This is a genomic window from Amycolatopsis sp. NPDC004625 (assembly GCF_040609695.1).
Lineage (GTDB): Bacteria > Actinomycetota > Actinomycetes > Mycobacteriales > Pseudonocardiaceae > Amycolatopsis.
The window spans coordinates 1-115,343 of record NZ_JBEXKX010000028.1 but is presented as its reverse complement, the minus strand read 5'-3'; the positions used below and the strand labels follow the sequence as shown (position 1 = coordinate 115,343).

Annotated in this window: 92 protein-coding genes (1 of these 92 running past the window's edge); 39 read left to right on the top strand and 53 right to left on the bottom strand. The window is 72.3% G+C overall.

Going from position 1 to position 115,343, the window contains the following annotated elements:
* A protein-coding gene (locus ABZW17_RS28975; protein ID WP_354821000.1) for a glutaminase crosses the window boundary here: on the bottom strand, nucleotides 1–678 show its 5' portion. Its footprint begins 228 nt before the window's first position; the window shows 678 of its 906 coding nt (coding positions 1–678); it begins with the start codon at nucleotides 676–678; its stop codon lies off the left edge, out of view.
* Between the two features lie 125 nt (nucleotides 679–803).
* Between ABZW17_RS28975 and ABZW17_RS28970 the strand changes: the two genes are divergently transcribed.
* From ABZW17_RS28970 to ABZW17_RS28960, 3 genes are all read left to right on the top strand, one after another.
* The gene (locus ABZW17_RS28970; RefSeq protein ID WP_354820997.1) at nucleotides 804–2,195 is read left to right on the top strand and encodes an amino acid permease; all 1,392 of its coding nucleotides are present in this window, start codon (nucleotides 804–806) and stop codon (nucleotides 2,193–2,195) included.
* A 31-nt stretch (nucleotides 2,196–2,226) separates the two neighbouring features.
* Entirely contained in the window at nucleotides 2,227–3,228 is a 1,002-nt protein-coding gene (locus ABZW17_RS28965) for a LacI family DNA-binding transcriptional regulator (protein WP_354820994.1), read from the top strand.
* A gap of 91 nt (nucleotides 3,229–3,319) precedes the next feature.
* Entirely contained in the window at nucleotides 3,320–6,157 is a 2,838-nt protein-coding gene (locus ABZW17_RS28960) for a glycoside hydrolase family 2 TIM barrel-domain containing protein (protein WP_354820991.1), read from the top strand.
* A gap of 60 nt (nucleotides 6,158–6,217) precedes the next feature.
* On the opposite strand, the gene ABZW17_RS28955 is transcribed toward ABZW17_RS28960, so the two are convergent.
* Nucleotides 6,218–6,895: an NUDIX domain-containing protein gene (locus tag ABZW17_RS28955; protein ID WP_354820989.1), complete on the bottom strand. Its 678-nt coding sequence runs from the start codon at nucleotides 6,893–6,895 to the stop codon at nucleotides 6,218–6,220.
* A gap of 77 nt (nucleotides 6,896–6,972) precedes the next feature.
* Between ABZW17_RS28955 and ABZW17_RS28950 the strand changes: the two genes are divergently transcribed.
* Together ABZW17_RS28950 and ABZW17_RS28945 are read left to right on the top strand one after the other, a co-directional pair.
* A complete protein-coding gene (locus ABZW17_RS28950; RefSeq protein ID WP_354820986.1) occupies nucleotides 6,973–7,974 on the top strand; it encodes an SPFH domain-containing protein in 1,002 nt (333 codons plus the stop codon).
* Nucleotides 7,971–8,837 carry a hypothetical protein gene (locus tag ABZW17_RS28945; RefSeq protein WP_354820983.1) on the top strand — a complete coding sequence of 289 codons (867 nt, stop codon included), beginning with the start codon at nucleotides 7,971–7,973 and terminating at the stop codon, nucleotides 8,835–8,837. The genes ABZW17_RS28950 and ABZW17_RS28945 overlap by 4 nt, the downstream gene beginning before the upstream one ends.
* 43 nt (nucleotides 8,838–8,880) lie before the next feature.
* Here ABZW17_RS28945 and ABZW17_RS28940 read toward each other — a convergent pair whose 3' ends face one another.
* The 16 genes from ABZW17_RS28940 to ABZW17_RS28865 form a co-directional block, all read right to left on the bottom strand.
* Nucleotides 8,881–11,106: a glycoside hydrolase family 15 protein gene (locus tag ABZW17_RS28940; protein WP_354820980.1), complete on the bottom strand. Its 2,226-nt coding sequence runs from the start codon at nucleotides 11,104–11,106 to the stop codon at nucleotides 8,881–8,883.
* 155 nt (nucleotides 11,107–11,261) lie between these two features.
* Nucleotides 11,262–11,957 (bottom strand): TetR/AcrR family transcriptional regulator, encoded by a 696-nt coding sequence (locus ABZW17_RS28935; protein WP_354820977.1) that lies wholly within the window; start codon nucleotides 11,955–11,957, stop codon nucleotides 11,262–11,264.
* 27 nt (nucleotides 11,958–11,984) lie between these two features.
* A complete protein-coding gene (locus ABZW17_RS28930) occupies nucleotides 11,985–13,073 on the bottom strand; it encodes a glycerate kinase (protein WP_354820974.1) in 1,089 nt (362 codons plus the stop codon).
* Nucleotides 13,070–13,447: a gamma-glutamylcyclotransferase gene (locus ABZW17_RS28925; RefSeq protein ID WP_354820971.1), complete on the bottom strand. Its 378-nt coding sequence runs from the start codon at nucleotides 13,445–13,447 to the stop codon at nucleotides 13,070–13,072. Before ABZW17_RS28925 ends, ABZW17_RS28930 begins: the two co-directional genes overlap by 4 nt.
* Nucleotides 13,448–13,457: 10 nt before the next feature.
* Nucleotides 13,458–14,903, bottom strand: coding sequence for an NCS2 family permease (locus ABZW17_RS28920; RefSeq protein WP_354820968.1), 1,446 nt, complete (start codon nucleotides 14,901–14,903; stop codon nucleotides 13,458–13,460).
* Nucleotides 14,904–15,015: 112 nt separating this feature from the next.
* Complete coding sequence (locus ABZW17_RS28915) at nucleotides 15,016–15,498, bottom strand: nucleoside deaminase (RefSeq protein WP_354820965.1); 483 nt, start codon at nucleotides 15,496–15,498, stop codon at nucleotides 15,016–15,018.
* Nucleotide 15,499: 1 nt separating this feature from the next.
* A complete protein-coding gene (pucD, locus tag ABZW17_RS28910; protein ID WP_354820962.1) occupies nucleotides 15,500–17,791 on the bottom strand; it encodes a xanthine dehydrogenase subunit D in 2,292 nt (763 codons plus the stop codon).
* Nucleotides 17,788–18,258: a (2Fe-2S)-binding protein gene (locus ABZW17_RS28905; RefSeq protein ID WP_354820959.1), complete on the bottom strand. Its 471-nt coding sequence runs from the start codon at nucleotides 18,256–18,258 to the stop codon at nucleotides 17,788–17,790. The genes pucD and ABZW17_RS28905 overlap by 4 nt, the downstream gene beginning before the upstream one ends.
* On the bottom strand, nucleotides 18,249–19,118 hold the full coding sequence (locus ABZW17_RS28900) for an FAD binding domain-containing protein (protein ID WP_354820956.1): 870 nt from the start codon (nucleotides 19,116–19,118) through the stop codon (nucleotides 18,249–18,251). The genes ABZW17_RS28905 and ABZW17_RS28900 overlap by 10 nt, the downstream gene beginning before the upstream one ends.
* A 229-nt stretch (nucleotides 19,119–19,347) precedes the next feature.
* Nucleotides 19,348–21,036, bottom strand: a complete 1,689-nt coding sequence (gene gcl / locus ABZW17_RS28895) for a glyoxylate carboligase (RefSeq protein ID WP_354820952.1) — start codon at nucleotides 21,034–21,036, stop codon at nucleotides 19,348–19,350.
* 1 nt (nucleotide 21,037) lies between these two features.
* The gene (locus ABZW17_RS28890; RefSeq protein ID WP_354820949.1) at nucleotides 21,038–21,925 is read right to left on the bottom strand and encodes a 2-hydroxy-3-oxopropionate reductase; all 888 of its coding nucleotides are present in this window, start codon (nucleotides 21,923–21,925) and stop codon (nucleotides 21,038–21,040) included.
* Nucleotides 21,922–22,734, bottom strand: a complete 813-nt coding sequence (locus tag ABZW17_RS28885; RefSeq protein WP_354820946.1) for a TIM barrel protein — start codon at nucleotides 22,732–22,734, stop codon at nucleotides 21,922–21,924. Before ABZW17_RS28885 ends, ABZW17_RS28890 begins: the two co-directional genes overlap by 4 nt.
* A gap of 138 nt (nucleotides 22,735–22,872) precedes the next feature.
* Nucleotides 22,873–23,730, bottom strand: coding sequence for a 2Fe-2S iron-sulfur cluster-binding protein (locus ABZW17_RS28880; RefSeq protein WP_354820943.1), 858 nt, complete (start codon nucleotides 23,728–23,730; stop codon nucleotides 22,873–22,875).
* Nucleotides 23,727–25,469 carry an NAD(P)H-dependent oxidoreductase subunit E gene (locus ABZW17_RS28875; protein ID WP_354820940.1) on the bottom strand — a complete coding sequence of 581 codons (1,743 nt, stop codon included), beginning with the start codon at nucleotides 25,467–25,469 and terminating at the stop codon, nucleotides 23,727–23,729. Before ABZW17_RS28875 ends, ABZW17_RS28880 begins: the two co-directional genes overlap by 4 nt.
* Before the next feature lies 1 nt (nucleotide 25,470).
* Complete coding sequence (locus tag ABZW17_RS28870; RefSeq protein ID WP_354820937.1) at nucleotides 25,471–27,390, bottom strand: molybdopterin-dependent oxidoreductase; 1,920 nt, start codon at nucleotides 27,388–27,390, stop codon at nucleotides 25,471–25,473.
* 12 nt (nucleotides 27,391–27,402) lie between these two features.
* The gene (locus ABZW17_RS28865) at nucleotides 27,403–28,392 is read right to left on the bottom strand and encodes a 2-dehydropantoate 2-reductase (protein ID WP_354820934.1); all 990 of its coding nucleotides are present in this window, start codon (nucleotides 28,390–28,392) and stop codon (nucleotides 27,403–27,405) included.
* Between the two features lie 252 nt (nucleotides 28,393–28,644).
* Between ABZW17_RS28865 and ABZW17_RS28860 the strand changes: the two genes are divergently transcribed.
* Entirely contained in the window at nucleotides 28,645–29,382 is a 738-nt protein-coding gene (locus ABZW17_RS28860; RefSeq protein WP_354820931.1) for a GntR family transcriptional regulator, read from the top strand.
* A gap of 31 nt (nucleotides 29,383–29,413) precedes the next feature.
* Here the strand turns inward: ABZW17_RS28860 and ABZW17_RS28855 are convergent, their stop codons facing one another.
* The 4 genes from ABZW17_RS28855 to ABZW17_RS28840 are packed head-to-tail and all read right to left on the bottom strand — an operon-like array spanning nucleotide 29,414 to nucleotide 35,925.
* The gene (locus tag ABZW17_RS28855; protein WP_354820928.1) at nucleotides 29,414–30,790 is read right to left on the bottom strand and encodes an OFA family MFS transporter; all 1,377 of its coding nucleotides are present in this window, start codon (nucleotides 30,788–30,790) and stop codon (nucleotides 29,414–29,416) included.
* Nucleotides 30,791–30,822: 32 nt separating this feature from the next.
* A complete protein-coding gene (locus ABZW17_RS28850) occupies nucleotides 30,823–32,949 on the bottom strand; it encodes an acetate--CoA ligase family protein (RefSeq protein ID WP_354820925.1) in 2,127 nt (708 codons plus the stop codon).
* A gap of 1 nt (nucleotide 32,950) precedes the next feature.
* On the bottom strand, nucleotides 32,951–34,180 hold the full coding sequence (gene frc, locus ABZW17_RS28845; RefSeq protein ID WP_354821045.1) for a formyl-CoA transferase: 1,230 nt from the start codon (nucleotides 34,178–34,180) through the stop codon (nucleotides 32,951–32,953).
* 14 nt (nucleotides 34,181–34,194) lie between these two features.
* Nucleotides 34,195–35,925 carry a thiamine pyrophosphate-binding protein gene (locus tag ABZW17_RS28840; protein WP_354820922.1) on the bottom strand — a complete coding sequence of 577 codons (1,731 nt, stop codon included), beginning with the start codon at nucleotides 35,923–35,925 and terminating at the stop codon, nucleotides 34,195–34,197.
* 262 nt (nucleotides 35,926–36,187) lie between these two features.
* Here ABZW17_RS28840 and sucC point away from each other — a divergent pair, with 262 nt between their 5' ends.
* Genes sucC through ABZW17_RS28825 form a run of 3 tightly spaced genes read left to right on the top strand, consistent with a single transcriptional unit; the run spans nucleotide 36,188 to nucleotide 39,045 of the window.
* Nucleotides 36,188–37,333 (top strand): ADP-forming succinate--CoA ligase subunit beta, encoded by a 1,146-nt coding sequence (sucC, locus tag ABZW17_RS28835; protein WP_354820919.1) that lies wholly within the window; start codon nucleotides 36,188–36,190, stop codon nucleotides 37,331–37,333.
* Nucleotides 37,334–37,336: 3 nt separating this feature from the next.
* Nucleotides 37,337–38,218, top strand: a complete 882-nt coding sequence (sucD, locus tag ABZW17_RS28830) for a succinate--CoA ligase subunit alpha (protein WP_354820916.1) — start codon at nucleotides 37,337–37,339, stop codon at nucleotides 38,216–38,218.
* Nucleotides 38,218–39,045 carry a LysR family transcriptional regulator gene (locus ABZW17_RS28825; RefSeq protein ID WP_354820913.1) on the top strand — a complete coding sequence of 276 codons (828 nt, stop codon included), beginning with the start codon at nucleotides 38,218–38,220 and terminating at the stop codon, nucleotides 39,043–39,045. Before sucD ends, ABZW17_RS28825 begins: the two co-directional genes overlap by 1 nt.
* On the opposite strand, the gene fdhD is transcribed toward ABZW17_RS28825, so the two are convergent.
* From fdhD to ABZW17_RS28810, 3 genes are all read right to left on the bottom strand, one after another.
* Complete coding sequence (gene fdhD, locus ABZW17_RS28820) at nucleotides 39,006–39,839, bottom strand: formate dehydrogenase accessory sulfurtransferase FdhD (RefSeq protein ID WP_354820910.1); 834 nt, start codon at nucleotides 39,837–39,839, stop codon at nucleotides 39,006–39,008. The genes ABZW17_RS28825 and fdhD overlap by 40 nt on opposite strands.
* Before the next feature lies 1 nt (nucleotide 39,840).
* Entirely contained in the window at nucleotides 39,841–41,151 is a 1,311-nt protein-coding gene (locus tag ABZW17_RS28815) for an OFA family MFS transporter (RefSeq protein WP_354820907.1), read from the bottom strand.
* 433 nt (nucleotides 41,152–41,584) lie between these two features.
* Nucleotides 41,585–41,995 carry an Lsr2 family protein gene (locus ABZW17_RS28810; RefSeq protein ID WP_103354325.1) on the bottom strand — a complete coding sequence of 137 codons (411 nt, stop codon included), beginning with the start codon at nucleotides 41,993–41,995 and terminating at the stop codon, nucleotides 41,585–41,587.
* Between the two features lie 217 nt (nucleotides 41,996–42,212).
* Between ABZW17_RS28810 and ABZW17_RS28805 the strand changes: the two genes are divergently transcribed.
* Nucleotides 42,213–43,106 carry an SAM-dependent methyltransferase gene (locus tag ABZW17_RS28805; protein WP_354820903.1) on the top strand — a complete coding sequence of 298 codons (894 nt, stop codon included), beginning with the start codon at nucleotides 42,213–42,215 and terminating at the stop codon, nucleotides 43,104–43,106.
* 30 nt (nucleotides 43,107–43,136) lie between these two features.
* Here ABZW17_RS28805 and dinB read toward each other — a convergent pair whose 3' ends face one another.
* Nucleotides 43,137–44,327 carry a DNA polymerase IV gene (dinB, locus tag ABZW17_RS28800; protein ID WP_354820900.1) on the bottom strand — a complete coding sequence of 397 codons (1,191 nt, stop codon included), beginning with the start codon at nucleotides 44,325–44,327 and terminating at the stop codon, nucleotides 43,137–43,139.
* 154 nt (nucleotides 44,328–44,481) lie between these two features.
* Here dinB and ABZW17_RS28795 point away from each other — a divergent pair, with 154 nt between their 5' ends.
* Both ABZW17_RS28795 and ABZW17_RS28790 read left to right on the top strand, forming a co-directional pair.
* Entirely contained in the window at nucleotides 44,482–44,901 is a 420-nt protein-coding gene (locus ABZW17_RS28795; RefSeq protein ID WP_354820897.1) for a hypothetical protein, read from the top strand.
* Nucleotides 44,902–45,100: 199 nt separating this feature from the next.
* Nucleotides 45,101–45,613 carry a 2'-5' RNA ligase family protein gene (locus tag ABZW17_RS28790; RefSeq protein WP_354820894.1) on the top strand — a complete coding sequence of 171 codons (513 nt, stop codon included), beginning with the start codon at nucleotides 45,101–45,103 and terminating at the stop codon, nucleotides 45,611–45,613.
* 14 nt (nucleotides 45,614–45,627) lie between these two features.
* Here the strand turns inward: ABZW17_RS28790 and ABZW17_RS28785 are convergent, their stop codons facing one another.
* The 4 genes from ABZW17_RS28785 to ABZW17_RS28770 all read right to left on the bottom strand — a co-directional run bounded on the left by ABZW17_RS28785 (nucleotide 45,628) and on the right by ABZW17_RS28770 (nucleotide 48,925).
* Entirely contained in the window at nucleotides 45,628–46,692 is a 1,065-nt protein-coding gene (locus ABZW17_RS28785) for a hypothetical protein (protein ID WP_354820891.1), read from the bottom strand.
* A gap of 9 nt (nucleotides 46,693–46,701) precedes the next feature.
* Nucleotides 46,702–47,280 carry a hypothetical protein gene (locus ABZW17_RS28780; RefSeq protein WP_354820888.1) on the bottom strand — a complete coding sequence of 193 codons (579 nt, stop codon included), beginning with the start codon at nucleotides 47,278–47,280 and terminating at the stop codon, nucleotides 46,702–46,704.
* 32 nt (nucleotides 47,281–47,312) lie between these two features.
* Nucleotides 47,313–47,747 carry an XRE family transcriptional regulator gene (locus ABZW17_RS28775; protein WP_354820885.1) on the bottom strand — a complete coding sequence of 145 codons (435 nt, stop codon included), beginning with the start codon at nucleotides 47,745–47,747 and terminating at the stop codon, nucleotides 47,313–47,315.
* 413 nt (nucleotides 47,748–48,160) lie between these two features.
* Nucleotides 48,161–48,925 (bottom strand): helix-turn-helix domain-containing protein, encoded by a 765-nt coding sequence (locus tag ABZW17_RS28770; protein ID WP_354820882.1) that lies wholly within the window; start codon nucleotides 48,923–48,925, stop codon nucleotides 48,161–48,163.
* Between the two features lie 106 nt (nucleotides 48,926–49,031).
* Here ABZW17_RS28770 and ABZW17_RS28765 point away from each other — a divergent pair, with 106 nt between their 5' ends.
* Nucleotides 49,032–49,247, top strand: a complete 216-nt coding sequence (locus tag ABZW17_RS28765; RefSeq protein ID WP_354820879.1) for a hypothetical protein — start codon at nucleotides 49,032–49,034, stop codon at nucleotides 49,245–49,247.
* Here ABZW17_RS28765 and ABZW17_RS28760 read toward each other — a convergent pair.
* Entirely contained in the window at nucleotides 49,242–51,368 is a 2,127-nt protein-coding gene (locus ABZW17_RS28760; protein WP_354820876.1) for a discoidin domain-containing protein, read from the bottom strand. The genes ABZW17_RS28765 and ABZW17_RS28760 overlap by 6 nt on opposite strands.
* Nucleotides 51,369–51,586: 218 nt before the next feature.
* Here ABZW17_RS28760 and ABZW17_RS28755 point away from each other — a divergent pair, with 218 nt between their 5' ends.
* Both ABZW17_RS28755 and ABZW17_RS28750 read left to right on the top strand, forming a co-directional pair.
* Nucleotides 51,587–52,519 carry a DUF1996 domain-containing protein gene (locus ABZW17_RS28755; protein ID WP_354820873.1) on the top strand — a complete coding sequence of 311 codons (933 nt, stop codon included), beginning with the start codon at nucleotides 51,587–51,589 and terminating at the stop codon, nucleotides 52,517–52,519.
* On the top strand, nucleotides 52,516–53,049 hold the full coding sequence (locus ABZW17_RS28750; protein ID WP_354820870.1) for a DUF305 domain-containing protein: 534 nt from the start codon (nucleotides 52,516–52,518) through the stop codon (nucleotides 53,047–53,049). The genes ABZW17_RS28755 and ABZW17_RS28750 overlap by 4 nt, the downstream gene beginning before the upstream one ends.
* A 66-nt stretch (nucleotides 53,050–53,115) precedes the next feature.
* Here ABZW17_RS28750 and ABZW17_RS28745 read toward each other — a convergent pair whose 3' ends face one another.
* From ABZW17_RS28745 to ABZW17_RS28735, 3 genes are all read right to left on the bottom strand, one after another.
* Nucleotides 53,116–56,340, bottom strand: coding sequence for a TIM-barrel domain-containing protein (locus tag ABZW17_RS28745; protein WP_354820867.1), 3,225 nt, complete (start codon nucleotides 56,338–56,340; stop codon nucleotides 53,116–53,118).
* A 111-nt stretch (nucleotides 56,341–56,451) separates the two neighbouring features.
* A complete protein-coding gene (locus ABZW17_RS28740) occupies nucleotides 56,452–56,940 on the bottom strand; it encodes a DinB family protein (RefSeq protein WP_354820864.1) in 489 nt (162 codons plus the stop codon).
* A gap of 17 nt (nucleotides 56,941–56,957) precedes the next feature.
* The gene (locus ABZW17_RS28735; protein WP_354820861.1) at nucleotides 56,958–57,989 is read right to left on the bottom strand and encodes a LacI family DNA-binding transcriptional regulator; all 1,032 of its coding nucleotides are present in this window, start codon (nucleotides 57,987–57,989) and stop codon (nucleotides 56,958–56,960) included.
* 121 nt (nucleotides 57,990–58,110) lie between these two features.
* On the opposite strand from ABZW17_RS28735, the gene ABZW17_RS28730 reads away from it, so the two are divergent.
* From ABZW17_RS28730 to ABZW17_RS28710, 5 genes are read left to right on the top strand one after another with little or no spacing between them, the layout of a single operon-like run.
* Nucleotides 58,111–58,494: a hypothetical protein gene (locus ABZW17_RS28730; RefSeq protein WP_354820858.1), complete on the top strand. Its 384-nt coding sequence runs from the start codon at nucleotides 58,111–58,113 to the stop codon at nucleotides 58,492–58,494.
* A gap of 10 nt (nucleotides 58,495–58,504) precedes the next feature.
* Nucleotides 58,505–59,587 carry a sensor histidine kinase gene (locus tag ABZW17_RS28725; RefSeq protein ID WP_354820855.1) on the top strand — a complete coding sequence of 361 codons (1,083 nt, stop codon included), beginning with the start codon at nucleotides 58,505–58,507 and terminating at the stop codon, nucleotides 59,585–59,587.
* On the top strand, nucleotides 59,584–60,192 hold the full coding sequence (locus ABZW17_RS28720) for a response regulator transcription factor (protein WP_354820852.1): 609 nt from the start codon (nucleotides 59,584–59,586) through the stop codon (nucleotides 60,190–60,192). The genes ABZW17_RS28725 and ABZW17_RS28720 overlap by 4 nt, the downstream gene beginning before the upstream one ends.
* Before the next feature lie 33 nt (nucleotides 60,193–60,225).
* Nucleotides 60,226–60,570, top strand: coding sequence for a hypothetical protein (locus tag ABZW17_RS28715; RefSeq protein ID WP_354820849.1), 345 nt, complete (start codon nucleotides 60,226–60,228; stop codon nucleotides 60,568–60,570).
* A 3-nt stretch (nucleotides 60,571–60,573) separates the two neighbouring features.
* Nucleotides 60,574–65,841, top strand: a complete 5,268-nt coding sequence (locus ABZW17_RS28710) for an NACHT domain-containing protein (RefSeq protein WP_354820846.1) — start codon at nucleotides 60,574–60,576, stop codon at nucleotides 65,839–65,841.
* On the opposite strand, the gene ABZW17_RS28705 is transcribed toward ABZW17_RS28710, so the two are convergent.
* From ABZW17_RS28705 to ABZW17_RS28665, 9 genes are read right to left on the bottom strand one after another with little or no spacing between them, the layout of a single operon-like run.
* Nucleotides 65,787–67,181 carry a rhamnulokinase family protein gene (locus ABZW17_RS28705; protein WP_354821042.1) on the bottom strand — a complete coding sequence of 465 codons (1,395 nt, stop codon included), beginning with the start codon at nucleotides 67,179–67,181 and terminating at the stop codon, nucleotides 65,787–65,789. The genes ABZW17_RS28710 and ABZW17_RS28705 overlap by 55 nt on opposite strands.
* A gap of 5 nt (nucleotides 67,182–67,186) precedes the next feature.
* Nucleotides 67,187–68,608, bottom strand: a complete 1,422-nt coding sequence (locus ABZW17_RS28700; protein WP_354820843.1) for an L-fucose/L-arabinose isomerase family protein — start codon at nucleotides 68,606–68,608, stop codon at nucleotides 67,187–67,189.
* Nucleotides 68,609–68,616: 8 nt separating this feature from the next.
* On the bottom strand, nucleotides 68,617–70,635 hold the full coding sequence (locus ABZW17_RS28695) for a bifunctional aldolase/short-chain dehydrogenase (protein ID WP_354821039.1): 2,019 nt from the start codon (nucleotides 70,633–70,635) through the stop codon (nucleotides 68,617–68,619).
* Between the two features lie 2 nt (nucleotides 70,636–70,637).
* Nucleotides 70,638–71,804: an L-rhamnose isomerase gene (gene rhaI, locus ABZW17_RS28690; RefSeq protein ID WP_354820840.1), complete on the bottom strand. Its 1,167-nt coding sequence runs from the start codon at nucleotides 71,802–71,804 to the stop codon at nucleotides 70,638–70,640.
* A gap of 5 nt (nucleotides 71,805–71,809) precedes the next feature.
* Complete coding sequence (locus ABZW17_RS28685) at nucleotides 71,810–72,145, bottom strand: L-rhamnose mutarotase (protein WP_354820837.1); 336 nt, start codon at nucleotides 72,143–72,145, stop codon at nucleotides 71,810–71,812.
* Between the two features lie 3 nt (nucleotides 72,146–72,148).
* Nucleotides 72,149–73,225, bottom strand: coding sequence for a rhamnose ABC transporter substrate-binding protein (rhaS, locus tag ABZW17_RS28680; RefSeq protein WP_354820834.1), 1,077 nt, complete (start codon nucleotides 73,223–73,225; stop codon nucleotides 72,149–72,151).
* 5 nt (nucleotides 73,226–73,230) lie between these two features.
* The gene (locus tag ABZW17_RS28675; RefSeq protein ID WP_354820831.1) at nucleotides 73,231–74,229 is read right to left on the bottom strand and encodes an ABC transporter permease; all 999 of its coding nucleotides are present in this window, start codon (nucleotides 74,227–74,229) and stop codon (nucleotides 73,231–73,233) included.
* Nucleotides 74,222–75,262, bottom strand: a complete 1,041-nt coding sequence (locus ABZW17_RS28670; RefSeq protein ID WP_354820828.1) for an ABC transporter permease — start codon at nucleotides 75,260–75,262, stop codon at nucleotides 74,222–74,224. The genes ABZW17_RS28675 and ABZW17_RS28670 overlap by 8 nt, the downstream gene beginning before the upstream one ends.
* Nucleotides 75,259–76,776, bottom strand: a complete 1,518-nt coding sequence (locus ABZW17_RS28665) for a sugar ABC transporter ATP-binding protein (RefSeq protein ID WP_354820825.1) — start codon at nucleotides 76,774–76,776, stop codon at nucleotides 75,259–75,261. Before ABZW17_RS28665 ends, ABZW17_RS28670 begins: the two co-directional genes overlap by 4 nt.
* Nucleotides 76,777–76,947: 171 nt before the next feature.
* Here ABZW17_RS28665 and ABZW17_RS28660 point away from each other — a divergent pair, with 171 nt between their 5' ends.
* Together ABZW17_RS28660 and ABZW17_RS28655 are read left to right on the top strand one after the other, a co-directional pair.
* Nucleotides 76,948–77,985 (top strand): LacI family DNA-binding transcriptional regulator, encoded by a 1,038-nt coding sequence (locus tag ABZW17_RS28660; protein ID WP_354820822.1) that lies wholly within the window; start codon nucleotides 76,948–76,950, stop codon nucleotides 77,983–77,985.
* 77 nt (nucleotides 77,986–78,062) lie between these two features.
* Nucleotides 78,063–80,396 (top strand): glycoside hydrolase family 2 TIM barrel-domain containing protein, encoded by a 2,334-nt coding sequence (locus ABZW17_RS28655; RefSeq protein ID WP_354820819.1) that lies wholly within the window; start codon nucleotides 78,063–78,065, stop codon nucleotides 80,394–80,396.
* Between the two features lie 48 nt (nucleotides 80,397–80,444).
* On the opposite strand, the gene ABZW17_RS28650 is transcribed toward ABZW17_RS28655, so the two are convergent.
* Complete coding sequence (locus tag ABZW17_RS28650) at nucleotides 80,445–80,807, bottom strand: DUF488 family protein (RefSeq protein ID WP_354820816.1); 363 nt, start codon at nucleotides 80,805–80,807, stop codon at nucleotides 80,445–80,447.
* A 279-nt stretch (nucleotides 80,808–81,086) separates the two neighbouring features.
* On the opposite strand from ABZW17_RS28650, the gene ABZW17_RS28645 reads away from it, so the two are divergent.
* The 3 genes from ABZW17_RS28645 to ABZW17_RS28635 all read left to right on the top strand — a co-directional run bounded on the left by ABZW17_RS28645 (nucleotide 81,087) and on the right by ABZW17_RS28635 (nucleotide 87,195).
* Entirely contained in the window at nucleotides 81,087–84,056 is a 2,970-nt protein-coding gene (locus tag ABZW17_RS28645) for a BTAD domain-containing putative transcriptional regulator (protein WP_354820813.1), read from the top strand.
* Nucleotides 84,057–84,215: 159 nt separating this feature from the next.
* Complete coding sequence (locus ABZW17_RS28640) at nucleotides 84,216–86,288, top strand: putative Ig domain-containing protein (protein WP_354821036.1); 2,073 nt, start codon at nucleotides 84,216–84,218, stop codon at nucleotides 86,286–86,288.
* 76 nt (nucleotides 86,289–86,364) lie between these two features.
* Nucleotides 86,365–87,195, top strand: a complete 831-nt coding sequence (locus ABZW17_RS28635) for a GNAT family N-acetyltransferase (protein ID WP_354820810.1) — start codon at nucleotides 86,365–86,367, stop codon at nucleotides 87,193–87,195.
* Here the strand turns inward: ABZW17_RS28635 and ABZW17_RS28630 are convergent.
* Entirely contained in the window at nucleotides 87,120–87,476 is a 357-nt protein-coding gene (locus ABZW17_RS28630; RefSeq protein ID WP_354820807.1) for an MmcQ/YjbR family DNA-binding protein, read from the bottom strand. The genes ABZW17_RS28635 and ABZW17_RS28630 overlap by 76 nt on opposite strands.
* 57 nt (nucleotides 87,477–87,533) lie before the next feature.
* Between ABZW17_RS28630 and ABZW17_RS28625 the strand changes: the two genes are divergently transcribed.
* Nucleotides 87,534–88,286, top strand: a complete 753-nt coding sequence (locus tag ABZW17_RS28625) for a fructosamine kinase family protein (RefSeq protein ID WP_354820804.1) — start codon at nucleotides 87,534–87,536, stop codon at nucleotides 88,284–88,286.
* Here ABZW17_RS28625 and ABZW17_RS28620 read toward each other — a convergent pair.
* The 3 genes from ABZW17_RS28620 to ABZW17_RS28610 all read right to left on the bottom strand — a co-directional run bounded on the left by ABZW17_RS28620 (nucleotide 88,283) and on the right by ABZW17_RS28610 (nucleotide 91,852).
* Nucleotides 88,283–88,933, bottom strand: coding sequence for an HNH endonuclease family protein (locus tag ABZW17_RS28620; RefSeq protein WP_354820801.1), 651 nt, complete (start codon nucleotides 88,931–88,933; stop codon nucleotides 88,283–88,285). The two genes, ABZW17_RS28625 and ABZW17_RS28620, sit on opposite strands and share 4 nt — an antisense overlap.
* An 89-nt stretch (nucleotides 88,934–89,022) precedes the next feature.
* Complete coding sequence (locus tag ABZW17_RS28615; RefSeq protein WP_354820798.1) at nucleotides 89,023–89,985, bottom strand: hypothetical protein; 963 nt, start codon at nucleotides 89,983–89,985, stop codon at nucleotides 89,023–89,025.
* A gap of 133 nt (nucleotides 89,986–90,118) precedes the next feature.
* Nucleotides 90,119–91,852 (bottom strand): pyruvate dehydrogenase, encoded by a 1,734-nt coding sequence (locus ABZW17_RS28610; protein WP_354820795.1) that lies wholly within the window; start codon nucleotides 91,850–91,852, stop codon nucleotides 90,119–90,121.
* A 70-nt stretch (nucleotides 91,853–91,922) separates the two neighbouring features.
* Here ABZW17_RS28610 and ABZW17_RS28605 point away from each other — a divergent pair, with 70 nt between their 5' ends.
* Together ABZW17_RS28605 and ABZW17_RS28600 are read left to right on the top strand one after the other, a co-directional pair.
* Nucleotides 91,923–92,837 carry a LysR family transcriptional regulator gene (locus ABZW17_RS28605; RefSeq protein WP_354820792.1) on the top strand — a complete coding sequence of 305 codons (915 nt, stop codon included), beginning with the start codon at nucleotides 91,923–91,925 and terminating at the stop codon, nucleotides 92,835–92,837.
* Between the two features lie 51 nt (nucleotides 92,838–92,888).
* On the top strand, nucleotides 92,889–93,986 hold the full coding sequence (locus ABZW17_RS28600) for an ionic transporter y4hA (RefSeq protein WP_354820789.1): 1,098 nt from the start codon (nucleotides 92,889–92,891) through the stop codon (nucleotides 93,984–93,986).
* On the opposite strand, the gene ABZW17_RS28595 is transcribed toward ABZW17_RS28600, so the two are convergent.
* From ABZW17_RS28595 to ABZW17_RS28585, 3 genes are all read right to left on the bottom strand, one after another.
* Nucleotides 93,976–96,351, bottom strand: coding sequence for a SpoIIE family protein phosphatase (locus ABZW17_RS28595; RefSeq protein WP_354820786.1), 2,376 nt, complete (start codon nucleotides 96,349–96,351; stop codon nucleotides 93,976–93,978). The two genes, ABZW17_RS28600 and ABZW17_RS28595, sit on opposite strands and share 11 nt — an antisense overlap.
* A 4-nt stretch (nucleotides 96,352–96,355) precedes the next feature.
* On the bottom strand, nucleotides 96,356–100,906 hold the full coding sequence (locus tag ABZW17_RS28590) for a HAMP domain-containing protein (protein ID WP_354820783.1): 4,551 nt from the start codon (nucleotides 100,904–100,906) through the stop codon (nucleotides 96,356–96,358).
* Between the two features lie 319 nt (nucleotides 100,907–101,225).
* Nucleotides 101,226–102,197: a magnesium transporter CorA family protein gene (locus tag ABZW17_RS28585; protein ID WP_354820780.1), complete on the bottom strand. Its 972-nt coding sequence runs from the start codon at nucleotides 102,195–102,197 to the stop codon at nucleotides 101,226–101,228.
* 113 nt (nucleotides 102,198–102,310) lie between these two features.
* Between ABZW17_RS28585 and ABZW17_RS28580 the strand changes: the two genes are divergently transcribed.
* The 7 genes from ABZW17_RS28580 to ABZW17_RS28550 are packed head-to-tail and all read left to right on the top strand — an operon-like array spanning nucleotide 102,311 to nucleotide 108,939.
* Complete coding sequence (locus tag ABZW17_RS28580; protein ID WP_354820777.1) at nucleotides 102,311–103,255, top strand: helix-turn-helix domain-containing protein; 945 nt, start codon at nucleotides 102,311–102,313, stop codon at nucleotides 103,253–103,255.
* 57 nt (nucleotides 103,256–103,312) lie between these two features.
* The gene (locus ABZW17_RS28575; protein ID WP_354820774.1) at nucleotides 103,313–104,080 is read left to right on the top strand and encodes a MoaF C-terminal domain-containing protein; all 768 of its coding nucleotides are present in this window, start codon (nucleotides 103,313–103,315) and stop codon (nucleotides 104,078–104,080) included.
* Between the two features lie 11 nt (nucleotides 104,081–104,091).
* Complete coding sequence (locus tag ABZW17_RS28570) at nucleotides 104,092–104,505, top strand: nuclear transport factor 2 family protein (RefSeq protein ID WP_354820771.1); 414 nt, start codon at nucleotides 104,092–104,094, stop codon at nucleotides 104,503–104,505.
* On the top strand, nucleotides 104,502–105,674 hold the full coding sequence (locus ABZW17_RS28565) for an ABC transporter substrate-binding protein (RefSeq protein WP_354820768.1): 1,173 nt from the start codon (nucleotides 104,502–104,504) through the stop codon (nucleotides 105,672–105,674). Before ABZW17_RS28570 ends, ABZW17_RS28565 begins: the two co-directional genes overlap by 4 nt.
* A 10-nt stretch (nucleotides 105,675–105,684) precedes the next feature.
* Nucleotides 105,685–106,545 (top strand): branched-chain amino acid ABC transporter permease, encoded by an 861-nt coding sequence (locus tag ABZW17_RS28560; protein ID WP_354820765.1) that lies wholly within the window; start codon nucleotides 105,685–105,687, stop codon nucleotides 106,543–106,545.
* A complete protein-coding gene (locus ABZW17_RS28555; RefSeq protein WP_354820762.1) occupies nucleotides 106,532–108,250 on the top strand; it encodes an ATP-binding cassette domain-containing protein in 1,719 nt (572 codons plus the stop codon). The genes ABZW17_RS28560 and ABZW17_RS28555 overlap by 14 nt, the downstream gene beginning before the upstream one ends.
* Complete coding sequence (locus ABZW17_RS28550) at nucleotides 108,247–108,939, top strand: ABC transporter ATP-binding protein (RefSeq protein ID WP_354820759.1); 693 nt, start codon at nucleotides 108,247–108,249, stop codon at nucleotides 108,937–108,939. Before ABZW17_RS28555 ends, ABZW17_RS28550 begins: the two co-directional genes overlap by 4 nt.
* A gap of 47 nt (nucleotides 108,940–108,986) precedes the next feature.
* Here the strand turns inward: ABZW17_RS28550 and ABZW17_RS28545 are convergent, their stop codons facing one another.
* Together ABZW17_RS28545 and ABZW17_RS28540 are read right to left on the bottom strand one after the other, a co-directional pair.
* Entirely contained in the window at nucleotides 108,987–109,760 is a 774-nt protein-coding gene (locus ABZW17_RS28545; RefSeq protein ID WP_354821033.1) for an SDR family oxidoreductase, read from the bottom strand.
* A 49-nt stretch (nucleotides 109,761–109,809) separates the two neighbouring features.
* Nucleotides 109,810–110,508 (bottom strand): SDR family oxidoreductase, encoded by a 699-nt coding sequence (locus ABZW17_RS28540; protein WP_354820756.1) that lies wholly within the window; start codon nucleotides 110,506–110,508, stop codon nucleotides 109,810–109,812.
* A 113-nt stretch (nucleotides 110,509–110,621) separates the two neighbouring features.
* Here ABZW17_RS28540 and ABZW17_RS28535 point away from each other — a divergent pair, with 113 nt between their 5' ends.
* From ABZW17_RS28535 to ABZW17_RS28520, 4 genes are read left to right on the top strand one after another with little or no spacing between them, the layout of a single operon-like run.
* The gene (locus ABZW17_RS28535) at nucleotides 110,622–112,484 is read left to right on the top strand and encodes a primary-amine oxidase (RefSeq protein WP_354820753.1); all 1,863 of its coding nucleotides are present in this window, start codon (nucleotides 110,622–110,624) and stop codon (nucleotides 112,482–112,484) included.
* 7 nt (nucleotides 112,485–112,491) lie between these two features.
* Nucleotides 112,492–113,244 carry a MoaF C-terminal domain-containing protein gene (locus ABZW17_RS28530; RefSeq protein WP_354820750.1) on the top strand — a complete coding sequence of 251 codons (753 nt, stop codon included), beginning with the start codon at nucleotides 112,492–112,494 and terminating at the stop codon, nucleotides 113,242–113,244.
* A 2-nt stretch (nucleotides 113,245–113,246) separates the two neighbouring features.
* Complete coding sequence (locus tag ABZW17_RS28525) at nucleotides 113,247–114,857, top strand: amidohydrolase (protein ID WP_354820747.1); 1,611 nt, start codon at nucleotides 113,247–113,249, stop codon at nucleotides 114,855–114,857.
* 42 nt (nucleotides 114,858–114,899) lie between these two features.
* Nucleotides 114,900–115,289, top strand: a complete 390-nt coding sequence (locus ABZW17_RS28520) for a hypothetical protein (RefSeq protein WP_354820744.1) — start codon at nucleotides 114,900–114,902, stop codon at nucleotides 115,287–115,289.
* Nucleotides 115,290–115,343: the final 54 nt, after the last annotated feature.

Below are 115,343 nucleotides of genomic sequence, written 5' to 3'. Positions count from 1 at the left end.
CCGCTTCGCCGCGCTCGGCCCCAGCAGCCGCGAGCCGTCGTTGCGGAGGCCGTGGCGGGCCAGGAACAACGCCGACCGGGCCACGTCCGCGCAGCTCATCGCGATCGAACACTGGCGGACGTACTGGTCCAGCACCGACGGCACGGGGTGGCGCATGTTGCCGTACGAGGCCATGAAGTAGGCCAGGGCCCGGTTGCGGTCCGCGTGCGCCGCCTCGGACGCCGCCACTTCCGGGTCCACGGCGATCTCCGGCCGGCCGCTCTCCTCGCGGAGGAAGGCCAGCAACGCCTCGGTCGCGTCGCCGTGGCGGGCCAGCTCGTCGGTCACCACCAACGCGCCCGCGTTGATGAACGGGTTGCGCGGAATGCCGTCCTCGTGTTCCAGCTGCACCAGGGAGTTGAACGGGTCGCCCGACGGTTCCCGGCCGACGCGCGCCCACACGTCGTCGCCACGCGAGAGGGTCAGGGCCAACGTGAACACTTTGGACATGCTCTGCACCGAGAACGGGTGCTGCCAGTCGCCGACGCCGTGGAGCGCACCGTCCACTTCGGCCACCGCCATGCCGAACCGGCCCGGTTCCACCCTGGCCAGCGCGGGAATGTAGGCCGCGACGGCGCCGCGGCCGAGTTCCGGCGCGACGTCGTCGGCTATCCGGTCCAGCAGCGCCGCGAGATCCACGGCCGTAGCGTAGAAGGCCGGCCGGCCCACCCGACGCGCACCCCCGCACGTGACGTCCGGCACACCTTAAGTTTTCCTTAGCCCGCTTGGTGACCTGCCGCACATCGCTCTAGCGTCTGGCAACCATGGATTCCTCGCTGCTCACCGAAAAAGGTGAAAGCTATTCGAAAGCACTGGGCAACCGCCAGGTGCAGATGATCGCCATCGGCGGCGCGATCGGCGTCGGGCTGTTCCTCGGCGCCGGCGGCAAGCTCCACCAGGTCGGCCCGTCGCTCGTCTTTTCCTACGCGATCTGCGGAATCGCCGCCTACTTCGTGATGCGCGCGCTCGGCGAGCTCGTCCTGCACGAGCCCAGCTCCGGCAGCTTCGTCACCTACGCGCGGAAGTTCATCGGCCCGTGGGCCGGTTTCGCCTCCGGCTGGATGTACTGGGTGAACTGGGCGATGACCGGGATCGCCGAGATCACCGCGGTCGCCATCTACGTCCACAAGTGGCTGCCGGACGTTCCCCAGTGGATCACGGCGCTGATCGCGCTGGGCGTCCTGCTGGCGGTGAACCTGCTGTCGGTCAAGGTGTTCGGCGAGCTGGAGTTCTGGTTCTCGGTGGTCAAGGTGCTGGCCATCGTCGTCTTCCTGGTCGTCGGCGCCGGGCTGGTGCTGACGAGCGCGGACATCGGCGGCAACCCCGCCGGCGCGCACAACCTGACCGGACACAGTGGACTCTTCCCGGCCGGCATCGGCGTCGCGCTGATGACCCTGCAGGCGGTCATCTTCGCCTACTCGGCCATCGAGGTGGTCGGCATCGCGGCGGGCGAAACGAAGGACGCCCGCAAGGTCCTGCCGAAGGCGATCAACGGCGTGGTCTGGCGGATCGGCGTGTTCTACGTCGGCTCCGTGCTGCTGCTGGCGATGCTGCTGCCGTGGCCGTTCTACAGCGGCGACGAAAGCCCGTTCGTCACCGTGTTCAGCCGGCTCGGCATCCCGGGCATCGGCGACGTGATGAACGCGGTGGTGCTGACCGCCGCGCTGTCCAGCGTCAACTCCGGCCTCTACTCCACCGGCCGCATCCTGCGCTCGCTGGCCGAAAAGGGCGAAGCACCGTCGTTCGTCAGCCGGATGAGCCGCCGGCACGTGCCCTACGGCGGGATCCTGTTCACGTCGGTGGCCTACGTGCTCGGCGTGGTGCTGAACTACCTGGTGCCGAAGGAGGCGTTCGACATCGCCATCGCGATCGCGTCCCTCGGCGTGATCAGCACCTGGGCGACCCTGATCTTCTGCCAGCTGCGCCTGCGGCAGGCGGCCCTGCGCGGCGAGCTCGAGCGCCCGTCGTACCGGATGCCGTGGGCCCCCTACAGCGGCTGGGCGACGCTGGTGTTCCTGGCCCTGGTGGTGGTGTTGATGGGCTTCTCGGACGGCGCGGAGAAGATCGCGTTCTATTCGATCCCGGTGCTCGCGGTGGTCCTCGCCGTGGGCTGGCGCTTCGTGACGAAACGCCGCGAACGCACCCCGGCCGGCTAGCGCCCTGGCCCTGGGCGGGCATACTCGACGCGTGTCCTCGAGCAGCACGGAACCCCGGCGGGTGACGATCCACGACGTCGCGCGCTCGGCCGGGGTCTCGCGCCAGACGGTGTCACGCGCGCTGAACGACAAGGCCGAGATCGACGGCTCGACCAAGCAACGCGTTCTCGACGCCGCGCGTGAGCTCGGCTACCGTCCCAGCCGCTTCGCCCGCGGCCTGGTGCGGCCGGAGACCACCACCGTCGGGCTGGTCGTGCCGGACCTGCTCAACCCGTTCTTCACCGAGGTCGCCTCCGGGGCGCTGGCCGCGGCCCGGACCCGGGGCTGGCACGTCGTCGTCTACGACACCACCGACGACCCCGAGCAGGAGCTGGCCACCCTGCGGGTGATCGGCGCCCAGGTCGACGCGGTCGCCGGGTACTTCGGCCGGTCCGACGAGGACCTCGACCGCCTCACCGCCGGCATCCCGGTCGTGCTGATCGGCCGGGAGCCGCGCACCCCGCGGTTCAGCGGCATCGGGATCGACGGCGAGGACGGCGTCCGCGAGGCCGTCGCCCACCTGGTCTCGCGCGGGCACCGGCGGATCGGCATGCTCGACGGCCGGCCCACCCCGAGCGTGCGACGGCAGTGGTTCCTGCGGGCCGCCGCCGAGTGCGGGATCTCGGTGCACCCGGGCTGGATCGCCGGGGGCGCCCAGAGCGTCGACGGCGGCGGCGCGGCGCTGGCCACGCTGCTCGCCGCCCACCCCGACGTCACCGCCGTGTTCGCCTTCAACGACGTGATGGCGATCGGCGCCCTGCGCGAGGCCCGCCGGTTCGGCCTGCGCCTGCCCGCCGATCTCGCCGTGATCGGGTTCGACGGGCTCGCGCTCGGCACCCTGGTCGAGCCGGAGCTCTCCAGCGTCGCCGTCGACACCCGCGCGGTCGGCGCGCTGGCCGTCGAGCAGGCGGCCCGGCTCGTGACCGGTGCCGAGCCGCTCGAACCGGCCGAACTGGTCGTCCGCGCCCGCCTCCACCTGCGCGAATCCGCCTGACTCCTTGACACCCGGTCCTCCGGCCGCGCACACTGCCGAGCGGGCCGTGAACGTTCACGGGAACGTTCTCGGCAAGCGCGGAAGGGACCTCATGGCGTACCTCGAAGACCCCGGGCCCGGCCGGGGGTCCGTCCCCGCGCGCGCGGCCTTCACCTCCGACGCCCCTTCGCTGTCCCTCAACGGCACGTGGCGGTTCCGGCTCTCGCCCGGTCCCGCCGCGGCGCCCGCCGCCATCGAGGGCGACGACTTCGACGACTCGGCGTGGGACGAGCTGCCGGTGCCGTCGCTGTGGCAGTTGCACGGCCACGGCCGGCCCGCCTACACCAACGTGCGCTACCCCTTCCCGGTCGACCCGCCGCACGTGCCGTCGGACAACCCGACCGGGGACCACCGGCTGCGGTTCGACCTGCCCGGTGACTGGCCCGCCGGGTCCGCGCTGCTGCGCTTCGACGGGATCGACTCGTGCGGCCGGATCTGGCTCAACGGCACCGAGCTCGGCATCACCCAGGGCAGCCGGCTGCCCGCGGAGTTCGAGGTCGGGCCGCTGCTGCGGCCGACCGGCAACGTCCTCGCCGTGCGCGTGCACCAGTGGTCGGCCGGCAGCTACCTCGAGGACCAGGACATGTGGTGGCTGTCCGGGATCTTCCGCGGCGTCACCCTGCTCGCCCGCCCGGACGGCGGCATCGGCGACTATCGCATCCGCGCGGACTACGACCACACGACCGGCCTGGGCACGGTCCGCGTCGAGACCGGCCCGGACGTCGTGCTGGACCTCCCGGAACTCGGCGTCGCCGGGCACCCGGCCGGGGAACCGCTGGAGCTGCCGGTCGAACCGTGGACCGCGGAGACGCCTCGGCTGTACGAAGGAACGCTGTCGACCGCGGCCGAACGGGTGCCCGTGCGGATCGGGTTCCGGACGGTGTCCATCGAGGACGGACAGCTCAAGGTCAACGGCCGCCGCCTGCTGCTGCGCGGGGTGAACCGCCACGAGCACGACCCGCACACCGGGCGCGTGGTGCCGCCGGAGACCGCACAGGCCGACGTGCTGCTGATGAAGCGGCACCACGTCAACGCCGTCCGGACCAGCCACTACCCGCCGGATCCGGCGTTCCTCGAGCTGTGCGACACCTACGGCCTGTGGGTGATCGACGAGTGCGACCTCGAGACCCACGGGTTCGAGCCGCTGGGCTGGGCCGGCAACCCCAGCGACGAACCGGTCTGGGCCGAGGCGTACCTCGACCGGATCCGGCGCACGGTCGAGCGCGACAAGAACCGGCCGAGCGTCATCCTCTGGTCCCTGGGCAACGAAAGCCACACCGGGGAGAACCTGGCGCGGATGGCCGAGTGGGTGAAGCACCGCGACCCGTCCCGGCCGGTCCACTACGAAGGCGACCACGAATGCGCCTATGTGGACGTCCACAGCCGGATGTACGCCACGCACGAGGAAGTCGAGCGGATCGGCCGCCGCGAGGACGACAACGCGCGGCGCCGGGACCTGCCGTTCGTGCTGTGCGAGTACGGGCACGCGATGGGCAACGGCCCGGGCGGGCTGCTGGAGTACCGCGAGCTGTTCGAGCGGTACCCGAACTGCCAGGGCGGGTTCGTCTGGGAATGGATCGACCACGGCCTCGCCGCCGACGGGCACTTCGCCTACGGCGGGGACTTCGGCGAGCCGATCCACGACGGCAACTTCGTCATCGACGGCCTGCTGTTCCCCGACCGGACGCCGTCGCCGGCGTTGACCGAGTTCGCGAAGATCATCGAGCCGGTGCGGATTTCGGCCGGTGCTTCCGGGATCGTGGTGAGCAACCACTACGACTTCGTGAGCAGCACGCACCTGACGTTCACCTGGACGCTGGAGGACGAAGGAATCGCGGTGGCGCAGGGGGTTCTCGACGTGCCCCCGGTCCATTCCGGACAGAGCGTGTCGGTCCCGCTACCCGACCTGCCCGCGACGGGCGGCGAGTCGTGGCTGACCGTGTCGGCGGCGCTGGGCTCGGCGACCGCATGGGCGCCGGCCGGGCACGTCGTCGGCTGGGGTCAGCTGCCGGTGTCGCCGTCGCCCGCCGCGGCACCGCTGCCGCCGCGCGGACCGGTGTTCCGCACCGGCGGACGGCTGGTGCTGGGCGCCGGCGCGTTCGACCCGGCGACCGGCGTCCTGACGTCACTCGGCGAGCACGCGGTGCTCGGACCGCGGCTCGACGTCTGGCGGGCGACGACCGACAACGACCGGGGCACGTTCGCCGGCCGGCCCGACGCCGACCAGTGGCGCGAGGCCGGGCTGCACCGCATGCAGCACCGGGTGATCACAGTGGACGCCGACGGCGAGGAACTGGTGGTGCGGACGCGGGTGGCGCCCCCGGCCCAGCCGTTCGGGCTGTTCGCCGACTACACGTGGACGGCGTTCGAAGACCGGCTGCGCCTGCGGGTCTCGGTGACCCCGGACGGCGAGTTCCCCGGCACGCTCCCCCGGCTCGGGGTGACGATGGCGGTCCCGGCCACGCTCGGCGCGGCCGAGTGGTTCGGCGGCGGCCCGGGCGAGGCGTACCCGGACAGCCGCCAGGCGGCCCGGATCGGCCGGTTCTCCCGCAGCGTCGACGGGTTGCAGACGCCGTACGTGTACCCGCAGGAGAACGGCAACCGGACGGCGGTCCGCTGGGCCCGCCTGACGGCCCCGGACGGCACGGGAATCCAGGTCGACGGCGACCCGCAGTTCGACTTCACGGCCCGCCGCTGGACGGCGGCGCAGCTGGAGGCGGCGCGGCACACCGACGATCTGGTGCCGGGCGAACTGGTGCACGTGACCCTGGACGTCGCGCAGCACGGCCTCGGGTCGGCTTCGTGCGGGCCCGGCGTGCTGCCGCGGTACCGGCTGGTGCCGTCGAAGACGGAGTTCACGCTGTGGTTCCGGACGGTGCGGTCCCGGTAGGGCGGGGTCGTGAGTGGTAAGACGGGTTAGAACCCGTCTTACCACTCACGAGCGTCAGGCTCAGGTCCGCAGCATCGGCGGGTACAACAGGTCCGCCTTCCCCCGCCGGTACAGCTGGGCCGGGCGCCCGCCGTCTCGGGTCGTCGTCCGGCCCGTCGGCTCCAGCAGGCCGTCCGCTCCGGTCACCTTCCGGTGGAAGTTGCGCGGGTCGAGCCGCGTGTCCCAGACCAGCTCGTACACCCGCCGCAGCTCCGCGACCGTGAACTCCGGCGGGCAGAAGGCCGTCGCCAGCGGGGAGTACTCCAGTTTCGCGCGGGCGCGTTCCACACCGTCGAGCAGGATGCGGTCGTGGTCGAACGCCAGGTGCTCGGCCGGCAGCTCCCGCACCGGCGCCCAGCGGGCCTCCGCCGCGTCCGTGCCCGCGCGCGGCACCGGCAGGTCCGGCGCGAGCGCCAGGTACGCCACCGTCACCACCCGCATCCGCGGGTCGCGGTCCGGGGCGCCGTAGCCGGCGAGCTGTTCGATGTGGACCGAGCCCGGGGCCAGGCCCGTCTCCTCCGCCAGTTCCCGGCGCGCCGCGTCCGGCAGGTCTTCGTCCTTGCGCACGAATCCGCCGGGCAGCGCCCACTCCCCCAGGTACGGCTCGACGCCGCGACGCACCACCAGCGCGCACAGCTCGTCCCCGGTCAGGGTGAGCACGACGAGGTCGACGGTGACGGCGAACGGCGGGTGACCCATGCCACCACCGTAATCGTCAGCTTGACGATTAGCCAGTCCACCTCATATCGTCAGCACGACGATAAGAGGAGGACTCCATGGCCGACATCGACCGCCGCTTCGGGTTCCGGCACCTGCGCGGCGCCCCGACCGTCCACATCCGCCACTACCGCCGCGGCAAGCTCGCGCACGACGGCGTCGGGCTGTCCTTCTGGTACCGGCCGCTGACCGCGGTCGTGTCGGAAGTGCCGGTCGACGACCGCGAGCTGCCGCTGCTGTTCCACGCCCGCACGGCCGACTTCCAGGACGTCACCGTCCAGCTCGCGCTGACCTTCCGGATCGAGGACCCGGCGCTGGCCGCCCAGCGCATCGACTTCTCCATCGACCCGGACACCGGACGCTGGAGAAGCGACCCGCTGGCGCAGATCAGCGGGCTGCTCACGGAAAACGTCCAGCAGTACGCGGTCGAGGTGCTGACCCGCACCCCGCTGGCGACCGCGCTCGTCGACGGTGTCCGGGCCGTCCGCGACCGGATCCGCGCCGGGCTGGCCGAAGAGGACACCCGGCTCGCGCAGACGGGCTCGGCGGTGATCGACGTCCGGGTCGTCGCGATCCGGGCCGAGCCGGAGGTCGAGAAGGCACTGCAGACGACAGCGCGCGAGAAGGTGCAGCAAGAAGCCGACCGCGCGACCTTCGAGCGGCGCGCGCTCGCCGTCGAACGCGAGCGCGCGATCAGCGAAAACGAGCTGCAGAACCAGATCGAGCTGGCCCGCCGCGAGGAGCAGCTGCTCGCCCAGCGCGGCGCGAACGCCCGCCGCCAGGCCGAGGAAGCCGCGGCCGCGAACCGGATCGAGACCGAGGCGCAGGCCCTGCGGAAGGAACGCCTGACGCAGGTCGAGGCGGACGGCAAGCGAGCGCTCGGCGAGGCCGAGGCGGCGGGCGAGGCCGCGCGGCTGGCGGCCTACCGCGATCTGCCCGAGGGCGTGCTGACCGGGCTGGCGCTGAAGGAGCTGGCGGGGAACCTGCCGCAGATCGACAGCCTGGTCCTGACCCCGGACCTGCTCACGCCGTTGCTGACCAAGCTCGGTGTCCGCTCGTGAGCCTGGCCCCGCGGGTCGTCCTGGTCCACCGCCGCACCGAGCTCGACGAGCTCGTCGCCCGGCACGGCACCCGCGGCCAGGCCGAGTTCTTCCTGCGGACCCGGGGCCGTGACCTCGCCGAGGTGACCGCCGCCGACGCGGCCGCGCGCGCCGCGCTGGCCGCCGCCAGTGCCGCCATCCCGCTCGACTGGCGGCGCGGCGACGTCGAACGGGCCGACCTCGACCGGTTCCTCTTCACGCCGGAAGACGTCGTGGTCGTGGTCGGGCAGGACGGGCTGGTCGCCAACGTCGCCAAGTACCTCGACGGCCAGCCCGTCATCGGGGTCGCGCCCGGCGAACCCGGCGTGCTCGTCAAGCACCCGGCGCACGCCGTCGCGGATCTCGTGCGGTCCACCGGCGCGGTCGAGCACCGGACGATGGCCGAGCTCACCGCCGACGACGGCCAGCGGCTGCTCGCCCTCAACGAGATCTACCTGGGGCACGCCGGGCACCAGACCGCGCGCTACCGGCTGCGGGCCGGCGGGACGGCCGAACGCCAGGCGTCCTCGGGCCTCCTGGTCGGGACCGGCACCGGAGCCACCGGCTGGTGCGGCTCGGTCTGGCGGGAACGCCGCAGCGCGCTGCGGCTGCCCGCGCCCGGCGAGCCCCGGCTGGTCTGGTTCGTCCGGGAGGCGTGGCCGTCACCGGCCACCGGAACCTCCTGCACCGAAGGCGATCTGACGGAGACGCCGTTGACGGTCGAGGTCGAATCCGACCGCCTGGTCGCGTTCGGCGACGGCCTCGAAGCCGACACCGTCGCCCTCACCCGTGGTCAGACGGCGACCTTCGCGCCGGCGGCGAGGACCGTCCGCCTGGTGCGGTGAAGCACCGGCCCGGCACACCGAGGGGGCGTGCCGGGCCGGCGGGTCAGGTGCCGTACCGGGTCTTGACGATCGACGGCGTGTCGAGGTTGTGGCCCGCGTCCATGCTCTGCGCCAGCCGCAGGTACTGGCCCTCGGCCCACATCAGCGGGCCGGCGCTGCCGGTGGGCCGGCCCAGCCCGAAGCAGCCGACGTCGGCGCGGTCCCAGACCTGCTCCGGCACGAAGTACCCGTCGTTGACCGAGTCCGCCATCGACTTGAGGTACACCGCGGCGGAGCGGCCGTTCGCCAGTTCGTACTCACCGCGCTCGCCCGACAGCACCGGCCACAGCCGCCCGAACCGCTGCGAACCGTTCGCGGGCCAGCCGCTGCAGTTCGCCGTGCTCTCGCCGTAGTTGTCGTGCGGGTAGCGGTGGAAGTAGACGTCGCCGTTCGGCAGCGTCACCTGCACCGCCGAGTTGCCGTCCGACGCGGCGGCCGTCGGCGCCACCGAGTTCGCGATCGTCGCGTCGCCGGCCGGCCGGATGCCGAGCCGCACGAGGTCGAGGAAGCCGAAGTCGGTGACGTCGTGCTCGTAGAAGCAGCCTTCGTCGAAGCAGAGGGTGGCGCCGTCGTTGGGGTTGCCGGCGCGGTCGAGGCGCTCGTAGTAGGTGTGCCCGCCCCAGTAGCCGGACGTCGTCACGGTCCAGCCGGCCAGGGAGTTCCGCCACGAGTCCGCAGTGGACTCCCACGTCGACGCGCTCGCCGTGTCGCCGTTCGCCCGCGCGATGGCGCCCGCGGCGATCAGCCCGGCGACCTCGGCGGCCACCGACGACGGCGACTTGCCGTACTGTTCCTCCCACCGCTCGGTGGTGTCCGGGCCGGTGGCGGTGATGTGGTTCGCGGTTGTCTTGACCTTGGCGTAGGTCGAGGCGTCGGTGAGGCCGGTCAGCCAGGCCAGCAGGATGGCGTCGGCGTCCTGGTCGAGCTGTTCGCAGCAGCCGAGCTGCTGCGGACTCGCGCCCGCGACGCCGGAAACCGGGCTGTAGCGCGGGAACGAGCCCGCCGGGTAGGTCGTGCCGTCCCCGGCTGTGGGGCTGCCGATCCACTGCGAGGTCCACAGGAACTGCGCCATCCGCTTGGCCTGCGCACTGTCGCCGGCGGCCAGCAGGCCGGTCGCCTGCTGGTACAGGTCACGGCCCCAGACGCGGTGGTAGCCGTCGTTGAGGTGGTCACCGTTGGTGAAATCGCCCCACGGCGTGGCGAGGCCGGCAACGCTGGCGCCGGGGTGCTGTTTGTCTTCGGCGGTCTTCAGCGCCATCGCCGCGACGTAGTAGGCGCGACGCCGTTGCGTGTCACCGGAAACGCTCGCCGGTGCGGGCTTGAGGCCGCCGACGTAGGAGTTCCAGCCGCTGCGGTAGGACGCCGAGACTGTCGTGAACCCGCTGCTCAGCGAGCCGCTCGCAGCCGAGGAGGCGGCGGCCGCGGTGCCGCCGTAACCGAGGGCGACGGTGAACGTCGTGTCGGCGCCGACCGGGATCTGTCCACACTGGACGACGTTGCCGGTGCCGGAGATGGCGTCGAACTGGTTGTTCAGGTTCTTGTCGGCGCGCAGGTCGACCAGGCAGTCGCTGCCCGCGCCGGCGTAGCCGTTGTCGTGCGCGGTGAAACCGGTGGAGACGCGCAGCGCGGAGACGACCGTGGTGGCGGCTCCGCCGAACAGCGTCTCGGTCCCGCTCGCCATCAGCGCACCGGAGGAGTCCCACCAGGCGTTGTCGTTCGCGCCGCCACCGGCCATCGACGGGTTGGCGAGCAGGTAGAGCCGGTAGCTGCCGCCGTCGAGCGACTGGAACCGGGTGTTCGTCACCAGGGTCGCGCGGGCCGGGTCGGTGACGTAGTCGGTGGTGATCCGGTATTTTCCGCTCTTGGCCGTGTTGGTGACGGTGTACTGCAGCGCCTTCTCGTCGGGCATGGACACGACGTGGTTCGTGGCGTCGCGTTCCAGGTCGACGAAGCTCGAGCCGTCGGTGACCACGAACTGCATGTCCTGCATGTTCGGCACGTCGGCCCGCGGGTAGAACACCTCCGACGTGACCCCGTTGGCGACGGTGAACCACACCGGGCTGCCGGTGGTCGTGGCCGTCCCGAGCGCGGACTTGTTGCCGGTCGCCCAGGAGGCACCACCGCCGCAGCAGTCCGTCGCGGTGCCGCTCGCCAGGGCTGTGCCAGGCAGCACCCCGGCCAGCAGAATTCCGGCTCCGGCGCAGGCCAGGACTGCTTTCCACCTGATCATGGGAACCCTCCGACGGCGTTGTCGTCAATATGTTGTGGGCCGCAACATATTGAGCCACGCGCCGGTGACAAGCAATGTCCGATCGGACTGAACCGATCCAGCCCAGGCGGGCACCACTGAATCAGCGGCACCCCGTCCGAGATCAGCCGACGAGCTCAAGCGTCGGCGATGCGGTCCAGCCATTCGGCCATCAGCACCCGCTCGGCCGCGGTCAAAACGCTCGCACCCTCAAGGCCCGCCCGAAGCGCGATCGCCCGCTCCGGCAGGTCCGAACCCGCCGGTTCCCCGCCCCCGGTCAGGATCCGGGTCAGCACCGTCTCCCGGGCCGTCGTCGAGAACTCGGGGTCGCGGTCCGCCAACGGGGTGGCGATCAGGGACAGCACCACCCCCATGCCCGTTGCGTGCACCAGCCGGGCCGCGCGGTCGACGCTCACCCGCAGCCGGCCCGTTGCCGCGACGCGCTCGATGATGGCGTGCAGCATCGACTCGGCCTCCCGGCCCGCCGGGGACGTGCAGCCCGGGCGGGCGTCGCCGTACATGAGCACGTAGAACTCCGGGCGGGACAGCCCGAACTCGATGTGCAGGTCCCAGCCGCGGCGCAGGTCCTCGACCGCGTCGCCGGTCGAGCCCAGGGTGCGTTTGCTTTTCAGGTACTCGTCGAAGCCGTACGCGGCGACCGCGTCGAGCAGGCCGTCCTTGTCGCCGAAGAGGCGGTACAGCGCGGGCGGCTGGACCCCGGCCGCCGCACTGACCGCGCGGGTCGACAGCCCGTCGCGGCCCTCCGCCGCCAGCAGTGTGGCCGCTGCCTGGAGGATCCGCTCACGGGTGTCCGCCGCCGTCTTCGTCGCCATGGTTCCGATGGTAACAAAAGCTCGCTATCACTTGTTCGGTACGTGGTCCGCCGCCGCTCGCCGGGCGAGGCGGCGGAGCAACGGCGCCGCCTCGGCCATGCACCGCGCCGGATCCGGTTCCAGGTCGGTCAGCGCATACGCGGCCGAGATGCCCGCGGCGGCGAGCTCGCGCGCGGACAGCACGCAGCGTCCGGACACCGCGACGCACGGGATGCCCTTGGCCGCCGCGGCGCGGGCCACCCCCGCCGGCGCCTTGCCGGCGAGGGTCTGCTCGTCGAGGGAGCCCTCGCCGGTGATGACCAGCGAGGCTCCGGCGAGGGCCGCGTCGAAGCCGAGCAGGTCGAGCAGCAGCTCGATGCCCGGGCGCATCCGGGCGCCGAGCACGGCCATCGCCGCGAAGCCCACTCCCCCGGCCGCGCCCGCACCCGGCCGGCCGGCGAACTCCGGCCCGGCGATCGACGCCCAGTGCCGCAACGCGGCGTCCAGCACCTCGACGTCGCCGGGGGACGCCCCTTTCTGCGGACCGTAGACGAACGCGGCCCCGCGCGGCCCGTACAGCGGATTGTCCACATCGCACGCCAGCTCGATGTCTACTTCGGACAGTCCTGAAAGGTCCACCGAGGCGAGCCGGGACAAGGCCGCACCACCCGGTGGGAGCTCACGCCCGTCGTCGTCCAGGAGCCGCGCACCCAGCGCGGTCAGCAGGCCCGCGCCGCCGTCGGTGCAGGCGCTGCCGCCGACCCCGAGCACGATCCGGCGGCTGCCCGCGGCGGCGATGACGTCACCGGTACCCACGCTCGAAGCGGTGAGCGGGGCCAGGCCGCCGGGAAGCCGGTGCAGGCCGGACGCCTCGGCCAGTTCCACCACCGCCGTGTCGCCCCGGACCGCGTAGGACGCCGTCAGCGGCGCCCCGGTCGGCCCGCGAGCGGGGACGCGCACCCGGCGGAACCCGGCGGCGACGGCGGCGTCGATCGTGCCGTCGCCGCCGTCGGCCACCGGGAGTTGCCGGACCGCGAGGCCTGGGTGGACGTCGGCGAGGCCGGAAGCCACCGCCGACGCCACCTCGGCCGCGGTCAGCGACCCCTTGAACTTGTCCGGCGCGACCAGGACCTTCACGCGCTAGCCTTGAACGCCCGCCAGTCCCCGATCGCCGTGATGTCCCGCAGGGCGACGTGCGAGGTGTACGGCCGGCGCAGCAGCATCGCGAACGCCGAGCTGCCGTCGGCCAGCTCCACCACGCCGAGTTCCAGCTCGTGCGGCTCGGCCGGCAGCACCTTGTCCCGCAGGGCGTCCAAGGAGACGTCGTAGACCTCGCCGGTCACCGCCGCGCCGCCGTGGGACACCGGGTACAGCGCCGGGCACTGGTCGCCGACGGCGTAGAACCGGTACTTCGGCGCGGTGTCGGCGACCGCCACGAACGGCGAGCCGTCCAGCAGGTGGTGCAGCGGCTCGCCGCGCATGGCGCCGCCGTTGAAGAACATCAGGGCCACGGGGATCTCCTTACCGGAAGAGGGCTTCGACACCGTCGATGGCGAAGTACACGGCGAACACCAGCGCCAGCAGCGAAAGCAGCCAGCCGGCCTCGCGCCACCGGCCGCGGCCGATCTTGATCAGCACGAACGCGATCAGGCCGGCGCCGACGCCGTTGGTGATCGAGTAGGTGAACGGGATCAGCGCCGCGGTGAGGAACACCGGGATCGTGTAGTCCGGGTCGTGCCACGGGATGTGGCGGCACTGCGCGACCATCATCCCGCCGATGACCACCAGCGCCGGGGCGGCGGCCTGCGCCGGGACGACCCCGGCCAGCGGCGTGAACAGGAGCGTCCCGGCGAACAGCAGGCCGGTGACGACGCTGGCCAGCCCGGTCCGCGCCCCCTCGCCCACACCGGCCGCCGATTCGAGGAACACCGTGTTCGGCGACGAGCCGGCGACGCCGCCCGCGATCGCACCCGCGCCGTCGACGAGCAGGATCCGGCCCATCCGCGGCACCTTGCCGTTCTTCGACAGCCCGGCCTCGTCCGAAACGCTGGTGATCGTGCCCATGGCGTCGAAGAAGCCGGACAGCACCAGCGTGAACAGGAACACCGTGGCCGCGAGCGCGCCCGCCGAGGCGAAGCCGCCGAACAGGTCGATGTGGCCGAAGAGCCCGAAGTCGGGGGCGGCGACGACGTGGTCGGGCAGGGCCGGCGTCGTGAGCCCCCAGCCGCCGACGCCGAACCCTTCGTGCAGCACGACGGCGAGCACAGTCGCCACCCCGATGCTGATCAGCACCGCACCCGGGACCTTCCGGGCCAGCAGCACGATCATCAGCAGCAGGCCGAAGCAGAACACGACGATCGGCCAGCCGTGCAGGTGCCCGCTCGCCCCGAGGCGCACCGGGACCGTGGTCTGCGCCGAGTCCGGCATCCGGGTCACGAACCCGGCGCTGACCAGGCCGACGAGCGCGATGTAGAGCCCGATCCCGACGGTGATCGCCATCTTGAGCGGCCGCGGGATGGCGTTCATGATCCGCTCCCGGACGCCGCTGACGGCCATCAGCACGATGCACACGCCTTCGAGGACGACCAGCCCGAACGCCTGCGGCCAGGTCATCGACGGCGCCATCTGGAAGGCGACGATGCCGTTGATGCCGAGGCCGGCGGCCAGCGCGAGCGGCGCGTTGCCGACGAGTCCCATGAGGACGGTCATCACGGCGGCGGCCAAAGCGGTCGCCGTGGTCACCTGCGCGGCCGACAGCCGGGCGCCGGTGATGTCGGCGGAGGCGCCGAGGATGAGCGGGTTGAGGAGCACGATGTAGGCCATCGCGACGAACGTCGTGACGCCGCCGCGGAGTTCACGGCCGATGGTGGTCTGCCGGGCGCGCAGTTCGAAGAGCTTGTCGAGCAGCGAACGGCGTTGTCCGGGTACGTCTTCGATCACGGGGGTGGGGACTTCGGTCTGGGTCATGCGTCCTGCCCTTGCCGGTGGGTGTGCTCGGCCAGGGCCAGGCACCACGCCGTGCCTGGCCGAGCGGGACGTTCGATTCGGTTGTGCTCCGGTCAGCTGCTGACTTCGTGGGTCAGTAGTCGGTGCGGTCGGCCTTGTCGAGCCAGGCCGCGAACGGCGCGAAACCGTCCTTCGTGGACAGCCGCGTGACGGGAACCGCCCACGTCTCGCGGGGACGGTCGAAGAGCTCGTAGAAGGCGCGGTCGTCGAACCCGGCCTTGGCCGCGTCGTCGCGGTCGGCGGTATACAGAATCCGGTCGACGCGCGCCCACAGCGCCGAGGACAGGCACATCGGGCACGGCTCGCAGCTGGAGACGAGCACGCAGCCGTCCAGCTTGAACGTGCCGAGCGCCCGGCAGGCCGCGCGGATCGCGACCACCTCGGCGTGCGCGGTCGGGTCCAGGTTCGCGGTGACGCGGTTGACGCCGGTCGCGACGACGTCGCCGTCCTTCACGATCAGCGCGCCGAACGGGCCGCCGCCCTGCTCGACGTTGCGTGCGGCGATGCGGACGGCTTCGCCGAGCCAGTCCTGCTCGACGGAAATCGACGTGGTCATCTCAGACTCCGGTGATGTGCTCGGGACGGATCGGGACGCGCGGCAGCTCGAGGCCGGTGGCCGCGCGGATGGCGTTGGCGACCGCGGGCGTCGCCGAGATCGTGGGTGGTTCGCCGACACCGCGGACGCCGTAGGGCGCGTGCGGGTCGGGGCGTTCGAGGACGTCGACGCGCATCGGCGGCATGTCGAGGATGGTCGGAATGAGGTAGTCGGTGAACGACGGGTTCCGCACCTTGCCGTCCCGGACCAGGATCTCCTCCATCACGGCCAGGCCGAGGCCCTGGGCCGAGCCGCCCTGGATCTGGGCGACGACGGCGTCGGGGTTCATCGCCTTGCCGACGTCCTGGGCGCAGTCGAGCTGGACGACCTTGACCAGGCCGAGGTCGAGGTCGACGTCGACCACCGCGCGGTGGGCGGAGAAGCCGTACTGGACGTGGGCGTCGCCCTGGCCGGTCTCCGGGTCGAGCGGATACGTCGGGCGGTGGTGGAACTCGCGGGTCTCCTCGATGGCCGTGTCCCCGAGCAGTTCGGCCAGGTCGGCGACGACTTCGCCGTCGGCGGCGACGACCTTTCCGCCGGCCAGGCTCATGCCCTCGGCCGCGATACCCAGGCGACTGTATACAGCATCCGCGACCGCGTGGCAGGCGTTGCGGACCGCGCCACCGGTGACGTAGGTCTGGCGCGACGCCGAGCTCGAACCCGCGTCGCCGACGCTCGTGTCGGCCGGGTGCACGCTCACCCGCGTCACGCCCAGCTCCGTGCGGGCGATCTGCTGCTGCAGCGTCACCAGGCCCTGCCCGACTTCCGCGGCGGCGGTGTGCACCATCGCCACCGGCTCGCCGCCGAGCACCTCCAAGCGGACCCGGGCGGTCGAGTAGTCGTCGAGACCTTCGGCGTAGGAGATGTTCTTGATCGTGACGCCGTAGCCGACGCCGCGGACGACACCTTCGCCGTGGGTCGTGTTGGACGCGCCGCCGGGCAGCTCGCGGATGTCGGCGTCACCACTGCGCGAGGGCGGCAACGGCAGGTCGCGGACCCGCTGCACGAGTTCCGCCACCGGCGCCGGGAAGTCGACCACCTGGCCGGTGACCACAGTGGACCCTTCGCTCAACGCGTTGCGGATCCGCAGTTCCGCCGGGTCCATGTCCAAAGCGGACGCGAGTTTGTCCATCTGGGACTCGTAGGCGTACGTCGGCTGCACCGCGCCGAGCCCGCGCATCGCGCCGCAGGTCGGGTTGTTGGTGTAGACACCCCAGCCCTCGATGTGGGCATTCGGTACCTCGTAGGGACCGACGCTCAACGTCGTGCCGTTGCCGACCACGACCGGGGTCTTGGACGCGTACGCTCCGCCGTCGAAGTACAGCTTCGCCCGGACGTAGACGAGCTTTCCGTCGCGAGTGGCCCCGTGCTCGTAGTACATCTTCGCCGGGTGCCGGTGCACGTGCCCGAAGAACGACTCCAGCCGGTTGTAGCTCATCTTCACCGGCCGGCCGGTGCGCAGCGCCAGCATGCAGGAGTGGATCTGCATGGACAGGTCCTCGCGGCCACCGAACGCCCCGCCGACCCCGGACAGCGTCAGCCGCACCTTCTCCAGCGGCAGGCCGAGCGCCTTCGCCGTCTGCCGCTGGTCGACGTGCAGCCACTGCGTCGCCAGGTAGAGGTCGACGCCACCGTCCTCGGCCGGCACGGCGAGCCCGGACTCGGGGCCGAGGAACGCCTGGTCCTGCATCCCGATCTCGTAGACGCCGGACACCACGACGTCCGCGGTCGCGTCCGGGTCACCCTTGACGATCCGCTGGTGGCGGACCAGGTTCCCGCCCGGGTGCAGCTTCGGCAGGGTGTCGTCGTGCGCGGCCCGCTCCGGGTCGGTGATCGGCTCGAGGACGTCGTACTCGACCACGATCTCCTTGAGCGCCTGCCGCGCGATCTCCGGGTGGTCGGCGGCCAGGATGGCGATCGGCTCGCCCTGGTAGCGGACCAGGTCCCCGGCCAGCGCCGGGGTGTCCTGGTACTTCAGGCCGTAGACGTTCTCGCCCGGTACGTCCTCGTGCGTCAGCACCGCGTGCACGCCCGGCTGGGCCAGCGCGCGGGAGACGTCGAGGCGGACGATCCGGGCGTGCGGGTGCGGGCTGCGCAGCGTGGCGCCCCACAGCATGTCCTCGTGCCACAGGTCCGAGGAGTAGGCGAACTCGCCGCGGACCTTCAGCGTGCCGTCGGGGCGCAGCGGGCTTTCGCCGATGCCGCCGGCGATCGTGTCGTGCAGTTCCTGCGGGGAACGGGCCGGGGCGCTCATCGGACGGCCTTCTTCGCGGCGGCGTCGCGGACGGCGTCCAGGATCTTCTCGTACCCGGTGCAGCGGCAGAGGTTCCCGGCGAGGGCCTCGCGGATCTCGACGTCGCTCGGGTCCGGGACGCGCTCGATCAGGTCGTGCGCGGCGACGAGCAGCCCCGGCGTGCAGAACCCGCACTGGACGGCGCCGCGCTCGACGAACGCCTCCTGCACCGGGTCGAGGTCGTCCCCCTCGGCCAGGCCCTCGACCGTGACGACCTCGCGGCCCTCGGCCTGCCCGGCCGCGACCAGGCACGCGCACGCCGGGACGCCGTCGAGGTAGACCGTGCACGAACCGCATTCGCCCTGCTCACAGGCGTTCTTCGAGCCCGGCAGGCCGAGCCGCTCGCGCAGCACGTAGAGGAGGCTCTCGCCTTCCCAGACGTTGTCCGCCCGGCGCCGTTCGCCGTTGACGGTGACGTTCACGCGCACTTCGCGCTCCCTCCGCAGTATTCGGTCCAGGCCCAGGTCAACGTCCTTCTCGCCATCACACCCAGGGCGTGCCGCCGGTAGGCCGCACTGCCGCGGACGTCGTCGATCGGGGCGGCGGACGCCGCGACCAGGTCGCCGAAGCGGCGTTTCACCGAGTCGGCGAGGGGCCTCGGCGAATCCCAGTCCAGCTCGCCGGCCAGGAACTCCTCGGCGTCCGGCGCCCGCCGCGGCGTGGGCGCGGCCGAGCCGATGCCGGTGCCGACGCGGCGCTGGTCCGGGTGCAGGGCCAGGCCGAAGGCGGCGACGGCGATGACCATGGCGTTCCGGGTGCCGATCTTGCTGAACTGCTGCGGCCCGGTGGCCGGGGCCAGGAGCACCGCGGTGATCAGCTCGTCCGGCTCCAGGACGTTCCGCTTGACGCCGGTGTAGAAGTCCTTCGCCGCCACCGTCCTGGTCCCGCGGACGGACGCGATCTCGACCTCGGCGTCCGCGGCCAGCAACGCCGGGTGTGAGTCACCCGCAGGCGAAGCTGCGCCCAGATTGCCGCCCACGGAACCGCGGTTGCGGATCTGCGGGGAGCCCACGGTCCGCGCGGCCATCGCGAGGCCGGGCAGCCGCGTGCCCAGTTCGGCGATGATCCGGGTGTAGGGGACGGCCGCGCCGATCCGGATCCGGCCGCCGTCGGTGCCGTGCTCGTGGAGCTCGGGCACGTGGCCGAGGTCGAGGAGCGACTCGGGACGGCGGTGGTCGAAGTTGATCTCGACCATCACGTCCGTGCCGCCGGCGATCGGGACCGCACCGGGGTTCGCGGCCCGCGCGGCGAGCGCGCCGGCCAGCGAGTCGGGTCGGAGGAATTCCACTGTGGACGTCCTTTCGGGGCTGCTTCGTGAAGAAGTACACACGCTCGGGTGTGGCCGGGACCACGGCAAAACCCCTGAAAGACGGGTGAATTTACGGCCCGCGTTTGTACTTTCCTCCAACGGCCTCGCCGCGGGCATGCCAAGGCCGCCGCACGAGGTCAGGGCGCGTGCGGCGGCGGCGGTCGTGAGTGGTAAGGCGGGTTCTAACCCGCCTTACCACTCACGAGCGTCAGCAAGGCTCGAACTCCTTGACGGCGTCGAGGGCGGCGCCCATGGCGGCGTTCCCTTCGCGTTCGATCATGATCTCCACCAGGACCGGCCGGCTGGTCCGCTCGGCCTCCTTGCGCGCCCATTCCAGGGACGTGCGGATCTCCCCCGGCTCGTGCACGCGGGTGCCGGAGCAGCCGTAGGCCTCCATGATCTTCACGTTGTCCGTGCCGATCGAGTCGTAGTGGATGTCGACCTCGAAGTTCATCTCGTAGCCGGTCTCGGCCTGCCGGATGAGCCCGAGGTACTCGTTGTTCAGCATGATCAGCACGAACCCGACGTCGTACTGGGCGGCCACGGCCAGCTCCTCGACCAGGAACTGGAACGAGTAGTCGCCGACCACGCCGACGACCTCGGCGTCCGGGCGCGCCTTCTTGACCCCGATCGCGGCCGGGATCTCCCAGCCGAGCGGGCCGGCCTGGCCGCACACCTGGTAGTGCCGCGGCTTGTGCGCCTGCTGGAACTGGCCCGACCAGATCTGGTACAGCCCGATCGCGGTGACGAAGTAGGTGTCTTCGCCGAAGGTTTCGTTGATCTCCTTGAACACCCGCGGCGCCTTGATCGGCAGGCTGTCGAAGTCGTCGCGCCGGGGCAGCGCTTCCTTCAGCTCGCCGATCCGGGCGACCCACTCCCGCCGCGGCGGCACCGAACGCTTCTCCAGCGCCGCCAGCAGCGCGTCGAGGAACTCCCGCGTGTCCGAAACGATCCCGAGGTCGGGGCCGAACACCTTGCCCAGCTGGGTGGGTTCGATGTCGACGTGGATGAACTTCCGGTCGCCGCGGTACACCGACAGCTCGCCGGTGTGCCGGTCGCCGAACCGGGCGCCCAGCGCCAGCACCAGGTCGGCCTCCAGGAAGGCCGCGTTCGCCCAGCGCTGCGACGTCTGGATGCCGGCCATCCCGGCGAACAGCTCGTGGTCCTCGGGGAAGCTGCCCTTGCCCATCAGCGTCACCTGCACCGGGACGTCGAGCCGCTCGGCCGCGGCCCGCAGCCGCTCGCTCGCCTCCCCCAGCACGACCCCGCCGCCGGCCAGGATCAGCGGGCGCTCGGCTTGGAGGAGCAGGTCCAGGGCCCGCTCGACCCGGGCCGGCGCCGGGGTCACCCGGGTCACCGGCAGCGGCGAGTCGATCGAGGAGTCCCACTCGATGTCCTGCTTCTGGACGTCGATCGGCAGGTCGATCAGCACCGGGCCCGGGCGGCCCGAGCGGGCGACCCGGAACGCCTCGCGGAAGATCCACGGCAGCTGCGCGGCCTCCTTGACCTGCACCGCCCACTTCGTCACCGGCTTGGCGATCTCGACGATGTCGACGGCCTGGAACGCTTCCTGGTGCAGCTTGGTGGTCGCGGCCTGGCCGGTGATGCAGATCATCGGGATCGAGTCCGCGTGCGCGGTGTAGAGCCCGGTGATCATGTTGGTCCCGGCCGGGCCGGACGTGCCGATGGCGACACCGACGTTGCCGTTCGTCCTGGCCCAGCCGTCGGCCATGTGCGTCGCGCCCTCTTCGTGGCGGACGATCAGGTGCTCGATCGCCCGGCCTTGTAGGGCGTTATACAGCGGGAGGATCGCGGCGCCGGGGCAGCCGAAGACGGTGTCGACGCCTTCGCTTTCCAGGACGTCGACGACCGCCTGCATCGCGGGGATCCGGGGCATGTCACACCTCCGCCGGGACGCGGCCCGACAACTGTTCGGCGACCTTCAGCAAGGCCGAGTGGTCCAGGGAGCCGTACCCCATGGCACGGCCGGCGGCGACGAGCTGGGCGACCAGCCCGGTGAGCGGCAGCGCGACGTCGGCCTGCCGGGCGGCGGCCAGCGCGATCCCCATGTCCTTGTGGTGCAGGTCGATCCGGAACCCGGGCGCGAACCGGCGGTCCACCATGGACTTGCGCTTGAGTTCGAGGATCCGGCTGCCCGCCAGTCCCCCGGCGAGCACGTCGAGGCCGGTGGCGGCGTCCACACCGGACGCTTCGAGCAGCACGATCGCCTCGGCGACCAGGCCGTAGATCCCGCCCACGACGAGCTGGTTGGCCGCCTTCACGACCTGGCCGGCGCCGTGCGGTCCAACGTGGACGATCGTCTTGCCGAGCACGTCCAGCACCGGTTTCGCGGCCGCGAAGTCGGCCTCGCCGCCGCCGACCATGATGGACAGTGACGCCTGTTCGGCGCCGGCCTGGCCACCCGAGACGGGCGCGTCGAGGACGCGGATCTTCCTGTCCCGCGCGGCTTCCGCGACGGCGATCGACGTCTCGGGCCGGATGGTGCTCATGTCGATCAGCAGCGTGCCGGGCTCGGCGGTGTCGAGGACCCCACCCGCGGCCAGCACGACCTCCTCGACCTGCGGGTGGTTCGGCAGCATCGTGATCACGACGTCCGCCCCGGCCACCGCGTCGGCGACCCCGCTCGCGGCGCGCCCGCCCGCGGCTTCGAGCTTCTCCCCCGCCGCCGCGTGGACGTCGTGGCCGCTGACGTCGTGGCCGGCCGCGACCAGGTGCGCGGCCATCGGGGCGCCCATCACGCCCAGTCCGATGAATCCCAGTTTCATGCTCGTCCCCTTCGGGTTTTCGGCAGCCAGTCCAGTGACGTGACGGTGTCGGGCTCCGGGACGTACTCGATCCCGACGAACCCGGCGTACCCCGCGTCCTGCAGCCTCGCGAGGTACCCGCCGAGGTCGAGGGAGCCGGTGCCGGGCTGGTGGCGCCCGGGCGCGTCGGCGATCTGCACGTGCCCGATCCGCGGTGTGTGCACCGCGACCAGGGCGTCCAGGTCGTCCCCGTTGACTGCCAGGTGGTAGAGGTCGGCCAGCAGTCGCACGTTGTCGCGCCCGAGGTCGTCGAGCACGGCCACGGCGTCCGCGGCGGTCTTGAGCGGATAGCGGTCCGCGCCGGAGAGCGGCTCGAGGACCAGCTGCGCGCCGATCCGCGCGGCGGCGTCGGCGGCCTTGTCCAGGTGCGCGCGGGCCAGGTCGTCCTGCTTGACCGGGTCTTCGCCGTCGAGCCGGTTTCCGTAGAGGGCGTTGAAGCTGCGGCAGCCGGTGCGTTCGGCGATCGCGAGGGCGACGACGAGGCTGTCGGCGAACTCGGTTTCGCGGCCGGGCCAGCTCACCAGGCCCCGCTCCCCCGCCGCCATGTCGCCGGCGTAGAAGTTCAGGCCCCGCAGCCGGACGCCGTCGAGACTGGCGACGAACGCGTCCACGTTCTCGCGCGCCGGGACCGCGGTGTCGAACGGCCACCAGAACTCGACGTCGGTGAACCCGGCGTCCCGCGCGGCGGCGGCCCGCTCGAGCAGGGGCACCTCCTTGAACAGGATCGACAGGTTGGCGACGTACGGCAGGGAGTGACCCTCTTCAGGCATCGCGACCTCGAATTTCACTATCCGGAATTTTTCTTTCGCATATCGAGAATAGCTGCTGACCTGCGGCGGGGTCAACGTCCGGGGACGACGAAGGCGCCGCGACTCGTCGAGTCACGGCGCCTCCCGTCCGGCGTCCGGCTACCGGTTCTGGACGTGCTGCCAGCCGAAGCGGCCCTTGATGCAGAGGTTCCCGTGGGTCACCGGGCTCTCGTGCGGGGACGTCACCTTCACGATCTCGTTGTCCTGGACGTGCAGCGTCAGGCTGCACCCGACGCCGCAGAACGTGCACACGGTCGTGGTCTGCGTCTGCCGCTCCTCGGCCCAGGTGCCGTCTTCGCGCTTGTCGTACTCGCGTTTGAAGCTCAGCGCGCCGGTCGGGCAGACCTCGACGCAGTTGCCGCAGTACACGCAGGCGCTGTCCGGCAACGGGTTCGAGAACTCCGTCGAGATCCGGGCCTCGAAGCCGCGGCCGGCGACGGTGATCGCGAACGAGTTCTGCCACTGCTCGCCGCACGCGTCGACGCACTTGTAGCAGAGGATGCATTTCCCGTAGTCCCGCACGTACAGCTCGTTGTCCACCAGGGCCGGTTGCGCCACGGTGGCCGCGTCCGGCCCGAACCGGCCGGGATCGGCACCGGCCTCCGCCAGCCACTCCGCGACGCCCGGCGTCGTCGAAAGGTCCGTCGCCGACGCCAAGAGCTCGAGGACCACTTTGCGGCTCGTGCGCGTCCGCTCCGAATCGGTGTGCACCACCATGCCCGGCTCGGCCTTGCGGGAGCACGACGGCACCAGCGTCCGGGATCCTTCGACCTCGACCATGCAGACGCGGCAGGCGTTCGCCGGTTCGAGGGTGTCGCCGTGGCAGAGCGTGGGGATGTTCTTGCCCACCGCCCTGCACGCGTCGAGGAGCGTCGCCCCTTCGGGCACGCGGACAGCCTCACCGTCCACGGTGAACTCGACCAGCCGGCGCGGGACGCCGATGTCCACAATGGTCACGGGAGGGCTCCCAACCGGTCGATGGCGGATTCGATGGCGTTCCAGGCGGTCTGGCCGAGCCCGCAGATGGACGAGTCACGCATGACCCCGCCCACTTCCCGGAGCAGCGGCCGTTCCGCCGAGCCGGCCGCGAGGGCACGCCGGATCGCCTCTTCCTGCCGGACCGTCCCGATCCGGCAGGGGACGCACTGGCCGCACGACTCGTCGCGGAAGAACTCCGCGATCCGCAGCAGGAACCCGCCGAGGTCGGCGAGGTCGTCCAGGACCAGGACGACCCCCGAGCCGAGCGTCGTCTTCGCTGCCCGCGCGTCTTCGAACGTCAGCGGCAGGTCCAGCTCGTCCGGCCGGACGAACCCGCCCGCCGCGCCGCCCAGCAGCACCGCGCGCAGAGATCGGCCCTCCGGTACTCCCCCGGCCATGGCGAGCAGCTCCCGCAGCGTCGTCCCGAACGGTACTTCGTACACACCGGGTCGCTCGACGTTGCCGGACAGGCAGAACAGCTTCGGGCCGGCGGAGGTTTCGGTGCCGATCGCCCGGTACGCGGCCGCGCCCTCGGTGAGGATCAGCGGCACGTTGGCGAGGGTCTCGACGTTGTTGACGACCGTCGGCTTGCCGAACAGCCCCTGTTCGACCGGGAACGGCGGTTTCGTCCGGGGCTCGCCGCGGAAGCCTTCGATCGAGTTGAAGATCGCGGTCTCTTCGCCGCAGATGTACGCACCCGCGCCGCGCCGGATCTCGATGTCGAACGAGAACCCGTCGCGGCCCATGACGTCCACGCCGAGGAACCCGCGTTCGCGGCAGGCCTCCAGTGCGTTCTGCAGCAGCCGCAGCGCCCGCGGGTATTCGCCGCGCAGGTAGACGTACCCCTGGCGGGCGCCGATGGCGAACGCCGCGATCGTCATCGCCTCGACCAGGGCGAACGGGTCGCCTTCGAGCAGCACGCGGTCCTTGAACGTGCCGGGTTCGCTCTCGTCGGCGTTGCACACGAGGTAGTGCGGCGCGGCGGGCTGCGCGGCCGTGGCCGCCCACTTGCGCCCGGTCGGGAACGCGGCGCCACCCCGGCCGAGCAGGCCGGCGTCGGTGACTTCGCGGATCACCGCGGCCTGGCCCATCCGGAAGGCGTTGCGCAGCGCCGCGTAGCCGCCGGCCGCGCGGTAGGCGTCCAAACTGGACGGATCGATCACGCCGACCCGGCGCAGCAGCCGCAGTCCTTCCTTCTGGTGGATCACCGGCGGCGTGCCTTCTCCCCCGGGCGTCCGCCCGGCGGCGAGCACGGCCGACGCGCCGGTCGCCGGGGCGAGCAGTTCGGTGGTGGCCGGGTCGCCGGCCTGGAACGTCAGCGCCGCGGGGGCCCGTTCGCAGACGCCGAGGCACGGGCTGCGCAGCCACGTGACCCCGCCGCGCCCCTTCCCCGCGGCGCCGACGTGCTCGGTGAGGACATCGCATACGGTATCCGCGCCCCGGATCCGGCAGGCCAGGTCGGTGCACACGTGCACGACCCGGTCCGGACGCTCCTCCAGGGCGAACAGCGAGTAGAAGCTCGCCACGCCGTACGCGTCGGCGGGCGGCACGTGCAGCGTCTCGCAGATGAGGTTCAGCGCGCCCCGGCTGATCCAGCCGACCCGGTCGTTGACCGCGTGCAGCGCGGGCAGCAGCCGGTCGCGGCCGCCGCCGGCGAACCCGGCAACCGCCTCCCGTTCTTCGCGCGACGCGACGGCGTCCAGCAGTTTGAGGTCCACTTCAGACCTCCACCGGCAGCTTCTCGACGCGGATGGCCGCGGCCTTGTACTCGGCCGTCCCGGCGATCGGGCAGGTGGCCTCGATCGTGAGGACGTTGACGTCGACCTCGTCCGGGAAGTGGAAGGTCATGAACGCCAGCCCCGGCTTCAGCCCCTGGTCCAGCCGGACCGGGGCAACGATTTCGCCACGCCGCGAAGAGATCCGGACCAGTTCGTCGGGCTCGACGCCGAGCGACCGCGCGTCCTCCGGGCAGAGGTCGAGGGTCTCGCCGTGGCGCAGCGGCGAGGGGAACCCGCCGGACTGGACACCCGTGTTGTAGGAGTCCAGCCGCCGTCCGGTGGTGAGCCGGATCGGGAACTCCTCGGTGAGCAGGTCGACCGGCGGGCTGTGCTCGATGACCGTGAACGGCGCCGGGCGGCCGCGCCCGGCCGGGTCTTCGGCCCACAGCCGCGCGTGCAGGAACGTCGGTTCGAGGGTGTCTTCGGAGTAGCACGGCCATTGTATGCCGCCGAGTTCTTCGAGCCGGGCGTACGACATCCCGGCGTGCATCGGCGACAGCGCGCGGAGTTCGTCCCAGACCTCTTCGCCGCCGGTGTGGTGCCAGTCGTGGCCGAGCCGCCGGGCCAGCTCGGAGAGCAGCTCGATGTCGTCACGGGCCCCCTCGGGCGGATCGAGGGCCCTGCGGACGCGCTGGACGCGGCGTTCGGAGTTCGTGAAGGTGCCGTCGCTCTCGCACCAGGCCGCCGTCGCCGGCAGCACGACGTCGGCCAGCTGCGCGGTCTTGGTGAGGAAGATGTCCTGCACGATCAGATGGTCCACAGTGGACAACCGCTTGATCGTGTGTTCGCAGTCCGCTTCGGACTGGACCGGGTTCTCGCCGATGACGTACACGCAGGTGAGGTCGCCGCGTTCCATCGCGTCGAGCATCTGGGTCAGGGTGAGGCCCCGGTGCGGCGGGATCGCCGAGCCCCAGGCCGCGTCGAACTTCGCGCGGACGCCGGGGTCGAGGACGTCCTGGAACCCTGGGAGCCGGTCCGGGATGGCGCCCATGTCGCCGCCGCCCTGGACGTTGTTCTGCCCGCGCAGCGGGTTCAGCCCGGCGCCGTAGCGGCCGACCTGCCCGGCCAGCAGCGCGAGGTTGATCAGCGCCAGGACGTTGTCGGTGCCGTTGTGGTGCTCGGTGATGCCGAGCGTCCAGGACAGCTGGGCGCGGTCGGCGCGGGCGTACGCGTGGGCGAGTTCGCGGATCAGGTCGGCGGGTACACCGGTCGTCTTCTCGGCGGCCTCCGGGGTCCACGGCTCGACCGACGCGGCGAACTCGGCGAACCCCTCGGTGGCGCGCTCGACGAACGTGGTGTTCACCAGTCCCGAGTGGATGATCTCCCGCGCGATGGCGTGCGCCAGCGGGATGTCGGTGCCCACCTCCGGCTGCAGCTGCCGGTGCGCCCAGCTCGCGGTGCTGGTCCGCCGCGGGTCGACGACGAAGAGCTTCGCTCCCTTGTGGACGGCCTTGAGGACGTGCTGGAAGAAGATCGGGTGCGCTTCCCGCGGGTTGCCGCCCCAGATCACGATGACGTCGGCGTCCTCGATCTCCTGGTAGGACGACGTCCCGCCGCCGCTGCCGAACACCCGGGCCAGCCCGGCGACACTGGGCGCGTGGCAGGTGCGGTTGCACGAGTCGACGTTGTTCGTGCCGATCACCGCGCGGGTGAACTTCTGCGCGACGAAGTTCATCTCGTTGGTCGCGCGGGCGCACGAGAACATCCCGAACGCCTCGGGGCCCTGGGCGTCGAGGGTCCGGCGGATCCCGGCGGCGGCCCGGTCGAGGGCCTCCGCCCAGCTCGCCGGCCGCAGCACGCCGGAATCGCGCACCAGGGGCTGGGTCAGCCGCACGTACGGCTCGGTCTTCCTGCGCTTCAAGGGAACCTCCGGTCAGTGCGACCCGACGGGGACTTTGCTGGTGTGGTCGAGCAGCGAAACGGCGGCGTGGACGTACCGCAGGGCCGGCGCGGGCACGCCGGTCAGCTCGGCCAGCTCGACGACCGCGCCGACGATCGCGTCGATCTCGAGGGGCTTGCCGGCTTCGAGGTCCTGCAGCATCGACGTCTTGTGGTGGCCGACGCGCCAGGCGCCGTCGATGCGCTTCTCGACCGAGACGTCCGGATCGCTGCCCGCGGCCCGGGCGATCGCCAGGGTTTCGGTCATCATCGTGGCGACGAGCTCGCGGGTGTCCTCGTGTTCGCACATCTGGGCCATGGTCGCCCGGGTCAGCGCCGAGAGCGGGTTGAAGGCGACGTTGCCCATCAGCTTGATCCAGATGTCGTTGCGCAGGTCCGGTTCGACCGGCGCCTTGAGGCCACCGGCGATCAGCGCCGCGCTGAACACCTTGGCCCGCGCCGAGATTTCGCCGTCCGGCTCGCCGAGGGAGAACCGGGTGCCCTCCAGGTGCCGGACGACGCCCGGCGCCTCGATCACCGTCGAGCAGTAGACGACGCAGCCGATCGCCCGCCGGAGCTCGAGCACCGCGGTCACCGAGCCGCCGGGGTCGACGGTCTCCACCCGGCGCCCTTCGAGGGGATGTCCCGCCAGGCCGTGGAAGTACCACCACGGGATGCCGTTCTGGGCGGCCACGACCGCCGTCCCGGGGCCGAGCAGCGGGGCGAGGAGCGGGCCACTGCTCGCGTAGGAGTTGGCCTTCAGGCCCAGGAAGACGTAGTCGACCTCGCCCACCTCGGCGGGGTCGTCCGTGACGTGGGGGCGGGCGGTGAAGTCACCGCGCGGGCTGAGTACGCGGACGCCGTGGTCGCGCATCGCGGCAAGGTGGGCCCGGCGGGCGATCAGGTGCACCTCGGTCCCGCCGCGGTGCAGCGCGGCCCCGACGTAGGCGCCGATCGCCCCGGCCCCGAGAACAGCCACCTTCATGATGTGCCTCTCTGGTCCAGATGATTGCATACAGTATCCTGAATCCGGTCAACGAGCTAGGTCCGGTCGCGGCCGAACCGGTCAAGCCACCCTCGCGGCGCAGCGAACTCCGGCAAACCGGACACTTTGCGTCAGGGCGTTGATCCACATCGGGTGAACCTGCCCGGCACGGGTGAGAATCCGGGATTTTGCATACCAAAACCTGTATCCTGGACAACGATCACCGCTTCCACTCCCCTTCCGAGGTGTCCCGTGAGCCAGCCCTCTTCCCCCCTCCCCGGCCGCGGCCCGAGCGGCCGCCGCACGGCCAAGGGCTCGCTCAGCTCGACCGCCGCCAAGCGCGTCGAACGGCCGGCCCCGCTGCGCCAGGTCGTCTACGAGGCCCTCGCCGAGCTGATCATCAACCGCACCCTCGAACCCGGGCAGCACCTGGTCGAAGCCGACCTGGCGGAATACCTGGGCGTGAGCCGGCAGCCCGTCCGCGAAGCCCTGCAACGGCTGCAGAGCGAAGGGTGGGTCGACCTCCGCCCCGCCCAGGGCGCCTTCGTGCACCTGCCCACCGACGAGGAGGCCGACCAGCTGCTGAGCGTCCGCAGCGTGCTGGAGACGCACTCGGCGAAGCTCGCCGCCGGCAACGCGACACCGGCGGACGTCTTCCACCTGCACACCCTGCAGCACGCCGGGCTCAAGGCGCTCGCCAAGGAGGACACCGAAGGGCTGGTCGCGGCCAACGCCGCCCTCCACGCGTTCATCACCGAGCTGTCCGGGAACGCGGTGCTCGCGGAACTGATCGGCCTGGTCGACCGCCGGGTCCGCTGGTACTACACGCCGATCGCCCGGCCCCGCGGGCGTGACGCGTGGAACGAGCACGAAGAGCTGATCCAGGCCATCGCCGCCCAGGACGCCGGCGCCGCCGAGAAGATCATGGCCAAGCACACCGAACGGACCCGCCAGGCCTACCACGAACGTCCGGACGCTCCCCGGTCCTGATGACCGCAGGACCGGGGAGCGGGTACCCGGGCTAACCGCCGGCAGCGGCGGAAGGCCGCGTCACCAGCTCGGTTTCGGCGAGCTGGTGACGCGGCCGGCCCGGCTGGCGCAGGAACAGCGTCAGCACGGCCGAGAGCACCGCGATGCACCCGGCCAGGACGTAGGCACCGGTGTACCCCCACGCGCTGATCACCCCCGCGGCGAGCCCGCCGCCGCCGACGCCGCCGACCAGTTTCGCGCTGTAGACCAGGCCGTAGTTCGACGCGTTGTTGTTCTCGCCGAAGTAGTCCGGCACGAGCGCCGCGAACAGCGGGTAGAACGCACCGCCGCCGAACCCGGTCAGGAACGCGAACACCATGAACAGCACCAGGTTGTGCGTGTTCCCGGCGTACAGCACGCCGAACTGCGCGCCGCCGGCGATCAGGAGCACGATCGTCAGCGTCTGGCGCCGCCCGAGCTTGTCCGACGCCCAGCCGACGACCGCGCGGCCGGTGCCGTTCACGATGGCCAGCACGCCGGCCGAGGAAGCCGCGACGAACGCACCGAAGTGGCTCTCCTTGGCGAACGGCACCTGGAAGTTGATGCCGAACAGCGACACGCCGCCGATGATCACCAGGCTCACCCACATCAGCGGGAGCATGCCGGTCCGGATCGCCTCCATCGGCGTGAACTGCCGGACCGCGGGCGGGTTCTTGGCCAGGCTCTTGACGCCCGTCCGGCCCTTCGCCCAGGAGATCGGGTCGACCTCCTTCGGCCACCAGCTCTTCGGCGGGTCCTTGAACAGGAACCCGCACACGCCGACGACGACCAGCATGTAGAGGCCGATGCCGTCCAGCACGCCGGTGACGTTCTCGTGCCCGAGGAACGCGCTGAACAGGTAGATGAACGGCACCGAGCCGTAGGCGAACCCGCCGTTGACGAACCCGGTGCGCGCGCCGCGCTTCTCCGGGTACCACTTGCCGACCATGTTGATGCAGGTGGCGTACACGAGCCCGGCGCCGGTGCCGCCGAGGACCGAGTACCCGACGAACGCCAGCGTGAGGTTCCCGCTGTGCGCGATGGTGAAGTAGCCGATGCCGCTGAACACGGCGCCGAGCAGCATCGCCGTCTTGGCCGAGACGACGTTGCGTTCGCGCAGGCGCCCGGCCGGGAAGGCGACCCCGGCCTGGAACACCGCCCAGATGCTGGCCAGCCAGAACGCGTCCGACAGCGTCCAGCCGTACTTCTCTTCGAGGGTGCCTTCGACGGCGCCCCAGCCGTATTCGAACACGCTGACCGCCATCATGGCGATCCAGGGCAGCCAGACCATCCAGCTGCGCGAGCGCCCCATGATGTCCTGCGGGGACTCGCCGACCCGGTAAAGTCTTCCGTTCTCGTCAACTATCTCCTGATAGGTGGCTGCGGTCATGAGTATTCTCCTTCGTCACCGTTGACTCCGGTTCACAGCAGGCCCGCGGCCCGCGCCCAGCGGTACTTCGCCCCGAGCACCGCCACGGGTTTCTCGGTCGTGTACGGGTACGCGACGATCCCGCGGTCGTACAAGCAGTCGCTCGCCTCCTCGACTTCGACGTCCCCGGACAGTGATGCCACGACGGGCTTGTGGATGCCCTTCGCCCGGTACTCCCCGACCACTTCGGCGACCAGTTCCGCGAACACCATCGGCGGGGTGACGATGGTGTGCCAGTAACCCAGGATCAGGGCGTGGATGCGGTCGTCCTCGAGGCCCAGCGCGATCGTGTTGCGGTAGGTCGAGGGCGGCTCGCCGCCGGTGATGTCGACCGGGTTGCCCGCCGCGCCGAACGGCGGGATGAACGCGCGGAACGCCGTGTCGAGGTCCGGCGGGATCTCCATCAGGCTCAGGCCGTTGTCGACGCAGGCGTCCGAAAGCAGCACGCCGGAGCCGCCGGCGCCGGTGATGATGACGACGTTCTCGCCCTGCGGCGTGGGCAGCAGCGGGATGCCGCGGGCGTACTCGAGCATGTCGTTCAGCCCGGGCGCCCGGATCACGCCGCTCTGGCGCAGGATGTCGTCGTAGACCTTGTCGTCGCCGGCCAGCGCGCCGGTGTGCGAGCTGGCCGCCTTGGCGCCCTGCGACGTCCGCCCGGCCTTCAGGACGACGACCGGCTTGCGCTTCGACACCCGCTTCGCCGTCTCCGCGAACGCCCGGCCGTCCTTGAGGTCTTCCAGGTGCATGGCGACGAGCTGGGTGTTGTCGTCCTGTTCGAAGAAGGTGAGCAGGTCGTCCTCGTCGAGGTCGGCCTTGTTGCCGACGCCGACGATGGAGGAGACACCCATCTTCGCCGACCGGCTGAAGCCGAGGATGGCCATGCCGATCCCGCCGCTCTGCGACGACAGGGCCACGCCGCCCTTGACGTCATACGGTGTACAGAATGTCGCCGACAGGTTCTCCGGCGTGTAGTAGTAGCCGTAGATGTTGGGGCCGAGGATGCGGACGCCGTGCTTGCGGGCGATCGCCACGACCTCGTCCTGGAGTTCGACGTTGCCGGTCTCGCCGAAGCCGGACGGGATGAGGATCGCGCCGGCCACGCCCTTCTTCCCGGCCTCCTCCAGCGCGGCGGGGACGAACTTCGCCGGGATGGCGAACACCGCCACGTCGACGTCCCCGGGCACGTCGGCGATGCTCGGGTAGGCCTTGCGGTCCAGTATCTCCGCGGCCTTGGGGTTGATCGGGTGGATCTCCCCCGCGTAGCCGCCGTCGACCAGGTTCTTCAGCACCGAGTGGCCGATCTTCCCGGCTTCGGCCGACGCGCCGATCACCGCGACCGCCGCCGGTTTCATGATCCGGTTCATCGAGGCGAGGATCTCGTCCCGGGTGAACCGGTGCGGTTCCTTCGCCGCGTCCGGGTCGACCAGGATCCGGACGTCGACCGCGGTGGCCCCGTGTGGCGTGGCCAGCACCGGGTTGAGGTCCACTTCGGACAGCTGCGGGAAGTCCGTGACCAGCTCGCCGAGGCCGGTGATCACGGCCGCGAGCGCGTCCCGGTCGACCGGGGCCGCTCCACGGACGCCCCGCAGGATTTCCGCCGCTTGGATACCGTCGACCATCGACAGGGCCTCTTCGGCCGACGTGGGCGCGAGCCGGAACGTGACGTCCTTGAGCACCTCGACCAGCACGCCGCCGAGACCGAAGGCGACGATCTTGCCGAACGTCGGGTCGGTGACCGACCCGATGATCACCTCCTGGCCTTCGGTGAGCATCCGCTGCACCTGGACACCGAGGATCCGCGCGTGGGGGTCGTAGGCCTTCGCGCCGGCGACGATCTGCGCGAAGCCCGCCGTCACCGCGTCGGCGTCGTTCAGGCCGACCAGCACCCCGCCGGCCTCGGTCTTGTGCAGGATGTCCGGCGAGACGATCTTGAGCACCACCGGCAGCCCGATTTCTCCGGCGTGGGCCACGGCCTCCTCGGCCGTCGTCGCCAGCCGTTCGGCCGGCGTCGGGATACCGTATGCCTCGCAGACCGCACGCCCCTCGGGCGCGGTCAGCGACGAGCGGCCCTCGGCGGCCGCCTGTCCGAGGATCTTTTCGACCGCCGCGCGATCCGCCACGTCAGATCACCCCCGCCGCGCGGAACTTGTCGAGCTCCGCCTCGCTGTAGCCGAGTTCGGTCAGCACCTCGTCGTTGTGCTCGCCCAGCAGCGGCGAACGCTCGATCTCCACCGGCGAGTCGGACAGCTTGAGCGGGCAGCCGACGGTCTTGAAGGAACCGCGCCCGGGGTGCGCGACCTCGACGACCGAGCCGAGCTCGGCCAGGGTCTCGTCCTCGATCAGCTCCTTCGTGGACAGGATCGGGCCGCACGGGATGTTGTGGGCGTTGAGCTTCTCCAGCACCTCCCACTTCGTGTGCTTCTCGGTCCACTCCTCGACGAGCGCGAACATCTTGTCCAGTTTGGACAGCCGGACCTCGGGAGTGGCCCACGCCGGGTCGTCGGCCAGCTCGGCCCTGCCGATCAGCCGGGCGAGCGGTGCCCAGCCGGGTGGCTGGACGATCACGTAGATGTAGTCGTTCGGGCCGCCGGGCGCGCACCGCACCGCCCAGCCGGGCTGGCCGCCGCCCGAGGCGTTGCCCGAGCGCGGGACCTCTTCGCCGAACTGGTCGTTCGGGTACTCCCCCAGCGGGCCGTGGGCCAGGCGCTGCTGGTCGCGCAGCTTGACGCGGCACAGGTTGAGCACGGCGTCCTGCATGGCGACCTGGACGCGCTGACCGCGGCCGGTCGACGTCCGCTGGTACAGCGCGGCGAGGATGGCGGCCACCAGGTGGATGCCGGTGCCGGAGTCGCCGATCTGCGCGCCGGTCGCGGTCGGCGGCCCGTCCTCGAAGCCGGTGGTGCTCATCGCGCCGCCCATGGCCTGCGCGATCACCTCGTACGCCTTGAAGTCGGCGTAGCGGCCGGGGCCGAACCCCTTGATGGAGGCGTAGACCAGTCGCGGGTTGAGCGCGGCGAGCTTCTCCCAGGGGTAGCCGAACCGGTCGACCACGCCCGGGCCGAAGTTCTCCACCAGGACGTCCACTCCGGACACGAGCTTCTCGAAGACGCTCTTGCCCTCGTCGCTCTTCATGTTGAGCGTGATGCTGCGCTTGTTGGCGTTCAGCATCGTGAAGTAGAGACTGTCCACACCGGGCAGATCGCGCAGCTGCCCGCGGGTGATGTCGCCGCGGCCGGGGGTTTCGAGCTTGATCACGTCCGCGCCGAGCCAGGCGAGCAGCTGCGTCGACGACGGACCGGACTGCACGTGCGTCATGTCGAGGACGCGGACGCCCTCCAGTGCCTTGCCCATGCCTTGGCCTCCGCTCACTTGTACATGGTCTGGTTCATGGTTCCGGGGGCGTACACGTCGGGATCGACCCAGACGTTGATCAGCGACGGCTTGCCGGACTCCCGGGCCCGCAGCAGCGCCGGCCCGATGCCGGCCGGGTCGCGGACCTCCTCGCCGTACCCGCCGAGCATCCGCGCGAACTCGTCGTAGCGGACGTCGCCGAGGGTGTTGCCGACGCGTTCGCGCGGCAGCCCGTACTTCGCGGCCTGGCCGTAGCGGATCTGGTTCATCGACGAGTTGTTGCCCACGATGCCGACGAACGGCAGGTCGAAGCGCACGAGCGTTTCGAAGTCCCAGCCGGTGAGGCTGAAGGCGCCGTCGCCGAAGAGCGCGACGACCTCCTTGTCCGGGCGGGCGTGCTTGGCGGCCAGCACGAACGGGATCCCGACGCCGAGTGTCCCGAGTGGACCCGGGTCCATCCAGTGGCCGGGCGACTTGGGCTGCACGACCTGGCCGGAGAAGGTGACGATGTCCCCGCCGTCGCCGATGTAGATCGAGTCCTCGGTGAGGAACTCGTTGATCTCGTGGACCAGCCGGTACGGGTGGATCGGGCTCGCGTCGGAGTGCTGCAGCGGCAGCCGCTTCTGCTTCGCCTTCTCCTCCACGGCCTGGAGTTCTTCGAGCCACGTTTTGCGTCCGGTGGCGCCGTTGTCGGTGCGGCCGGAGGCGGCTTCGGCGACCGCGGCGAGGACCTGGCCGGCGTCGCCGACGATGCCGAGGTCGACGTCGCGGTTCTTGCCGACCGTGCGGTAGTCGAGGTCGACCTGGACGACGGTGGCCTCGGTCGACAGCCGCTTGCCGTAGCCCATCCGGAAGTCGAACGGCGTGCCGACGATGACGATGACGTCGGCGTTGTCGAAGGCGTACCGGCGGGAGAGCTGGAAGTGGTGCGGGTCGCCCGGCGGCAGCGTGCCGCGGCCGGCGCCGTTCATGTACGCGGGGATGTTCAGCGTTTTCACGAGTTCGATCGCCGGGCCGGTCGCCCGGGTGGTCCAGACCTGGCTGCCGAGCAGGATGGCGGGCTTCTTCGCGTGCACCAGCAGGTCGGCGAGCTTCTCGACGTCCGCCGGGTCGCCGGCGTTCTTCGTGGACGCGCGGTAGCGGCCGGCTTCCGGAATGCGGGCGTCCCGCAGCGGCACGCGCGCGTCGAGGACGTCACGCGGGATCTCCAGGAAGGACGGTCCGGGCGCGCCGGCGTACGCCTCGCGGAACGCCATGCTCACGAGGTCGGCGACGCGGGCGGTGTGCGGCACGGTGGCGGCGAACTTGGTGATCGGCGTCATCATGTCCACGTGCGGGAGATCCTGCAGGGAGCCCATCTTGTGCTGGGTCAGCGCGCCCTGGCCGCCGATGAGCAGCATCGGGCTCTCGGCGCGCAGGGCGTTCGCGACCCCGGTGACGGCGTCGGTGGTGCCCGGCCCGGCGGTGACCACCGCGCAGCCGGGTTTGCCGGTGATGCGCGCGTGGCCGTCGGCCGCGTGCGCGGCGACCTGTTCGTGCCGGACGTCGATGACCTCGATGCCCTCGTCGACGCAGCCGTCGTAGATGTCGATGATGTGGCCGCCGCACAGGGTGAAGATCGTGTCGACCCCTTCGGCCTTCAGCGCCTTGGCCACCAGGTGGCCGCCGGATATTTCGGCGGGTGCGGCGCCGTTCGCCGCCGCGGCACTCTCCCCCGCGGTGGTGCCGGTCGTGGTCAGCGCCATGGCTCAACTCCTCTGGTCCGCCACCGGATCTCTCTTGTCCGGCGGTGCGTGTCGCCTCTTGTTCCATCGGCTGAGTTCCGAGGTCAGCGGCCCCTTCGCGGCAGACTGTAGATTGCATACCGTATGGGGTAGGCATATAGTCACCCTTCGAGCCGACTGTGTCCAGGGCCATCCGCAGGGTTTTTCCGGTCTCGAACCCGGCTCCCGCGGGCCACCACCCCACGCCCTTCGCCCTGCCCCGCCGCGGAAAGGACGCTCCCCCATGGACCTGTTCGAACACGAAGCCCGCGACCTCTTCGAACACCACGGCGTACCGGTCCCCCGCGGCCGGGTGGCCGCCGATCCGGCCGCGGCCCGGTCCGTCGCGGCCGGACTCGGCGGCGCGGTGGTGGTCAAGGCCCAGGTGAAGACCGGTGGCCGCGGCAAGGCGGGCGGTGTCCGCGTGGTGCAGACAGCCGACGACGCCGAGCAGGCCGCCGAGGACATCCTCGGCATGGACATCAAGGGCCACACCGTGCACCGCGTCCTGGTGACCGAGGCGAGCGAAATCGCCGACGAGTACTACGTCTCGTTCCTGCTCGACCGGGCGGGGCGGACGTTCCTCGCCATGGCCTCGGCGGAAGGCGGGATGGACGTCGAAGAGGTCGCGGCTTCCCGCCCGGACGCCCTGGTCCGGGTGCCGGTGAACCCCCTGGCGGGCGTCGACGCCACGGCCGTCGCGGCCGCGTTCCCCGCGCACGTCCGGGCGGAAGTGGCGGCGGTCGTCGAAAAGCTGTGGGAGGTGTTCGTCGCCGAAGACTGCACGCTGGTCGAGGTCAATCCCCTCGCGAGCACGACGGCCGGGATCGTCGCCCTGGACGCCAAGATCACCCTGGACGACAACGCGGCCTTCCGCCGTTCCTCCTCCCACGACGATTCCGCCAACGGCGACCCGCTGGAGCGGTCCGCCCGCGCGAGCGGCCTCAACTACGTCAAGCTGGACGGCGACATCGGCGTGATCGGCAACGGCGCCGGCCTGGTGATGTCCACACTGGACGTGGTGGCGGCCGCCCCGGCCGAGGCGGGTGCCCGCGGGCCGGCGAACTTCCTCGACATCGGCGGCGGGGCGTCGGCGCAGGTGATGGTCGACGGGCTGACGGTGATCCTCGGCGATCCGCAGGTGCACAGCGTGTTCGTCAACGTCTTCGGCGGCATCACCGCGTGCGACGCCGTCGCGACCGGGATCGTCCGGTCGCTGGAGATCCTGGGTACGCGGGCGGCCAAGCCGCTGGTGGTCCGGCTCGACGGCAACAACGTCACCGAGGGCAGGCGGATCCTCGCCGAAGCCGCGCACCCGCTGGTCACCGTGGTGGCCACCATGGACGATGCCGCCCGCGAGGCGGCGAAGCTCGCGATCGCGGAGGTCTGAACCATGGCCGTCTTCCTGGACGAGAGCAGCCGGATCGTCGTCTCCGGCATCACCGGCTCCGAGGGCGCGAAGCACACGCGGCGGATGCTGGCCGCCGGGACGAACGTCGTCGGCGGGGTGAACCCGCGCAAGGCCGGGCAGCCGGTGCGGATCGGCCCGGTGTCCTTGCCGGTGTTCGCGAGTGTCGCGGAGTCGATGGCGTCGACCGGCGCCGACGTCTGCGTGCTGTTCGTGCCGCCGCCGTTCGTGGCGGACGCGGTGATCGAGGCGGTGGACGCCGGGATCGGGCTCGCGGTGGTGATCACCGAAGGCGTCCCGGTGCACGACACCGCGCGGTTGTGGGCCCACGCCGTCGCGGCGGGCGGGCGCACGCGGATCATCGGCCCGAACTGCCCGGGCATCATCTCCCCCGGCCGGTCGAACGCCGGCATCATCCCGGCGGACATCACCGGCCCGGGCCGGATCGGCCTGGTGTCGAAGTCGGGCACGCTGACCTACCAGCTCATGCACGAGCTGCGGGACATCGGCTTCTCGACGTGCATCGGCATCGGCGGCGACCCGATCATCGGCACGACGCACATCGACGCGGTGGAGGCGTTCGAAAAGGACCCGGAGACCGACCTGATCGTGCTGATCGGCGAAATCGGCGGCGACGCCGAGGAGCGGGCGGCGGAGTTCGTGCGCGCCAACGTGTCGAAGCCCGTCGTCGGGTACGTCGCGGGCTTCACGGCTCCGGAAGGCAAGACGATGGGCCACGCGGGCGCGATCGTGTCGGGCTCGGCGGGCACGGCGGCGGCGAAGAAGGCGGCGTTGGAGGCGGCGGGCATCCGGGTCGGCCGCACGCCGAGCGAGACGGCGGCGCTGGTCCGCGGAGTGCTCGGCTGATGGAGCTCCGCCAGCTGGCGGTGGTGGTGGCGGTCGCCGAGGAGGGCGGTTTCACGGCGGCCGCCCAGCGCCTGCGGACGGTGCAGTCGACGGTATCCACCGTGGTCCGCGCCCTGGAGCGCGACCTGGGCACGCCGTTGTTCCACCGGACGACCCACCGGGTGGTCCTGACACCCGCGGGCGAGGCGTTCGTCCCCGCGGCACGAGCGGCCCTGCAGGCGGCCGAACAGGCCCGCGCGGCGGTCTCCCCGGTGAGCGGGCGGGTCCGGGTGGGAGTGGGTCCGGGGCTGCTCGCGGACCTGCCCCGGGTGCTGACGGGACTGCGGCAGGCCCATCCGGGGGTGGCGGTGGAGGTGCGGTGCGGGCCGTGGAAGTCCGATGTGGACATCATGCTGACACTGGCGGGTGAGACCGAAAAGACCCTGCCCGCTCCTGGTGCGGGTGTCACCCTCCTCACGGCGGAGGAACTCGTCCTCGTCACCGCGCACGGCGGCGGTCAGTCCCCTCCCGAGCCGTCCTCGCTGTCTCTTGTGGACTTCCCACCCGGCTGGGCCGTCCGCCGGGCCGTCGACCGCGCTTTCCCCGGCCGCCGCACCACTCTCGAAGTCGACGATCTCACCGTCGCCGCCGGACTCGTCGAGGCCGGGTTCGCCGACTGCGTTCTCCCCGCCTCCGCCGCCGCGCGGTTTCCTCGGCTCACCGTCCGGCGGTTCGAACACCCGCCGCCGTGGCAGCTTGCCGCCGTGCGCTGCGGGGACGGCTCGCCCGCCGTTGCCGCGCTGCTCGCTCAGCTCGGCGGAAGGCCCAGCCGGTCCGGTCGCGTGTAGACGTTCATCGTCGTTCCGCGCAGAAAGCCCACCAAGGTCAGGCCCAGCTCCGCCGCCAGGTCCACCGCCAGCGACGACGGGGCGGAAACCGCGGCCAACAAGGGGATTCCGGCCATCGCCGCCTTCTGCACCAGCTCGAACGACGCCCGCCCGCTCACCATCAGCGCCGTCCCGGACAGCGGCAGCTCGCCCTCGCGGGTCGCCCAGCCCACCACCTTGTCCACCGCGTTGTGCCGGCCGACGTCCTCGCGCAGGCACCGCAGCTTGCCGTCGGCGTCGAACAGCCCCGCCGCGTGGAGGCCGCCGGTGCGGTCGAAAACCCGTTGGGCCGCACGGAGTTCGTCCGGCAGGCCGGCCAGCGTCGCCGGGTCCGTGGCGAACGGATCGCCGTCGACCGGCCAGGTGATCGTCGTGCGCACCGCGTCCAGGCTCGCCTTGCCGCACAGCCCGCACGACGACGTCGTGTAGAAGCTGCGCTCCACCGAGGCGTCCGGCGGGGCGACGCCGTCGGCGAGCACGACGTCGAGGACGTTGTACGTGTTGCCGCCGTCCGCGGTGGCGCCCGCGCAGTAGCGGATCGAGCGGAGGTCGGCCGCCGCGCGGACCACGCCTTCGCCGACCAGGAAACCGGCGGCCAGGTCGAAGTCGTCGCCCGGCGTGCGCATCGTGATCGCCAGCGGCTTCCCGGCGACCCGGATCTCGAGGGGTTCTTCGACGGTCAGCGTGTCCGGCCGCGTGGTGTGCCCGCCGTCGTGGACGCGCAGCACCCGCCGCCGGGCCGTCATCCGCCCCACCTCACGCCGCCGGCAGCAGCGACTCGGGACGCCCCGGCTGGGTGAGCCGCCCGGACAGCACCGCCGCGGTCAGGCTCAGCACCCCGGCCGCGGTGAACGCGCCGGCGAACCCGTGCGTGGTCACCACCACCGCCGCCGGTCCGATCCCGACCGCCGCGCCGACCGCCTTGGCGCTGTAGAGGATCCCGAAGTTCTGCGCCGCCGACTCGTCGCCGAAGTACTCCCGCACCAGGCCGACGAGCAGCGTGTAGCAGCAGCCGTTGCCGAGGCCGGCCAACGCAGCCCCCAGCAGCAGGCCGACGGCGTGCCGGTGTTCGCCGGAATAGAACAGCACGAACTGCGCGACGCCGCCCGCGAGCAGCGCGAACCGCAGGATCCGGGGCCGGCCGAGCCGGTCGGCCCACCGTCCGATGAGGACCCGGCCGCTGCCGGTGGCCGCCGCGAGCGACGCCAGCGCGGCCGCGGCGAGCCCGGGCCCGCCGCGCGCGGCGGCGAACGTCGCCAGGTAGGCCAGGTCGAACAGGAGCACGGCGGCCGCGAGGACGACCACGAGGTACAGCGAACGGGTCGTGCGGCACCGGAACAGCTCGGCCGGCCGGTAGTGCCGGACCGCCGGCCGCCGGTTGTGCGCGCGGTCGAGGGCCCACGTCCGGGGCTCGGGCGTCACGGGCCACCAGTGCCGCGGTGGGTACCGCAGCAGGACCGCACAGCCCGCGATGACGATGAGCACGACGACGGCGGTGACGTCCAGCAGTGCGGGACGCGCGGCCGGCAGCGCGGCGGCGAGCACGACGAAGGGCACGCTGCCGGCGGCGAAGGCGCCGCTCACGATGCCGGCCCGGGACCCGCTGCGGTCCGGGAACCAGGCGAGCACCGCGCCGACGCACGTGGCGTAGACCAGCCCGGTGCCGAGCCCGCCGAGCACGGAGTAGCCGAGGAAGACGGCGGCGAGACCGGTGGCGTGGCCGAGCGTCACGAGCCCGGCGGCGCTCAGGACCGCCCCGGCCGCCATCGCCGCCGGCGCCGGGAGCAGGCCGCGGTCGCGGAGCCACGCCGCCGGGAATGCGGCCCCGGCCTGGCAGATCGCCCACACCGCGAGCGTGAGCACGATGCCGCCGGACGTCCAGCCGGGCGTCCGGCTCAGCGACGGCACGACCGCGCCGAAGCCGTACTGCTGTACCCCGGCGGCGAGCATGGCCGCCGCGGCGAGCCAGGTGATCCACGTCCGCGGCCGGCCGAGCAGCTCCCGATCGCTCTCCCCGACGCGGTACTGCCGTCCGTAGACGTCCCGCAGCTCGCGGACCTCCGCCATGGCGACCGCCTCCTCACACTGAAGATTGTATGCAGTATGGAGTAGGCTGAGTGTGCGCCAAAGCCGGACGAATGTCCACCGGGGTTCCGGGCGGGAGAAGGGGGAGGCGGCCCGGTGGCCATCGAGGGAGGAGGCGGCCACCGGACCGGTGCCCCGCCGCGGTACCGGCCGCGCGAGGCACTGACAGTGTGGCGATCGAAGCCGCCCTCCGACAAGCTTTCGCCCGGCGCCGGGCCGGGCTTTGTCCACAACGAACCATCCGGCGCGGGCCGCGGCCACGAAAAGTGACCGCCAGGCGCAAAAAAAGCACTGAACGCCACAGGGGCGTCAAGCGGGGGACATCAACCCGCCTGGACGCCCAGCGGGTTACCGGCTGACGAAGCCACACCCACGGGTGCGGCTTCGTCAGCGCTGGTGGCCGAACATCGGAGCCTCAAGACTTGCGGCGGGACGCTCGCTTGCGCGCGGGCTTGGCGTCGGCCGGCTCGGCCGCCGCGGCCTGCTCCGCCTCGAACCCGGCGATGATCTCGCTGGAGAGGCGGCCGCGCTCGGCGACCTCGTAGCCGTTGGCCTGCGCCCATTCGCGGATCTGCCGGTTGCGTTCGCGGTCGGTGCCCGAGCCGGACGGGCCGGACAGCGACTGCCCGGTCGCCAGGCGCACCTTGCGGCCGCCGATGCGCCGCGCGGCCGCGACGTACCGGGCGAGCTCGTCCCGCAGTGCGGAGGCGTTCTCCTCGGACAGGTCGATCTCGTACGTCACCCCGTCGAGGCTGAAGGGGACGGTCTGCGAAGCCTCGCTCCCGTCGAGGTCGTCCACCATCTGGACCTGCACCCGTTGCGCCATGGTTCGTCGTTCCTCATCTTCTCCAGAACACGGTCGGACAGACCCTAACCTGTCGAATCACGTCCAGCCAGTGCGACACCCTCAAACGTCCACAATGGCCGTTCGGGCGAGCGGGCCGTCCGCGTCCAGAGTGACCGCAACCGAGCCGAAATGCTCGCGAGCTTGTCGAAAAATCAATTTTGTGATATGCTCGAAATCAAATCGGTACCGTGGCGGGATGGAGACCGCCGACGTTAGCCGTAATGCTCCCCGCCCCAGCCGCACCGCCTTCACGGCCGCCGCCGCACGCGCGGCACATTTGCTCGTCGACGCCGAGCCCGCCATCTTCTCCGACCCCCTCGCCGCACCTCTCCTCGGGGACCGCGCCGAGGAACTTCTGGCCTACCACCGGATGCATACCACACATCCGGTGCTGGCCGGTGCCCGCGCCGAAGCGGTGTGCCGAAGCCGGTTCACCGAAGACCGGCTGACGCGTGGCAATTCCGGTATAGACCAGTATGTGATTCTGGGCGCCGGCCTCGATTCGTTCGCGTATCGAACCCCGGCACGACGATTCCGCGTCTTCGAGGTCGACCACCCGGCGACCCAGGCGGCGAAACGGGAACTGCTGGCCGCCGCCGGCGTCGCCGAACCGGCGCCGGTCACCTTCGTCCCGGTCGACTTCGAAGCCGAGCCGCTCCGGGAACGGCTCGTCCAGAGTGGACTGGACCCGTTCCGCCCCGTGTTCGTGAGCTGGCTCGGCGTCACCATGTACCTGACCCGGCCGGCGATTGCCGCCGCATTGACGGATCTCGGCGGATTCGCCCCGGGATCGGAAATCGTCGCCGACCACCTGCTGCCGCCGGAACTGCGGGATGCGGCCGGGAACGCCTACGCCGAAGCCGTCGGGCCGGTGGCCGCCGAACAGGGTGAGCCGTGGCTCACGTTCCTCTCCCCCGCGGCACTGGCCGTGATGGTGCGTGACGCGGGTTTCGAAGTCGTCGAGCAGGCCGGGCAGCGGCAGAGCGTCCCGTCGCGGCTGTGGCAACGCCCGGACGCGCTGCGTCCGGCCGCGCTTTCCGCGCTGACGCACGCACGCATTCCGCGGCGGCCCGGAATACCCGGCCGCTGACCGCATTTTCGGCGGGCCGCGGTTTCCCGGTCAGTCGGGCAGCAGCGGCACTTCGAGGTCGTCCGGGCGGCCGAGCAGGACCGCCCGGGTGACCGCGGCCTTCCCGAACCGGTCGCGCACGGCGTCCAGCGCGGTGTCGAGCTCGGTCGCCCGCTCGCGCTCGAACGGCAGGGTCGGCTGGAACGGGTTTTCGTCGGCCAGGTTGGACAGCGCGGCGCCCAGCAGGGTCAGCCCGCGGTCGGCGATCAGCGGCAGCGCGGCGACGAGCAGCTCCCGCGCCGCGGCGAGCAGCACCCCGGTGCCGGCGGTCGGGTCGGTCAGCGTGTGCGAGCGGGTGGCGCGGGAGAAGTCGGCGAAACGCAGGCGGATCGTCACCGTCCGGCAGACGCGGCGGGCCGCGCGCAGCCGGCGGGCGATCCGGTCGATCAGCGCCACCAGGACGACGTCGAGCTCGGCCGGGGTCCGCCGGCCGCGGCCGAGGGCCCGCTGGGCGCCGATCGAGCGCCGCCGCACCCCGAGCTCGACGCGTCGCGGGTCTTCGTTGTGCGCCAGGTCGTGCAGGTGGGCCCCGGCGACCCGGCCGAGCAGGCCCACGAGGTCCACCTGTTCGGACGCGGCCAGCTGCCCGACGGTGGTGATCCCCCGGAGCCGCAGCTTCTCGGCGGTGATCTTGCCGACGCCCCAGAGCGCGCTGACCGGCAACGGGTGCAGGAACTCCAGCTCCCGGTCGTGCGGGACGACGAGCAGGCCGTCGGGCTTGGCCACCCGGCTGGCGACCTTGGCGAGGAACTTCGTCCGCGCCACCCCGACGGTGATCGGCAGCCCGGTCCGCTCGGCGACGGCGGTGCGCAGCCGTTCGGCGATCCGGCTCGGCCGCCCGGCGATCCTGCCCAGCCCGCCGACGTCGAGGAACGCCTCGTCGACCGAGATGCCTTCCACCCACGGCGTGGTGTCGTGGAAGACGTCGAAGACCGCTCGGCTGGCGGCCATGTACGCCGACATGCGCGGGGGCACGACGACGGCGTGCGGGCACAGCCGGCGGGCCTGGGTGCCGCCCATCGCGGTGCGCACGCCGTAGGCCTTGGCCTCGTAACTCGCGGCCAGGACGACCCCGCCGCCGACGATGACCGGCCGTCCTTTCAGCGCCGGATCGTCCCGCTGCTCGACCGAGGCGTAGAAGGAGTCGAGGTCGGCGTGCAGGATGGGCCCCTCGTCGGTCATAGAACACATGTTCGCATACCGGTGGGCCGAAGTCCGCCGATCCGCCCGCCGCGGGTGACCGGCCGCCGGACGAAAGTGCGCCCTTTTCCGGTTGTCGCCGTTCTGTGCCCCCGCTCACACTCGACGGATCGAACAACCCGACTCTGGGGGCACCATGACCGAGAAGTGCCGATGCGGCGACCACCACGCGTGGGCGACACCGAGCCAGGAGGACCGGCCGGCCGCGGCGCGGCAGCCGCTGCTGGCGGCGACCCTGGCCCGCGAAGACCGCGCGGAGGACGTCGACGGACTCGACCCGACCGACCGCGTCACGTGCCGGACGCACCGCCGCTGGCTGCACGACTGCGTGGCCTCACCGGTGCACACGAACCCGGCGGTCGGGTACCGGTGGTGCCGCAGCTGTGACCACCAGGCGCTGGTGGCGGTCGACGAGCTGGCGGGCGAGGTGACGATCCGCTGCGGGCTGTGCGGGCGGGTTCCGCGCAGCCGGGCGAACCAGGAGCTGGTCGAGCTGTGCCGGCGGAGCCTGGCCTTGGCCCGCTCGGGGCGGTTCCCGGAGAGCGCGGTCGCCTGATTGCGCGGGCGCCGCGCGGCGGCTTGGTTCGGCCTTCCGCGAGGATGCTGCCGCCTGCCGCGCCAGAGTGCCCTCCCCGCCGAGGCAACTCCCGACGTGCGAGATTGCTGCCGCGCCTGAGCCTCGTGCCGCTCCCGGCGTGCGAGAGAGCTGGTGCCGCTCCCGGGGTGCGTGAACGCCTCCCTGCCATGATGCGGGGGTGCCCGAACCCGGAACCACCGCGCTGGTCATCCTGCTGCCCGCCGCCGAGCCGGTGCTGGCCGCGGCCCGGCGGGTCGACCCCGCCCTCGTGCGACCCGGCCTTCCCGCCCACGTGACCGCCTTGTACCCGTTCCTGCCCGACGGCGCGCTGGGCGACGGCGACCTGGCCGCGGTCCGGTCCCTGGCCGCGGATCTCGCCCCGGTGGACGTGCGGCTCACCGACTTCGTGACCGCGCCGGGTTTCGCGGCGATCCCGGCTCCGGACCTTCAGGGGATCACCGACGCCGTCTGTGCCCGCTGGCCGGACGTGCCGCCCTACGGCGGCCGGTTCGGTCCCCGGCCGGCCGCGCACCTGACCGTGGCCATGGGTGGGTCCGGGGAAACCCTCGAGCAGGTCGGGCGGGAAGTTCGCCCGCTGCTTCCGGTGACCGACCGGGCCGGGACCCTGCAGGTGGTCGCGCTGACCGAACGGGGCTGGGAGTCGCGGCTGGCGGCTCCGCTTGGCGGCTGACGTCGCCGCAAGGATCACCTCGCTGCCGTCGTGCCCAGCTTCCGGTAGGCGCGCGCGATCGCCCGCAACCTGGCCACGTCCGCGGCGAACGGCTCGTCCGTTGCGGTGGACGGCTCGGTCTCGTCGGGCTCGTCCGGCAGGTCGCGCACCAGCCGGGCCGCTGCCGCGGGCGGCATGTCCGGGGTGGCGCCCGCGAGGATCAGGCCGTCGTTCGTCTCGCTCATCGCCGTCAGCAGCCGCTCGCGGCGGGACGAGCCGCCCGGGTCGATGCGGGCGATCTCCGGGAACCGGCGCGTCAAGTGGCCGCGCAACGGCCGCAGCAACCGCAGCGTGCGCGCGTCACGCCGGGCCGCAGCCAGCCCCGGGACCGCCGGGATCGTCAGCCCCAGGACGATCAGCAGCACCGACACCGCCGGGAAACCCACGTCCAGCGTGCACGGCACCGTCGAGAACGGCCCCCGGCACAACGCCTTCGCCGGGTGGTCGGCCTGCAGCGCGGAGAGCGTCGCCACGACCTTGCCCGCCAGGTAGGCGACCGCGAACGCCGAGGCCAGCAGCAGCAACGCCAGCCCCGCGCGCAGGGCGCCGCCGCTGGCGCGGATCGTCACCGCCGCGACGATTCCGATGTCGAGCACCGCGAAGCCCAGGTAGACCGTGTAGGTGAAGACGTAGACCACCAGCGTCGGATGCGTTGCGTACAGCTCGTCGAACACGCCGACGCCGCGCGGCAGGTCCGAGGTGCTGAAGAAGGTGACGACCAGGATCGTCAAGGCCACGCCGAGGGCGACCAGGCGGGTCCTGCGGCCGCGGTCGCGGGTGCCGCTGATCTCGGCGACCGTCAGGCCGATGCCGTACGCCGCGACCATCGTCGCCAGGTTCGACAACAGCCGGCCGAGGCTCGGGTAGAGCTCGCTCTCGAACTGCTGCGCACGGTTCGACAGGAAGCAGAACGCCGCGCCGAGCGCGATCAGGGAGACGGCCAGGCCGGCGCCCGCGCCGGTGCGCCGGGCGCGGACCGCCCGCCAGATCCCGGCGAAGAGGGCGAACGCCCCGACTGCGACGAAAAGTATGTCGATCACGGAACGCGACTATCCCAGGAGAGCCGCCAGCCGCCTAGCCTGATCGGCCGCCCGGCCGGACGCGCCCGGCTGAACGGCGGGCGGCTCGCTCGTCGCCGCGCTCATCAGCAGGACCGCGATCAGCTCGGCCTCGTACTCGTCCGTGCCCGTCGTGACGCGGGTCAGCAGGTGCGACAACGCCCGCGGCGCCAGGTCCGGGGCCAGCTCGGCGGCCTCGGATTCGGACATCAGGCAGGTCCCGGTGTGCGCGCACAGCAGGTGCGCCAGCTCGTGGGCGATGATGTGGTCCTGGTGCAGCGCCGACGTGTGCTCGGTGTAGGCGATCAGGTCGTAGTCCGGGCGGGCCTGCCAGGCGCCGGACGGCTGACCGGGCCGGTACGCGACCGGGACGAGGTCGATCTCCCGCCCCCGCCACGCTTCGAGGCCGTCGACCCAGGCGTTCATCGACCACGGCCGCGGCAGCGGGACGGCGGCCAGCACCTCCCGCACGCGCTCACGCGCCCGGTCACGCAGGTCCGGCAGGCCGCGCTCGTCGATGGGTCCTCCCCGGTCACCGGGCGCCAGCCGGGTGCACCGGGGCGCGATCACGGACGACGTCATCGTAGCCGAGACGCCCGTGGTCACTCCGGCTTCCGCCGCCGGCCGGAGCGGCTGCGGGTGTCGTCGTAGCTGCCGAGCTGGTCCAGCAGCGCCGTCACGGTTTCGCGGTCGCGCGGCGAGAGCCGCATGGCGCGCTGGGCGAGGGTGCGCGCCTCGCTGTCCCGCCACGCCACGACGTCCTCGACCTGCTGGTCGACCTGGCCGGCGACCTTTTCGTCGAAGAAGTAGGTCACGGGCACGCCGAAGAACTGGGCGAGGGCCTGGATGTGTGAGCGCTTCGGGTCCTTGCGCGCGCCCACGGCCAGCTGCTGCACGTGGGTCGCCGACATCGTGACGCCGGTCTGCTCGGCGACGCCGTGCGCGATCTCCCGGTACGAGTACGGCTTGCGGTCCGGCGGGTGCACGGTCGCGATCAGGTGCGCCAGCCGTTCGGCGAAACTGCGCTCTTCGCTCACCACACACCACCTGCCGCCGTGAAACGTGACACCGGTCAGCCTAGCTGTCCTGAAAACTTGACACAGCCTGTGCCGGAAAGACTACGATACTCCCGTCCGGTGTTTCGGAAACGTGACACCTGACCCGGGGCGGCGCTGCGGCCGCGGGGTGACTCACGTGGCCGCTGGGGGTGGCCACGCGCCCAACCCTGCCCGCCGCGCCGCCCCTCTCTCGTCCTTCGGTGCCGGACGCGGATTCGCGGTCCAACGGCCGCCGAGTTGCCCCTGCGCTGCGCCTCGGCGATTGATCACCGCGGCGAACCGAGCGCAGCACGGCTCGGCGACACGCTCGTCGAGACCGCCCGCCGGCGCATCGCACCGGCGGGGAACGTGCCGCGCTCGGCCCGCACGATGCCGCGAGCCTCGGAATCCCCTCACCCCGCCAACAGCCGGCGCACCACCCCCGGCGGGGCACCGGCGTGCTCGCGCACCGTGCGGGTCAGATGCGCCTGGTCCGCGAACCCGAGATCGGCCGCCAGCACGGCCAGCTCCCGCTCTCCCGCCTCCAGCCGCTCGAGGGCGCGGCCCACCCGCACCCGGTTGCGGTACCGCGTCACCGAAACGCCCAGCTCGCGCGGGAACGCCCGGCTCAACCGGTACGGCGACACCCCCAGCGACTCCGCCAGCGGAAACAACCCGGCCGCCGCCGGGGTGTCCGCCACGATCGCCTCGCGCGCCCGCTCGACCAGGCCCCGGTCGCCCGGCACCGCCCTGGTCGGCCGGGTCACCGCGCGGCCGACCAGGACCAGCAGCTGCTCCGCCAGCGCGTAGCCCGGGTCGGCGGCCGACGCCACCAGCCGCCGGTGGGCCAGCTCCAGAGCGCCGTCGACGTACACCGGGGACCGCGGCGGCCGGTCGCCCGCCAGGCGCTGCCACACGCCCTCGCCGAAGTCCACGGTCGTGCAGACGTCCTCGCCCGCCGGGTGGGCGAAGGACTCCTCCTCGCCCGCCTCGACGAAGTACGCCGCCGTCGGGTCGGCGTGGGACTCCGTGCCGCGGACGCGCCGGCGGAACCGGCCGCGGCGCACCAGCACCATCCGGTCGACCGGCGACACCTCCGCCGCCGACCAGCCCGGATGGTCGTTCGCGCAGCGGATCACGGTGACCGAAAACCCCGGGCGGGCCGCGAGTTCAACCACGAGCCGGACGCTACGCCGGGGGTACGACAGTTCCCGGCCGCAAGGATCTTCAAGACCGCGCCCCGGGCCGGCGGGCAGGCTGCGACTGCCGACGAAAGGAGCCGCCGTGCCCGCAGAACTCGCCACCCGCCACCCCACCGGCCCCGGCTGGGAGGTGCGGTACCGGAACACCGGACCGGGCGGTGGCGCACTCGGGTCCGGTTTCCAGGGCCACCGGGCCGAGCGCGGCCCCGCCATCCGGCCCGGCCGCGACCCGGTGGTGGCCGCCGACCGCGAGGACCACCCGCTGTGCCCGGTCCCGGCCGGCGCACCGGTGTCATGACCGGTAGACGCCGAACTCGTACAGCGAATAGCCGTAGCCGCTGCCGCGCTGGGTGCCGTACACGCGCACGTACCGCGCGGTCGCCGAGACGGCGATGTCGTCGGCGCCGCCGTCCCCGGACGTGGTCGCGTACACCGCGCGCCAGTTCGCCGCGTCGTCGCTGACCTGGATTTCGTAGGCCTTCCCGAACGCCGCTTCCCACACCAGCTGCACGTGGTCGAACGGCTGGCTGCGGCCCAGATCGACCTGCAGCCACTGCGGATCGGCCCAGGCGCTCGCCCAGCGCGTCGCCGTGTTCCCGTCCGTCGCGGCCTGCGGCGGGTAGGGCGCGCCGGGCCCGTCGGCCTGGTACGTCGACGCCGTGGTCGCGGCGCCGCGGGCCAGGTTCGTGCCCGGGACCGGCGGCGCGACCACGCGCAGGGAGCGGGTTTCGATGCCGACGTTGCCGTGGCCGTCGCGGGCGTAGAGGTAGAGCTTCCAGACGCCGAGCTGCTGCGGCGCGGTGACGGTGAACGTCCCGGTGCCGGTGAACTGCGCCAGGATCAACCCGGCCGCATTGTTGATGTACTTGCTGTTGTAGCCCATGGTGTAGGTGATCGGGTCACCGTCCGGATCGGACACCGCCGCCGTCACGGTGAAGGGGGCGCCCGCCGGGACGTCGGTGCTGCGGCTGAGGTTCATCGACGAGATCACCGGCGGCGTGTTGCCCCCGGTCTGTCCACTGTAGAGCTTGCGGACGGCGTACCAGGAGAGCCGTTTCTCGTTGCCGGTGGTGATGTTGAACCAGACGCCGCCGAAGTCGCCTTCGGTGCCGTAGTGGAAGAGGGTCGCGCCGAGGGCCACGCCCGGGTGGGCCAGCACGCAGTTCCACGCGTTCACGTACCCGTCGCGCTTCTGCTGGTCCGTCGGTTCGGCGGGGACGCCGTTCGCGTCGGCCGGCACCTCCCACTCGCCGGCCGGCCCGGTCTCGGTGATGATGTAGGGCTTCGTGTAGCCGCCCGCGAGCCAGTCCTGCTTCACCTGGCAGACGTGGGCGTAGGAGTTCACGGCGTAGAGGTCGAGGCTCGGCGCGTACGCCTTGTAGTACGGCCACGCGCCGGTCCACGCGTCGGTCGAGGTGACCGGGTGGTTCGCGTCGATCGCGTGGATCGCCTGCGCCGCCTGGTCGACGAACCGCGTGTAGGCGATCCGGTTCTGCTCCAGCCGGGTGCCGGAGTAGCAGTTCTGCATGCCGAGGATCGACTCGTTGCCGACGTTCCACATCAGCACGCCCGGGTGGTTCTTGTAGGCAGTGACCCACTTCTGGATCTCGGCGAGCATCGTGGCCTGGTAGTTCGTATCGGTCGTGTAGTCGACGCAGCCGCCGCTGCCGGGACCGCCGCCGGGTTGCAGCCAGAAACCGTTGACCACCTTGATGCCGTTGGCGGCGGCCGCGTCGAGCAACGGCCGGGCCGTGCCGTCGGTGCCCCACGTCCGGACCGTGTTGACGCCGATCGCGTGCAGCTCGGGCATCCGCGCGGCCGCCTCGCCGACCGGCGGTCCCCAGGTCAGGCCCTTGACGGTCCACGGGATACCGTCGACGGTCAACTGCCAGTTCCCCTGGCTGCCGGTGACCCGGGTGACGCCGGGGCCGTCCTGGACCGCCGGGGTGCCGCTGACCTGGAACTCCCACAGCGAATAGCCGTAGCCACCGGCGCGGTGCGTGCCGTAAAGCCGGACGTACCGGCCGTGCCCGGTGACGGCGAGATCCTGCCGACCGCCGACCGCCGACGTCGTACTGTATACAGTCTGCCAAGTGCCGCCGTCGGCGGAAACCTGGATTTCGTAGGCCGTCGCGTAGGCGGCCTCCCAGTTCAGGGTGACCTGCGTGATGTCGGCGGGCGCGCCGAGGTCGACCTGCAGCCACTGCGGGTCGCTCCAGGCGCTCGCCCAGCGCGTGCCGGGATCACCGTCGACGGCCGCCGACGCCGGAGTGCCCGCCCCTTCGGTGCTCGACGCGGTCGCCGGTCTGCCCTGGGACAGCACCGAGGCGGCGTGCGCCGGGGACGGGCCGGCGAGCAACCCCAGCACCAGCAAGACCACCAGCGCCGGAACGGCACGGACGAGCGACGGTCGGTCCACGATGACTCCCGTACGGCAGGGGACGGAGAAGGGCTGGAGAGCGCTCTCCCGAGGTCTCGATGGAACGGCACCACGGCCCGCGTTGTCAAGATTGGCCCGCGAACTCGACAATGACTGTCCGCCGGGAGAATCGGGTGGTCCTTGACAGGGTCGCGAGGAGCTGCGCATGCTGTGGGAGAGCGCTCTCCCATCCTTGGCACCCTCACCGTGGAGGACCCTTGGCAACGAAAGCCGCGCTCCTCGCCTGCACCGCCGCCACCGTGCTGGCAGGCGCCTTCCTGACCGCGGCCACCTGGTCGCCCGCCGGGGCCGACGACCTGGTGACCCACCACGAGTTCCAGGTCAACTGCTCCCCCAGTCACCACCAGCCGGACGACCCGATCGTCTTCCCCGGGCTGCCCGGCGCGTCCCACGACCACACGTTCCTCGGCAACCGGACGACGAACGCGGCCACCACCCTGCAGTCGCTGCAGAACGCGGGCGTCGGGAACACGACCTGCCTGGCCCCGGACGACCTGTCCGCGTACTGGTTCCCCACCGTGCTGAACGGGAACCAGGTGGTGCTGCCGAACTTCGCGCAGGTCGTCTACTACAAGTCCGGCATCCTCGACTACACCAAGGTGGTGCCGTTCCCGCCCGGCCTGCGGTACGTGGCCGGGAGTGTCACCGCGACGCAGGACGAGTTCCAGCACGCACCCGGCGCGATCGAAGGCTGGGAGTGCGGGGACAGCTTCCACAACTGGGACATCCCGGTGACCTGCGTCGCCGGCAGCCAGCTCAACATCCGGTACCAGGCGCCGAGCTGCTGGGACGGCGTCCACCTGGATTCGGCCGACCACAAGAGCCACCTGGCCTATCCGGACCGGGCGACGCTGACCTGCCCGGCCGACCACCCGGTGGCGGTGCCGATGCTGGAGTTCAAGATGGCGTTCCCGGTCAGCGGCGACATGTCCGGCGTGCACCTGGCCAGCGGGCGCGGGTATTCGTGGCACTACGACTTCTTCAACGCGTGGGACCCGGAAACCCTGGCGGCGCTGGTGAAGCACTGCATCAACGGCGGCCTGCAGTGCGACCCGCGCGGGTTCGACCTGTACAAGCCCGACCGCGGCACCGTGCTCGGGCCGAACTACCGGCTGCCCGGCCGTCCGTGAGACGGCCGCTCCTGGGGGCGGCGGTGGTGGCGCTGATCATGGGCGGTTGCGCCACCACCGGCCCCGCCGCCCCCGCCGGCCCGTCCCCCTTCAACCCGACCGACGTGGCCTGGCTGCAACTGGTCGTGCCGATGACCGAGCACGCCCTGGACGCGGCCCGCCTGGCGCCCGGCCACACGCAGAGCCCGACGGTCGGCGCGGTGGCGGGCACCTTCGCGAGCGCCCAGGAGAACCTCCTGGGACGCCTGCGGGCGGCACGTGACCGGGCCGGGCTGCCGGCCACCGACATCCACAGTGGACACAAGATGCCGGGCATGGTCACCCCGGCCGACCTGGTGGCCCTGCGGACCGAGCGGGGCGCCGGGTTCGACCGGCGGCTGATCGGGCTGCTGCGGGCGCACGCGGCCCAGCTCGTCGTGCTGGCCCAGGGTGAACAGACCTCCGGCGAGGACGCGGAGACTCGCGCTCTGGCGCGGGAGACCGGCGCCGAAGGAACGCACCAGGCCGGCCTGCTCGCGAAAACGACGTGAGAAGGCCGCCGGGGCCACGGTGATCCCGTGGCCCCGGCGGCATTTCCGGCTCCGCCCGCCGGAGGCTCAGTACGTGACCGTCACCGGCGCCCACCCCGGGTGCACCGGCGCGGTCACCGTCAGCGTCTTCGCCGCCGCGTCCCACTTCCAGGCCGACGACGGCGCCCAGCCGGTGCCCACCTTGACGCGGCTCGGGGCCGACGTCACGCCGAGGAACTTCACCGTCCACTCGCGGGGCGCCACCCGGAACGAGCCCTGGGTGGGTGCCACCGTGACCGTGTGGGCTCCGAAGCGCTCGCTGTAGGTGATCTTCGTCGACGAAGACCGCGACGACGAAACACCGTTGTCCTCGTACAGCGAGAACGAGCCCGAGCGGCCCGGCGCCACGGTCACCGTCACCCGGCCAAGCGGGTTCTGGGTGTCGTTGGTGACGTCCGCCGTCCGGGTGGCCGTGATGCCGCCCGCGCGGAGGAACACCGGCATCGTGCCGAGGTCGGACGTCACCTGCTGGGTCGTCCCGCCCGCGTACGTCCTGCCGCTGAAGTAGTCCGTCCACTGGCCCGGCGGGAACCAGACCGACGTCGTCGCCGACGTGCCCGGGGACGTCACCGGAGCCACCAGCATGTCCGGCCCGTAGAAGTACTCGCTCTGGGCCGCGGTGTAGGCGGCCGGCTCGTCCGGGTACTCCAGGTACGTCGGCCGCACCACCGGGACGCCGGTCGTCGCCGCCTCCTGGGCCAGCGTGTAGGTGTAGGGCACCAGGTTTTCGCGCAGGTTCAGGAACTTCGTCGCCGACGCCTTCGCCGCGTCGCCGTACTGCCACGGCAGCCGGTCGCTGTGGTTGCTGTGCAGCCGGTCGATCGGCTGGAACGTGCCCAGCTGCACCCAGCGCGCGTACATGTCGTCGGGCAGCTTGGCCGTCTGGCGCTGCTGGCCGCCCGAGGTGTAGGTCTCGCTGCCGCGCAGGCCGGTCGTGTCGTTGTGGCCGCCGATGTCGTGGCTGATCGCCGACATGCCCGTCGCGGCCGATTCCGCCGGCGTGATGCCGACCTCCATCCGCAGCGTGCCCCAGGTCGAGGACGTGTCGCCGGTGAAGTGCAGCGTGCTGCGCTTGTCCGCCCACGGCCCGGTCGCCAGCCCGGTCGGGCCGCCGTAGCCGCCGGCCTGCAGCGACCCGTAGGCCCGCGAGATGACGAACCCGCGACCGGTCGCGGGCGCCGCGAGGTCGGCGTACTGCTGGTTGATCCAGGCGTCCGGCGTGACGCCGGGCAGGCTGGAGCGCGAGGCGTCGCAGCACCAGTCGAGCCACCAGAAGTCGTTGCCCTGCTGCATCATCCCGGCGTGCAGGTCGAGATAGGCCTTGAGCTGGTCCGGGTCGCCCCAGTCGAAGACGTAGCAGTCGCTGCCGCAGCCCGACTTGGCCAGCTTGCCCTTCGCCGTCGCCTGGGCGCGGGCGAACTGCGGGTCCGAACCCATGATGCTGGGGTGGATGTTGAGGTTGTTGTGCAGCCCCTGGGCCTTCGACCAGGCGAAGAACCCGGCCGGGTCGGGGAACTTCGCCGTGTCGAACTGCCAGCCGTTCCAGGTGTCCGGGGCCTTGAAGTCGGTGTCGGTCACCAGGACGTCCAGGGGGACGCCTTCGCTGCGGAACTTGGGCAGGATCCGGTCGCGGTAGTCGGCCGCGGTGCGGTCGATGTACTCGGAGTACCAGACGCCGTAGGCCCAGCGCGGCAGCAGCTGCGGCGGCCCGGTCAGGGTCGCCAGATCGCGCAGCCCGGCCTTGTAGTCGTGGCCGAAGGTGAAGACATAGCCGTCCTGGTAGGGGTTTCCGCCGTGCGACGGCCGCTGCGTCACCGCGCGCGTGCGGGTGTCGTACAACGCCGAAGGGCTGTCGTCAAGCAGGTACCAGCCGTCCTGGTGCAGCAGGCCCTCGGTGGTCGAGGGCGCGCCGTTGTCGCCGTTGACGCCGTCGAGGCCGCGCCGGTAGCCGCCGAGCGCGAGGTGCGGCGGCGGCGCGGCGCCGCCGGACGGCGTGATCGCGACGGTGTCGATGTTGACGTGGCAGCTGGTGTCGTCGGGGCAGCCCAGGACGACGTCGTTCGTGCCCGCCTTCAGGTCGACCGGCACGGAGGCGCTCTTCCACGCATCCCAGCTGTCGGTGACCGGGAGGCTCAGCGTGCGGGTGACGCCGTTCGCGGTGACGGCGGCGGTGCGCGTTTCGTGCCGGCCGTCGCCGCCGGTGCCGTTGGCGTAACGGACGTGCAGCAGGTAGGAGCCGTCGGCCGGGACGTCCGCCACGCGGTGGGTCAGCGTCGAGCCGCGGTTGAGCTCGGCGACGAAGCCGCGTCCGGCGTACCCGGTGTGGTCGGTCGCGACGACCGCGGAACCCGAGCGGAGCCCGGCTTCGGCCTCGCAGCTCACCCCGGCGGGACAGCCGGTGAAGGCGCGGGCCGACGCGGGCGGGAAGGCCGCGCCGGGGGTCAGCACGGCCAGGCCGTCGAGGTTGACGTTGCCGGAGTCGCTCGCGGTCCGTTCGAGGCGGACGCTGTGGTGGCCGGCGCCCAGGGTGACCGGGACCGAGGCGAGCGCCCAGGCGTTCCAGTCGGCCGTCACCGGCAGGGTGAGCTTCTGCGCCGCTCCCCCGTCGACCGAAACGCTCAGCGTGCGCGTGACGTGCTGGCCGTCGCCGCCCTGGCCGTTGGCGTAGCGGGCAGTCAGCGCGTACGTGCCGGCGGTGGGGGCGAGGACGTCCGCCGTCACCGAGTTGCCGGTGCTTTCGAAGCCGGCGAGGAAGCCTTCGCCGGTGTAGCCGGAGTGGTCGGTCGCGACGCCGAGGCCGTCGGTGGTGAGGTCTTCGGCCTCGCACAGCGCCCCGGCCGTGCAGGTCAGGTGGTGCCACGGCGCCGCGAGCACCGGGGTCGCGCCGGCGTTCGTGCGGATTTCGAGGTTGCCGCCGTCGAACGGGCCCGAGTTCAGCCGGTAGGTCAGCGTGGTCGCGCTGGTCCTGATCGTGAGGACGCCGCCGGAGGTGGTGCTCGTGTACGACGTCGGCGTGAAGGCGCCGCGGCCGACGGCGTTGAAGGTGGCGGCGTCGGTGAACCGGCCGTCGCCGGCGTATTCGGTGCGGATCAGGGTCGGGGACAGCACCTGGAAGCGGGCGTTCCCGGCGGTGACGGTCTGGCGCGCGGGCCCGGCCGCGGCGGGTGTCGCGACGGTCACCCCCGCGGCGGCGACCCCGGCGACGGCGAGCGCGCACGCCCGCCGGATGGTTCTCGCGGTTCTGGTCCGCACGGCGGAACTCCGTTCCGGTGAAGGGGACTCGGCGGCGTTACAACGTTGGAAAGCTGAGCACAGGGTTTCGGCCGATGTCCAGACCACCGGGCGGAACTTGTCCCGGACAGATCAGCGGCCGGTGACGCCGTCGAGCTGTTCCCGCAGGATGTCGGCGTGGCCGGCGTGCCGGGCGGTCTCGCTCGTCATGTGCGCGAGCACCCACCGCAGGGTGTGGAACGTGCCGTCGATCGGCACCGCCGCGGGCGTGTCCGGGTGCCCGGCGGCCCGGATCGCCGCGTCGCTCGCCTCGATCGCCGCCCGGTAGCCGGCCAGGATCTCGGGGGCGGTGAGCCCGGCCGGGACGTCCATGCCCACGTCGCCGGGGTCCGGGCCGCCCGCGACGTGGTGGCCGAACCAGACGCGCTCGGCGAGGGTCAGGTGGTGGACGAGCCCGAGCAGCGTGGTGCCCGAGCCGACCAGGACCCGGCGCAGCTGCTCCTCGGTCAGGCCGCCGGTCTTCTTGAGCACGCACTCGCGGGCGAACGACAGGAACGCCGTCGCGGTGTCGAGCTCGCCGCCGTCGTTGCGCGGCACGGGTTTGCGCTGGGTTTCGGGCACGCTGCCGAACCTAGCGCTCAGGCCGAGTCGCGGACCACCAGCTGCGGCTCGAAGATCACCGATTCCGCGCGCAGCTGCGGGTCGGCCATGCGCTCGAGGACCATCCGGGCCATCGCCGCGCCCATCTCCTCGACCGGCTGGCGGACCGTCGTCAGCCGCGGGCGGCAGCTCAGCGCGACCCGGCTGTCGTCGAAGCCGATCACCGCCACGTCGTCCGGCACCCGCCTGCCCGCTTCGCGCAGCACCGTCAGCGCCCCGTACGCCATCAGGTCGTTCGCCACGAAAAGGCCGTCCACGCCGGGTTCCTCCGCGAGCAGGCGCTCCATCGCCCGTTCGCCGCCCCGCTCGGTGAAGTCGCCCTCGGCGACCGCGACGTACGCGTGGCCGTGGCGGGCCATCGCGTCGCGGAACCCGGCCAGCCGGTCCTGCCCCGCCGGGGTGCCCGCCGGGCCGGCGATCGTGGCGACGCGGTGGCAGCCGCGCGCGACGAGCCGCTCCGCCGCGAGCCGGGCGCCGTCCTGGTGGGCGACGTCGACGTAGCAGACCGGCGCCGGGCGCGCGGGCCGCGCGAACAGCGCCGTCGGGACACCCGCGTCGGTCAGGGCGCGCGGCAGCGGGTCCTGCGCCGGGTGCAGCGAAATCAGCAGGACCCCGTTCACCTGTTCCTGGCGCAGCTTCGGCACCAGTTTCGTGCGCTCTTCGTCGCTGTCGACGAGCATCAGCAGCGGGTGCAGGTCGTGCGGCCGCAGGTGCGCCACCACCCCTTCGACGACCCGGCCGAAGAAGGGGTCGCCGAACACTCCTCCGGTGAACGCTTCGACGTGCCGCTCCGGCTCGGACACGACCAGCGCGATCCCGCCGGTGCGCCGGGTGACCAGCGTGCGCGCCGCCCGGTTCGGGACGTACCCGGTGTCCGCGATCGCGCGTTCGACCGTCTCGCGCAGCTTCGGGTCGACGTTGCGCACGCTGTTCACCACGCGGGACACCGTGGCGCGTGAGACGCCGGCGACCCGCGCGACGTCCTCCAGGGTGGGCGGCTGCGTCGTCACCCCTCTTTTGTAGCACGCTGTGAGAGCGCTCTCCCAGCACCGCGCCGCTGACAAATGTCACGGTGGGCCGGTGCGGGACGGCACTGCCCCGCGACCGGCCTCCGCGGCGAGCATTTCCGGCATGACCAGAACCGAAACCGCCGGCTTCCGCCCGGTGCTGCTGCTCACCGGCGCCTACGCCGGGCTGTCCCTGCTCACCTTCGTCGTCATCGTCGTGTTCCGGAACCACCCGGCGATGGTGACCGACGCCGTCTGGGTGCGGGCCACCATCGTCGTCGCCAGTTCGCTGCTGACGTTCGCCTTCGCCCGCAGCGCCGCCCGGGGCTCGCGGAAGGGCCTGCTGCGGCTGCGGATCGTCTCGGCGGTGATGCTCGTGGCGATCGCCGTCATCGTCGTGCTGCCCGGGTTGTTCCCGCTGTGGCTGCGGATCGAGCAGGCCGCCTGCGGGGTGCTGCTGCTCGGCGTCACCCTGCTGGTCAACGGCCGGCGGCTGCGGACGCGGTAGCGTGCGCCCGGTGGACGGGACGGGCGACGTGCAGCGCTGGGTGCGCGGCTGGCGGCTGCGGCTGCTCGACGCGGGCATGCTCGTCTACCCGGCCGTGACGGTGGCGGCGGTGCTGCAGCATTCCTCGGGCGTCGGCGCGGTCCTGGGTTGCGCGGTCGTCGCCGCGTTCGCCGCCGGCTACCTGCTGGCCGCGGCCGCCGCGGCCCGCCGGGCGGCCCGGCCGTTCTGGCTGCTGGTGGGCGGCTGCGCGGTGCTGTTCGCCGCCGCCCTCCCCTTCGCCCACGCCGACGCGTTCTTCCTCGCCGCCGTCGTCCTGTCCCTGGCCGCTCCGCGGCTGCCCCGGCGGGCCGCCGCCGCGCTGGTAGCGGTGTCGGCCGTCGCCGCCGTCGCCGTGCCGTGGGCGGTGCGGCCGTGGCAGAGCGGGCCGGGCTGGACGCAGGCGGTCGCGCTCGTCTTCACCGTCCTCATGGTTTCCGCGTTCGCCGAGGCGATCCGCGCCAACACCGCGCTAGTCGAGGCCCGCGCCGAGGTCGCGCGGCTGGCGTCCGAGGCCGAACGCGCCCGGATCGCCCGCGACCTGCACGACCTGCTCGGGCACTCGCTCACCGCGATCACGGTCAAGAGCACCCTCGCCCGGCGGCTCGTCACCGCCGAGGCCACCCGTGCGGGCGAGGAGATGGCGGCCGTCGAGACGCTGGCGAGGCAGGCACTCACCGACGTCCGCGCGGCCGTTTCGGGCTACCGCGAGGTGACGCTGGCCGGCGAACTCGCCCGCGGCCGCGAGCTGCTACGCGCCTGCGGTGTGGCCGCGGACCTGCCGACGGCCACCGACGTCGTCGCCCCCGACCGCCAGGAGCTCTTCGGCTGGGTGGTGCGGGAAGGCCTCACGAACGTCGCGCGCCACGCCCGCGCGACCCGGTGCACGGTCACCCTTTCGGCCGCCTCGGTGGCGGTGGCCGACGACGGCGTGGGCGGGCCCGCGCCCCACGGTTCCGGCCTGGACGGGCTGCGCGAGCGTGTCGAGGCGGCCGGGGGGACGTTGTCCGCCGGTCCATTGCACCCGGACGGCTGGCGGCTGCGGGTGACGCTGTGACGATCCGGCTGCTGCTCGCCGACGACCAGGCGCTGGTCCGCGAAGCGCTCTGCGCGCTGCTCTCGCTCGAGGACGACTTCGAGGTGGTGGCGTCGGTCGGCCGCGGCGACGAGGTCGTCGCGGCGGCCCGCGAGCACCGGCCCGACGTGGCGCTGCTCGACATCGAGATGCCGGGCCTGGACGGGCTGGCGGCCGCGGCGGTGCTCACCGCGCAGGTGCCGGACTGCCGCGTCGTCATGCTCACGACGTTCGGGCGCGCGGGCTACCTGCGCCGCGCGATGGAGGCGGGCGCGGCGGGGTTCGTGGTGAAGGACGCACCGGCCGACGTGCTGGCCGACGCGATCCGCCGCGTCCGGGCCGGCGAGCGCGTGGTGGACCCGGCCCTGGCGGTGGCCACCCTGGCGGCGGGCGGCTCACCGCTGACGGCCCGCGAACGCGACGTCCTCATCACGGCCCGCACCGGCGCGACGATCGCCGAGATCGCCGGCCGCCTCTACCTGACGGAGGGCACGGTCCGCAACTACGTCTCGGCGGCGATCACCAAAACCGGCGCCCGCAACCGGATCGAAGCCGTGCGGATCGCCGACGAGCGCGGCTGGCTGTAGCTCGGGGAGCACGTGCGCCAGTAGGTTGGAGGCATGCCCGAACCGATCCTGGTCTCCATCGCCGCCGCACTGGCGGCGAAGGGTGCGACCGGCCTTTACGACCTGGTCAGACGCAAGTTCGCGAAGAACCCCACGGCCATCGCGGCCCTGGAGGCGGCCTCGTCCGCCCCGGAGGACGACCGGCCGATCACGGCTCTGGCCGAGCGGTTGTCCGAGGCGGAGGTGGAGGACGCCGAGTTCGCCGAGACGTTGCGGGAGGAGTGGGAGAAGCTCCCGGAGAGCCGGGTTTCCCACGGGGACGTGCACAATTCGGTGACGGGGACGGTCACCGGGAAGGTCGTGCAGCTGCGGGACGTGCACGGCAACATCAACCTCTGAGCCGTGGCGGACGACCAGGGCACGGGCAACCGGATCGTCGGAAACGTCCACGCCGCGGTGCAGGCCGGCGCGATCCTCGGGGACGTGCACTTCCACGGGAGCGCACCGGTGGCGGAGCCGGAGATCACGCCGCCTCGGGGATGGGACGACCGGCCGGAGCTGCCACCGGCGGTCCGGCACCTGCTGAAAGCCCAGATCGAGACCGCGAAGGACCTGCCGTACCAGCTGCCCGGCGCCCGGCAGACGTCGCTCGCGGCCGTCTACGTGCGTCAGGAGATCAGCAGCGAAACCGACAGCGGGCCGTCCGAGCCGGCGCGCCCGCGTCCGGTGCTCGACGGCCGCGGGCAGCGGATCGACCTGCCCACCCGGCCGGTGCCGCGGCTGGTCGTGCGGCCGCCGTCCCGCACGGTGCGGGCGGCCCTCGACGACGACGACCACCTGCTCGTCACCGGCGGGCCCGGCCAGGGCAAGTCGACGCTCTCGCTCCGGCTGGCCGCGGACATCGCCGCCCAGTGGAAGGGCCACGACGGCGAAGCACCGCTCGCCGAACCGGTGGTCCCGCTGCGCCTGCCCGCCCGGGAACTCGCCACCCGGCTCACCGTGCCATTCTTCCAGGCCCTGGCCGAAAGCATCGAGGCCGAGTACGGCGCACTGCTGGACTTCTCGATCGAGGCCGCCACGCTGGCCCGGCGCGTGGCGGGCTGCCGCTGGCTGCTCCTCGTCGACGGCCTGGACGAGGTCGCCGACCTCGTCCAGCGCGATCGGCTGATCAAGGTCCTGGCCGCGCGGGCGTCCCAGGAGGCGTCGGCGCACTTCCGGATCGTGTTGACCACCCGGCCGATCGCCGGGGCCGCGCTGGCGCCGTTCCACGGAGCCGGGGCGGCGCGCTACGAACTCCTGCCGTTCGACGAAGAGGCGCTGCGCCACTTCGCGGCCAACTGGTTCGCCGAGGGCGACATGGCGGAGCGGTTCGTCCGCCAGGTGCACGACGCGAACCTGGACGAGCTGGTCCGGGTGCCCCTGCTGGCCACGATCGCCGCGATCATGTTCGAGCAGGACACCGACCGGCGGCTGCCGGACAACCGGTACGAGCTCTACGAGAGCTACCTGGCGTACCTGCAGTCCGCGCGTTCGATCCCGCCGTCCCCCTGGGACGAGTGCCGCTCGCGGCTCTTCGAACACCTCGGCTGCGTGCGGTTGGAGGAGGACACGTCGCTCCTGACGGCGGCCTGCGAGTGGACGGCCGCGGAGGTGCCGCACGCCTGCGCCACGCCGAACTGGCGCGACCGGCTGACGACGTACCTGACCGCGGTCGGCCCGTTCGTGTCCCGGGCGGGCGAGCTGCGGTTCCTCCACCACAGTTTCGCCGAACACCTCGCGGCGACCGCGCACGCACTCCGCCTCCCGGACTCGTTCGACCCGACGGCCGAAGACTTCGTCCGGCTCTTGCACACCGCACGCCCGGGCGAGCGAGGGCGGCACGCCCGGCTCGTGTTGCTGCACTACACGCGGTTGCGGCAACCCGAGACGGACCGCTTGATCGAGCACCTGCACGCGGGCAACCCGGCGATGCACGTCCTGGCGGCGCGACTGCTGGCTTGGCACGCACCGGCAAGCGCGGAGGTGGCGGACGCTTTCCTGGCCACGGCCCGGAAGTGGGCGATGACGACGCAGTACCCGGCCCAGGTGATCCTCACCCAGGTGAGCCGGGCGGCCCACCACCCGGCGCTGGCGGGGTGGCTGCGCGACTTGATGGGCGATCCGGAAGCGCCGTGGGAGTCGCGGATCGAGGCCGGCCGGGCATTGGCGGCGCGGTTGTACGGTGCTGACCGCGTCGATGCGGTGGCGATGCTGCGATCGGTCGTCGAGGACGAGACGATCGCGGTCGAGTTCCGGTTCGAAGCTGCGAAGGCGCTGGCGGAGTGCGGGGCGGCCGAGCGCGTCACGGCGGTGACAGGGCTGCGCTCGGTACTGGCGGACCCGGCGGCATCGGCATTGCAGTGCCGGAATGCGGCGATCGTATTGGCGGGACTGGGTCAGGAGCCGCGGGCCCGGGCCATCGAAGCGCTGGTGGCCCTGCTCGACGATCCTCAAGTCCCCGAGGAGGACATGGTCCACGCGGCCACGGGGCTGCTCGAGATCGGGGCCGGGTACGAGGAGCGGTGCGCCGACCTCTTCCGCGCCGTCCTCGCCAGGCGAGAAGGCGCCACGCTCCACCTGTGGGACGCCGCCGTGGGCTTGGCCTCACTGGGCCCCGACCACCTCGCGGAAACGGTTGCCATGCTCAAGGCCCAGCTCGCCGGCCAGCGACCGAACGGCCTCCGCCTGACCGCGGCCCGTATCCTCGCCGATCTGGGCCCCGAGCACCGGCTCGCGGCCGGGGAACTGCTGACTGCGCTGGCATCCCGCCCCGGTACGGGCCCGTCCTTCCGGGTGAACATCGCCGGCGTGCTGGGGAAAATCGGTCCGGAGTTCCACGACCGGGCCCTCGCCATGCTGCGCGCCGTCGCCGCCAACCGGTCGGCCGGCACCAACGCTCTGCTGTGGACGGCCGACAACTTCGCCGACCTCGGTCCGGAACACCACGCGGAAGCGGCCGGCGAGCTGACCCGGGTGGTGGGCCACCCCCACGCCGAGCACTTCGAACGCACGCTGGCTCTGGGCAAGCTCGCCGACCTCGGCGAACCACACCGAGCGGCCGCCGTGCTCGTGCTGCGTGGCGATCTGACGGACCGCGGCGCCCAGCCCGAGCTCCGCCTCGATGCGGGCCGTGAACTGATCCGGCTCGGGCCCGAGTTCCACCCGGAGGCGGCCCGGCATCTCCTCGAAATCGCCTCGGCTCGCCGGATCGATCCCCAGTTGCGCATGTCCGCCTGGCAGGCGCTCCGGCTGCTCGGGACAGTCCGCCACCACCAGGCATCGGACGCCATCCTCGACCTGCTCAGCCCCCGGGAAGCGGATGCCTGGGAGACGCACAGTTCGATCGGCGTCCTCCACGACGACGACATCGACGCGCGTGCCGCAGCCCCACTCGGCGCGATCCTGCGCGATCCGGCGCGGGGTGTCCGGCACCGCGTGGCCGCGGCCCGCAGCCTGGTCAACCTCGGGCGGCATTACCACCCCCTGGCGGTTTCCGGTTTCGTCGAGCTCCTCGGCCGGAACGAAATACCCGTCGACGAGCTCTCCCAGGCGGTCGGCGCCTTCGCCGAAGTGAGCGCCGCCCGGCGAGCCGAACTGGCGCAGGTCCTCACCGCCGCCGTGGTGCCGGGGCCGGCCTCGGCCGAATCGATCTGTGCAACCGCCGAGGCATTGGCCGGGCTCGACGTGTCCGATTCCCGGATGGATGCAGCAATGCACGCCCTGCTGTCCGACGAATCGATCACCGGCCGCCGCCGCTTCGAAGCGGCCATGATCGTCGCACGGAAGAACCGGGCAACCCTCCCGGCCGCCCTCGACGCAGTGCGGCGGCTTCGACACGACATCGGCATCTCCGCGTGGGTCAGTCACGCGCGGGAGCTCGTCGCGCTCGGCGAGGACCTGGCCGGCGAGTTGCGGACCGGCATGTCGGCCGCGAACGCGGAGCTGTGGTTGCGGCAGTACTGCACCAAGTTGCTCGGCGAGTACGGTCCCGGGCCGAGCAGTGAAGCGTCGGCCGAACTGCGAGCGCAGATCGAGGACGACCTCATCCCCTTCAGCTGGCGGTCCAGAGCTGCTTTGCAACTCATCGAGCTCGACCCCGACACTCTCGACGAGGCGATCATCTTCCACCGAAGGGCGCTCGACGACGAAGGGGAACTCGTTTCCCACCGCTGCGAGGCGGCGAACACCCTCGTGCAGCTCGATCCGGCACAGCACATTGCCGCGATGGCCGTCCTCCGGCGCCTGGCCGGCAGCTCCGAGCTGTATGGCGCGGAACGTTCGGTCGCCCTGAACAGGCTCAACTGGAGCAACCCGCCGCCGGCCGAGCTCGTTCCGCTCGCGCGGGCCATCGTGCACGACCCGGCCGCGTCCGCCACCGTGCGGCAGAACATCGCCAGTCTCCTGCCCGCGGCCGAGTTCCGGGCCGTCTCGCGAGCCACCATCGCCGACCGCTTTTCTCTCGTCGACTCCTGGACGGCGACGACGTCGGGCTATTGGGACAACTGGTCCGTCGCGAGCGAGCTCGAAGCCACCCTCCGGGACACGCTGGCCGCTCCCGAAACTCCCGCGCGCGAGCGGATCGCCGCCGCGACTGCGCTGGGCGGGCTCTCCCCCCGCCTCCTTCCGGAAGCCATCGCGCTCTTGTCGGAACTCGGCGGAAGCGGCCATCTCCGGCGGCAACGGCTCCTTGCCCTCGCGGAGCTGGACCCGTCCTGGCGGAGACGTCTCCTCGCCGACGCGCGTGCCACACTCGACGGCGCCGGGTGGCGGCCGCGGGTCGAGGCCGCCGACTTCCTCATCGACCTCGATCCCGAACCGCTGACGGCCGCCGACCGCGTCCGACTGACCCGGTTGCTCCACGATCCGCGCCTCGCCGATCAGCCGCGGATCGCGTTGTTCGCTGCGCTCGAACAGCTCGACGACATCCGGGCCCTTCGCGACGACCCGCGGAGCAACCCGGCGACGCGCTGGCTGGCGGCGAACTGGATGCGCGACTACACACGCGAAGACCGCGAGCGCGGCGCTCGGATTCTCGCGACCATCGCCGGGGATCCGGCGTCGCGGCCCGCGCTGCGCTGGCGGACGGCCCGGGCTCTTGCGTTGTTCGGCGCGCGCGGCCGGACGCTCGCCGTGGAGCGGCTTCGGGCGATGATGACCGACGAGGCGTTGCCGGTCCTGGCGCGGGTGAACTCCGCGCGGGTGCTCGGCGATGTCCGGCCCGATCTGCGCGGTGAGGCATTGGCCCTCCTTCGCCGGCTTCAAGCCACCGCCTGCCCTGCCGTCCGGTTCCAGGTGCTCGAAACCGTCGGCCGGTACGAGCCGGAAGAGGCTGCGCTCGCCTTGCGAGCCATGGCCGAGGACACGGCGCTCGACCCGCTGGTCAGGCTGCAGTGTGCCGACAGGCTGGCGACGGTGCACCGGGACTACCGTGAGCCCGCCGCGCTCGTGTGCCGGGAACTGGCGCGCGACGAGAGCGTTCCCCTTCACATCCGGGTTGACGCGGCGCGGGGGTTGGCTCTCCTGAGCGTTCTCTGCCGCCAGGAAGCACGAGAGCTTCTGACCGAGATCCGGGCCAGTCAGCCCAGCCGTGCCTCCGCCGCTGCCCAGTCGGACGTGCCCGAGGGCTCGTAGCGGCGGATCTCCTGCGTTTCCCGCACCAACGCCCGCATCGACGCCAAGTCCGGCAGATCCTCCCCCAGCGCCCGGGCCTGGACCAGTACGTTCCCCAGCGCCGCCGCTTCGACCGGACCGGCCAGGACCGGCACTCCGCACGCGTCCGCCGTCGACTGGCACAGCAGTTCGTTGCGGGCTCCGCCGCCCACCAGGTGGATCACGTCGACCTCGCGGCCGGTGATGCGGGCCGCCATGTGGATCGTCCGGCGGTGGGCCAGCGCCAGGCTGTCCACGATGCACCGGACCACCGCCGCCCGGTCGGACGGCGGGCGCTGGCCGATTGCTTGGCACGCCGCGGCAATACGGGAAGGCATGTCGCCCGGTGGGAGGAACTCGGGCGCGTCGATGTCCACCACCGCGGCCAAGGCGGGGGCTGCCGCTGCGGCCGTGAGCAGCGACGGCAAGTCCGATGTGGACCATGTCCGCAATGTCTCCGAAAGAACCCACAAGCCCATCACATTGCGCAGGAAACGGATTGTGCCGTCGACGCCGCCCTCGTTGGTGAAGTTCGCCGCCAGGGCCTCGTCGCTCAGGACCGGCGCGGGCAGTTCGAGACCGGCCAGGGACCATGTTCCCGATGATATGTAAGCGAAGTTGGTCCCCGGGGAGGCAGGGACCGCCACCACTGCCGACGCCGTGTCGTGGGAACCCACCGCCACCACCGGGACTCCGCCCAGCTCGTCCGCCGTGCCCACCACCGTGCCCGGGTCGCGCAGCGGGGGCAGCAAGCGAGGCGGGATCCCCAAGCGAGATGCCAGCGAAGCAGCCCACGTGCCAGCACGGACGTCGTACAGCTGGGTTGTTGACGCGTTCGTCCGCTCTGCGCCGATCGACCCCGTGAGCCAGTAGTTCAGCAAGTCCGGGATGAGCAGCATCGTCGACGCCGCCGAGAGGCGGTCGCCTTCGGAAACGAGCTGGTACAGCGTGTTGAACGGCAGCTGCTGCAACCCCGTCACGTCGTAGAGCGCGCGTGCCGAGATGGCAGCGGCGACCGAAGCCGGTACGCCGTCCGTGCGGGAGTCGCGGTAGTGCACCGGGTTGCCCAGCAACACGCCGCGGTCGTCCAAGAGGCCGTAATCGACCGCCCAGGAGTCGATTCCGATTCCGTCCAGGCGGCCCGCTTCGCGGATTCCGGCCAGGGTCTCGCGGTACAGCCCGAGGATGTCCCAGTACAGGTGCGGCCCCGCGCGGACGCCGGCATTCGGGAAGCGGTGGATCTCCTCCACCGCCAGGACCGACGGCCCGGCCGTGCCCGCCATCACCCGGCCGCTGGACGCGCCGAGGTCGACGGCCGCCACTCGTTTCACGGGCTGACCACCGTCAGCTCCAGGCCGAGCAGGTCCGCCACCGCCGTCAGCTCGGCGACGCGGTGGCCCGTGCCGAGCGCCCAGTGGTGGGCGATGCCGCTCGCCGACCACGCGTCGGTCCACTCGCCCGGGTCGCCGCCGAAGTCGACGCGGGACGTCGTGTTGCCGATCCGCAGCAGCGGCCCCGGCACCACCGTGCCTTCGGACGCGATCAGCGTGAACGTCCCGTCACGCCGCTGGCCGAGCCCGCACAGCGTCACCGGCCCGTGCTTGACGTCGAACTCCACCGACACGCCCCAGCCGCGCTTGCCGTGGTAGACGCCGAGGCCGCGCAGCAGCGGCTTGCGGGCACTGATCCCGAGGTGCGCCGGCCCGTCGTGACCCATCTCGACCACGCCGTCGCGGAAGTTCAGCGCCTGCAGTTCGGTGAACGAGCCGCCCGCGCCGAGCCGGTCCATGACCAGCATCGCCAGCGACGTCCGCAGTTCGTACTCGCCGACGGCCGGGATGCCGCGGGCGGTGAGCAGGGACGCGCCGAGGATGAACCCGGCGCCGACGCGCTCGTGCGTCTCGCCGTCGAGGCCGCGGTGGTAGTAGGCCAGGGAATCCAGCGAGAAGTCCGAAACGAGCCGGTCCAGGGCGACGGACACGCGCGCGCCCCACGCGAAGTCTTCGTCCACAACGGACTCGTCCACAGTGAACACTTCGCGGGCCAGCTCGACGCGCGCGGCGGTTTCGTCGTCGGTGACCTTCTCCACGCGGACCCGCAGGTCGTCGACCTCCAGGATTTCGACGTGGCCACCGAGCTGGGCCGACACCAGGGTCGGGTCCGTCGAGACGTCCATCATGCCCGGGTAGAGGTGCCCGAGCAGGCCGTGGCGGCCGTGCCGCAGCGCCGCCCGGACACCGGCCGCCTTGATCCAGCGCTCGATCCGCGTCCACGCCCGCGCGTCCTCCAGGTACCCGGACACCGAGCGGAACTCGACGCCCAGGCGGCGGAACGCGTTGGCCATCTCCGGCAGCGGGCAGGCGCCGCAGTAGGCCAGCCACGCGCCGGTGTCGAAGGACTCGTGGTCCATCGCCTCGGTGGGCTGCAGGTTCAGCAGCAGCACCGGCGCGCCCGAGCGCTGCGCGACCGGGGCCAGCATGCTGGAGGTCAGGTACGTCGTCAGGAACCCGACGATCAGGTCGCAGCCGGCCACCCGCAGCTTCTCCGCCGCGGCCGCCCCTTCGGCGGCGTCCGAGACGAACCCGGCGTCGATCACCTCGCAGTCCAGTTCGGACAGTCGCGAAGAGACTCGCCGCGCGGACGCCTCCAGCTGGGGCAGCAGCGACGGGAACTGCGGCCAGTACGCCCCGAGCCCGCCGGAAACCAGGCCGACGCGGGTCCGGCGCGGGGTGATGCGGTCGAGGGTCATCGGAACTCCTAACGCAGGAACGCGGCGGCCACCCCGGCGTCCACCGGCACGTGCAGGCCGGTGGTGTGGGTGAGGTCGCCGCCGGTGAGGGCGAACACGGCAGCGGCCACGTGCTCGGGCAGCACTTCGCGCTTGAGGATCGTCCGCTGGGCGTAGAACTCGCCGAGCTTCGACTCCTCGACGCCGTACACCGCGGCCCGCTGGGCGCCCCAGCCACCGGCGAAGATGCCGGAACCCTGGACGACGCCGTCGGGGTTGACGCCGTTGACGCGGATGCCGTGCCCGCCGAGCTCGGCGGCCAGCAGCCGCACCTGGTGGGCCTGGTCGGCCTTCGCGGCGCCGTAAGCGACGTTGTTCGGGCCGGCGAACACCGAGTTCTTGGACGAGATGTAGACGATGTCGCCGCCGATGCCCTGGTCGATCATCGCCTTGGCCGCCGCGCGGGCGACCAGGAACGAGCCCTTGGCCATCACGTCGTGCTGGAGGTCCCAGTCGCGTTCGGTGGTCTCCAGCAGCGGCTTCGAGATGGACAGGCCCGCGTTGTTGACGACCAGGTCGATGCCGCCGAAGGCGAGCACGGTGGCGTCGATCGCGGCCTGGACCGCCGCGGCGTCGGTGACGTCGGCGGTGACGGCCGTGCCGCCGATCTCCGCCGCGACCTCCGCGGCCGCGTCGCCGTTGAGGTCGGCGATCGTCACGCACGCCCCCTCGGCGGCGAGCCGCTGCGCGATGGCCTTGCCGATCCCCGATCCCGCCCCGGTGACCAGCGCGATCCGCCCGGCGAGGGGCTTGGGCTTCGGCATCCGCGCCAGCTTCGCCTCTTCCAGCGCCCAGTACTCGATCCGGAACTTCTCGCTTTCCGGGATCGGCGCGTAGGTCGAGACGGCCTCGGCGCCGCGCATCACGTTGATGGCGTTGACGTAGAACTCCCCCGCCACCCGCGCGGTCTGCTTGTCCTTGCCGAAGGAGAACATCCCGACGCCGGGGACGAGCACGATGGCCGGGTCGGCGCCGCGCATCGCGGGCGAATCGGCGTCCGCGTGCCGCTCGTAGTATGCGGCATACGCTGAACGGTATTCGGTATGCAATTCCTTCAGCCGGGCGACGACGTCCTCGACGGGTGCGGTCGCCGGGAGGTCCACCACGAGCGGGCGGACCTTCGTGCGGAGGAAGTGGTCCGGGCACGACGTGCCGAGCGCGGCCAGGGGCCCGAGCTTCTCGCGGGAGAGGAACTCGAGGACGCCATCGCTGTCGGTGTAGTGGCCGACGACCCGCTGATCGGTCGAGGCCAGCCCGCGGATCACCGGCGCCAGCGCGGCCGCCCGCGCATGCCTCTCCTCGACGGGCAGGGCCTCGAAGCCGGGTACGACCGGCCCGAACGGCTCCGGCGCGCCCCGGGAGGCCAGGAACTCCTCGGCGGTCCGGATGATCTCCAGGGAGTTGCGCTCACACTCTTCCGAGGTCGCGCCCCACGCCGTGATGCCGTGGCCGCCGAGGATCACGCCGATGGCCTGCGGGTTGGCCGCCTTCACCGCGGCGATGTCCAGGCCCAGCTGGAACCCCGGCCGCCGCCAGTCCACCCACGCGACCCGGTCGCCGAAGCACTCCTTCGTCAGCGCCGGGCCGTCGGCCGCCGTGGCCAGCGCGATGCCCGAGTCCGGGTGCAGGTGGTCGACGTGCGGGGCCTCCACGAGACCGTGCATCGCCGTGTCGATCGACGGCGCCGCGCCGCCCCGGCCGTGCAGGCAGTAGTCGAACGCGGCGACCATCTCGTCCTCGCGCTCGACGCCGGGGTAGACGTCGACCAGGGAACGCAGCCGGTCCAGCCGCAGCACGGCCAGCCCGGCTTCGGTCAGCGTCCCGAGGTCGCCGCCGGAGCCCTTGACCCACAGGACGTCCGTGGGCGAGCCGGTGACCGGGTCGGTCACCGCCCCCTTGGCGGAGGTGTTGCCCCCGGCGTAGTTGGTGTTGCGCGGGTCGGCCCCGAGCGCGTTGCTGCGCGCGACGAGCTGCTCCGGCACGGTCATCGTCATGCTCCCCATCCGGCCTGCGTGCCGCCGGCGCGCTCGGCCACGATCTGCTCCTGGTACCCGCTGCGGTGGTAGGCGGCGATCGGGTCCGGGTCGAGCCCGGCCTCGGTGCGCAGCTCGGCCAGCAGTGGCCGCACGTCGGTGTTGTAGGCGTCCATCAGCACCGCGTTCGCGGCGAGCACGTCACCCGCCTGCTGCGCCGTCCGCAACGCCGGGCGATCCACCAGCAACGCCTTCGCGGTGGCTTCCTGGACGTTCATCACCGACCGGATGATCGCCGGGATCTTCGCCTCGATGTTGTGGCACTGGTCGAGCATGAACGCAATACCGTAGGCAGGATCCAATGCGTCGCCGCGGACGATCTCGTACATGATCCGGAACAGCTGGAACGGGTCCGCCGCCCCGACCATCAGGTCGTCGTCGGCGTAGAAGCGGGAGTTGAAGTCGAACGCGCCCAGCTTCCCGGCCCGCAGCAGGAACGCCACGATGAACTCGATGTTCGTCCCCGGGGCGTGGTGGCCGGTGTCGATGCACACCGTCGCCCGCTCCCCCAGCTCCACGCAGTGGGCGTAGGACGTGCCCCAGTCCGGGACGTCGGTGGCGTAGAACGCCGGCTCGAACAGCTTGTACTCCAGCAGCATCCGCTGGTCCGGGCCCAGCCGGTCGTACGTCTCGCGCAGCGCCGCGGCCAGCCGGTCCTGCCGGTCCCGGATGTCGTCCTGGCCGGGGTAGTTGATGCCGTCGGAGAACCACAGCTTCAGGTCGCGCGAACCCGTCGCGTCCATGATGTCGATGGCCTCCAGCAGGTGGTCGGTCGCCTTGCGGCGGATGCCCGCGTCCGGGTTGGTCACCGACCCGAGCTTGTAGTCCTCGTCCTGGAAGACGTTGGTGTTGATCGCGCCGATCTCGACACCCAGATCCCGCGCGTACGCGGTCAGGGCACCGTAGTCGTCCACGCGATCCCACGGGATGTGCAGCGCCACGCTCGGCGCCACCCCGGTGAACCGGTGCACCGTCGCGGCGTCGGCGATCTTCTCCTCCGGCGTCCGCGGGACACCGGGTTGCGGGAACACCTTGAACCGGGTGCCCGAGTTCGCGTACGCCCACGACGGCGTTTCGATGCGCTGGGCCCGCAAAGCCGCTTTTGCCGCGGTCGAATCACCCATGGCGATCACTGTCCTTCCCGGACGTCGAGGTGGAAGACCTCGTCGAGCAGCTGGAACCCTTCATCCGGCGGGCCGCCGTCGAGGCCGGTGAAGAACTCCGCCATTTCCGCCTGCCAGCGGGTGTTGACGTCGGTCTCCGCCATGGCGGCCTGTGCGGCTTCGAGGTCGTCCGCCTCGACGTACCCGATCAGCAGGCCGTCGTCGCGGAGGAACAGCGAATAGTTGCGCCAGCCGGTGTCGTGCAGGGCTTGGCGCATCTCGGGCCACACCGCCCGGTGCCGCTCGGCGTACTCGGCTTTCCGGTCGGGCTTGACCTGCAGGCAGAAGCAGTAACGAGGCATCGGTCAGAAGTTGAACTTGTCGATGTTGTTGGCGTCGAACGTCGTCGGCGGGCCGAGGACGATCTCGCCGTTCTCGCCGATCGTGTAGTCGCCGAGCTTGCCCGCCTTGAACTTCTCCCCGGTCTTGCCGGTGATCTGGCCGGACTTGAGCGCGACACCCGCGTAAGCGGCGAGGTAGCCGATGTCGGCCGGGTTCCACAGCGCGAACTGCTTGACCGTGCCGTCCTTGACGAAGGCGCGCATCTGGTTCGGGGTGCCGAGCCCGGTCACCGCGACCTTGCCCTTGTAGCTCGACGAGCTGACGTACCGCGCGGCGGCCGCGATGCCGACGGTGGTCGGCGAGACGATCACCTTGAGGTTCGGGAAGGACTGCAGCAGGCCCTGGGCCTCCTGGAACGACTTCTGGTCGTCGTCGTTGCCGTAGGCGATCTTGTCCAGCTTGATGCCCGCGTACTCCGGCTTGGCCAGTTCCTTCTTGAACACGTCGATCCAGGCGTTCTGGTTGGTGGCGTTCGGCGTCGCCGACAGCACCGCGACCTCACCCGAGCCGCCGGAGAGGTCCTTGGCCTGCTTGGCCAGCGCCTCGCCGATGCCCTGGGTGGTGGCCTGGTTGATGAAGACGTCGCGGCAGTCCTTGGCGGCGTCGGAGTCGAAGGCGACGACCTTGATGCCGGCGCTGCGGGCCTGGTTGAGCGACGGGCACACCGCGTTCGGGTCGTTCGCGGCGATGCCGATGACGTCCTGCTGCTGCTGGATCAGCGTGTTGATGTAGCTGACCTGCGACGACGCGCTGGCGTCGTTCGGCCCGACCAGCTTGTACTCGCCCTTCAGCTCGGCCAGTGCCGCCTTGCCGCCGCTGACCTCGATGTCGCTGTAGGGGTTGTTCAGCTGCTTGGGCAGGAACGCCATCTTGACGCCGGTCGCGGCCGCGGCGTTCGGGTTCGCCGCCGCGGTGGACTGCTGGCCGCCGGAGCCGGCGTTGTCGTTCTTGGTCGTGCCACTGCACGCGGCCAGGACCAGCACCAGCCCGGCCGACACGGCACCTGTGAGGAGCCTGCCGGTGAGGAACCGTCGGGACATCTTCGTCACCTTTCCGGAGTTACCGCTTGCCGACGGCGACGCACTGCCGTGCGGGCCGAAGTCACGATGTTGGGGAGCAGGACCGACACGATGAGGAGCACGCCGGTCACGATGTTGAGGGCCTCGTTGGACACGTCCTGCAGGCGCAGGGCGTTCTGGAGCGAGGCCAGCAGGACCACCCCGGCGAGCACGCCGGGCAGCGTGCCCTTGCCGCCGAAGATGGACACGCCGCCGAGGAGCACGGCGGCCACGACGGCCAGTTCGATGCCGAAGCCGTTGTCGGCGCGGGCACTGGAGTACCGCAGCGTCCACAGCACCCCGGCGAGCCCGGCGACCGCGCCGCTGACGACGTACAGCCAGAACTTGAGGCGTCCGGTGCGGATGCCGGCGAACCGGGCCGCCTGCTCCCCCGCCCCGGCCGCGAAGACGCCGCGGCCGATCGGGGTCGCGTGCAGCACGACGCCGAAGATGAGCGCGACGACGACCAGCGGGATCAGCACGTTCGGGATCGGGCCGTCGCCGATCGTGCCGGTGACCCAGCTCGTGTAGGCCCGCGGGAAGTCCGCGACCGCGCCGTCCCCGAGCACCACGAACGCGAGGCCGCGGTACAGGGCCAGCGTGCCGATCGTGACCGCGAGGGACGGCAGCTTCAGCACGGTGACGAAGAAGCCGTTCAGCGCACCGAGGACCGCGCCGAGCACGATGCAGAGCGGGATGATCGTCTCGATCGACAGGCCCGCGTCCCACAGGGAGCCCATCACCGCCGACGTCAGGCCGAGCGTGCTCGCCACCGAGAGGTCGATCTCACCGGTGACGATGACGAACGTCATCGGCAGCGCGACCAGCGCGATGGGGAGCAGGTCGAGCAGCAGGAAGGTGAAGTTGCGGCTGGTGCCGAAGTTGTCCACGGCACCGGAGGCGATGATCAGGACGAGCACCGTCACGAGCACGACGGCGGCGTCCCAGCTGAGCAGCCTGCCGAGCCGGTTTCCCTGGTCAGACATGGGAATCCCTCTTCTTGAGTGCCTTGGCGACCCGGACAGCGACCAGCCGGTCGGCGCCGATGGCCAGCAGGATCAGCGCGCCGACGATCGCCTGCTGCCAGAACTGGTTGATGTCGAGCACGGCCAGTGCGCTGCCGATCACGGTCAGCAGCAGCGCGCCGAGGCCCGCGCCCCACACCGAGCCGCTGCCGCCGAACACCGCGACCCCGCCGACCACGGCCGCGGCGACGACGTTGAGCTCGTAGCCGGTGCCGGCGGCCGCGTCCACGGTGCCGAACCGGGCCGCGAACAACACGCCGGCCAGGCCCGCGAGGGCGCCGCTGACCAGGAACGCCACACTCGTGTTGCGGCCGACCTTGATGCCGGCCAGCTGCGCGGCCTGCGGGCTCGACCCCATGGCGTACAGCTCGCGCCCGGCGCGGTAGCTGCGCAGCACGATCCCGGCGGCGACCAGGACCAGCAGCGCGATCAGGACCAGCCACGGCACGCCCAGGATCGACGCCGTGCCGAAGTCCAAAAAGGACACCGGCAGCTTGTCGGCGTTGATCTGCTGCCCACCGGCCCAGAAGTAGCTGACCCCGCGGTAGGCGTACAGCGTCCCGAGCGTGACGACCAGCGCGGGCACCTGGCCGAACCGCACCAGGGCGCCGTTGACCAGGCCGCACACCGCGCCGACGCCGAGCCCCACCAGGATCGCGACGATCACCGGCAGGCCCGGGTTGTCCTTCATCAGCGTGCCGACGGCGAACGCCGCCAGGCCGAGCACCGAGCCGACCGACAGGTCGATGTTGCGGGTGATCATCACGATCGCCTGCCCGACGGCGAGCACCGCCAGGATCGCCGTCCCCAGCAGGATGTCGCGGATGCTCTGCCCGGACAGGAAGCGGGAGTTCTGCGTCGCGGTGAACGCGACCAGCACGATCAGGGCGAGGACGATGCCGGATTCGCGGGCCTTCAGCACGTTCGCGGTCCACGACCGTCGCTTGTGGACAGCCGGTCCGCCGGTCACGCGGGCCTCCTCGGTGACGGTCATGCGGCGGCCCCCTGCCCCATCGCGGCGAACATGACCGAGTCTTCGGTCGCCTCGGCGCGCGGGAGCTCGGCCACGATCCGGCCCTCCCGCATCACGAGCACGCGGTCGGCCATGCCCAGCACCTCCGGCAGTTCCGAGGACACCATCACGATCGCGACCCCTTCGGCGGCCAGCGACGACATCAGCCGGTGCACTTCGGCCTTCGTGCCGACGTCGATGCCGCGCGTCGGCTCGTCCACGATCAGCACCTTCGGCGCCATCGCCAGCCACTTGGCCAGCACGACCTTCTGCTGGTTCCCGCCCGAGAGCGTGCCGACGGGGTCGCCGAGCCGCCGGTACTTCGTGCGCAACCGCTCGGTCCAGTGCCGCGCCTCCTGGCGTTCGCTGCCGCCGGTCAGGAAGCCGAGCTTCGACAGCGCCCGCGAGCGCGGCAGCGTCACGTTCCGCTCGATCGAGAGGTCCATGATCAGGCCCTGCTGCCGCCGGTCCTCGGGGACCAGGGCCATCCCGGCGGCCATCGCGGCCCGCGACGAGTGCGCCTTGAGCTTCTTGCCGCTCACCTTGACGACACCCGCGTCCCGCTCGTCGACGCCGAAGACGGCCTGGACGACCTCCGAGCGGCCGGAGCCGACCAGCCCGGCGAACGCGACGATTTCGCCGGCGCGCACGGAGAACGAGATGTCGCGGAAGACGCCTTCGCGAGCCAGGCCCTCGACCTCGAGCACGACCGCGCCGGGTTCGACGTCCTGCTTGGGGAACAGCGCGTCGAGGTCGCGGCCGACCATGCGCTTCACCATCTCTTCGACGGTGACGTCCTCGAGCGCGTCGGTGGAGACGTGCTTGCCGTCGCGCATGATCGTCACGCACTGGCAGAGTTCGGTGATCTCCTCGAAGCGGTGCGAGATGAACATGATCGCCGCGCCTTCCTGGCGCAGCGTGCGGGCGACGGTGAACAGCCGCTCGACCTCGATCCGGGTCAGCGCGGCGGTCGGCTCGTCCATCACCAGCACGCGGGCGTCGGCGCTGAGCGCCTTGGCGATCTCGACGATCTGCTGGTCGGCGATCGACAATCCCCTGGCGGGCCGGGCGGGGTCGATCCGGACGCCGAGGCGGGCGAAGAGCCGCTCGGCCTCGGCGCGGATCGCCGCCCGGTCGATCCGGCCGAGGCTCTTGCGCGGGTGGCGGCCCATCACGATGTTTTCCGCGACGCTCAGGTCGGGGAACAGCGTCGGTTCCTGGTAGATCACCGCGATGCCGGCGGCCTTCGCGTCGGCGGGTGAGCCGAACTCGATCGCCTCGCCGTCCAGCAGCAGCGTGCCGTCGTCGGGTTTGTGCACCCCGGCCAGCATCTTGACGATCGTGGACTTGCCGGCGCCGTTCTCCCCGACCAGCGCGTGGGCCTCCCCGGCGTGCAGCCCGAAGCTCACGCCGGCGACGGCCGCGACCGCGCCGAACGACTTCGTCACGCCGCGCACCTCCAGCAGAGGGGCCCGGCCGGGGTGTGGGCGCGTCATCGCGACCTCCGGATTGAAAGGTTTCACAAATCTGGTGCGGTGAAGCTACTATGCGTCGGAAGAAGAAGTCAATGGATTGGCGCAGCCGTGGCCAAACGGCATCTCCTGCAGGTAGTCAGTGGTGATGTTACGTTTCAACGCCCGGGCTCAGCCGGTCCGAGAGGGGGCCGCATGGTGGTCAGGGAGCCCGGTGCCGAGCCGAGGGCCGCGGGGATGAAGGACGTGGCGGCCGCCGCCGGCGTCTCCCTCGGCACGGTGTCCAACGTGCTCAACCGGCCCGACCGGGTGAGCCCGGCGACCCGGGCGCGGGTCGAGGCCGCGATGGCCGAACTCCGGTTCGTGCGCAACGAATCCGCGCGCCAGCTGCGCGCCGGGCGCAGCCGCGTGCTGGCCTACGTCATGCTCGACGGCAGCAACCCGTTCTTCACCGACGTCGCGGCCGGCATGGAGGACGCCACCGACGCCGGTGACCTCTCGCTGTTCCTCTGCAACAGCGCCCACCAGCCGTCGCGCGAGGCGGCCTACCTCGGCCGGCTCGAGCAGCAGCGCGTCCAGGGCATCCTCATCACGCCGGTGGACCCGGACGCACCGGTGCTGCACGAGATCGCGCGCCGCGGCACGCCGGTGGTCGTCGTCGACCGCACCCCCGGCGGCACCGCGCTCTGCTCGGTCGCGGTCGACGACGTCCACGGCGGCGAGATCGCCGTGCGGCACCTGCTCGAACAGGGCCACGAGCGGATCGCCTTCGTCGGCAACCACCCGAGCGTCGGCCAGGTCCGCGACCGGCGGCTCGGCGCGATACGGGCGCTGGCCGCGGCCGGGCTCGGCCCGGACCACCTGGTCGACCTGACGACGTCGGCGCTGACCGTGGCCGACGGCCGGGGCGCCGGTGAACGGCTGGCCGGGCTGCCCGGGCCGGTCCGCCCGACCGCCGCGTTCTGCGCCAACGACCTGGTCGCGCTCGGCCTGCTGCAGACCTGCGCGAACCTCCGCATGCGCGTCCCGGACGACCTGGCGATCGTCGGCTACGACGACATCGAGTTCGCCGCGGCGGCCGCGGTCCCGCTGACGTCGGTCCGCCAGCCCCGCCGGCGGCTCGGCCGCACGGCCGCGGAGCTCCTGCTGGCGGAAACCACCGAAACCGGGCACGAGCACCGGCAGGTCGTCTTCACCCCCGAACTGGTGGTCCGCACCTCGACCCTGCGCTGAGCAACCCGCTGATCGTTTGTGACGTCTTACCGCGTGCAAGCGATAACACCAGCGAGCCCGCAGCAGGGAGGTCGCCGATGTCCGGCTGGCAACCGCGGCTGTCCCGGCGCGGGTTCCTCGCCGCGGGCGGGGCCGCGCTGCTCGGCGCCGCCGTCGCCGGGTCGACCGGCACCGCCGCCCCCGGCCCGGCCGCGGTGCGGCTGGGCGATTTCTGGCTGTTCGGGCGGTACGACGACGGCTGCACCGAGCTCGGGTTCGACGAGCTCGACCTCTCGCCGGTGCAGCTGCCCCACTGCGTGACGCCGCTTTCGTGGACCGGCTGGGACCCGGCGTCCTGGCAGGACCGCTGGATCTACCGCCGGCACTTCACGGCGTCGGCCGGCGACCGCCACACCGCGCGCTTCGACGGCGTCCTGACCGACGCCGAGGTGCACCTCAACGGCCGGCTCGTCGCCACCCACCACGGCGGCTACCTGCCCTTCGAGGTCGAGCTGCCGGACGTCGTGGCGGGCGACAACGTCCTCGCCGTGGTCGTCGACGGCCGGTGGGCGCTGGACGTCCCGCCGAACCTGCCGCGCAGCGCGGGGCCGTCGGTGATCGACTTCTACCAGCCGGCCGGGATCTACCGCCCGGCCACGATCGGCGCGGTGCCGCGGATCCGGCTGACCGACGTCTTCGCCCGGCCCGTCGACGTCCTCTCCCCCGGCCGGTCGCTGCACCTGGCGTGCACGCTCGACGCGCCGGTCGCCGGGCAGGTGACCGCGTCGGTGCGCCAGGGGGGCCGCGAAATCGCCCACGGCGGCGCGCCGGTGGCCGGCAAGACCGTCGAGTTCGACGTCGGCGGGCTCGACGGCGTCCGGCTCTGGGACGTCGAGGACCCGGCCCTGTGCGACGTCGTCGTGACCGTCCGGTCCGGGCTGCGGGTGCTCGACCAGCGGGTGGTGCGGACCGGGTTCCGCGACGCACGGTTCACCACCGAAGGCTTCTTCCTCAACGGCCGCCGGCTGAAGCTGTTCGGCCTCAACCGCCACCAGTGGTACCCGTTCGCCGGCGGCGCCATGCCGGACCGCGTGCAGCGGCGGGACGCGGAGATCCTGCGCCGCGAGCTCAACTGCACCATGGTCCGCTGCTCGCACTACCCGCAGTCGAGCGCGTTCCTCGACGCCTGCGACGAGCTGGGCCTGCTGGTGTGGGAGGAGATCCCGGGCTGGGGGCACGTCGGGGACGACGCGTGGCAGCGGCAGAACCTGGCCGACGTCGCCGGGATGGTCGTGCGCGACCGCAACCACCCGAGCATCGTCGTGTGGGGCACGCGGGTGAACGAGGCCAACGGCACGACGGCGATGTACGGGCGCACCGGGCGGCTGGCCCGGCAGCTCGACCCGTCCCGGCCGACGAGCGGGGCGCTGGCCAGCACCACGGGCGCGCGGTACGCCGGCGGCGACGTCGAGATCCTGGCCTACAACGACTACACCGCCCGGCGCGGGGCGCCCTTCCAGCTGCGCCCGCCGCGGCCGGGGGTGCCGTACCTGGTGACGGAGGCGATCGGCACGCTCGCCGGGGCCCGCGCGTACCGCCGCACGGACACCCCCGGCGTCCGGCAGCAGCAGGCGGAGCTGCACGCGAAGGCCCACGAGCTGGCGGCCGCCGACGACCGCTACTGCGGGCTGCTGGCCTGGTGCGCGTTCGACTACCCGTCGGGCTGGCAGCGGGCGGTCGGCGGGCTGAAGTACGCGGGCGTGTCGGACATCTTCCGGATCCCCAAGCCCGCGGCGGCTTTCTACGCCTCGCAGGTCGACCCGGCCGTGCGGGCGGTCGTCGAGCCCGGGTTCTCGTGGGACTTCACCGCTCAGCCGGCCGGGCCCGGGGCACGCGCGACGATCTGGTCGAACTGCGACCGCCTGCTGCTGTTCCTCGACGACCGGCCCGCCGGCGAGGCGCGCAGCCGGCGTGACGACTTCCCGCACCTGCGGTACCCGCCGTTCGCGGCCGACCTCGTCGTGCCGAAGGGGCAGCGGCCGCAGCTGCGCATCGACGGCTACCTGGGCGGGCGGCTGGTGCTCAGCCGCCGGTTCAGCGGCGACCGGGGTGCGGACGTGCTCAGCTGCGTGCCCGACGACCCGGAGCTGCGGGCCGACGGCGCCGACGCGACCCGGGTGGTCGTGGCGGCGAGGGACCGGTTCGGGACGCTGCGCGCGGGAACGGGCGGCGTCGTGACCCTGGAGCTGACCGGACCGGGCGACCTGATCGGCGACCCGACGCTGGACTTCGGCGCGACCGGGGGCGCGGCGGCGGTGTGGCTGCGGCCGTTCGCGGGGCCGCCGGGAACGCTCACGCTGACGGCCCGGCACGAAAAGCTGGGCTCCGCAACGGCGACGGTCCGCTTGACGCGGGACTCGACCCGCTCCTGAGGCCGCCGGACCGGTCGGCTCGCGTACCCAGGCGGTCGGCTCGCGGGGTCACTGTTCGGTGAGGACGGCCGCCAGCACCGCGGCCTGGCTGATCGAGGGGGAACCGCTGGCCGTCAGGAGGGTCACCGGGCCGTCGCCGGCCAGGGCGCGCAGGCGGTCGAGGGCGGCCGCGCGGTCGGGTTCGCGCAGCTCGGCGCGGTAGCGCTCGGCGAACTCCGCGAACCGCTCGGGGTCGTGGCCGTACCAGGTGCGCAGCTCGTCGGACGGGGCGAGGCCGCGGTACCAGCCGTCGAGGACCACCGCGGTCCGGGCGGTGCCGCGCGGCCAGAGGCGTTCGACGAGCACGCGGACGCCGTCGGCGGGCCCGGCCGGGTCGGCCAGGCGCGCCACCCGGACGACCGTCGGCTGCATGCGCGCATTCTGCGTCGCACCCGCCCGGGCCGCCACCGGAGACGCGGCGACCGCACAAGGGCCACCACGGCGATCGTGGAGGGATCGCCGTGGTGGTCCTACCCCCAGCTCGTGCCGCCCGGGAAGCGACAGCCGAATCCGCCGGTACCCACCGGCGGCCGAGCCGGCCGCGGACATCGTCGGGAGCGTGCCCGGCGGCCCCGCCAGGATGACGGACCGGCACTGCACCGGGCTTGCAGTACGCTTGCAGCCCCCGATCGGGTGAATGGAGGTGACCGGGTGGAGTTCCGCGTCCTCGGCGCCGTCGAGGCGGCGGCGGACGGCGACCCGGTCGACCTCGGCTCCCGCAAGCAACGCCTTGTCCTCGCCGTCCTGCTCCTGGAGACCCCGCACCCGGTCGCCTTGGACCACCTCGTGGACCTGCTCTGGCCCGACGATCCCCCGGCGAGCGCGCGCAACACCGTCCAGGCGCTGATCTCGCGGCTGCGTGCGGTGTTCCGCGCCGCCGACGGCCCCGAGCTGGTCACCGAAGGGCACGGGTACGTCCTGCGCGCCGACCCCGGGACCGTCGACGCCCACCGGTTCACCGGGCTCGTCCGCCGGGCCCGCGCGGCCGACGACGAGACCGCCGTCGCCCTGCTCGACGAGGCCCTGGCGCTCTGGCGGGGTGACGCGCTGGCCGGCGCCGCCTCGGCCGACGTCGCCGGGCGGCTGCTGGCCGGGCTGACCGAGGCCCGCTGGAGCGCGCTGGAGGACCGCATCGACGCGCAGCTGCGGCTCGGCCGGGGCCGGGACGTGCTCGCCGAGCTGACGACGCTGGTCGCCGCGCACCCGCTGCGGCAGCGGTTCGTCGGCCAGCTGATGCTCGCGCTGTACCGCGAAGGCCGCACCCACGCCGCACTCGCCGCCTTCCGCGGCCTGCGCGCCCGGCTCGTCACCGAGCTCGGGCTCGACCCGGTGCCCGAGCTGGCCCGCCTGGAGGCGGCGATCCTGGCCGCCGACCCGGCGCTGGACCCGGTGCCGGAGCTCGGGACCGAGCCGGTGCGCCCGGCCCAGCTGCCCCACGACGTCCGCGGCTTCACCGGCCGCACCGCCGAACTGGCCCGGCTCGGCGAACCGGCCGGCCCCGGCGCGGACATCCGCGTGGTCACCGGCACCGCGGGGGTCGGCAAGACCGCGCTCGCCGTCCGGTGGGCGCACCGCGTCCGCGACCGGTTCCCCGACGGCCAGCTCTACCTCGATCTGCGCGGGTTCGACCCCGACCACGAGCCGCTCACCCCGGCCGTCGCCGCCGCGCAGCTGCTGCGGGCCCTGGGCACCGACCCGCGCGCGATCCCGCCGGACCCGGACAGCCGCACGGCGCTGTGGCGTTCGCTGCTGGCCGACCGGCAGGTGCTCGTCCTGCTCGACAACGCCCGCGACAGCGCGCAGGTGACGCCGCTGCTGCCGCCGTCGGGCACGGTGCTCGTCACCAGCCGGCAGCGGCTCGGCGACCTCATCGCCCGCACCGGCGCCACGGCGGTACCGCTGTCCGTGCTGCCGGCCGAGGATTCCCGGCAGCTGCTGGAGACGGTGCTCGGGCCGCCCGCGGTCGCCGCCGAACCGGCCGCGGCGGCGGAGCTGGCCCGGCTGTGCGGGCACCTCCCGCTGGCCCTGCGGCTGGCCGCGGCGAACGTCGGCGAGGTGTCCGGGATCGCCGAGCTGGCCCGGGAACTGGCCGACGGCGACCCCCTCGCCGGGCTGAGCGTCGACGGCGCCGAGGAAAGCGCCGTGACGACGGCGTTTTCGGTGTCCTACCGGGCGCTGCCGGCCGAGCACCGGCTGCTGTTCCGGCGGCTCGCGCTGGTGCCGGGCCAGACGTTCACCGCGCCGGTCGCCGCACGGCTCGCCGCCGTCGCGGACGGACGCGCCGGGCAGCAGCTCAAGGCCCTCACCGCGGCGAACCTCGTCGAACGGCACCTGCCCGGCCGCTACCGCTTCCACGACCTGCTGCGCAGCTACGCGGGCGGGCGCGCCGAGGCCGACGACTCCCCCGCCGAGGCGGACGCGGCGCGGCGGCGGCTGTTCGAGCACTACCTCGCGACGGCGGACGCGGCGGGCCGCCTGCTCATCCCGCACTTCCTCCGGCTGCCCCGGCCCGAACCGGCGCAGCCGTTCGAGGGCACCGAGGACGCGCTGGCGTGGCTGGACACGGAGTGGCCGAACCTCGCCGCGGCCGTCGAGCACGCGGCGGGACCGGGCCCGCGCGAGTACGCGTGGCACCTGGCCGACGCGCTGCGGGCGTTCTTCCACCACCGCGGTCACCACACGGAGTGGATCGACACGGCCACGACGGCGCTGACCGCGGCCCAGGCGGCCGGCGACGAGCGGGCGCAAGCGGCGATGCGGTTGTCCATCGCGCTGGCCGGGGTCAACAGCGGCCGCTACGCCGACGCCCGCGCGCACCTGACGACGGTCCTGGCCGACGGGCTGGCGGCGGACTGGCCGGCCGGGCGCGCCGCGGCGCTCAACAACCTGAGCGCCGTGCACCAGCGTCTCGGCGACGCGCACGAGGCGATCGCGTGCGGCTCGGAAGCGTTGCGGCTGTGCGAAGAGGGTGGCCTGCCGGGCATCACGATGGCGCTGGCCAACCTCGGGTTCGCCTGCGGCCAGGTCGGTGACTTCGACGCGGCGCTCGGCCACTTCGGCCGCGCCCTGGACATCGCCGAACGCGACGGCGCCCGGTTCGGCGTGGCCGTGCTGCTGGTCGACCTCGGCCACGTCCACCGCGACCTCGGCCACCCCGTCGCGGCCGAGTTCTACGAGCGGGCGCTGACGGCCAACCGCGAACTCGGTTACCAGTACGGCGAAGCCGCGGCGCTGTCCGGCCGGGCGGTCATGGAGGCCCGGGCGGGCGACGCGACCCGGGCCCTGGCCGACGCGGCCGAAGGCGTGGAGCTGACCCGGCGCATCGGCGACCGCGGCACCGAGGCGTCGGCGTTGGCCGCACTGGGCGAAACCTGCCTCCGCCTCGGCCGCCCGGCGGACGCGGTGTCGCATTTGGCCGCGGCGCTGGAGATCGCTCGCGAGACCAGCTTCACGTGGTGCGAAGCGGCCGCGTTGACAGGCCTCGCCGAAGCCGCTTTCGCCGTGGGTGACGCGGAAGGGGCGCGCACCCACGGCGAAGCGGCGGTCAAGCTCGCCGCCCAGGCGGGCTACCGCCCCCTGGAAACCCGGGCGGCGAGCACCCTCGCGGAATCGACCCGCTGAAGGTTCGGCAGGCCGGGCAGCCGGACTTTCCCGTGCATACACGGCGAAACGGTCACCGAACCCGACTCTTGGCGGGTTCCGCCCGTCCGGGACGCAGAGGACGCTTCTCCTGGCTCCCAGGGGCGGAGCCGGGAAAGGACGACCTCCATGAGATCGAGGGTGCTTTCTGCTGCGCTCGGCGCGGCCATCGGCCTGCTGGGCACCGTCGCCGTCGCCGCGCCGGCCCAGGCCGCCGCGGTCTGCGGCGACCAGCTCGTCGGCAACGGCGGTTTCGAGAGCGGCACCGCGCCGTGGACCCAGACCAGCGGGGTCATCTCCGCCGCCACCACCGCGGAACCCGCGCACAGCGGGACGATGGACGCCTGGCTGGACGGCACCGGCAGCACGCACACCGACACCCTGTCCCAGGCGCTGACGCTGCCCGCCGGCTGCGCGTCCGCGACCCTGTCGTGGTGGTCGCACATCGACACCCAGGAGACGACGACCACCACCAAGTACGACAAGCTGGTGGTCCAGGCCGGCGCCGACACCCTGGCCGGCTATTCGAACCTGGACAAGAACACCGGCTACGTCCAGCGCACTGTGGACGTCTCGCGCTACCTCGGCCAGACGGTCACGCTGAAGATCACCGGCACCGAAGACTCCAGTCTGGCCACCAACTTCCTGCTCGACGACTTCGCGCTGACCACCACCGGGACGAGCAACCCGCAGTCGCCGGTCGTCACCTCGCCGGGCGCGCAGACCGGCGCCGTCGGCCAGGCCGCGTCGCTGCAGATCCAGGCGAGTGACCCGCAGGGCGACGCGCTCACCTACAGCGCCACCGGACTGCCGGCGGGCCTGGCGATCGGCGCGAGCACCGGCAAGATCACCGGCACGCCGACCACCGCGGGCACGTCCTCGGTGACCGTGACGGCGAAGGACCCGGCCGGCAACAGCGGCAGCGCCACCTTCACCTGGACGATCACCGCGGCCCCCGCGGACTCCACGCGCACGCCGGTCAACCCCGCCTACACCGTGAACCTGACGTCGAACACCGCGGGCGACACGTGGACCGGGCACCAGAGCGTCAGCTTCACCAACGGCTCGGCGACCGCGCTGCCCGAGGTGTACCTGCGGCTCTGGGACAACTACCACGGCAGCTGCCCGAGCACGCCGATCACGGTCACGAACGTCACCGGCGGCACGCCGTCCGCGTTGAGCGTGAACTGCACGGCGCTGAAGATCACGCTGCCCGCGCCGCTGGCCCAGGGCCAGTCGGCGAGCATCGGGTTCGACCTGAGCATCGTCGTGCCCAGCGGCGCCGACCGGTTCGGCCACGACGGCGCGTTCAACATGATCGGCAACGCGCTGCCGGTGCTCGCGGTCCGCGACGGCGCGGGCTGGCACCTCGACCCGTACACGAACAACGGCGAGTCGTTCTACACGGTGATCAGCGACTTCGACGTCACCCTGGTGCACCCGACGTCGCTGCTGACCCCGGCCACCGGGACGTCGACCGAGACGACCAGCGGCAGCACGACCACCACGCACGCCGTGGCGCCGAAGGTGCGGGACTTCGCGTGGGGCGCCGGCCCGTTCGCGAAGATCAGCACGACGTCCGGCAAGGGCGTGCGGGTCAACGTCTACTCGGTCAGCGGGATCTCCACCAGCAGCGCCAACCAGATGCTGACGCTGGCCGCCGACGCCATCGACGTCCACTCGGGCCGCTTCGGCGACTACCCGTACGGCGAGGTGGACGTGGTGCTGGACAACAACTTCTGGTTCGGCGGCATGGAGTACCCGGGCTTCGTGATGGACCTCGTGTCGACCACGGCGCTCCCCCACGAGCTGGCGCACCAGTGGTTCTACGGGATCGTCGGTGACGACGAGTACAACTCGCCGTGGCTGGACGAGAGCTTCACCGACTACGCCACCGACCTCTACCGCGGGATCACCGGCAGCGGCTGCGGCATCACCTGGCAGTCGAGTGCGGAGAAGCTGACCAACTCGATGGCCTACTGGGACGCGCATTCGTCCCGGTACTCCACGGTCGTCTACAACTACGGCAAGTGCACCCTGCACGACCTGCGGCGGCTGATCGGCGACACGGCGATGGCGAACCTGCTGAAGTCGTACGCGCAGTCGCACTGGTACGGCGTGTCGACGACGGCGGAGTTCAAGGCCGCGGCGCAGGCGGCGGCGGGGTCGACCGACCTGACGTCGTTCTGGGCCTCGCACCGAGTCGAGGGCTGAAAACCGGTTGGAATTCCCCGTCCGCGTCCGCCACTGTGGGGACGTGGACGGGGAACGGCTGTTTTGCGATGTCGGGTTGGCGCGGCGGATCGAACACGCGGAGGCGCGGTTCGTCGCCGCGTGCAGCAGCTCCGCGCGCGTGCGGCTCGGCGATGACGCCGGGTTCGTGCGCCCGCTCGCCGGTGGTGTCGCCAGCTTCGCCGAGGCGGACTCGCCGTTCAACAAGGTCGCGGGCCTCGGTTTCGCCGGCCTGCCCGAAGACCTGGACGAGGTCGAAGCGGCCTTCGCCGAGCTGGGCTCGCCGGTGCAGGTCGAGCTGAGCCACCTGGCCGATCCCGTCGTCGGGGCGTTCCTGACCGCGCGCGGCTACCGGCTGGAGTCCTACGAGAACGTGCTCGGCCGGCGCCTCGGCGGCCCGGTGGAAGCCGCCGGCGGCGAGGTCCGGCCCTGCCGGGACGACGAGCTGGAGGCCTGGCTGGCCGCCATCGCCGACGCCTCCATGGTCACCGACACCGAAGGGCTGCCTTCGCACGAAGACTTCTCCCCCGGGATCATCGTGAACGCGCTGCGGGACATGGCCGGGGTCCGGCGGTACACCGCGGAACGGAACGGCGAGTTCGCCGGCGGTGCGAGCTTCCGGATCACCGACGGGATCGCGCAGTTCGCCGGCGCCGCGACCATGCCCGCCCACCGCCGCCGCGGCGTCCAGACGGCCCTGCTGCGCACCCGGCTCGCCGCCGCCACCGCCGCCGGGTGCGACGTCGCCATCGTCACCACGCTGCCGGGGTCGAAGTCGCAGCAGAACGCGCAGCGGCAGGGGTTCGACCTGCTCTACGCGCGGGCGATCCTGGTGAAGGGCACCTCGGCGACGAGTTCCTCCGGTGCGGAGAGCCGCCAGGCTTCGTAGAGGAGCTCGGCGAGTTCGTCAGCGTCGATGCCGTCGAGGTACACGACCACCCAGCCGAACCCGCCGGCGGTGAACTGCACCTCGAACACGTCCGGGCGTTCCGAGACGAGCGCCAGCTGCTCGGAGACGGTCTGCTTGAGGCCGACCGTCCGGGTGCGCGGCCAGAAGTAGCCGAACCGCTTGCCGCGCACGCTGAACGACGAGTAGTCGCGCGCTTCCGACCGCTGGACCTCCACCAGCGTGCCGAGCAGCTGCTCGAGTTCCCGGACCTGGACCGTCACCGTCGTGCCCCCTCCTTCTCCGGCGACCACCGTAGCGCGCCGGTACCGTGCCCGGACATGAGCGATCCCGAAGGCGGGGGCGACGTCGTGGTCAAGCACGGCCACGCCCCCGGCGCGACGGCGGCCGAGGTGGCGGGCCTGCGCTGGCTGGCGGCGGCGGGCACGGTGCCGGTGCCCGCCGTGCGCAGCCACGACACCGACCGGCTGGTCATCGACCGCGTCCCGGCCGGGCGTCCGTCGGCCGCGGCGGCGGAGCGCTTCGGCCGCGGGCTGGCCGGGCTGCACGCCGCGGGCGCCCCGGCGTTCGGGGCGCCGCCGCCGGACGGACCCGCGGACGCCTGGATCGGCCGGGCGCCGATGGCGAACGTCCCGGCCGGCGACTGGGCTTCCTGGTACGCGTCGGACCGCGTGCTGCCTTACGTGCGGCTGGCGGTGGACGCGGGGACGTTCGGCCGCGCCGAAGCGGCGGTGTTCGAGCGGGCCTGCGCGCGCATCCCGGCGTCGGCCGAGCCACCCGCGCGGCTGCACGGCGACCTGTGGACCGGCAACGTCCTGTGGGACGGGCGCGAGGCGTGGCTGATCGACCCGGCCGCCCACGGCGGGCACCGCGAGACGGACCTGGCGATGCTGCACCTGTTCGGCTGCCCGCACCTGGACCGCGTCGTCGCCGCCTACGACGAGGCCGCGCCCCTGGCGGCCGGCTGGCGCGACCGGACCGGGCTGCACCAGCTGTTCCCGCTGCTGGTCCACACGGTCCTGTTCGGACAGTCCTATGCGGACCAGGCGGTGGCGGCGGCCCGCTCGTTCTAGCAGTGGTCCAGCATGGTTCCCAGTGCGTTCTTCTCGGGGACGGTGATGGTGAGGCCGTAGTTGGTCTTGACGACGATCCAGTCGGTGGCGTAGGTGCACCAGTACGAGACCAGCGGCGGCTTCCAGGCGTCCGGGGCCTTGTCGCTCTTCTGCTCGTTGAGGTTGTCGGTGACGGCCTTCAGCTGCGGGCGGACGAGGTCGTTGGCGAACTGCTCACGCCGTTGCTTGGTCCACGACTTGGCGCCGCTGATCCACGCCTGCCCGAGCGGCACGACGTGGTCGATGTCCACATCGGACGCCTTGTGCCAGGTCTGGCCGTCGTAGGGGCTGACCCAGGTGCCGGACTTCGGGGCGCACTGGGCGTCGGTCTTGACGTCCTTGCCGTCGCGCTTGAGCACCTGCTCGCGGGTGTCGCAGTTGGCGTCGACCTTGTCCCAGTGCGGGAACTCGTCGCGGCTGTAGCCGTCCATGGTCCCGCGCACGGCGACCTTGAGGGCGGCGAGCTGGCTGCGGGCCTCGGTGGGCGAGACCGGCGGGGCGGCGGCTGTCCCGGGTGCCTGGGTGGTCATCCCGTCGGCGAGCTTGCACCCCGTGAGGGACGCACCCGCGAGGAGGGCGAGAAGGACAAGCGCTCGGGTGCGCGGCATCGTGAACCCCTTTCGGATCTACCGGGAGGTGCCCAGCGGATGCTCCGGGGAAACGGTGCAGATGGCCTAGTTGAAACGATCCGAACGGGTCAAGACCCGTGGAAGACCTGCGCAACGAACACGGCGGCCACGATCCCGGCGGCCACGAGCACGGTGAGCACGAAGACGAGGCCCCACGGAACCTGCCGAATGGGCCGAGGCCGCGGAAAGACGGCCGAGCTGGCCCCCCGCACGGGCGCGATCCAGGCGGTTTCGTCGTCGACGACCACGGGCACCGGCGCGGGCGGGAGGGGAACGACGGCGGGCAGCTCCGGCAGCCGGGAGCGCACGGGAAGCCGCGCGGGAAAGCCATCGGCCAGCAGCGCGGCCCGGGGCGGCGCGAGGTGGGCGAGGGAGAGGGCGTAGCAGGCGTCGAGGATGTCGTCGGCGGACCAGACGGTCCGCCACCGGTTGTGCTGGCCGATGATCCGCCGCAGGCTGCGCGGATGGGCGAGGACGACGGCGACACCGGGGACGGGATCGGGTTCACGCCAGCGGAAGGCGGGGACGGGTGGGGGCCCGGGTGGAGTGGCGGGCGGTTCGGGCGCTGGGTCGAGGCTCGCGGGTGGGACTGCTCCCGGGCGAGGCTGGGTGCCGGACGATCCGGGCGCCGCGTCGAGGTTCTCGGGTGGCTCTGTCGCCGGGCCGGACCGAGTGGCGAGTGGTTGGGGCACCGGCGGCACCACCGCCACCAGCCCCGTCACATACTGCCCACCCTCATGCCCGGCCAGCGCGCCCTTCGCCGCCTCCACCGCCGCCCCCGTGCGGTCTCCCGGGCCCGGCCACTCCCCCGGCCCCGGCGCGTGGGCCGCGATCACCACCACGCCGCTCCGCGTGAACACCAGCGCGTCCACGAAGCGGGCGCCCAGCCGGCTCGGCAGGCTCACCCCCACCAACGCCAGTCCCGTCAGGTGGTCGGGTCCGGGCCCCCACGAACGGAGCAACTCCACCAGGTGCCCCACCGCCGGGGGCAGCACCCGGTCCTCGCCGGTGCGCTGGAGAGCCACGAGCACGCCGGCACACCTCCCACGACGAAACGGCGAGCGCTTCCTCGAAGGTAAGAGGCAACCCGCCTCCGTCCCAGCAGCCGAACGAGTGGTCGATCACCACGGTGGGTAGCCGAAGCTCAGTCCACAGTGGACGAAACTAGGGCCGCGGGGTGTTGCGAAGGTTGGCCCGGGCCAGGTCGACCATCTTGCCGACACCCCCGTTGAGCACCGTTTTCGTCGCGCCCAGGGCGAATCCGCGGACCATTTCGCCGGTGATCCGCGGCGGGATCGACAGCGCGTTCGGGTCCGTCACCACTTCGACCACCGCCGGGCCCGGGTGGGCGAACGCCTTCTCCAGCGCGCCGCGGACCTCGGCCGGGTCCTCGACCCGCTCCGCGAACACGCCGCACGCCGCCGCGATCGCCGCAAAATCGACCGGGGCGTGGTCGGTGCCGAAGTCCGGGAGGCCGTCGACCAGCATTTCCAGCTTCACCATGCCCAGCGTGGCGTTGTTGAACACCACCACCTTCACCGGGACGTCGTACGCCGGCAGCGTCAGCAGGTCGCCCATCAGCATCGCGAGCCCGCCGTCGCCCGAGAGCGACACCACCTGGCGGCCCGGCTGGGACAGCTGCGCGCCGATCGCGTGCGGCAGCGCGTTCGCCATGCTGCCGTGCCGGAACGAACCCAGCACGCGGCGGCGGCCGTTCGGGGTCAGGTACCGCGCCGCCCAGACGTTGCCCATGCCGGTGTCGACGGTGAACACCGCGTCGTCGGCGGCGACCTCGTCGAGCACCGAAGCGACGTACTCCGGGTGGATCGGGCGCCGGTGTTCGATCTTCGTCGTGTACGCGCCGACGACCTTCTCCAGCTTCCGCACGTGCTCGCGCAGCATCCGGTCGAGGAACGCGCGGTCATCCCGAGGCCGCAGCAGCGGCAGCAGAGCGCGCAGCGTCTCACGCACGTCGCCGTGCACCGCCAGGTCCAGCGGTGTGCGGCGGCCGAGCCTCGAAGCGTCGTGGTCGAGCTGGATCGTGCGCGCCTGCGGGAGGAAGTTGTCGTACGGGAAGTCCGTGCCCAGCAGCACGATCCGGTCGGCCTCGTGCATCGCGTCGTAGCAGGCGCCGTAGCCGAGCAGGCCGCTCATGCCGACGTCGAACGGGTTGTCGTACTGGATCCACTCCTTGCCGCCGAGCGAGTGCCCGACCGGCGCGGCGAGCTTTTCCGCCAGCGCCATGACCTCCTCGTGCGCGCCGCGGACGCCCGCGCCGGCGAACAGCATCACCTTCTCGCCGGAATTCAGCAGGTCCGCGAGCTCCTGGACGGTCTCCGGCGCAGGCACCGCGGGCGACGGCGTCACCAGCGGAAGCCGCTCGCTCAGCGGGCCGGTGGCCTTGCGGTCGGCGAGGTCGCCCGGGATCGTCAGCACCGCGACACCGCCCTTGCCGACGGCGGCCTGGGTGGCGATCCGCAGCAGCCGCGGCAGCTGCGCCGGGTCCGCCACCACCTCGCTGAAGTGACTGCATTCGGCGAACAGCCGGTCCGGGTGCGTCTCCTGGAAGAAGCCGGTGCCGATCTGGTTGGACGGGATGTGCGACGCGATCGCCAGCACCGGCGCGCCCGAGCGGTGGGCGTCGAACAGGCCGTTGATCAGGTGCAGGTTGCCCGGGCCGCAGCTGCCGGCGCAGACGGCGAGCTTGCCGGTGACCTGCGCCTCGGCCGCCGCGGCGAAGGCGGCGGTCTCCTCGTGGCGCACGTGCACCCAGTCGATGCCGTCGGTGCGGCGGACGGCGTCGACGATCGGGTTGAGGCTGTCGCCGACGATGCCGTAGATGCGCTCGACGCCCGCGTCCCGCAGGGTCCTGACCAGTTGTTCTGCCACGGTAGCCATACCTCCAGCCTGCCCCGGGATGATCGATGCGTCCAATGCCTGATTGGCTGAAAATCCATACACTGGACGCATGGACATCGAGACGCTGCGGCTCTTCCGGGAGGTCGCCGCGGGCGCGACGGTCACGGAGACCGCGGCGCGGGGTCACCTCACCCAGCCCGCGCTGTCCCGGGCCCTGCGCCGCCTCGAGCGCGACGCCGGCGCCGAGCTGTTCCGCCGGTCCGGGCGGGTGCTGCGGCTGACGCCGGCCGGGCACGCCTTCCGGCGGCACGCCGACCTCGTGCTCGACCAGCTCGACCAGGGCCTGCGCGAGGTCGGCGAGATCGTCGCGCCGGGCACCGGGGTCGTCCCGCTGGCGTTCCTGCACACCTTCGGCACCTGGCTCGTGCCCGAGGTGCTGCGCGGCTTCCTGCAGGAGCACCCCGGCGCCCGCTTCGAACTGCGGCAGCACGGCGAGGCCGGCCTGGAGGCGGAACTGCTCGACGGCACCGCGGACCTGGTCATCACCAGCGGCGACCCCGGGCACCCGCAGCTGCACTGGTCCCGGCTGCTCGTCGAGCCGCTGCGGCTCGCGGTCCCGCCGCGCCACCGGCTCGCCGGGCGCCGCCGGGTCCGCCTCGCCGACGTCGCCGGCGAGCCGTTCATCCTCCTGCGACCGGGTTACGCCCTGCGCGAGACGACCGAGCGGCTGTGCGCCGAAGCCGGATTCGTCCCGCGCACCGGGTTCGAGGGCGACGAGGTCGAGACGTTGCGCGGGCTCGTCACCGCCGGGCTCGGGGTGTCGGTGCTGCCGCTGCCGCACACCGCGGCGTTTCCGGCGCCGCACCTGGAACTGACCGATGTGGACGCTGCCCGCGACATCGGCCTCGCCTGGGCGACCGGGCGGAAACTCCCACCATTGAGCGAAACCTTCCGCCGGCACGTGCTGACCGCGGCCCCCACGCTGGTCCCGGCACCCCTCGACCGTCCACAAGGGACGATGTGAGAAGTGCCCTGCGGGGCCGCGGAACGCCCCGCGGTGTGACAGGGTGGAGGCATGGTCGCCGCGCTGAGATCCTTCCTGCTGTCCTGGACCTCCGTCACCCCGGTGCTCGGCGTGCTCGTGCTGGCGCTGTCGTGGGGCCGCGACCTCGGCCCGGTCTTCGTGGCGGTCGTCGCCGTCGCGCTGGGGGCGACCGTCCTGGCCGCGGTGCACCACGCCGAGGTCGTCGCCCACCGGGTGGGGGAACCGTTCGGCTCGCTGGTGCTCGCGGTCGCGGTCACCGTCATCGAGGTCGCGCTGATCGTCACGATGATGGTCTCCGGCGGCCCGGAAGCCGGTTCGCTGGCGCGGGACACCGTGTTCGCGGCCGTCATGATCACCACCAACGGCATCGTCGGCATCTCGCTGTTCGTCGGCGCCCGCCGGTACGGCTCGACGCTGTTCAACTCCGAAGGCAGCGGCGCCGCGCTGGCCACGGTCGCGACACTGGCCACGCTGAGCCTGGTGCTGCCGGCGTTCACCTCCAGCACCCCCGGACCGGCGTTCTCCCCCACGCAGCTGACGTTCGCGGCGCTGGCGTCCCTGGCGCTGTACGGGACGTTCGTGCTGACGCAGACGGTCCGCCACCGCGACTTCTTCCTCCCGGTGGCGGCCGACGGCGCCGTCAAGGAGGACGACCACGCCGACCCGCCGACCGACCGGGCGGCGCTGGGCAGCCTGGCGCTGCTGCTGGTCGCGCTGGTCGCGGTGGTCGGGCTGGCGAAGGTGGAGTCCCCCGCGATCGAGGCGGGCGTGCGCGCGGCCGGGTTCCCGCAGTCGTTCGTCGGGGTGGTGATCGCGCTGCTGGTCCTGCTGCCGGAGACCCTGGCGGCGGTCCGCGCGGCCCAGCGCGACCGGATGCAGATCAGCCTCAACCTGGCCTACGGCTCGGCGATCGCCAGCATCGGCCTGACGATCCCGGCGATCGCGCTGGCGTCGCTGTGGCTGCCGGGCCAGCTCCTGCTCGGCCTGGGTTCGACGCAGATCGTGCTGCTGGCGCTGACGGTGGTGGTGAGCGTCCTGACGGTGGTCCCGGGCCGAGCAACCCGCCTCCAGGGCGGCGTGCACCTGGTCCTGCTGGCGGGCTTCCTCGTGCTGGCCATCAACCCCTGACGGTGATCACCTCGATGCCGACCACGCACGTGTCGTCGTCGGTGTCCGCCGTGCTGTACGTCAGGAGCCGGTCCAGCTGGTGCTCCAGGCCGCCGTCGTGGCCGTCGACCAGGGTGACCAGGCGGGACACCGAATCCTGGACCGGGCGGTCGCGGCGCTCGATCAGGCCGTCGGTGTAGATCAGCAGGATGTCGCCCTCGGCCAGCTGGAGCTCGTCCTCCTGGTACACCACGTCGCGGACCGCGCCCAGCAGGGAGCCGCGGATCAGCGGCAACGTCGTCGCCGTGCCGTCGCGGTGGCGGACGATCGGGGGCAGGTGGCCCGCGCGGGCCCAGCGCAGCCGGCGGCTGGCCGGGTCGTACACCGCCGCGACCGCGGTCGCGGTGACGTGGTCGGTGAGGTGGTAGGCCACCAGGTTCAGCCAGGTCAGCAGCTGGGCCGGCCCGGCGCCGGTCGCCGCGAGGCCGCGCAGGGCGTTGCGCAGGCTCACCATGCCCGTCGCCGCGTCGATGCCGTGGCCGGCGACGTCGCCGACGCACAGCAGGACCTCGCCCGTCGGCAACGCGACCGCGTCGTACCAGTCGCCGCCGACCAGGTGCTCCTTCTCCGCCGGGCGGTAGCGGACCGCCGCGCGCAGGCCCGGCATGTCGATCGGCCCCTTGGCCGGCGGCATGATCGCGTGCTGCAGCTGCAGCGCGAGCCGGTTGCGCTCCATCGCCTGCTGCTCGGTCTCGGCCAGCCTGTCCCGCGTCGCCGCCAGCGCCACCTCGGTCCAGTGCTGCGACGAAACGTCCTGGTAGGCGCCGCGGACCGCGACCAGCTCGCCGCGGCCGTCGACGACCGGCTCGGCGACCACCCGGATGTGCCGGGCGACGCCGTCGGAGCGCTGCAGCCGGAACGCCGTCGACGACGGGCGCTTGTGGTGCAGCACCGCCCGCAGGAACCGGCCGATCGCCGGGGCGTCGTCGGAGTGCGCGTGCGTGGCCAGCTCGTGCAGCGAAAGCGGCGCGGCGTTCGGCGGCAGGCCGTACAGCGCGAACAGCTCGGTGTTCCAGGTGATCACGCCGGTGACGACGTTCTCCTCGAAGCCGCCGATCCGGCCGAGCCGCTGGGCGTGCTGCAGCAGCACGGCGAGCTTCGCCGCGTCGTCCTGGATGCGCAGGATGAGCAGCACGTTCCCGGCGAACCGGGTGACGCTGACGTCGGTCAGCACGGTCAGCGGCACCTGGTCGACCAGGGTGGTGATCGCCATGCTCTCGGCCCGGAACGGCTCCCCGGTGGCGTAGACGCGCTGGATCTTGTCCAGCAGGCCGCTCTCCTCGGCCGCCAGCGGGTAGGACTCCAGCATCCGGGTGCCGACGATCCGGCTGCGCGGCCGCCCGCCCGGGTCGGCGAACCGGACGTTGGCGTGGTGGATGCGGAAATCGCTCAGGTGGCCGCCGTCCAGGCACGGCGACAGCAGCACGGCCGGGTCGTGCAGGCCGTCGATGAAGTCGACCAGCTCGCCCAGGAAGTCCCCGGCCCCGTTCGCCGCCACCGGCGCGATCACGCCGTCCCACGTGTCGAGGGTGTGCGCGCACAGCTCGGCCAGCGCCTCCAGCTGACGGCGCTGCCGGCCCGGTTCCGCTGGCAGCGGCTCCGGCCAGCACATCTCGACGACGCCGATGATCCGCCCGCCGGTCCCGGTCGGCACGGCGACGCGGCCGCCGCCGGAGAGCGTGTGCTGCCCGATCGACGGCAGCCCGGCCGCCGCCAGCGTCGGGTACCAGACGGTGTCGCGTTCGATCAGCGCGCTGCGGGCCGGCGTGGCGACGCCCGGCGGGACGTACCGCCAGCGGGCCGCCTCCTCGGCCGAGAACCCCGCCGACCCGGCCAGGGTCAGCGACCCGTCGGGCCCGGCGAGCCACACCGCGACCGCGGTCGCGCCGAGCGGCCGCAGCGCGTGCTCCAAAATGGACTCCGCGACGCGCTGGGTGTCCCCGGCCGCGAGCACGCCGCTTTCGGCCGTGCGCAGCCGCACCGCGACCGACTCTTCCCCTTCGGCGCGAGCCAGGAACTCCTGCGTCACCTCGGTGATGCGGTCCTCGGCCGCCTCGCCGACGACGTCCGCGGCGAACTCCAGCGGCGTCACGCCGGACCGCTCGGCCAGCGTTTCCAGCTGCTTCGCCGCGTCCGACGGCGTGCAGTGGAGGCGTTCCATCAGCACGCCCTTGGCCAGCTCGATCAGCGCGCGGCCGTCGGCGACGGCGTGCGCGTGGTCGACCTCGCCGCGCAGCCGCGCGACGGTGTCGGCGAGCCGGGCGAAGTTCGCGGACACTTCGGCGGGCGGGGGCAGTACGGGGACGATCTCGTCTTCGGTGGTCACCCGATCACGCCGTCACGTGCCGCTTGATGCGGGTGATCAGGTCGTCCGCGTCCACCGGTTTAGTCACGTAGTCGGTCGCGCCCGAGGCCAGGCTCTTCTCCCGGTCGCCCGGCATCGCCTTCGCCGTCACCGCGACGATCGGGATCCCGGCGTGCTCGGGCATCGCGCGGATCTTCGCGGTCGCGGTGTAGCCGTCCATCTCGGGCATCATCACGTCCATCAGGATCAGGTCGATGCCCGGGTGCGCCGCGACCGTTTCGACGCCCTTGCGGCCGTCTTCGGCGTGCAGCACCTGCATGCCGTGCAGCTCCAGGATGCCGGTCAGGGCGTAGACGTTGCGCGGGTCGTCGTCGACGATCAGCACCGTGCGCCCGGCCAGGGTCGTGTCGACGTCGGCCGGGCGCACCGGCGCGGCCGGCTCGTCCGGGCGGACCAGCGGCAGCACCGCGCCCGGTTCCTCCGCCGACAGGTGCAGCGCGATCCGCTCGCGCAGCTCGTCCAGGCCGGACAGCACCTCCAGGGACTGCCGGTCCGAGCGGGACTGCACGAGCTGTTCGAGTTCGACGTCGAGCCGGCGGCTGTTGTGCGCGAGCACCGGCACCAGCCGCAGGGCGCTGTCGCCCTGCATCGCGTCGAGGAAGCTGAACGCCGTCCGCTCCGGCAGGTCCAAGTCGAGCACCACGCAGTGGTAGGCGTCGGTGGCGAGCGCGGCCGCGGCCTCCTGCGTGCCGACCGCCGTCACGACTTCGACGTCGGCGGGCGAAAGGCCGATGTCGCGGCTGTCGGCCAGGTCCGCCGCCGCGCTCTCGGCGACGAGCGTGAGCAGGCCGTGCTGGCGTTCCTCGACGACCAGCAGCCGGCGGTACGGCCGCGGGCCCGAGGACACGGCGGCGGCGCCGGAATCCGTCGTCACGAGGGCCGTGCCGGGGTGCTCCCCGGCCGGCAGCGGCGCGAAGTCCGGCCGCGCGACCGGCAGCGAGAAGGTGAACGTGCTGCCTTCGCCCAGCGTGCTCTCGGCGGTGATCACGCCGCCGAGCAGCTGGGCGATCTCCCGGCTGATCGACAGGCCGAGCCCGGTGCCGCCGTACTTGCGGCTGGTCGTGCCGTCGGCCTGCTGGAACGCGCCGAAGATCGATTCGAGCTGGTGCTCGGCGATCCCGATCCCGGTGTCGGTGACCCGGAACGCGACGGCGGGCCCGTGCACCCGCAGCGGCCGCGGCAGCCGTTCGGGGTCGACCGCCTCGATGTGCAGCTCGATCAGGCCGACCTCGGTGAACTTGACCGCGTTGGACAGCAGGTTGCGCAGCACCTGCCGCAGCCGCGAGTCGTCGGTGAGCAGCTCGGCGGGCGAGCCGGGCGCGACGGTGATCCGGAAGTCCAGGTTGCGCTGCGACGTCATCGGCCGGAACGTCGCCTCGACGTAGTCGATGAGCTGGCGCAGCGACACCTGCTCCGGCGTGACGTCCATCTTGCCGGCCTCGACCTTCGACAGGTCGAGGATGTCGTTGATCAGCTGCAGCAGGTCCGAACCCGCGGAGTGGATGATGCCCGCGTACTCGACCTGCTTGGCGGTGAGGTTGCGGGTCGGGTTCTGCGCGAGCAGCTGGGCGAGGATCAGCAGGCTGTTGAGCGGGGTGCGCAGCTCGTGGCTCATGTTGGCCAGGAACTCCGACTTGTACTTCGACGCGAGCGTCAGCTGCTGGGCGCGGGCCTCCAGTTCCTGGCGCGCCTGCTCGATCTCCAGGTTCTTCGTCTCGATGTCACGGTTCTGCGTGACCAGCAGCGCCGCCTTCTCCTCCAGTTCGGCGTTGGAGGACTGGAGTTCTTCCTGCCGCGCCTGCAGTTCCTCGGAACGGGCCTGCAGCTCCGCGGTCAGCCGCTGCGACTCGCCGAGCAGCTCGTCGGTGCGGGCGTTGGCCACGATGCTGTTGACGTTGACGCCGATCTGCTCCATCAGCAGTTCCAGGAACGCCCGGTGCACCGTGGTGAAGCCGTGCACGGACGCCAGCTCGATCACGCCGAGCACCTGGTCCTCGACCACGATGGGCAGCACGATCAGGTTGGCCGGCGCGGTGCTGCCCAGGCCCGAGGAGATCGTGGCGTACCCGGGCGGGACGTCGTCGACGGCGATCGCGCGGCGGCTGCGGGCGGCCTGCCCGACCAGCGACTGGCCGACCCGGAACCGGATCGTGGGGCCGTCGCCGTCGTCCGGGTGGCCGTAGGCGCCGACCAGCCGCAGTTCGGGGACCTCGGCGGTGTCGTCGGCCAGGTAGAACGCGCCGTACTGGGCGTTGACCAGCGGGACCAGCTCGTCCATCACGGCCGCGGCGACGACGGCGAGGTCGCGGCGGCCCTGCATCAGGCCGGTGATCGTGGCCAGGTTGGACTTGAGCCAGTCCTGCTCCTGGTTCGCCCGCGTCGTCTCGCGCAGCGACTCCACCATCGAGTTGATGTTGTCCTTCAGCTCGGCGACCTCGCCGGAGGCGTCGACGGTGATCGAGCGGGTCAGGTCGCCCTCGGCGACGGCGCTGGTGACCTCGGCGATCGCGCGGACCTGGCGGGTCAGGTTCCCGGCCAGCTCGTTGACGTTCTCGGTCAGCCGCTTCCAGGTGCCCGACACGCCCTCGACCTCGGCCTGGCCGCCGAGGCGGCCTTCGCTGCCGACCTCGCGGGCGACGCGGGTGACCTCCGCGGCGAACGCCGAGAGCTGGTCGACCATCGTGTTGATGGTGGTCTTGAGCTCGAGGATCTCGCCGCGGGCGTCGACGTCGATCTTGCGGGTCAGGTCGCCCTGCGCGACGGCGGTGGTCACCTGGGCGATGTTGCGGACCTGCCCGGTGAGGTTGTTCGCCATCGAGTTGACGTTGTCGGTGAGGTCCTTCCAGGTGCCGGCCACGTTCGGCACGCGCGCCTGGCCGCCCAGCATGCCTTCGGTGCCGACCTCGCGGGCGACGCGGGTGACCTCGTCCGCGAACGCCGACAGCGTGTCGACCATCGTGTTGATGACGTCGGCCAGGGCCGCGACCTCGCCCTTGGCCTCGACGGTGATCTTGCCCGACAGGTCGCCGCGCGCGACCGCCGTGGCGACCTGGGCGATCGAGCGGACCTGGCCGGTCAGGTTGGACGCCATCACGTTGACGTTGTCGGTCAGGTTCTTCCACGTGCCGGACACGCCGCGGACGGTGGCCTGGCCGCCGAGGTTGCCCTCGGTGCCGACCTCGCGCGCCACCCGGGTGACCTCGTCCGCGAACGCGGACAGCTGATCCACCATCGTGTTGATGGTGTCCTTCAGCTCGAGGATTTCGCCGCGGGCGTCGACGCGGATCTTCTGGGACAGGTCACCGCGCGCGACGGCGGTGGTGACCTGGGCGATCGAGCGGACCTGCGCGGTGAGGTTGTCGGCCATGACGTTGACCGACTCCGTGAGGTCCTTCCAGGTGCCCGAGACGCCCTTGACGTCGGCCTGGCCGCCCAGCCGCCCCTCGGTACCGACCTCGCGCGCCACCCGGGTGACCTCGTCCGCGAACGCGGACAGCTGATCCACCATCGTGTTCAGCGTGTCCTTGAGCTCCAGGACCTCTCCGCGCGCGGTGACGTTGATCTTCTGCGACAGGTCGCCGCTCGCCACCGCGGTGGCCACCTGGGCGATGTTGCGGACCTGGTCGGTCAGGTTGCCCGCCATGAAGTTCACCGAGTCGGTGAGGTCGCGCCAGGTACCCGAGACGCCCTTGACGTCGGCCTGGCCGCCCAGCCGCCCCTCGGTGCCGACTTCGCGGGCGACGCGGGTGACCTCGTCCGCGAACGACGACAGCTGGTCCACCATCGTGTTGATCGTGCTCTTGAGCTCGAGGATCTCGCCCCGCGCGTCGACCGTGATCTTCTGCGACAGGTCGCCCTTCGCCACCGCCGTGGTCACCTGGGCGACGTTGCGGACCTGGTCGGTCAGGTTGCCCGCCATGAAGTTCACCGAGTCGGTGAGGTCGCGCCACACGCCGCCGACGCCGGGCACCTGCGCCTGGCCGCCCAGGCGGCCTTCGCTGCCCACCTCGCGCGCCACGCGGGTGACCTCGTCCGCGAACGACGACAGCTGATCCACCATCGTGTTGACGGTGTCCTTGAGTTCGAGGATTTCACCGCGCGCGTCGACGTCGATCTTCTGCGACAGGTCGCCCTTCGCGACCGCGGTCGCGACCTGGGCGATGTCGCGGACCTGGGTGGTGAGGTTGCCGGCCATGGCGTTCACCGAGTCGGTGAGGTCCTTCCAGGTGCCGGACACGCCGGGGACCTTCGCCTGGCCGCCGAGCTGGCCCTCGCTGCCGACCTCGCGGGCGACGCGGGTGACCTCGGAGGTGAACAGCGACAGCTGGTCGGCCATGCCGTTGAAGACGGTGGCGATTTCGCCGAGCAGGCCGTCGGCCCCGCCGGGCAGCCGGATGCCGAAGTCGCCGTCGCGGACCGCGGTCAGGCCGGCCAGCAGCCGCCGCAGCTCCTGCTCCCCGGCTTCGCCCACGCCTGCGACGGCGATTCCGGCACCCGGGCGCGTCCCCTCGGCCATTGCCCCACCCATCCGCCACCCGTTTCCTGGTCTGCCGGCGCTCGGCGCCGCCCCGCTGTCCGCACACCGGATGGCTCAGCATAGAGCAGCTGCACTAAACTGGACGGCAACGGTTGAGCAACCAGCCGCGCCCGTGTCCGCGCGCGCTCCCCGAGGCGGTCCTCGAAGCCTTTCCTTTCCTGCCAGGCCATCCCGCTGCGCTGGCCCGTTCGGCTGAATGGCGGCACGGGTTCCGCCGACGCGTCCCCGACGCCTCGCGGGCCTTCGTCGCGCGCACCCGCGGGCGTCCGGAGTGGACACTCCACAGTGGAGCTTCGGCTCAGAGCCAGTCCTTCTTCTTGAACAACCCGTACAGCCCGAGCGACAGCACCAGCACCACGGCCGTCGACGTCCAGAACCCGGCCGGTGTCCCGTTCCCCGGGTACGGGACGTTCTGGCCGTAGAACCCCGTCACCGCGGTCGGCACCGCGATCACCGCCGCCCAGCCGGTGACCTTCTTCATGATCAGGTTGAGCCGGTTGCTCTGCAGGTTCAGCTGCGTCTCCCGGATGGTGGTCACCTGCTCCCGCAGCGACTCGGTCTGCTCCGCCGCCTGCCGGGCGTGGTCGTGGACGTCCTCGAAGTACGGGCGCGTCAGCTCGTCGGCCAGCCGCAGGTCCGGGCGCATCAGGGAGCTGATCACCTCGCGCATCGGCAGCACGACCTTGCGCAGCCGGGTCAGGCTCTTGCGCAGGCGGAACGAGCGGCGCTGCAGCACCGACTGGTCCGGCCGCTCGTCGAACACGAAGTCCTCCAGCGCTTCGACCTCTTCGTCCAGCGCCTGCACGGCCTCGTACTGGCCGTCGACGACGAAGTCGAGCAGGCCGTGCACCAGGAACGGCACGCCGGACTTCGCCAGCTCGGTGTTCTCGTCCCAGCGGCGCACCACCGCCTCGATGTCGAACCCGTCGTCCTTGCGGACCGTCACCACGGCCTGCGGGGTGACGAACACCGCCAGCTCGGCCGTCGCGAGGTCCCCGGCTTCCGCGTCGAACCGCACCGCGTAGGCGGTCAGGAAGGCGTGCTCGGCGTAGCGGTCGAGCTTCGGGCGCTGGTGCTCCTGAACAGCATCCTCGACGGCGAGCCGGTGCAGGCCCAGTTCGCCGGCGAGCTCGGCCAGATCCGCCTCCGACGGCGCGCAGAGGTCGACCCACACGGCGGTGCCGGACTCGGCCAGGTAGTCGGAGACGTCCGCGAGCGGGAAGTCTTCCTTGTGCAGCACGCCGTCGCGGTAGGCGCGGGTTCTCGTCATGCCCGCGGAATGCCCGATCGGGCCGGCCTTCACACACGCCGGGCATTGTCGCCGAAGATCGTATCGCTTATCGTATACGACGCTGCATCCTCCCGACGCTGCGAGGTGACCCCGTGCCTGCCCCGACGACCCTCATCGCCCGTGACTTCACCGAATTCCGCGCCGCCGTCTCCCAGTCCTTCGTGCCGCTGCACGTGACCGCGGGCGGTGACGGCTTCCGCGGCCGGATCCGCTCGTCGGCGGCCGACGACGTGCAGGTTTCCGAGGTGACCGCCTCACCCCACGTCGTGGAACGCACACCGGAGCTGATCGCGCGCGGCGAGCGCCGCTACTACAAGCTGAGCCTGATCCTGGCCGGCACCGGGCTGCTGGTGCAGGACGACCGCCAGGCCGTGCTGCGCCCCGGCGACGTCGCCCTCTACGACACGCACCGGCCGTACTCGCTGGTGTTCGAAGAGGACTTCCGGACCCTGGTCGTGATGTTCCCGCAACGGCTGATCGACCTGCCCGCCGAGCTGGTCGGGCGGCTGACCGCGGTGCGGATGTCGGGCAAGGAAGGCGTCGGCAACGTCGTCGTACCCTTCCTCGCCCAGCTCGGCGGCAACCTCGAGCAGCTGGCGGGCCCGGCGGGCGCGCGGCTGGCGCACAGCGCCGTCGACCTGCTGTCCACCCTGTTCGCCACCGAACTGGACCTCGCCCGCGCGAACGCCGACCCGCACCACGAGCTGATGCGCCGGATCCGCGCCCACATCGACGCGAACCTGCACTCGGCGGACCTGACCCCGGCGCGGATCGCGGCCGAGCACTTCATCTCCACCCGGCACCTGCACGGGCTGTTCCAGGAGCAGGGCACCACCGTCTCCGGCTGGATCCGCACCCGGCGGCTGGAGCACTGCCGCCGCGACCTGCTCGACCCGGTGCACGCCGGCCGCCCGGTCGCGGCCATCGCCGCCCGCTGGGGGTTCGTCGACGCCGCGCACTTCAGCCGGGTGTTCAAGACCGCGTTCGGGCGGGCACCGAGCGAGGTGCGCCGGGAGTTGACCGTCAGCGTCCGGTAGTTGCCCGCCAGCGCGTGACCGCTCGCCCGGACCCCGGGGCCGCCCGACGATGAGGCCATGCCCGAAGCCCCCTCCGACGACTGGCGCACCTACGACGAATTCGCCGCCGGCATCGCCACCTACCGGCTGCCGGCCGCCGACCTCACCGGCCGGGACGTCACGATCACCCTCGACGACGGCGAAACCCTCGCGCTGAGCTTCAAGGACGCCGGGCACGTCGTGTGCAACGGCGTCGAAGACCCGTACGACGCCGTTGCCGTGCGCGACGACGTCTTCTTCGTGAACCTGCCGCTCACCAGCGTCGACCGCGAGGCGCTGACCGTCGTGTATTCGACGGCGACCCACCGTGCGCTCGCCGTCCGCTCGGTGATCGGCGCTGAAGACGTCGAGGGCGTTCCCCGCGTCTCTCAGGACTTCCGGGCGGGGGTCACCGACGGCGGCGAGCCGTCCGGGGCCGTGCCCGGGCCGTCGCGCGACCTGATCGGCAAGCGCAACCTCTACCGCTACAGCCCCGACCACCTGTACGAGCACGTCTACGTCTCCTCGCAGCGCTACGCCTGGCAGTGCCTGGAAGGCGTGCAGCGCGGCCACGGTGACATGGACCTCTCGACGGTGTGGAAGTTCGCCGACGGGCTCTACCTGTTCTGCTTCCGCGAGTTCCGGATCGCCGTGGCGAGCGTCTGGCTGCACGACCTCGGTCACGCGCTGCGCACCACCGGGGTGTTCCTCGGCCTGACCGGCGACGGCCGGTCCGAGCACTCCCGCGCCGGCGGGCACATCCACCCGCTGGGCGCGGTCGCCTACCCCGACACCCAGCCCGTCTGAAGGAGCCACCCGTGTCCCCTGTGCCCAGCGCGTCCGATGTGGACGTCATCCGCGCGCACTACGCCGCGAGCGACCGGGGCGACCTGCCCGGCATGCTCGCCCCGCTCGGCCCGAAGACGACGTGGACGGAGGCCGCCGGATTCCCCTACGCCGGCACGTACACCGGCCCGGACGAGGTGCGCGAGCACGTGTTCGAGGCCATCGGCCGGGACTGGGACGGCTACCGCTTCACCCTCGGCGACCTGTTCGACGCCGGAACCGCGGTGATCGGCGTCGGCACCTACACCGGCACGCACCGCCGCACCGGCCGGTCGTTCACCGCCCGTGTCGCGCACCTGTGGCGCTTCGAGGGCGGCGAGGTCAAGTCCTTCGAGCAGATCGTCGACTCCGCGCCCGTCGTGGCCGCCTCCCGGGAGCAGCAATGAGAAAAGTCCTGCCCGCGCTCGCGGCCGCCGTCCTCCTGGCGGCCGCGGGCTGCGCCGGTTCCGACGCCGGCTCGAACGGCCCGATCGTGGTCGGGTCGGTGAACGCGCTGTCCGGCGCGGCCACCTTCCCGGAGGCGTCCCAGGCGGCGAAGGCCGTGTTCGACGCGGCCAACGCGGCCGGCGGCGTCAACGGCCGCCAGATCCAGTACAAGGCGATCGACGACAAGGGCGACCCGGCGGCGGCCGCGGCGGCCGCCCGCGAGGTGGTCGGCGGCGACCAGGCCGTCGCGCTCGTCGGATCGTCGAGCCTCATCGAGTGCGAGATCAACGAGAAGTACTACGAGCAGCAGAAAATCCTGTCGATGCCGGGCATCGGCGTCGACCCGGCCTGCTTCTCCAGCCCGAACATCGCGCCGGTCAACGTCGGGCCGTTCCACGACATGACGCTGACCCTGCTGTACGGCTCGGAAGTGCTGAAGCTGGACAACATCTGCGCCCTGCTGGAAATCGCCGGCAACACGCTCCCGGCCTACCAGGCGGCCATCGGCGAGTGGACGAAGATCACCGGCAAGAAGCTGAAGTACGTCGACTCGACCGTCCCTTATGGTGGGTCGGACTACACGCCCTACATCGTCAAGGCGCGCGCGGCGGGCTGCAAGGCGATCACCGTCAACCCGGTGGAGCCGGACTCGATCGGCCAGCTCAAGGCCGCCCAGGCGCAGGGCTGGACCGACGTCACCTGGCTGCTGCTGACCAGCGTCTACAGCGAGAACTACGCCAAGGCGATCTCGAACGCGGGCGCCGGTGTGTACGTCCCGGCCGAGTTCTCCCCCTTCACCGACGCCGCCGCCCCGGCCAACCAGGAGTGGCGCGCCCTGATGACGAAGAACAAGATCCCATTGACGTCGTTCAGCCAGGGCGGCTACCTGGCCGCGAAGTACTTCCTCGCCGTCCTTCGCGGGATGAAGGGCGACATCACGCGCGAGACGGTGTCGAAAGCGCTGCGCGAGATGAAGCCGATCAGCGACCCGATGGTCGGCACGCCGTACGTGTTCGGGCCGGCGCAGGCGCACCACGACAACACCGCGGGCTGGCCGATCAAGCTGGCCACCGGCGCCAACAAGTGGGAACTCGTGGCGCAGGACTGGCTCCGCATCCCGAAGCAGTAGGAGGACGTCGATGCTGCAGGGCGCTCTGGCCGGTCTCGCCGCCGGCGGGCTCTACGCGGTGCTCGCGGTGTGCCTGACCCTGATGTCGCGGCTGGTGCGGGTGGTCAACTTCGCCCAGTCCGCGACCGGGATGTTCGGCTGCTACGTCGCCGTCTTCCTCGCCGTCCACCTCGGCGTGCCGGCGTGGCTGGCGACCCTGGCGGGCATCCTGCTCGGCGGCGCGCTGAGCGCGGTGCTCGGCTGGATCGTCTCGACCTGGCTGGCCGAGGCGGACACCGGCACGCGCTCGGCGACCACGGTCGCCGTCCTCCTGCTGCTGATTTCGCTGGCGTTCATCCTGTTCGGGAACAAGCCGCAGCCGTTCCACCCGCTCCTGGCCGGCCCGGCGTTCACCGTCGGCGGTGTGGTGGTCAGCCAGGTCACGGTGCTCACGGTGGCGCTGGCCGTGCTGGTGGCTCTGGGCTGCCGGGCGGTACTGGCCCGGACGGCGCTGGGGGTGCGCCTGCGGGCCCTGTCGGAGCGCCCGACGACGGCGGAGCTGCTGGGCATCCCGGCGCGGCCGCTGTCGGTGGGCGTCTGGACGGCGACCGGGGTGATCGCGACCCTGGCGGTGTCGATCGTGGCGCCGTCGCAGTCGAACGACCCGACGTCGCTGGCGATGCTGGTGGTCCCGGCCGCGGCGGCGGCCCTGCTGGGCGGTTTCCGGCGGCTGGACCTGGCGGTGGCGGGCGGGCTGGTGCTCGGCATGGCCCAGGGCGCAGTCGCGCAGAGCGACCGGCTGTCGGTGCTGCGGTACTTCCTGCCGTTCCTGGTGATCGTGGCGCTGCTGCTGTGGACGCAGCGCAAGGAGGTGTGGGATGCGGCTCGCTGAACACCCTGTCGCCCGCGCCGGGCTCCCGTTGGTCGTCGCGGCCGCCGCCGTCGGGATCGGCTACGCGCTGAGCGTCGGGCTCGCCGGGTACTTCGTCTACCTCGGGGTCAGTGCCGTCGTCGCCGCCATCGCCCTGCTCGGGCTCGGCGTCGTCACCGGGACCGCCGGGATGATCTCGCTCTGCCAGCTGACCTTCGCCGCCGTCGGGGCGTTCGTCGTCTCCGCGTGCAACGTCGCCGGGGTGCCCGGCGGGTTCGGCACCTGGCTGCTCCTCGGTGGCCTCGCCGCCGCCGCGGCCGGGGTGCTCGTCGGGCTGCCCGCGCTGCGGCTGCGCGGCATCACCCTCGCCGTCGTCACCCTCGGGCTCGCCGCGGCCGCCGATCTCACCCTCGTGCAGATCCAGTTCCCCGGCGCCACCGAAGGGCTCTCCGTCGAGCGGCCCGAAGCGTTCTCCGACGACCGCTCCTACTTCCTGTTCGCCGTCCTGGTCCTCGTCGCCTGCGGGCTGGTCGTGCACTTCCTGCGCCGCGGCCGGTGGGGCAGCAGCTGGCACCTCGTCGCCTTCTCCGAACGCGGCACAGCCGCGGTCGGCGCGGGCGTGCGGACGTCCAAGCTCACCGCCTTCGCGGTCAGCGCCGCGCTCGGCGGGATCAGCGGGGGCCTGCTCACCGGGCAGGTCGGGCTGGCCTTCCCGGCCAGTTTCACCGCCATCCAGTCCCTCGCGCTGTACGTGCTGGCCATCATGTCCGGCGCCCACCTGATCGACATGGCCGTGTTCGGCGCGCTGCTCTGGGTCGCCGTGCCCGAGCTGCTCAAACGCTGGGGCGTGCCGCAGGACTGGGGGTTCGTCGTCTTCGGCGTGCTCGGCGTCCAGGCGCTCACCGGCCGCGGCAACCTCGGCACGGCCGTGCGGGCCCTGTGGTACCGCCGCCGGTCCGGCAAGACCGCCGGGGTCGGCCTGGCCGAAACCGTCGCCGACGTCGAACCGCTGCCGCCCGGGGCCCCGGTGCTCGAGGTGCGCGGCCTGAGTGTCTCCTTCGGACACGTCACCGCACTGTCCGATGTGGACATCACGGTGCCGGAACACGGGATCCTCGGCGTGATCGGGCCCAACGGCGCCGGGAAGTCCACTTTGGTCGACGCGATCAGCGGCTTCCTCCCCCGGGCCACCGGCACCGCCACCCTCGGCGGGCGGGCGCTCACCGGCTCTCCGACGCGCCGGGCCCGCGGCGGGCTGCGGCGGACGTTCCAGCAGGACCGCGTCCCGCCCGGGCTCACCGTCGGCGCCTACGTCCGGTTCGTCGCCCGGCGGCGGCTCACCGGCGGCGAGATCGCCGACGCGCTGGAGTTCTTCGGCTGCCCGGGCCCGCGTACCCCGCTGTCCCGGGTGGACGCGGGCGCGCGGCGGCTGGTCGAGGTCGTCGGGCACCTGCTCGCCGCGCCGCGGGTGCTGCTGCTCGACGAACCGGCGGCCGGCCTGCCGCACGAGGAACACGTGGCCTTCGGGCGGCGGCTGCGGCAGGTGCCGGCGCGGTTCGGGGTGTCGGTGCTGCTCATCGAGCACGACCTCGACCTCGTCCGGTCGGTCTGCGACACGCTCACCGTCCTCGACTTCGGCCGGGTGCTGGCGAGCGGGCCGCAGGCCGACGTCCTGGCCGACCCGGCCGTGCTGAAGGCGTACATGGGTGAAACGGAGCTGCTGTGAACGCGTTGCGAGTCCACGGGCTGACGGTGAAGCGCGGGGCCGGCCCGGTCATCCGCGACGTCGACCTCGTCCTCGAACCGGGCCGGACCACCGCGCTGGTCGGGCCCAACGGCGCCGGGAAGACGAGCCTCCTGGAGGCGGTGTCGGGCGTGGTGCCGCCCTCGGCCGGGAGTGTCCACCTCGGCGGGGTGAACGTCACGCGGCACTCGCGGGTGGCGCGGGCCCGGCTCGGGCTGGCCCACATCGAACAGGGCCGCGCGGTGTTCCCCGGGCTGACGGTGCTGGAGAACCTCCGCCTGACCGCCCGCACGCCGGCGGTCGTCGACGAGGTCCTCGCGCTGTTCCCCGAGCTGGAGAAGCGGCGCGACTCCCCCGCCGCCCTGCTCTCCGGCGGCGAGCAGCAGATGGTGGTGCTGGCGCGCGCGTTCGCCGCGCGCCCGGCGTACCTGCTCATCGACGAGATGTCCCTGGGGCTGGCCCCGGTGGTGTTCACCCGGCTGTTGCCGGTGGTGACGCGGTTCGCCGCCGAGGGGACGGCGATCCTGCTGGTCGAGCAGTTCACGCACCTGGCCCTCGGCGTCGCGCAGGAGGCGGTGGTGGTCTCGTCGGGCCGTGTCACCTACACCGGTGACGCGCAGACCCTCCTCGACTCCCCCGCCACCCTGCACTCGGCCTACCTCGGGTCGTGAGTGCGTAACAGTGTTAGAACACTGTTACGCACTCACGAGCCCAGGTGTCACATCCCGGCGCGCTCGAAGGCCAGCGTCGGGAGGTCCACGGCGTGGGCGCCGCCGTCGGCGACGATCACCGCACCGGTGATGTACGACGACTCCGCCGAGCCCAGGAACCGCACGATCGCCGCGATCTCCCCGGGCTCGGCGGGACGGCGCAGCGGGACCTCGGCCGTCACGCGGCGGTAGCCCTCGTCGTGGCCGCCGGTGAAGCCCGCCGCCTCGGCGAACTGCGCCATCTCGCCGTCCGCCATCGGCGTCCGGACCCAGCCCGGGCAGACCGCGTTCGCCCGGACCCCGCGCGGCCCGAAGTCGCGGGCGATCGAGCGGGTCAGGCCGATGAGCGCGTGCTTGGCGACGGTGTAGCCGGCGACGTTCGGCCCGGCGAACAGCCCGGCCAGCGACGACACCACGACCACCTGCCCGCCCGTCTCGACCAGGGACGGCAGCGCGGCCCGGCAGAACACGAACGCGCTGGAGAGGTTCGAGCGCAGGGCCAGCTCCCACTCGTCGTCGCCGGTGTCGGCCACCGACGACAGGCCGTGGCCGCCGGCGTTGGCCACCACGACGTCGAGCCGGCCGTACTCGCCGACGATCTCGGCGACCGCGGCCTCGGCGTCCGCCCGCACGCTCGCGTCGCCGGTGATGACGTGCGCGCCGGTCTCCGCGGCCACCTTCTCGAGGGGTTCGCGACGCCGTCCCAGCACGACCACGCGCGCGCCTTCGCCCGCGTACCGGCGGGCCACCGCCGCGCCGATGCCGGTGCCGCCGCCGGTGATGGCGACGACCTTGCCTGATGAGTCCGACGAGTACACTGTGGATCCTTTCCTAAGCGGGGAACGCGGAGCGCGCCGACATCCCGAAGTCGGCCAGCAGGGCCTGGCCGTTGACCGGCCGCGAAGCCGGGGACGCGAGGAACAGCACCTGCCGGGCGACGTCCTCGGCCGCCTGCACCGGGAACGCCGGGTCGTCCAGGACGGCGCCGAGGTCCGCGCGCGCCATCGGCGTGTCCACCACCGACGGGCAGACGCAGTTGACCCGGATCCCCGGCACCTCGACGGCCAGCGCGCGGGTCATCGCGACCACCGCGCCCTTGGACGCGCAGTAGGGCACCATGCCCGGCGCCGCGGTGAACGCCGAGTCGCTGCCGAGCAGGACGACCGCGCCGCCGTCGGCCAGCCACGGCATGGCCAGCTTGACCAGCAGGAACTGCCCGGTGACGTTGACCGCGAGGACCCGGGCGACGTCGGCGGCCGTGGTCGCGGACAACGGGGTGCCGACCGGGCCGGAGATCCCGGCGCAGCCGACGACGGCGTCGAGGCCGCCGAAGCCACGGGCCACGGTCTGGACCGCGGCAGCCAGGGCGGGCTCGTCGGTGACGTCCGCCCGGACGACGCCGGGGCCGGCTCGGCGGTCGATGACGCCGACGCGCGCGCCCTCGGCGCGGAACGCCTCGGCGCAGGCCAGGCCGATGCCGGACGCGCCGCCGGTCACCAGCACGGCCTTCCCGGCGAGTTCGGTTCGCATGCGCCCATCCTCACCGCGGGCGGCCGCCGGGCGGTTGGCCGCGAGCGCAGCGTTGTTGTCCGGCGCCGCACGGGCGGTTCCGCGCGCGACGACGGAGGGCGAGACTCGTCAGGGTGAGCACGCCGCACCCCCTCGACCCGCTGACCGCCGCCGAGCTGTCCGCCGGCCGCGCCATCCTCGCCGCCGCCGGGCTGGCCGGCGGCGCGATCCGGGTCCCGCAGGTCCTGCCGGTCGAACCGGCCAAGGCGGAGGTCCGTGCGGGCGGAGGTGACCGCCGGATCCGCTACACGCTCCTCGACACCGCCACCGGCCGCGCCGGCGAGGCCGTCGTCTCGGTGACCCGGGGCGAGCTGGTGTCCTGGGACGACTGGGCCGAGGCCGCCGGGCAGCCGTCGTACCTGTTCGAGGAGTACGCCCAGGCCGAGCAGCTGACGAAGGCGTCGGCGGAGTGGCAGGCCGCGATGGCCCGGCGCGGCCTCGCCGACCGGGTCGAGCACGCCTTCTGCGCGCCGCTGGCGCCCGGCTACTTCGGGCGCGAGGACGAGTCCGGCCGCGTCATGCGTTCGCTGACCTTCCTGCGCGAAGACGTCGACGACAGCCCGTGGGCCCACCCCGTCGAGGGCCTGATCGTGCACCTGAACCTCACCGAGCGGCGCGTGCTGCGCGTCGAGGACGAGGGGGACGTCCCGGTGCCCGCCGAGAGCGGCCGCTACACGGGCGTCCCGGCGCGGACGACGCTCAAGCCGGTCGAGATCACCCAGCCCGACGGCCCGAGCTTCGCCGTCGACGGCTCCGAGGTGACGTGGGAGGGCTGGCGGCTGCGCGTCGGCTTCAACGCCCGCGAGGGGCTGACGCTGCACCAGGTGAGCTTCCGGGACCGGCCGGTCCTGTACCGGGCCTCCGTCCCGGAGATGGTGGTCCCGTACGGGGACGTCGCGCCCGGCCGGTTCTGGATCAGCTACTTCGACGCCGGCGAGTACCAGTTCGGCAAGAACGGCAACGACCTGCGGCTGGGCTGCGACTGCGTCGGTGTCATCCACTACTTCCCGGCCTGGGTGGCCGACGACCACGGCGAGCCGGTGGAGATCCCGCGCGCGATCTGCCTGCACGAGGAGGACGACGGGATCCTCTGGAAGCACACCGACCTGGCGGGGCGGCCCGAGGTCCGGCGGTCGCGGCGGCTGGTGGTGTCGTCGATCTCCACCATCGGCAACTACGACTACGGCCACTACTGGTACTTCCACCTCGACGGCTCGATCGAGTTCGAGGCGAAGGCCACCGGCATCGTCTTCTGCGGCGCCGGGACCCCGGGGCAGGACCAGCCGCACGCCACCGAGCTGGCGCCCGGCCTCTTCGCGCCGGTGCACCAGCACCTGTTCTGCGCACGGCTCGACGTCGAGGTCGACGGCGACCGCACCAGCCTGCACGAGGTCGACGTCGAAGGCGTGCCGACCGGCCCGGCCAACCCGTACGGCAACGCGTTCACCTGGAAGACCACGCCGCTGCGGACCGAACGCGCGGCGATGCGCCGGGCCGACCCGGCCCGCGCCCGCGTCTGGGAGGTCCGCAGCGCGTCGCGGGTCAACCGGCTCGGCAAGCCGACCGCCTACCAGCTGGTACCGCGGCCCTCGGCGACGCTGATGGCGCAGCCGGAGGCGACCGTGCACGCCCGCGCCACCTTCGCGACGCAGCACCTGTGGGCGACGCCGTACCGCGAGGACGAGCGGTTCCCGGCCGGCGACCGGCCCAACGCCCACCCCGGCGGCGCCGGCCTGCCCGCGTGGACGGCCGCCGACCGCGACCTCGTCGACACCGACCTCGTGCTGTGGCACGTGTTCGGCCCGACCCACGTCCCCCGTCCCGAGGACTGGCCGGTGATGCCGGTCGACCGCTCCGGGTTCCTGTTCCGCCCGGCCGGCTTCCTCGACCGCAACCCCGCGCTCGACCTCCCGTCCGGCGACCACTGCGCACACTGAGGACACCATGACCCTTTCGGACACCTCCACCTGGCTGCCGCTCGACGGCCTGGCCCCCGGCTTCGATGCCAACAAGGCACTGGTCGTCGACGACCTGCAGGGCCGCTCCTTCGTGCTGCACGACGACGAAGGCGGCCCGGACCGGGTCACCGGCTCCGACATCGCGGCCGGCGAGACGTTCCTCGTCGACGACGACCTCTACTACGTCCAGCGCCACCCGTCGCCGGACTCGCGCGAGGCGGTGTCGCTCTTCCTGGACCTGCGGGACGGGCGCGCGCTGGTCGTCACCACGACGATCGGCGAGCACGGCACCCCGCGCGTCACCCAGGAGTTCCGGCCCGCGACGATCGACGGCTTCGCCGTCCGCGGCGAGCCGATGGCGCCGAGCACCGCGCTGATCGGCCGCCGGGTGCTGTGGGTCTACAGCCGCGAGCACGCCTACGAGCACGTCTACCTCAGCCCGCACTGGTACACCTGGCAGTGCCTGGCCGGGCCCGAGCGCGGGCTCGCCGACACCGACGAGAACACCGTCTACCGGATCCGGCCCGGCATCCACGTCTTCACCTGGCGGGAGAAGGTCATCCCGTGCGCGTCGGTGACGATCGCCGACCACCGCGACGCCCGCCGCCTGCGCTCCCACGGTGTCCTCTTCGGACTCGACGCCACCGGCGAGCGGCCGACGCACTTCACCTTCGGCGCGCACGGGCAGCTGCTGAGCACCACCGTCCACCCCGCCGAGTTCGACCCGGCGGAGAGCTGACCATGGCCGCCGACCTGGTGCTGACGAACGCCGTGGTGTACACGATGGACACCGCCCGGCCCTGGGCGACCTCGCTGGCCGTCGCCGGCGGAAAGGTCGTCGACGACGTCGCCGGTCCGGAGACCGAGGTGCTCGACCTCGGCGGCGCGTTCGTCATGCCGGGGCTGGTCGACGTGCACAACCACCACGCGATGGCCGGGCGGGCGGAGCTGTTCGAACTCACCTTCGGCGCGGACGCCGATGTCGAGGACATCCTGGCCGCCGTCCGCGCGCGGGCCGCGTCGCTGGGCCCGGACGAGTGGCTCACCGGCGGCGCCTGGGCGTCCACCCTGGTCTCGGAGCTGTCGCGCCCGGCCGCCCGGCGGGCGCTGGACGAGGCCGCGGGCGGGCGGCCGGTGTCGCTGTCGGACGACAGCCGGCACAACCGCTGGGTGAGCAGCCGGGCCCTGGACCTGGCCGGGATCACCGCGGCGACGCCGGACCCGCCCGGCGGGGTCGTCGTCCGCGACGGCGGCGAGCCGAGCGGGCTGCTGCTGGAGGCTGCCGGAGTCCTGGTCGAGCGCGTGATCGCCGGGCTGACCCCGGAGCAGCACCGCCGCGCGTCCCGGCGGGCGATCGAGGTGCTGCACGGCTTCGGCGTCACCGCGTTCCAGGACGCCGGGGTCTCGACCGGCATCCTGGGCGCGCTGCGCTCGCTGGACCTGGCCGGCGAACTCGACGCCTGGGTGGTGTCGTCGCTGCTGGTCAACGACCCGATCTTCGGCTTCGACCCGGTCGGGGCGCCGCTGCTGGCGGTCGCCGAGGAGTACCGCACCGAGCACCACCGCCCGGACTTCGTGAAGATCTTCCTCGACGGCGTGCCGCCGACCCGGACGGCGGCGTTCCTGGAGCCGTACCTGCCCGACGAGACCCACGGCAGCTGCTTCCACGGCGCCACGACGATGCCCCCGGCCGAACTGACCGAATGGCTGCTGACCGCGGCCGCCGCGGGCCTCTCGGCCAAGGTCCACTGCACGGGCGACGCGTCGGTGCGGCAGTTCCTGGACGCGGTCGAGCAGGTGCGCGCGGCGGGGTTCGCCGGCACGCGGTTCCAGGTGGCGCACGGCCAGTTCGTGCACCCGGACGACCTGCCGCGGTTCGCCGCGCTGGGCGTGGCCGCGGACATCTCGCCGTTCCTGTGGGTCCCGGGGGTGATTCCGTCGGCGATCGCGGAGGTCCTGCCGGCCGCGCGGGCCGCGCGGATGCAGCCGAACCGGACCCTGCTCGACACGGGGGCGCTGGTGGCGGGCGGTTCGGACTGGCCGGTGAGCGAGTCGCCGAACGCCTGGGAAGGGATCGCGGGCCTGGTCACCCGCGAGGACCCCCACCGGCGGCGGCCGGGCGCGCTGTGGCCGGAGCAGGCGATCACCCTGGCGGAGGCGATCGAGGTGTTCACCCTGGGCGGGGCGCGCGCGTGCGGCCTGGACGACGTGACGGGCGCGTTGACGCCGGGGCGGTCGGCGGACTTCGTGGTCCTGGACCGCGATCCGTTCCGGACGGCGGGGGCGGCGGAGCTGGCCGGGACGCAGGTCGTGGAGACGTGGTTCGCGGGGCGGCGCGTGTTCCGGCGCTGACCCCGGGACGGTCTCGCGGCCACCTACGAGCGGGCGCTGGCCATGATGCGCCGGCACGTCGAACTCGAGGGCCTGCGGGGACTCACCGCGCTGCGCGAGCTCTGCGTGTCGGCCATGCCGATCGACGACGAGCGGATCACCGCCGGGCGCGTGCTGCTGACCTTCTGGCAGCTGTCGCTCGGCGACCGGCGGAGGCACGACAAGTACCTCGAGCACGTCCGCGACTGGCGCGGGCTGCTGCACCGCTTCCTCGCCGAGGGCCGCGAAGACGGCGACATCGTCACCGTGACCCCCGACGAGCAGATCATCGACGAGATCGTCCTGCTCAACGCCGGCGCCACCGTGATGAGCCTGGTGGCGGGCGAGTTCTCCACGATCGATCTCCAGCACCGGCACCTGGAGTCGCTCCTGGACCGCCTCACCCGCCCCTGACGCTCGGTGCGGGCCGTCGTGAGTGGTAAGGCGGGTTCTAACTCGCCTTACCAC

Coding starts and splice junctions, on each gene's coding strand:
- rhaS (WP_354820834.1), bottom strand. CDS start 73,225: ATGTCCCGACGGTTCCTCACCGGCAGGCTCCTCACAGGTGCCGTGTCG.
- ABZW17_RS28650 (WP_354820816.1), bottom strand. CDS start 80,807: ATGCAGCCGACGGTCGTCCGGGTGGCGCGCCTGGCCGACCCGGCCGGG.
- ABZW17_RS28935 (WP_354820977.1), bottom strand. CDS start 11,957: ATGGCGACGAAGACGGCGGCGGACACCCGTGAGCGGATCCTCCAGGCA.
- ABZW17_RS28795 (WP_354820897.1), top strand. CDS start 44,482: ATGACCGAGAAGTGCCGATGCGGCGACCACCACGCGTGGGCGACACCG.
- pucD (WP_354820962.1), bottom strand. CDS start 17,791: ATGAGCGCCCCGGCCCGTTCCCCGCAGGAACTGCACGACACGATCGCC.
- ABZW17_RS28520 (WP_354820744.1), top strand. CDS start 114,900: ATGATGCGCCGGCACGTCGAACTCGAGGGCCTGCGGGGACTCACCGCG.
- ABZW17_RS28955 (WP_354820989.1), bottom strand. CDS start 6,895: ATGGGTCACCCGCCGTTCGCCGTCACCGTCGACCTCGTCGTGCTCACC.
- ABZW17_RS28660 (WP_354820822.1), top strand. CDS start 76,948: ATGGTGGTCAGGGAGCCCGGTGCCGAGCCGAGGGCCGCGGGGATGAAG.
- dinB (WP_354820900.1), bottom strand. CDS start 44,327: ATGACCGACGAGGGGCCCATCCTGCACGCCGACCTCGACTCCTTCTAC.
- ABZW17_RS28890 (WP_354820949.1), bottom strand. CDS start 21,925: ATGAAACTGGGATTCATCGGACTGGGCGTGATGGGCGCCCCGATGGCC.
- ABZW17_RS28605 (WP_354820792.1), top strand. CDS start 91,923: ATGGACATCGAGACGCTGCGGCTCTTCCGGGAGGTCGCCGCGGGCGCG.
- ABZW17_RS28805 (WP_354820903.1), top strand. CDS start 42,213: ATGGAGACCGCCGACGTTAGCCGTAATGCTCCCCGCCCCAGCCGCACC.
- ABZW17_RS28655 (WP_354820819.1), top strand. CDS start 78,063: ATGTCCGGCTGGCAACCGCGGCTGTCCCGGCGCGGGTTCCTCGCCGCG.
- ABZW17_RS28665 (WP_354820825.1), bottom strand. CDS start 76,776: ATGACGCGCCCACACCCCGGCCGGGCCCCTCTGCTGGAGGTGCGCGGC.
- ABZW17_RS28825 (WP_354820913.1), top strand. CDS start 38,218: ATGGAGCTCCGCCAGCTGGCGGTGGTGGTGGCGGTCGCCGAGGAGGGC.
- ABZW17_RS28970 (WP_354820997.1), top strand. CDS start 804: ATGGATTCCTCGCTGCTCACCGAAAAAGGTGAAAGCTATTCGAAAGCA.
- rhaI (WP_354820840.1), bottom strand. CDS start 71,804: ATGGGTGATTCGACCGCGGCAAAAGCGGCTTTGCGGGCCCAGCGCATC.
- ABZW17_RS28555 (WP_354820762.1), top strand. CDS start 106,532: ATGCGGCTCGCTGAACACCCTGTCGCCCGCGCCGGGCTCCCGTTGGTC.
- ABZW17_RS28700 (WP_354820843.1), bottom strand. CDS start 68,608: ATGACCCTCGACCGCATCACCCCGCGCCGGACCCGCGTCGGCCTGGTT.
- ABZW17_RS28840 (WP_354820922.1), bottom strand. CDS start 35,925: ATGGCGCTGACCACGACCGGCACCACCGCGGGGGAGAGTGCCGCGGCG.
- ABZW17_RS28855 (WP_354820928.1), bottom strand. CDS start 30,790: ATGACCGCAGCCACCTATCAGGAGATAGTTGACGAGAACGGAAGACTT.
- ABZW17_RS28670 (WP_354820828.1), bottom strand. CDS start 75,262: ATGACCGTCACCGAGGAGGCCCGCGTGACCGGCGGACCGGCTGTCCAC.
- ABZW17_RS28675 (WP_354820831.1), bottom strand. CDS start 74,229: ATGTCTGACCAGGGAAACCGGCTCGGCAGGCTGCTCAGCTGGGACGCC.
- ABZW17_RS28625 (WP_354820804.1), top strand. CDS start 87,534: ATGAGCGATCCCGAAGGCGGGGGCGACGTCGTGGTCAAGCACGGCCAC.
- ABZW17_RS28960 (WP_354820991.1), top strand. CDS start 3,320: ATGGCGTACCTCGAAGACCCCGGGCCCGGCCGGGGGTCCGTCCCCGCG.
- ABZW17_RS28730 (WP_354820858.1), top strand. CDS start 58,111: ATGACCAGAACCGAAACCGCCGGCTTCCGCCCGGTGCTGCTGCTCACC.
- ABZW17_RS28815 (WP_354820907.1), bottom strand. CDS start 41,151: ATGGCGGAGGTCCGCGAGCTGCGGGACGTCTACGGACGGCAGTACCGC.
- ABZW17_RS28590 (WP_354820783.1), bottom strand. CDS start 100,906: ATGGCCGAGGGGACGCGCCCGGGTGCCGGAATCGCCGTCGCAGGCGTG.
- ABZW17_RS28685 (WP_354820837.1), bottom strand. CDS start 72,145: ATGCCTCGTTACTGCTTCTGCCTGCAGGTCAAGCCCGACCGGAAAGCC.
- ABZW17_RS28565 (WP_354820768.1), top strand. CDS start 104,502: ATGAGAAAAGTCCTGCCCGCGCTCGCGGCCGCCGTCCTCCTGGCGGCC.
- ABZW17_RS28940 (WP_354820980.1), bottom strand. CDS start 11,106: ATGATCAGGTGGAAAGCAGTCCTGGCCTGCGCCGGAGCCGGAATTCTG.
- sucD (WP_354820916.1), top strand. CDS start 37,337: ATGGCCGTCTTCCTGGACGAGAGCAGCCGGATCGTCGTCTCCGGCATC.
- ABZW17_RS28575 (WP_354820774.1), top strand. CDS start 103,313: ATGCCCGAAGCCCCCTCCGACGACTGGCGCACCTACGACGAATTCGCC.
- ABZW17_RS28950 (WP_354820986.1), top strand. CDS start 6,973: ATGGCCGACATCGACCGCCGCTTCGGGTTCCGGCACCTGCGCGGCGCC.
- ABZW17_RS28610 (WP_354820795.1), bottom strand. CDS start 91,852: ATGGCTACCGTGGCAGAACAACTGGTCAGGACCCTGCGGGACGCGGGC.
- ABZW17_RS28560 (WP_354820765.1), top strand. CDS start 105,685: ATGCTGCAGGGCGCTCTGGCCGGTCTCGCCGCCGGCGGGCTCTACGCG.
- ABZW17_RS28915 (WP_354820965.1), bottom strand. CDS start 15,498: ATGACCACGTCGATTTCCGTCGAGCAGGACTGGCTCGGCGAAGCCGTC.
- ABZW17_RS28715 (WP_354820849.1), top strand. CDS start 60,226: ATGCCCGAACCGATCCTGGTCTCCATCGCCGCCGCACTGGCGGCGAAG.
- ABZW17_RS28585 (WP_354820780.1), bottom strand. CDS start 102,197: ATGACGAGAACCCGCGCCTACCGCGACGGCGTGCTGCACAAGGAAGAC.
- ABZW17_RS28920 (WP_354820968.1), bottom strand. CDS start 14,903: ATGACCCAGACCGAAGTCCCCACCCCCGTGATCGAAGACGTACCCGGA.
- ABZW17_RS28620 (WP_354820801.1), bottom strand. CDS start 88,933: ATGCCGCGCACCCGAGCGCTTGTCCTTCTCGCCCTCCTCGCGGGTGCG.
- ABZW17_RS28810 (WP_103354325.1), bottom strand. CDS start 41,995: ATGGCGCAACGGGTGCAGGTCCAGATGGTGGACGACCTCGACGGGAGC.
- frc (WP_354821045.1), bottom strand. CDS start 34,180: ATGGGCAAGGCACTGGAGGGCGTCCGCGTCCTCGACATGACGCACGTG.
- ABZW17_RS28525 (WP_354820747.1), top strand. CDS start 113,247: ATGGCCGCCGACCTGGTGCTGACGAACGCCGTGGTGTACACGATGGAC.
- gcl (WP_354820952.1), bottom strand. CDS start 21,036: ATGCCCCGGATCCCCGCGATGCAGGCGGTCGTCGACGTCCTGGAAAGC.
- ABZW17_RS28540 (WP_354820756.1), bottom strand. CDS start 110,508: ATGCGAACCGAACTCGCCGGGAAGGCCGTGCTGGTGACCGGCGGCGCG.
- ABZW17_RS28865 (WP_354820934.1), bottom strand. CDS start 28,392: ATGAAGGTGGCTGTTCTCGGGGCCGGGGCGATCGGCGCCTACGTCGGG.
- ABZW17_RS28695 (WP_354821039.1), bottom strand. CDS start 70,635: ATGACCGTGCCGGAGCAGCTCGTCGCGCGCAGCAACGCGCTCGGGGCC.
- ABZW17_RS28600 (WP_354820789.1), top strand. CDS start 92,889: ATGGTCGCCGCGCTGAGATCCTTCCTGCTGTCCTGGACCTCCGTCACC.
- ABZW17_RS28885 (WP_354820946.1), bottom strand. CDS start 22,734: ATGCCTGAAGAGGGTCACTCCCTGCCGTACGTCGCCAACCTGTCGATC.
- ABZW17_RS28530 (WP_354820750.1), top strand. CDS start 112,492: ATGACCCTTTCGGACACCTCCACCTGGCTGCCGCTCGACGGCCTGGCC.
- sucC (WP_354820919.1), top strand. CDS start 36,188: ATGGACCTGTTCGAACACGAAGCCCGCGACCTCTTCGAACACCACGGC.